The 114385-nt window shown below is 70.6% G+C and carries 109 protein-coding genes, 1 tRNA gene and 1 pseudogene (1 of these 111 running past the window's edge); 31 read left to right on the plus strand and 80 right to left on the minus strand.

Annotation, left to right across the window (positions count from 1 at the left end; genetic code table 11):
* Together ABD287_RS00565 and ssd are read right to left on the minus strand one after the other, a co-directional pair.
* Positions 1-413, minus strand: the 5' end (the start) of a protein-coding gene (locus ABD287_RS00565) for a TadA family conjugal transfer-associated ATPase (protein ID WP_344166664.1). Its footprint begins 796 nt before the window's first position; 413 of the gene's 1209 nt are visible here — the first part of the coding sequence; it begins with the start codon at positions 411-413; the stop codon falls past the left edge of the window.
* On the minus strand, positions 410-1501 hold the full coding sequence (gene ssd, locus ABD287_RS00570) for a septum site-determining protein Ssd (protein ID WP_344167697.1): 1092 nt from the start codon (positions 1499-1501) through the stop codon (positions 410-412). The genes ABD287_RS00565 and ssd overlap by 4 nt, the downstream gene beginning before the upstream one ends.
* Before the next feature lie 190 nt (positions 1502-1691).
* Between ssd and ABD287_RS00575 the strand changes: the two genes are divergently transcribed.
* Positions 1692-2408 (plus strand): hypothetical protein, encoded by a 717-nt coding sequence (locus ABD287_RS00575; RefSeq protein WP_344166666.1) that lies wholly within the window; start codon positions 1692-1694, stop codon positions 2406-2408.
* On the opposite strand, the gene ABD287_RS00580 is transcribed toward ABD287_RS00575, so the two are convergent.
* Entirely contained in the window at positions 2370-2621 is a 252-nt protein-coding gene (locus ABD287_RS00580; RefSeq protein ID WP_344166668.1) for a hypothetical protein, read from the minus strand. The two genes, ABD287_RS00575 and ABD287_RS00580, sit on opposite strands and share 39 nt — an antisense overlap.
* A gap of 476 nt (positions 2622-3097) precedes the next feature.
* Here ABD287_RS00580 and ABD287_RS00585 point away from each other — a divergent pair, with 476 nt between their 5' ends.
* The gene (locus ABD287_RS00585; RefSeq protein WP_344166670.1) at positions 3098-3892 is read left to right on the plus strand and encodes an HAD family hydrolase; all 795 of its coding nucleotides are present in this window, start codon (positions 3098-3100) and stop codon (positions 3890-3892) included.
* Positions 3893-4263: 371 nt separating this feature from the next.
* Here ABD287_RS00585 and ABD287_RS00590 read toward each other — a convergent pair whose 3' ends face one another.
* Positions 4264-5004, minus strand: coding sequence for a Fic family protein (locus ABD287_RS00590; RefSeq protein WP_344166672.1), 741 nt, complete (start codon positions 5002-5004; stop codon positions 4264-4266).
* A gap of 157 nt (positions 5005-5161) precedes the next feature.
* On the opposite strand from ABD287_RS00590, the gene acs reads away from it, so the two are divergent.
* Positions 5162-7198 carry an acetate--CoA ligase gene (gene acs, locus ABD287_RS00595; RefSeq protein WP_344166674.1) on the plus strand — a complete coding sequence of 679 codons (2037 nt, stop codon included), beginning with the start codon at positions 5162-5164 and terminating at the stop codon, positions 7196-7198.
* Here the strand turns inward: acs and ABD287_RS00600 are convergent.
* Complete coding sequence (locus tag ABD287_RS00600; protein WP_344166676.1) at positions 7195-7434, minus strand: hypothetical protein; 240 nt, start codon at positions 7432-7434, stop codon at positions 7195-7197. The genes acs and ABD287_RS00600 overlap by 4 nt on opposite strands.
* A 344-nt stretch (positions 7435-7778) precedes the next feature.
* On the opposite strand from ABD287_RS00600, the gene nhaA reads away from it, so the two are divergent.
* Both nhaA and ABD287_RS00610 read left to right on the plus strand, forming a co-directional pair.
* Positions 7779-9044 carry a Na+/H+ antiporter NhaA gene (gene nhaA, locus ABD287_RS00605; protein WP_344166678.1) on the plus strand — a complete coding sequence of 422 codons (1266 nt, stop codon included), beginning with the start codon at positions 7779-7781 and terminating at the stop codon, positions 9042-9044.
* 43 nt (positions 9045-9087) lie between these two features.
* Entirely contained in the window at positions 9088-10008 is a 921-nt protein-coding gene (locus ABD287_RS00610; protein WP_344166680.1) for an alpha/beta fold hydrolase, read from the plus strand.
* Positions 10009-10011: 3 nt separating this feature from the next.
* On the opposite strand, the gene ABD287_RS00615 is transcribed toward ABD287_RS00610, so the two are convergent.
* Together ABD287_RS00615 and ABD287_RS00620 are read right to left on the minus strand one after the other, a co-directional pair.
* The gene (locus ABD287_RS00615; protein ID WP_425565444.1) at positions 10012-10374 is read right to left on the minus strand and encodes a hypothetical protein; all 363 of its coding nucleotides are present in this window, start codon (positions 10372-10374) and stop codon (positions 10012-10014) included.
* Positions 10374-12023, minus strand: coding sequence for an SseB family protein (locus ABD287_RS00620; protein WP_344166682.1), 1650 nt, complete (start codon positions 12021-12023; stop codon positions 10374-10376). The genes ABD287_RS00615 and ABD287_RS00620 overlap by 1 nt, the downstream gene beginning before the upstream one ends.
* A 167-nt stretch (positions 12024-12190) precedes the next feature.
* Here ABD287_RS00620 and mycP point away from each other — a divergent pair, with 167 nt between their 5' ends.
* The gene (mycP, locus tag ABD287_RS00625) at positions 12191-13435 is read left to right on the plus strand and encodes a type VII secretion-associated serine protease mycosin (RefSeq protein ID WP_344166684.1); all 1245 of its coding nucleotides are present in this window, start codon (positions 12191-12193) and stop codon (positions 13433-13435) included.
* A gap of 72 nt (positions 13436-13507) precedes the next feature.
* Here mycP and ABD287_RS00630 read toward each other — a convergent pair whose 3' ends face one another.
* The 3 genes from ABD287_RS00630 to eccB form a co-directional block, all read right to left on the minus strand.
* Positions 13508-13798 carry a WXG100 family type VII secretion target gene (locus ABD287_RS00630; RefSeq protein ID WP_344166686.1) on the minus strand — a complete coding sequence of 97 codons (291 nt, stop codon included), beginning with the start codon at positions 13796-13798 and terminating at the stop codon, positions 13508-13510.
* A gap of 16 nt (positions 13799-13814) precedes the next feature.
* The gene (locus ABD287_RS00635; RefSeq protein ID WP_344166688.1) at positions 13815-14132 is read right to left on the minus strand and encodes a WXG100 family type VII secretion target; all 318 of its coding nucleotides are present in this window, start codon (positions 14130-14132) and stop codon (positions 13815-13817) included.
* Positions 14133-14314: 182 nt separating this feature from the next.
* Positions 14315-15697 carry a type VII secretion protein EccB gene (gene eccB / locus ABD287_RS00640; protein WP_344166690.1) on the minus strand — a complete coding sequence of 461 codons (1383 nt, stop codon included), beginning with the start codon at positions 15695-15697 and terminating at the stop codon, positions 14315-14317.
* Between the two features lie 99 nt (positions 15698-15796).
* On the opposite strand from eccB, the gene ABD287_RS00645 reads away from it, so the two are divergent.
* The 3 genes from ABD287_RS00645 (at position 15797) to rarD (ending at position 19029) form a co-directional block, all read left to right on the plus strand.
* Entirely contained in the window at positions 15797-17593 is a 1797-nt protein-coding gene (locus ABD287_RS00645; RefSeq protein WP_344166692.1) for a type VII secretion protein EccE, read from the plus strand.
* A 31-nt stretch (positions 17594-17624) separates the two neighbouring features.
* A complete protein-coding gene (locus ABD287_RS00650) occupies positions 17625-18002 on the plus strand; it encodes a phage holin family protein (RefSeq protein WP_344166694.1) in 378 nt (125 codons plus the stop codon).
* 106 nt (positions 18003-18108) lie between these two features.
* Positions 18109-19029, plus strand: a complete 921-nt coding sequence (rarD, locus tag ABD287_RS00655) for an EamA family transporter RarD (RefSeq protein ID WP_344167702.1) — start codon at positions 18109-18111, stop codon at positions 19027-19029.
* A gap of 31 nt (positions 19030-19060) precedes the next feature.
* On the opposite strand, the gene ABD287_RS00660 is transcribed toward rarD, so the two are convergent.
* The 23 genes and pseudogenes from ABD287_RS00660 to mqnC form a co-directional block, all read right to left on the minus strand.
* Positions 19061-19942, minus strand: coding sequence for an anti-sigma factor family protein (locus ABD287_RS00660; protein WP_344166696.1), 882 nt, complete (start codon positions 19940-19942; stop codon positions 19061-19063).
* Entirely contained in the window at positions 19939-20451 is a 513-nt protein-coding gene (locus ABD287_RS00665; protein ID WP_344166698.1) for a sigma-70 family RNA polymerase sigma factor, read from the minus strand. Before ABD287_RS00665 ends, ABD287_RS00660 begins: the two co-directional genes overlap by 4 nt.
* A 132-nt stretch (positions 20452-20583) precedes the next feature.
* Positions 20584-21369, minus strand: a complete 786-nt coding sequence (locus tag ABD287_RS00670; protein WP_344166700.1) for an IclR family transcriptional regulator — start codon at positions 21367-21369, stop codon at positions 20584-20586.
* 173 nt (positions 21370-21542) lie between these two features.
* Positions 21543-22625: a polyprenyl synthetase family protein gene (locus ABD287_RS00675; RefSeq protein ID WP_344167705.1), complete on the minus strand. Its 1083-nt coding sequence runs from the start codon at positions 22623-22625 to the stop codon at positions 21543-21545.
* A 139-nt stretch (positions 22626-22764) separates the two neighbouring features.
* Positions 22765-24327 (minus strand): NADH-quinone oxidoreductase subunit NuoN, encoded by a 1563-nt coding sequence (gene nuoN / locus ABD287_RS00680; protein ID WP_344166702.1) that lies wholly within the window; start codon positions 24325-24327, stop codon positions 22765-22767.
* On the minus strand, positions 24324-25874 hold the full coding sequence (locus ABD287_RS00685) for an NADH-quinone oxidoreductase subunit M (RefSeq protein ID WP_344166704.1): 1551 nt from the start codon (positions 25872-25874) through the stop codon (positions 24324-24326). Before ABD287_RS00685 ends, nuoN begins: the two co-directional genes overlap by 4 nt.
* Complete coding sequence (nuoL, locus tag ABD287_RS00690) at positions 25871-27802, minus strand: NADH-quinone oxidoreductase subunit L (protein WP_344166706.1); 1932 nt, start codon at positions 27800-27802, stop codon at positions 25871-25873. The genes ABD287_RS00685 and nuoL overlap by 4 nt, the downstream gene beginning before the upstream one ends.
* Before the next feature lie 10 nt (positions 27803-27812).
* A complete protein-coding gene (gene nuoK, locus ABD287_RS00695) occupies positions 27813-28112 on the minus strand; it encodes an NADH-quinone oxidoreductase subunit NuoK (protein WP_344166708.1) in 300 nt (99 codons plus the stop codon).
* Complete coding sequence (locus ABD287_RS00700; RefSeq protein WP_344166710.1) at positions 28109-28882, minus strand: NADH-quinone oxidoreductase subunit J; 774 nt, start codon at positions 28880-28882, stop codon at positions 28109-28111. The genes nuoK and ABD287_RS00700 overlap by 4 nt, the downstream gene beginning before the upstream one ends.
* A gap of 104 nt (positions 28883-28986) precedes the next feature.
* Positions 28987-29601, minus strand: a pseudogene (nuoI, locus tag ABD287_RS00705) (NADH-quinone oxidoreductase subunit NuoI); the annotation flags it as partial.
* A gap of 1 nt (position 29602) precedes the next feature.
* Complete coding sequence (nuoH, locus tag ABD287_RS00710; RefSeq protein WP_344166712.1) at positions 29603-31009, minus strand: NADH-quinone oxidoreductase subunit NuoH; 1407 nt, start codon at positions 31007-31009, stop codon at positions 29603-29605.
* Positions 31006-33513: an NADH-quinone oxidoreductase subunit G gene (locus ABD287_RS00715; protein ID WP_344166714.1), complete on the minus strand. Its 2508-nt coding sequence runs from the start codon at positions 33511-33513 to the stop codon at positions 31006-31008. Before ABD287_RS00715 ends, nuoH begins: the two co-directional genes overlap by 4 nt.
* 2 nt (positions 33514-33515) lie before the next feature.
* Positions 33516-34832 carry an NADH-quinone oxidoreductase subunit NuoF gene (gene nuoF, locus ABD287_RS00720; protein ID WP_344166716.1) on the minus strand — a complete coding sequence of 439 codons (1317 nt, stop codon included), beginning with the start codon at positions 34830-34832 and terminating at the stop codon, positions 33516-33518.
* Positions 34825-35700: an NADH-quinone oxidoreductase subunit NuoE gene (gene nuoE / locus ABD287_RS00725; RefSeq protein ID WP_344166718.1), complete on the minus strand. Its 876-nt coding sequence runs from the start codon at positions 35698-35700 to the stop codon at positions 34825-34827. Before nuoE ends, nuoF begins: the two co-directional genes overlap by 8 nt.
* On the minus strand, positions 35700-37034 hold the full coding sequence (locus ABD287_RS00730) for an NADH-quinone oxidoreductase subunit D (protein ID WP_344166720.1): 1335 nt from the start codon (positions 37032-37034) through the stop codon (positions 35700-35702). Before ABD287_RS00730 ends, nuoE begins: the two co-directional genes overlap by 1 nt.
* A complete protein-coding gene (locus ABD287_RS00735; RefSeq protein ID WP_344167708.1) occupies positions 37031-37651 on the minus strand; it encodes an NADH-quinone oxidoreductase subunit C in 621 nt (206 codons plus the stop codon). Before ABD287_RS00735 ends, ABD287_RS00730 begins: the two co-directional genes overlap by 4 nt.
* Positions 37652-37698: 47 nt before the next feature.
* On the minus strand, positions 37699-38373 hold the full coding sequence (locus ABD287_RS00740) for a NuoB/complex I 20 kDa subunit family protein (protein WP_344166722.1): 675 nt from the start codon (positions 38371-38373) through the stop codon (positions 37699-37701).
* A 10-nt stretch (positions 38374-38383) separates the two neighbouring features.
* Positions 38384-38749, minus strand: a complete 366-nt coding sequence (locus ABD287_RS00745; RefSeq protein ID WP_344166724.1) for an NADH-quinone oxidoreductase subunit A — start codon at positions 38747-38749, stop codon at positions 38384-38386.
* Between the two features lie 137 nt (positions 38750-38886).
* On the minus strand, positions 38887-40167 hold the full coding sequence (locus ABD287_RS00750) for a geranylgeranyl reductase family protein (RefSeq protein ID WP_344167711.1): 1281 nt from the start codon (positions 40165-40167) through the stop codon (positions 38887-38889).
* Positions 40168-40362: 195 nt separating this feature from the next.
* On the minus strand, positions 40363-40605 hold the full coding sequence (locus tag ABD287_RS00755) for a hypothetical protein (RefSeq protein ID WP_344166726.1): 243 nt from the start codon (positions 40603-40605) through the stop codon (positions 40363-40365).
* 86 nt (positions 40606-40691) lie between these two features.
* The gene (locus ABD287_RS00760; RefSeq protein ID WP_344166728.1) at positions 40692-41405 is read right to left on the minus strand and encodes a demethylmenaquinone methyltransferase; all 714 of its coding nucleotides are present in this window, start codon (positions 41403-41405) and stop codon (positions 40692-40694) included.
* A gap of 42 nt (positions 41406-41447) precedes the next feature.
* A complete protein-coding gene (locus ABD287_RS00765; protein ID WP_344166730.1) occupies positions 41448-42647 on the minus strand; it encodes a hypothetical protein in 1200 nt (399 codons plus the stop codon).
* 154 nt (positions 42648-42801) lie between these two features.
* The gene (mqnC, locus tag ABD287_RS00770; protein ID WP_344166732.1) at positions 42802-44004 is read right to left on the minus strand and encodes a cyclic dehypoxanthinyl futalosine synthase; all 1203 of its coding nucleotides are present in this window, start codon (positions 44002-44004) and stop codon (positions 42802-42804) included.
* Positions 44005-44162: 158 nt separating this feature from the next.
* Here mqnC and ABD287_RS00775 point away from each other — a divergent pair, with 158 nt between their 5' ends.
* The gene (locus ABD287_RS00775; protein ID WP_344166734.1) at positions 44163-45110 is read left to right on the plus strand and encodes an aldo/keto reductase; all 948 of its coding nucleotides are present in this window, start codon (positions 44163-44165) and stop codon (positions 45108-45110) included.
* A gap of 5 nt (positions 45111-45115) precedes the next feature.
* Here ABD287_RS00775 and ABD287_RS00780 read toward each other — a convergent pair whose 3' ends face one another.
* Both ABD287_RS00780 and ABD287_RS00785 read right to left on the minus strand, forming a co-directional pair.
* Entirely contained in the window at positions 45116-45439 is a 324-nt protein-coding gene (locus ABD287_RS00780) for a DUF3817 domain-containing protein (RefSeq protein ID WP_344166736.1), read from the minus strand.
* A gap of 65 nt (positions 45440-45504) precedes the next feature.
* On the minus strand, positions 45505-46272 hold the full coding sequence (locus ABD287_RS00785; protein ID WP_344166738.1) for a peptidylprolyl isomerase: 768 nt from the start codon (positions 46270-46272) through the stop codon (positions 45505-45507).
* Positions 46273-46403: 131 nt separating this feature from the next.
* On the opposite strand from ABD287_RS00785, the gene ABD287_RS00790 reads away from it, so the two are divergent.
* From ABD287_RS00790 to ABD287_RS00800, 3 genes are all read left to right on the plus strand, one after another.
* A complete protein-coding gene (locus ABD287_RS00790) occupies positions 46404-49439 on the plus strand; it encodes a DEAD/DEAH box helicase (protein WP_344166740.1) in 3036 nt (1011 codons plus the stop codon).
* Positions 49439-50272, plus strand: coding sequence for an SWIM zinc finger family protein (locus tag ABD287_RS00795; RefSeq protein WP_344166742.1), 834 nt, complete (start codon positions 49439-49441; stop codon positions 50270-50272). Before ABD287_RS00790 ends, ABD287_RS00795 begins: the two co-directional genes overlap by 1 nt.
* Before the next feature lie 104 nt (positions 50273-50376).
* The gene (locus ABD287_RS00800) at positions 50377-51933 is read left to right on the plus strand and encodes a type III PLP-dependent enzyme (RefSeq protein WP_344166744.1); all 1557 of its coding nucleotides are present in this window, start codon (positions 50377-50379) and stop codon (positions 51931-51933) included.
* 86 nt (positions 51934-52019) lie between these two features.
* Here the strand turns inward: ABD287_RS00800 and paaE are convergent, their stop codons facing one another.
* Genes paaE through paaA form a run of 5 tightly spaced genes read right to left on the minus strand, consistent with a single transcriptional unit; the run spans position 52020 to position 55768 of the window.
* Positions 52020-53135, minus strand: coding sequence for a 1,2-phenylacetyl-CoA epoxidase subunit PaaE (paaE, locus tag ABD287_RS00805; RefSeq protein WP_344166746.1), 1116 nt, complete (start codon positions 53133-53135; stop codon positions 52020-52022).
* A 12-nt stretch (positions 53136-53147) separates the two neighbouring features.
* A complete protein-coding gene (paaD, locus tag ABD287_RS00810) occupies positions 53148-53624 on the minus strand; it encodes a 1,2-phenylacetyl-CoA epoxidase subunit PaaD (protein ID WP_344166748.1) in 477 nt (158 codons plus the stop codon).
* A gap of 16 nt (positions 53625-53640) precedes the next feature.
* A complete protein-coding gene (gene paaC, locus ABD287_RS00815) occupies positions 53641-54456 on the minus strand; it encodes a 1,2-phenylacetyl-CoA epoxidase subunit PaaC (RefSeq protein ID WP_344166750.1) in 816 nt (271 codons plus the stop codon).
* A complete protein-coding gene (gene paaB, locus ABD287_RS00820; protein ID WP_344166752.1) occupies positions 54453-54740 on the minus strand; it encodes a 1,2-phenylacetyl-CoA epoxidase subunit PaaB in 288 nt (95 codons plus the stop codon). The genes paaC and paaB overlap by 4 nt, the downstream gene beginning before the upstream one ends.
* Positions 54737-55768, minus strand: a complete 1032-nt coding sequence (gene paaA, locus ABD287_RS00825) for a 1,2-phenylacetyl-CoA epoxidase subunit PaaA (RefSeq protein ID WP_344167714.1) — start codon at positions 55766-55768, stop codon at positions 54737-54739. The genes paaB and paaA overlap by 4 nt, the downstream gene beginning before the upstream one ends.
* A gap of 287 nt (positions 55769-56055) precedes the next feature.
* Here paaA and ABD287_RS00830 point away from each other — a divergent pair, with 287 nt between their 5' ends.
* A complete protein-coding gene (locus ABD287_RS00830) occupies positions 56056-56994 on the plus strand; it encodes a serine hydrolase (protein WP_344166754.1) in 939 nt (312 codons plus the stop codon).
* Between the two features lie 28 nt (positions 56995-57022).
* On the opposite strand, the gene ABD287_RS00835 is transcribed toward ABD287_RS00830, so the two are convergent.
* On the minus strand, positions 57023-58342 hold the full coding sequence (locus ABD287_RS00835) for a sensor histidine kinase (protein ID WP_344166756.1): 1320 nt from the start codon (positions 58340-58342) through the stop codon (positions 57023-57025).
* Positions 58343-58365: 23 nt separating this feature from the next.
* Positions 58366-59220 carry a menaquinone biosynthetic enzyme MqnA/MqnD family protein gene (locus ABD287_RS00840; protein WP_344166758.1) on the minus strand — a complete coding sequence of 285 codons (855 nt, stop codon included), beginning with the start codon at positions 59218-59220 and terminating at the stop codon, positions 58366-58368.
* Between the two features lie 242 nt (positions 59221-59462).
* On the opposite strand from ABD287_RS00840, the gene ABD287_RS00845 reads away from it, so the two are divergent.
* Entirely contained in the window at positions 59463-60542 is a 1080-nt protein-coding gene (locus tag ABD287_RS00845; protein ID WP_344166760.1) for a cobalamin B12-binding domain-containing protein, read from the plus strand.
* Here the strand turns inward: ABD287_RS00845 and ABD287_RS00850 are convergent.
* From ABD287_RS00850 to mqnE, 4 genes are all read right to left on the minus strand, one after another.
* The gene (locus ABD287_RS00850) at positions 60519-62579 is read right to left on the minus strand and encodes a HelD family protein (protein ID WP_344166762.1); all 2061 of its coding nucleotides are present in this window, start codon (positions 62577-62579) and stop codon (positions 60519-60521) included. The genes ABD287_RS00845 and ABD287_RS00850 overlap by 24 nt on opposite strands.
* Before the next feature lie 159 nt (positions 62580-62738).
* Positions 62739-63005: a DUF4229 domain-containing protein gene (locus tag ABD287_RS00855; RefSeq protein ID WP_344166764.1), complete on the minus strand. Its 267-nt coding sequence runs from the start codon at positions 63003-63005 to the stop codon at positions 62739-62741.
* A 7-nt stretch (positions 63006-63012) separates the two neighbouring features.
* Complete coding sequence (locus ABD287_RS00860; protein ID WP_344166766.1) at positions 63013-63447, minus strand: hypothetical protein; 435 nt, start codon at positions 63445-63447, stop codon at positions 63013-63015.
* Positions 63444-64613 (minus strand): aminofutalosine synthase MqnE, encoded by a 1170-nt coding sequence (mqnE, locus tag ABD287_RS00865; RefSeq protein ID WP_344167717.1) that lies wholly within the window; start codon positions 64611-64613, stop codon positions 63444-63446. The genes ABD287_RS00860 and mqnE overlap by 4 nt, the downstream gene beginning before the upstream one ends.
* Before the next feature lie 479 nt (positions 64614-65092).
* On the opposite strand from mqnE, the gene ABD287_RS00870 reads away from it, so the two are divergent.
* The 3 genes from ABD287_RS00870 (at position 65093) to ABD287_RS00880 (ending at position 69343) form a co-directional block, all read left to right on the plus strand.
* Positions 65093-66487 carry a C40 family peptidase gene (locus tag ABD287_RS00870; protein WP_344166768.1) on the plus strand — a complete coding sequence of 465 codons (1395 nt, stop codon included), beginning with the start codon at positions 65093-65095 and terminating at the stop codon, positions 66485-66487.
* A gap of 907 nt (positions 66488-67394) precedes the next feature.
* Positions 67395-67802: a hypothetical protein gene (locus ABD287_RS00875; protein WP_344166770.1), complete on the plus strand. Its 408-nt coding sequence runs from the start codon at positions 67395-67397 to the stop codon at positions 67800-67802.
* Positions 67803-68134: 332 nt separating this feature from the next.
* On the plus strand, positions 68135-69343 hold the full coding sequence (locus tag ABD287_RS00880; protein WP_344167720.1) for a DEAD/DEAH box helicase: 1209 nt from the start codon (positions 68135-68137) through the stop codon (positions 69341-69343).
* 73 nt (positions 69344-69416) lie between these two features.
* On the opposite strand, the gene ABD287_RS00885 is transcribed toward ABD287_RS00880, so the two are convergent.
* The gene (locus ABD287_RS00885; protein WP_344166771.1) at positions 69417-69908 is read right to left on the minus strand and encodes an Lrp/AsnC family transcriptional regulator; all 492 of its coding nucleotides are present in this window, start codon (positions 69906-69908) and stop codon (positions 69417-69419) included.
* Between the two features lie 238 nt (positions 69909-70146).
* On the opposite strand from ABD287_RS00885, the gene ABD287_RS00890 reads away from it, so the two are divergent.
* Positions 70147-70365: a BldC family transcriptional regulator gene (locus tag ABD287_RS00890; protein WP_344166773.1), complete on the plus strand. Its 219-nt coding sequence runs from the start codon at positions 70147-70149 to the stop codon at positions 70363-70365.
* 182 nt (positions 70366-70547) lie between these two features.
* On the opposite strand, the gene ABD287_RS00895 is transcribed toward ABD287_RS00890, so the two are convergent.
* The 11 genes from ABD287_RS00895 to hemL form a co-directional block, all read right to left on the minus strand.
* Positions 70548-71252, minus strand: coding sequence for a UbiX family flavin prenyltransferase (locus ABD287_RS00895; protein ID WP_344166775.1), 705 nt, complete (start codon positions 71250-71252; stop codon positions 70548-70550).
* 81 nt (positions 71253-71333) lie between these two features.
* Positions 71334-72113: a hypothetical protein gene (locus ABD287_RS00900; protein ID WP_344166777.1), complete on the minus strand. Its 780-nt coding sequence runs from the start codon at positions 72111-72113 to the stop codon at positions 71334-71336.
* A 114-nt stretch (positions 72114-72227) separates the two neighbouring features.
* Positions 72228-73121, minus strand: coding sequence for a menaquinone biosynthesis prenyltransferase MqnP (gene mqnP / locus ABD287_RS00905; RefSeq protein ID WP_344166779.1), 894 nt, complete (start codon positions 73119-73121; stop codon positions 72228-72230).
* A 59-nt stretch (positions 73122-73180) separates the two neighbouring features.
* Complete coding sequence (locus ABD287_RS00910; RefSeq protein ID WP_344166781.1) at positions 73181-74641, minus strand: menaquinone biosynthesis decarboxylase; 1461 nt, start codon at positions 74639-74641, stop codon at positions 73181-73183.
* A 37-nt stretch (positions 74642-74678) separates the two neighbouring features.
* Positions 74679-75380 (minus strand): HdeD family acid-resistance protein, encoded by a 702-nt coding sequence (locus ABD287_RS00915; protein WP_344166783.1) that lies wholly within the window; start codon positions 75378-75380, stop codon positions 74679-74681.
* Positions 75381-75513: 133 nt separating this feature from the next.
* Positions 75514-76539: a c-type cytochrome biogenesis protein CcsB gene (ccsB, locus tag ABD287_RS00920; RefSeq protein WP_344167723.1), complete on the minus strand. Its 1026-nt coding sequence runs from the start codon at positions 76537-76539 to the stop codon at positions 75514-75516.
* Positions 76539-78116: a cytochrome c biogenesis protein ResB gene (locus tag ABD287_RS00925; protein ID WP_344167726.1), complete on the minus strand. Its 1578-nt coding sequence runs from the start codon at positions 78114-78116 to the stop codon at positions 76539-76541. Before ABD287_RS00925 ends, ccsB begins: the two co-directional genes overlap by 1 nt.
* Positions 78117-78184: 68 nt before the next feature.
* Entirely contained in the window at positions 78185-78961 is a 777-nt protein-coding gene (locus ABD287_RS00930) for a cytochrome c biogenesis CcdA family protein (protein WP_344166785.1), read from the minus strand.
* Positions 78961-79548, minus strand: a complete 588-nt coding sequence (locus tag ABD287_RS00935) for a TlpA family protein disulfide reductase (protein WP_344166787.1) — start codon at positions 79546-79548, stop codon at positions 78961-78963. Before ABD287_RS00935 ends, ABD287_RS00930 begins: the two co-directional genes overlap by 1 nt.
* Positions 79548-80198 carry a histidine phosphatase family protein gene (locus ABD287_RS00940; protein WP_344166789.1) on the minus strand — a complete coding sequence of 217 codons (651 nt, stop codon included), beginning with the start codon at positions 80196-80198 and terminating at the stop codon, positions 79548-79550. Before ABD287_RS00940 ends, ABD287_RS00935 begins: the two co-directional genes overlap by 1 nt.
* Positions 80195-81580: a glutamate-1-semialdehyde 2,1-aminomutase gene (gene hemL, locus ABD287_RS00945; RefSeq protein WP_344166791.1), complete on the minus strand. Its 1386-nt coding sequence runs from the start codon at positions 81578-81580 to the stop codon at positions 80195-80197. Before hemL ends, ABD287_RS00940 begins: the two co-directional genes overlap by 4 nt.
* A gap of 179 nt (positions 81581-81759) precedes the next feature.
* Here hemL and ABD287_RS00950 point away from each other — a divergent pair, with 179 nt between their 5' ends.
* Entirely contained in the window at positions 81760-82029 is a 270-nt protein-coding gene (locus ABD287_RS00950) for an STAS domain-containing protein (RefSeq protein WP_425565472.1), read from the plus strand.
* Positions 82030-82102: 73 nt separating this feature from the next.
* On the opposite strand, the gene ABD287_RS00955 is transcribed toward ABD287_RS00950, so the two are convergent.
* A complete protein-coding gene (locus ABD287_RS00955) occupies positions 82103-85339 on the minus strand; it encodes a TIR domain-containing protein (RefSeq protein WP_344166794.1) in 3237 nt (1078 codons plus the stop codon).
* Between the two features lie 394 nt (positions 85340-85733).
* Between ABD287_RS00955 and ABD287_RS00960 the strand changes: the two genes are divergently transcribed.
* Positions 85734-86123, plus strand: coding sequence for a hypothetical protein (locus ABD287_RS00960; RefSeq protein ID WP_344166795.1), 390 nt, complete (start codon positions 85734-85736; stop codon positions 86121-86123).
* 91 nt (positions 86124-86214) lie between these two features.
* Positions 86215-88317 carry a S9 family peptidase gene (locus ABD287_RS00965; protein WP_344166796.1) on the plus strand — a complete coding sequence of 701 codons (2103 nt, stop codon included), beginning with the start codon at positions 86215-86217 and terminating at the stop codon, positions 88315-88317.
* 111 nt (positions 88318-88428) lie between these two features.
* Here ABD287_RS00965 and ABD287_RS00970 read toward each other — a convergent pair whose 3' ends face one another.
* Entirely contained in the window at positions 88429-88749 is a 321-nt protein-coding gene (locus ABD287_RS00970; protein ID WP_344166797.1) for a hypothetical protein, read from the minus strand.
* A 224-nt stretch (positions 88750-88973) separates the two neighbouring features.
* Here ABD287_RS00970 and ABD287_RS00975 point away from each other — a divergent pair, with 224 nt between their 5' ends.
* Both ABD287_RS00975 and mscL read left to right on the plus strand, forming a co-directional pair.
* Positions 88974-89330, plus strand: a complete 357-nt coding sequence (locus ABD287_RS00975) for an STAS domain-containing protein (protein WP_344167729.1) — start codon at positions 88974-88976, stop codon at positions 89328-89330.
* A gap of 84 nt (positions 89331-89414) precedes the next feature.
* Positions 89415-89819: a large conductance mechanosensitive channel protein MscL gene (gene mscL / locus ABD287_RS00980; protein ID WP_344166798.1), complete on the plus strand. Its 405-nt coding sequence runs from the start codon at positions 89415-89417 to the stop codon at positions 89817-89819.
* A 127-nt stretch (positions 89820-89946) separates the two neighbouring features.
* Here the strand turns inward: mscL and ABD287_RS00985 are convergent, their stop codons facing one another.
* Positions 89947-91464, minus strand: coding sequence for a M1 family metallopeptidase (locus tag ABD287_RS00985; protein ID WP_344166799.1), 1518 nt, complete (start codon positions 91462-91464; stop codon positions 89947-89949).
* 159 nt (positions 91465-91623) lie between these two features.
* Complete coding sequence (locus tag ABD287_RS00990) at positions 91624-92613, minus strand: L,D-transpeptidase family protein (protein ID WP_344166801.1); 990 nt, start codon at positions 92611-92613, stop codon at positions 91624-91626.
* 69 nt (positions 92614-92682) lie between these two features.
* Here ABD287_RS00990 and ABD287_RS00995 point away from each other — a divergent pair, with 69 nt between their 5' ends.
* Entirely contained in the window at positions 92683-93255 is a 573-nt protein-coding gene (locus ABD287_RS00995; protein WP_344166803.1) for an NADPH-dependent FMN reductase, read from the plus strand.
* A 51-nt stretch (positions 93256-93306) separates the two neighbouring features.
* Here the strand turns inward: ABD287_RS00995 and ABD287_RS01000 are convergent, their stop codons facing one another.
* A complete protein-coding gene (locus tag ABD287_RS01000) occupies positions 93307-94512 on the minus strand; it encodes a L,D-transpeptidase (protein ID WP_344166805.1) in 1206 nt (401 codons plus the stop codon).
* Positions 94513-94699: 187 nt separating this feature from the next.
* Between ABD287_RS01000 and ABD287_RS01005 the strand changes: the two genes are divergently transcribed.
* Positions 94700-95386: a VOC family protein gene (locus ABD287_RS01005; RefSeq protein WP_344166807.1), complete on the plus strand. Its 687-nt coding sequence runs from the start codon at positions 94700-94702 to the stop codon at positions 95384-95386.
* Positions 95387-95394: 8 nt separating this feature from the next.
* Here the strand turns inward: ABD287_RS01005 and ABD287_RS01010 are convergent, their stop codons facing one another.
* The 5 genes from ABD287_RS01010 to ABD287_RS01030 all read right to left on the minus strand — a co-directional run bounded on the left by ABD287_RS01010 (position 95395) and on the right by ABD287_RS01030 (position 100453).
* Positions 95395-96777: an alpha/beta hydrolase gene (locus ABD287_RS01010; RefSeq protein WP_344166809.1), complete on the minus strand. Its 1383-nt coding sequence runs from the start codon at positions 96775-96777 to the stop codon at positions 95395-95397.
* Positions 96774-97577 carry a hypothetical protein gene (locus ABD287_RS01015; protein WP_344166811.1) on the minus strand — a complete coding sequence of 268 codons (804 nt, stop codon included), beginning with the start codon at positions 97575-97577 and terminating at the stop codon, positions 96774-96776. The genes ABD287_RS01010 and ABD287_RS01015 overlap by 4 nt, the downstream gene beginning before the upstream one ends.
* A complete protein-coding gene (locus ABD287_RS01020; protein ID WP_344166813.1) occupies positions 97574-97912 on the minus strand; it encodes a hypothetical protein in 339 nt (112 codons plus the stop codon). The genes ABD287_RS01015 and ABD287_RS01020 overlap by 4 nt, the downstream gene beginning before the upstream one ends.
* Positions 97913-98027: 115 nt before the next feature.
* Positions 98028-99098 carry a hemolysin family protein gene (locus ABD287_RS01025; RefSeq protein WP_344166815.1) on the minus strand — a complete coding sequence of 357 codons (1071 nt, stop codon included), beginning with the start codon at positions 99096-99098 and terminating at the stop codon, positions 98028-98030.
* Positions 99095-100453, minus strand: coding sequence for a hemolysin family protein (locus ABD287_RS01030; protein WP_344166817.1), 1359 nt, complete (start codon positions 100451-100453; stop codon positions 99095-99097). Before ABD287_RS01030 ends, ABD287_RS01025 begins: the two co-directional genes overlap by 4 nt.
* 185 nt (positions 100454-100638) lie before the next feature.
* On the opposite strand from ABD287_RS01030, the gene ABD287_RS01035 reads away from it, so the two are divergent.
* From ABD287_RS01035 to ABD287_RS01045, 3 genes are all read left to right on the plus strand, one after another.
* On the plus strand, positions 100639-101034 hold the full coding sequence (locus ABD287_RS01035; protein ID WP_344166819.1) for a MerR family transcriptional regulator: 396 nt from the start codon (positions 100639-100641) through the stop codon (positions 101032-101034).
* Positions 101035-101298: 264 nt separating this feature from the next.
* Positions 101299-102267 (plus strand): acyl-CoA desaturase, encoded by a 969-nt coding sequence (locus ABD287_RS01040; RefSeq protein ID WP_344166821.1) that lies wholly within the window; start codon positions 101299-101301, stop codon positions 102265-102267.
* A gap of 350 nt (positions 102268-102617) precedes the next feature.
* Positions 102618-102689, plus strand: a tRNA-Lys gene (locus tag ABD287_RS01045).
* 82 nt (positions 102690-102771) lie between these two features.
* Here the strand turns inward: ABD287_RS01045 and ABD287_RS01050 are convergent.
* The 11 genes from ABD287_RS01050 to ABD287_RS01100 all read right to left on the minus strand — a co-directional run bounded on the left by ABD287_RS01050 (position 102772) and on the right by ABD287_RS01100 (position 110119).
* Positions 102772-104004, minus strand: a complete 1233-nt coding sequence (locus tag ABD287_RS01050; protein WP_344166823.1) for a tyrosine-type recombinase/integrase — start codon at positions 104002-104004, stop codon at positions 102772-102774.
* A complete protein-coding gene (locus ABD287_RS01055; protein WP_344166825.1) occupies positions 104004-104213 on the minus strand; it encodes an excisionase family DNA-binding protein in 210 nt (69 codons plus the stop codon). Before ABD287_RS01055 ends, ABD287_RS01050 begins: the two co-directional genes overlap by 1 nt.
* Positions 104214-104224: 11 nt before the next feature.
* Positions 104225-105832 (minus strand): replication initiator, encoded by a 1608-nt coding sequence (locus ABD287_RS01060; RefSeq protein ID WP_344167732.1) that lies wholly within the window; start codon positions 105830-105832, stop codon positions 104225-104227.
* A 50-nt stretch (positions 105833-105882) separates the two neighbouring features.
* Positions 105883-106281: a hypothetical protein gene (locus ABD287_RS01065; protein ID WP_344166827.1), complete on the minus strand. Its 399-nt coding sequence runs from the start codon at positions 106279-106281 to the stop codon at positions 105883-105885.
* Positions 106278-106586, minus strand: a complete 309-nt coding sequence (locus tag ABD287_RS01070) for a hypothetical protein (RefSeq protein WP_344166829.1) — start codon at positions 106584-106586, stop codon at positions 106278-106280. Before ABD287_RS01070 ends, ABD287_RS01065 begins: the two co-directional genes overlap by 4 nt.
* On the minus strand, positions 106583-107020 hold the full coding sequence (locus ABD287_RS01075; RefSeq protein WP_344166830.1) for a DUF6197 family protein: 438 nt from the start codon (positions 107018-107020) through the stop codon (positions 106583-106585). The genes ABD287_RS01070 and ABD287_RS01075 overlap by 4 nt, the downstream gene beginning before the upstream one ends.
* An 85-nt stretch (positions 107021-107105) precedes the next feature.
* Positions 107106-107936, minus strand: coding sequence for an FtsK/SpoIIIE domain-containing protein (locus ABD287_RS01080; protein WP_344166832.1), 831 nt, complete (start codon positions 107934-107936; stop codon positions 107106-107108).
* An 88-nt stretch (positions 107937-108024) separates the two neighbouring features.
* Positions 108025-108360, minus strand: coding sequence for a hypothetical protein (locus tag ABD287_RS01085; protein WP_344166834.1), 336 nt, complete (start codon positions 108358-108360; stop codon positions 108025-108027).
* Positions 108357-108563 (minus strand): hypothetical protein, encoded by a 207-nt coding sequence (locus tag ABD287_RS01090; protein WP_344166836.1) that lies wholly within the window; start codon positions 108561-108563, stop codon positions 108357-108359. The genes ABD287_RS01085 and ABD287_RS01090 overlap by 4 nt, the downstream gene beginning before the upstream one ends.
* A gap of 64 nt (positions 108564-108627) precedes the next feature.
* Positions 108628-109581 (minus strand): hypothetical protein, encoded by a 954-nt coding sequence (locus ABD287_RS01095; protein ID WP_344166838.1) that lies wholly within the window; start codon positions 109579-109581, stop codon positions 108628-108630.
* A gap of 229 nt (positions 109582-109810) precedes the next feature.
* Complete coding sequence (locus ABD287_RS01100; protein WP_425565473.1) at positions 109811-110119, minus strand: hypothetical protein; 309 nt, start codon at positions 110117-110119, stop codon at positions 109811-109813.
* Positions 110120-110262: 143 nt separating this feature from the next.
* Here ABD287_RS01100 and ABD287_RS01105 point away from each other — a divergent pair, with 143 nt between their 5' ends.
* Both ABD287_RS01105 and ABD287_RS01110 read left to right on the plus strand, forming a co-directional pair.
* The gene (locus ABD287_RS01105) at positions 110263-111033 is read left to right on the plus strand and encodes a GntR family transcriptional regulator (protein WP_344166842.1); all 771 of its coding nucleotides are present in this window, start codon (positions 110263-110265) and stop codon (positions 111031-111033) included.
* On the plus strand, positions 111033-111644 hold the full coding sequence (locus ABD287_RS01110) for a GNAT family N-acetyltransferase (RefSeq protein ID WP_344166844.1): 612 nt from the start codon (positions 111033-111035) through the stop codon (positions 111642-111644). Before ABD287_RS01105 ends, ABD287_RS01110 begins: the two co-directional genes overlap by 1 nt.
* 1242 nt (positions 111645-112886) lie before the next feature.
* Here the strand turns inward: ABD287_RS01110 and ABD287_RS01115 are convergent.
* Positions 112887-114362, minus strand: a complete 1476-nt coding sequence (locus ABD287_RS01115) for a hypothetical protein (RefSeq protein ID WP_344166845.1) — start codon at positions 114360-114362, stop codon at positions 112887-112889.
* Positions 114363-114385: the final 23 nt, after the last annotated feature.

Consider the following 114385-nt stretch of genomic DNA (forward strand, 5'->3'; position numbering starts at 1 on the left):
GACAACCGCGCGTCGACATAGGGGCAGCCCTCGTCGAGGCGGCGACCGTAGCTGGCGGCGAGCCGCTGCGCGAGCCGGCGTACCTCGTCCGGGTGCGCGAACGGCGTGTCGACCTGTTCAAGGCCACGGCCGCGGTCGGCCCAGACCTGCACGCCGTTGACCAGGACGTCGGTGACGTCCTGGTCGGCCAGCAGCGGGGCGAGAGGGCCAACGCCAACCAGGTCATTGTGGACGTCTTCGGCGACCCGCAGGATTGCCGCGTCGCCCAGCGCGGCGACGTCCGTCTCCTGCCGGACAGCGGCAACGATCGCCGCCCGCGTGGGCCGCTGATCGCTGACGGCGAACTGCCGGCGCATCCGGGTGGCCAGACCAGCTGGCGTGCCGCCTGCGGCGGCGCGCGCCGGCGGGTTCATGCCGCTTCCCGCAGCGGCCTGGCAGGGTCAGCGATCAACGACTGGCAGAGCCTGGCCAGAGGCCCGCGGGCGCCCGGCGGGCGGCCGCGCTCCAGCGCGGCGGCCAGGTTCGGCTCCGGCGCGAGGGTCCCGGCCAGGGGCACGCCGAGCGCTTCGGCGATCTCGTCAGCGCGCAGCCGGCCCGGGGCCGGGAGCCGGACGATGACCCCGATCTCCGGGCAGTGCTCGGCAGCGCGGCGGATCACCCGGGAGGCGGCCGCGGTGGCGCGCAGCTCGGCCGGCGCGACGATGATGGCTCGGTCGGCTGCCGCGAGCGCCACGCTGGCCGCGGGGGTCAGGCAACGCGGCAGGTCGACAACGACCAGATCGCGTCCCCGGATCCCGGCGTCCAGGGCGGCGGTCATGGCGCTGGCGGGCAGCGGGAGCGGTTCGCCACGGTCCCACGACAGCAGGGACAGGTCGCCCTGGCCAGGCAGCGCGCGGACGAGGGCTGGGGTGTCGATATGCCCACGGGCTTCGGCCAGCTCTGGCCAGCGCAGGCCGTCGATCCCCTCCCAGCCGAGGATCAGGTCGAGCCCGCCACCGAGCGGGTCGGCGTCGATGAGCAGTGTGCTGCGGGCGCTGCGGGCCCCGGCCAGCGCCAAGCCGACCGATAGCACGCTGCCGCCAGCGCCGCCGCGTCCGCTGAGCACGGCGATGATGTGGCCAGGGCCGCGGGCCGGGCGCCGGGCGCTCGCGGCGAGGCGCTCGACGAGCCACGGCTCGGCCTCGGGTAGCAGGGCGACGTGCTCGGCGCCGGCGCGCTGCGCTCCGGCCCACGGGGCGGGCCCCGGGCTGGCGCCCACGACCACCACCCGGGCACGACGCGCGAGACTGGACCGGCCGCATGCTTCCGCCTGGTCCAGCCCGATGAGTACCAGCGGGGCATCGCCGTACCACCGGCGGGCGGCGACCGGGTCGACCGCCAGATCGACCTCGACACCCGCTGCTACGGCCAGCCGCAGCAGGTCGTCCAGGAGATCGGGGTCGGCGGTGACGATGAGCGGGCGACGCCGGGCGCCGGTGGCGTCGGGCGGTGGGGACGGCATGGCGTCCTCGTGCGTCATGGGTGCCTCCTGCGTGGTCAGCGGCGCTGCCAGAACCGTCGCTGCCACCGGCCGTTGGCGCCAAGGCCCCCGGATCCCGCCTGTGGACAACGGGACCCCCTGTGGATAAGTCGGGGTCGGCCCGGAGGTCGGCTGGCCAGGGCTGTTGACGGCAGGTGCGACAGTGGCCGCCATGAGTCACAGCGGGCCTGGTCGCGACCGATGGGTGAGCGTTGCCGGACGATGGGCATTGGCCGCGCTGTGGGTGACGTGGGCGACGGGGACCTGGTGGGAGATTCCGCGCGAGGCGAGCCGGGACACGGCGCGGGGCGACATCGCCGCCGGTCGGGTGGCCGAGGTCGTCCGGGCGGACGGCTGGAACGACGGCGACGGGATCTGGTTCAACAACCCCAGCGCCCGGCTGAGCGCCGACGGCGTCTACCTGGTGTGGACGACCTTCTCGGGCCAGGTCCGTTACACCCTCGACGGGCGTCCCGCAGCCGGGCTCGGCGGCTCGGTGAGCGACACGACGGACCCGCCGACCACCGCGTTGGAAGCCGGGCTCCGGGCCGCCGCACGGCAGGCGACCGAAGACCGCAGCTCGACGCGCTGGAGTGTTCCGGGTATCGCCGGCGGGGCACTTTGGCTGGCGTTCCTGATGATCCTGGCGGCGGGTCCGGCGCCACGCCAGGGAACCCGGGTGTTCTGGTTCTGGGTGGGCCTGGCCAGCTTCGGCCTGGGGGTGCTGGCGTGGTTGGGAACGGAGCGGCCGTGGGCGGGTCTGGCGGGGCCGGCGCGGCGGCGCTCTGGGTGGCTCGGGCTGGGTTACCTCATCGTGTCCACCATCGTCGTGGGGGTCCTCACGCTGGGTCTACGCCTCGTGTCGGGAGGGACCCTCGTCCCTGGCTGAGGAAACCTCCACAACCTGGGCCCCGGCGCGCACGAGCACGTCTCGCAGCGGTCCTTCGCGGCCGGTCCACCGGATCTCGACGCCGGTGACGCGCACCCAGGCCGGGTCCTGGTGGGGCGAGACAGAGGAGACCCGTAGCGTCAGCGGCCCGAGCCCGTAGGCGTAGTCGAACTCGTCGATGCGGATGGTCTTGCCTGGCGTGAGCGTGGGCATCGTCTCCTCCGGGCTTCGGCGCGGGACGGTCGCCGGCGGACCGTGGCTGGCCGGTCACCACCGTGGCACAGCCGTTTTGCGCGCCGCAATGTGCGGTTCGCAACATCTATCCGATCGCCACTCGGGCTGGTGTCGACGGTTCGTCCACTGTGGCCAAGGGGAGCCGACACAGGCGACGACCCCCGCCGGGGGCGGCGGGGGTCGTCGTGGGCGCGGCTCCAGGGGGATCGAGCCGAACCCGCTCAGCGGCCGCCGGGGGGCTCCGCCGCCGAGGGACTATCGTGTGGAATGTCCGCTGCTGCGCCATCCCTGCTACAGCATGCCTGAACCACGCCTTCACGTCGAGTGCTGATAAACACACCCTCTGCGACATTCCCAGATGGCGGGTGGGCAAAGAGACCAACACGCTCGAAAACGGGCCGGCGACAGTCCGGCGGGCATACCGCTGACGCCGGAGAGGGCTAGACTCTGCGCCCGTGGGCCGAAGCGCCGCCTTCTTCGATCTTGATAAGACCGTCATCGCCAAGTCCAGCGCGTTGGCGTTCGGCAGGCCGTTCTACCGGGACGGCCTTATCTCTCGTCGCGATGTCGTCAAGGCCGCCTACAGTCAGCTCATGTTCCGGCTAGGCGGCGCGGACGACCAGACCATGGCCCGCACCCGCGACTACCTGGCCAGGCTGTGTCAGGGCTGGTCGGTGGAGCAGGTCAGCCAGATCGTCAACGAGACCCTGCACGAGCTGATCAAGCCCTACGTGTACGCCGAGGCCGCGCAACTCATCGAGGAACACCAGGTCGCCGGCCGCGATGTCGTTCTCGTCTCGGCCTCCGGCGAGGAGATGGTCCGACCCATCGGCGCGCAGCTGGGCGTCACCGACGTCATCGCCACCCGGATGGCGGTCAGCGAAGGGCGGTACACCGGCCAGGTCGAGTTCTACGCCGCCGGCGAAGGCAAGGTGACGGCGGTGCGGAGGCTGGCCGACCAGCGCGGCTACGACCTGTCCGACTGCTACGCCTACTCCGACTCGGTCAGCGATGTGCCGCTACTCAACTGTGTGGGCCGCCCCACCGTGGTCAACCCGGACCGTGCTTTGCGACGGATCGCCGCCGAGCGCAGCTGGCCGGTGTTGGAGTTCCGGCACCCGATCCCGCTCGGCCGGCGGCTGCGGGAGCGCCCGGCGGTCCCGGTGGCCGCGGCGGCGTTCGGGGTCGGCGTCGGGCTGGCCGTCGGCCTGACCTGGTACGGGCGCCGTCGGCGCGCCCGGGCCGCCTGATCCCACTCGGGAGACAGCCGCCTCATTGGCCCCGCCAGTCACAATCTCGTCTGACTCGCTGGCACACCGCCACCACTCCGCGTAATAATGGAGTCACGGAAATGGTGGAGGAAGCGGCCGGGAAACCGGAATGATCGTTGACCGGGAGAGAGAACAAAGCCCGACCGGGACGCCGCCGGCTCCGCGCACGGCCGCCAGGAACCCACGCGCGACCAGCCAGCGACATGGCTCGTCGCGACGGGACCGCAAGGACCGTTGATGACGGTTAAGGTGCACGCTTGGTAACCAGGCAGGACGTGCGGAGACGGCGCCCCCGATTATGGGGGCGTCGCCCATTTCCGCCCACAGCCGGCCGGCGCCGATCTCCGGCCTCAGCCGCGGGACATCACCTCGTCGCCGACGACCGGCAGCTCCCGCGCCCCGATGGCGACGGCGGCCGCATAATGCCGCAGCCAGGACCGCAACCCGTCCGGGGTGCCCGTGGCGAACGCCCCCGAGGCCCCCAGATACTCCGGCTGGCGGGCCAGATGGCCGATATCAGCGCCGATGACGCCCCGGGGGTCCCAGCCGGAGCTGATGAGAGTCAGGCGGGCCGCCGCCCGGGCGACCAGGCCCGACGGCCCGGCGAAGGGCCGCAGCGTCAACAGCTCCCCGTGCGTCACTGCCGCCAGCGCCAGCGGCTCGGCAACGACGCCGCCGGTGATCAAGCCGGCCAGCGTGTCAAGGCGCGCGGCGGCGCTGCCGTCGACGGGACGGCCGAGCGCGGCGGCGGGGACGATGTCCCGGGCAGCCAGCACGTGCAACCGGGCGAGGACCTGTCGCGGGGCCAACGGCCAGCGATCGACCAGCCCCCCGGTGGCGCGGGCGATCCGCAGCGCACCCTGCATGACCGGATCGGTGACGACGCCGGCACGCACCTCGTCCGGGTCGTGCACCGCGCCTTCGAGCGCCGCGCTGGCGACAGCGACCCGCAGGCTCACCTCAGCGGCCACCAGCCCGCCGTGTCGGCGTAGGGCCCGGTGCCGCAGGGCGGTGTCGACCTGCTCACGGGCGTCGGCCACAGCGTCGGCCACGTCGGCGAGTCGCAGCAACGGGGCCAGCGGATCAGTCACGGTCAGCGACGCTAGCACCCGCGACCGACCGCCCCGTGCGGCGGCGACACGCACGATGAGCAATGGTCGCGACACGCCCGAGGACCTCACCAATCGCCGGAGCTGTCGCTAGGCTCCGGAATGGATTGTGCGACCGCACGAACGAGGGAGCGGGCCCGTGACCGAGACGTTGGAGAACCTGCTGCACGAGTCCCGGCGATTCGTTCCGCCGCCGCAGCTGGCGTCGGCCGCGAACGTCACCGCGGGCGCGTACGACGAGGCAGCCGCCGACCGGCTCGCGTTCTGGGACCGACAGGCTCGTCGCCTGGACTGGGCCCAGGAATGGACCCGGACGCTGGACTGGTCGGACGCGCCGTTCGCCAGGTGGTTCGTCGGGGGGCGGCTCAACGTCGCGCACAACTGCGTCGACCGGCACGTCGCCGCCGGGTTGGGCGACCGGGTCGCCCTCTTCTGGGAGGGCGAGCCGGGCGACACCCGCGTCATCACCTACGCCGAGCTGGGCGTCATGGTGCGCCAAGCCGCGAACGCCCTCACCGACCTGGGCGTGGGCTCCACTGACCGGGTGGCCATCTACCTGCCGATGATCCCCGAAGCGGTGGTGGCGATGCTGGCGTGCGCCCGGATCGGAGCCACCCACAGCGTCGTCTTCGGCGGGTTCTCGGCCGAGGCGCTGTCGGGCCGGATCATCGACGCCGGCGCGAAGGTGGTCATCACCGCCGACGGCGGCTACCGCCGGGGCAGGCCGTCGGGGCTGAAGTCGATCGTGGACGAGGCGCTGACCCGCTGCCCCGTCGTGGAGCACACCCTGGTGGTGCGTCGCACCGGCCAGGACGTCGGCTGGACCGCCGGCCGGGACCTGTGGTGGCACGACACCGTCGCGACCGCCTCGGACCTGCATGAGGCGCAGCCGTTCGACGCCGAGCATCCGCTGTTCATCCTCTACACCAGCGGGACGACGGCCCATCCCAAGGGCATCCTGCACACCACCGGCGGGTACCTGACACAGGCCGCCTACACCCACCACGCGGTCTTCGACCTCAAGCCAGGGACGGACGTCTTCTGGTGCACCGCCGACGTCGGCTGGGTCACCGGACACAGCTACATCGCGTACGGGCCGCTGGCCAACGGCGCCACCCAGGTGATGTACGAGGGCACCCCGGACACCCCGCACCAGGGCCGGTTCTGGGAGTTGATCGAGAAGTACCGGGTCACGATCCTGTACACCGCGCCGACGGCCATCCGCACCTTCGCCAAGTGGGGCGACGACATCCCCGCCCAGTTCGATCTCACGTCGCTGCGCCTGCTCGGCAGCGTCGGCGAGCCGATCAACCCCGAAGCGTGGATGTGGTACCGCGAACAAATCGGCGGCGACCGCTGCCCGGTGGTCGACACCTGGTGGCAGACCGAGACCGGTGGCATCATGATCTCCCCGCTGCCCGGGGTGACCCGCTGCAAGCCTGGCTCCGCGATGCGGCCGCTGCCCGGCATCACGGCCGATGTGGTGGACGACGCGGGCGCCTCGGTGCCGGCCGGCGGCGGCGGGTTCCTGGTGCTGCGTGAGCCGTGGCCAGGCATGCTGCGCACTATCTGGGGCGACGACCAACGGTTCCGGGACACCTACTGGTCACGCTTCGGCACGGGCACGAGCGCTCCGGGGTCCGGCGCCCGCGCGGCCAACGGCGGCGGCACAGCCCTTGCTGAGCACGGCTGGGTCTACTTCGCCGGGGACGGCGCCAAGCGGGACGAGGACGGCGACCTGTGGTTGCTGGGCCGGGTCGACGACGTCATGCTGGTATCCGGGCACAACATCTCCACCACCGAGGTCGAGTCGGCGCTGGTGTCGCACCCGGCCGTCGCCGAGGCCGCGGTCGTCGGCGCGACCGACCCGATCACCGGACAGGCGATCGTGGCGTTCACGATCCCGCTCGGCGATGTCGACACCGCCGGGGAGGCGGGCGAGAAGCTGCTGGCCGAGCTGCGCCGGCATGTGGCCGACACGCTCGGGCCGATCGCGAAGCCCCGCCAGATCCTGCTCGTCGGCGAACTGCCAAAAACCCGTTCCGGCAAAATCATGCGCCGGTTGCTGCGGGATGTGGCCGAGCACCGGTCGCTCGGGGACGTGACGACTCTCCAGGATTCGACCGTCATGGACCTCATCGCCACCAAGATGGACGAGCCGCACGCTGCCGACTAGCCCATTGCCGGAAAAAGCGGTCGGGCCCCCAACCTGGCACCGAGACCGTCGTCGAGCCCGAGGCGACGGTGCGCCGGGACCGCCGCGGCGTCCCTGCCGGGCGCGAGAACGATCGGGGGTCGCAGGACGATTCTGGTGGTCCGCACCGGGCGGACGTTCATCAGCGCCTCTGCTGACGCGTCGGTGTAGGAGACCACATCGACGCCCGCGAGCGCCGCCCGGGCCAGGAACGACACGCCTGACAGGAGCTGGCGGCGGCCAGAGGAGCTGCTCCGGGTTGGCCAGCGCGGGGTCGCCCCGGCAGAACGGGTCGCTGCTGAGCCGTAGCCCGACTCAGCCGGCGGCAGCTCGACCTGGTGTGCCCGGTCGTACCCGCCGGATCCGCCGCCGGTGCCGGTGCCGGTGCCGCCAGCCTAGGCGCACGGCGCGGCCAGCCGGTAGGGTCGACCGCGGAGCGCCGGGAAGTCTGGTCGGCACGGGTCGGTGACCCGGAATATGTGGTCACGGTCCCTATCAGCCATGACCACGCCACCGTTGTCGGCGCCTGGTGTGGCGCCGGCCGTCCAGGAGGTGTCCGCTGGTGCCGAACAGCCCGTACCGTCCCCGCAAGGCCAAGGACGCCGCCGGGTCCGCGGGCCGCGGGCCGAACGCCCGCCGGGAACAGCGTCGGACGTACCGCCGGGCCGCGGACGCCGCTGCCGAGGCCGCCCAGTTCCTACGCGCTGAGCAGGTCGGCGGCATGGTGCTGCTGGCCGCGACGGTTCTGGCGCTCATCGCCGCCAACTCGCCCCTGGCCGACCTCTACCACCAGGTTTCCGACTTCACCTTCGGCCCCGAGGCGCTACACCTGCGCCTGTCCGTGCACCAATGGGCCACTGACGGCCTGCTCACGCTGTTCTTCCTCATTGCCGGCCTGGAGCTCAAGCGGGAACTGGTCACTGGGGACCTGCGCAACCCGCGTAAGGCGCTGCTGCCGATCGCCAGCGCCTTCGGCGGCATGCTCGTTCCAGCGCTGGTCTTCATCGCGGTCGCCGGGACCAGCGCCGGCGCCGGCTGGGCGATCCCCGTCGCCACCGATATCGCCTTCGCGCTGGCCGTGTTGGCGATCTTCGGCCGGCTGCTGCCGGCGAACCTGCGGGTCTTCCTGCTCACCCTGGCGATCGTGGACGACCTGGGCGCGATCGTGCTCATCGCCGCCCTGTTCACCAGCGGCATCGCCCTGGCGCCGCTGTTCGGTTCGCTGGCCGCGGTCGGCGCCTGGGCGCTCGCCCAGAAGCACCGGCTGACCGGCTGGTGGATCTACCTGCCGTTGGGCCTGGTGGCCTGGGGCTTCATGCACGCCTCCGGAGTCCACGCCACCGTCGCCGGGGTGCTGCTGGGATTCGCCACCCGGGTCCGGCCCGACCGCGGCGAGCAGGACCCGCCGGCCGAACTGTTCCAGCACCGGCTCCAGCCGCTGTCCGCAGGCGTCGCCGTCCCGGTGTTCGCGTTCTTCGCCGCCGGCGTGACTATCGCCGGCGGGGCGCTCAGCGGGCTCGCCAGCGACCGACTGGCGTGGGGCGTGGTCGCCGGACTGGTCCTCGGCAAGACGATCGGCGTGCTCGGCACCGCGTTCCTGTGCGTGCGCATGGGCTGGGCGCACCTGCCGACCGGGGTCAAATGGCAGGAGTTGACGGCGGTCAGCGTGCTGACCGGTTGCGGCTTCACCGTGAGCCTGCTCATCACCGAGCTGGGCTTCGACGGCGACCAGGCCGACCGGCTCAAGTTGGCGGTGCTGGCCGGCTCGGTGCTCGCCGCGGGCATGTCCGCGGCGCTGCTCATGCGCAGCGTCCGCGCCCGGAACTGACCGGGACTGACAGGCGGCGCCCGGCGCCCCTACCCTGGGGCGCATGAACCCGCAGGTCGATGAGTCGTGTGTGCTGGTCGATGGTCCCTGGACGCACCGGTTCGTCAGCGCCAACGGCAGCCGGTTCCACGTCGTCGAGGCCGGGACCGGGCCGACGGTGCTGCTTCTGCACGGCTTCCCGGAGTTCTGGTGGGCCTGGCATGAGGTGCTGCCCGCGTTGGCCGACGCCGGCTTCCGCGCGGTGGCCGTCGACATGCGGGGTTACGGCGCCACCGACAAGCCGCCCCGGGGCTACGACGGCTACACCCTCGCCGCGGATGTCACCGGACTGATCCGGGCGTTGGGCGAACGGAGCGCGGTCCTGGTCGGGGCCGGTTTCGGCGGCATGATCGCCTGGACCGCGGCGGCGTTCCACCCCAAGCTCGTCCGCCGGTTGGTCGTGCTGGGCGCGGCACACCCGCTGCGGTTGCGGGCGGCGCTGGTGGTCGACCCACGTGGGCAGACCGCCGCCGCGGCGCCGACGCTGAAGTTCCAGCTCCCCCGGTACGAGCACGTGCTGACCCGCGACAACGCCGCACTGGTCCGGGAGTACCTGGCCCGCTGGGGCGGGCCGGGCTGGGTGAACGGCCCTGCCTTCGCCGACTACGCCGAACGGTGCCGTACCGCCATGCGCATCCCACAGGCGGCGTTCTGCGCGATGGAGGGCTACCGCTGGTCGTTCCGCTCGGTGCTGCGACTACACGGGTACCGGTTCGTCAAACTCATGCAGCAGCCGATCGTCGTGCCGACGTTGCAACTGCACGGCGCGCTCGACACGGCGATCCTGCCCCGCACCGCCCAAGGCTCGGGCCGGTACGTCAGCGCCGCCTACGAATGGCAGCTGTTGGAGAACGTCGGGCACTTTCCGCATGTCGAACAACCCGAGCAGGTGGTCGGCGAGATTCTGCGGTGGGCCAAGCAGTAAGGCTCAGATCCGCTCCTCGCGCACGTCGGTCAGCTCGCCCAGCGGCGCCCAGCCCTGGTGGACGCCGATGTCGAACTCTTCCAGGCCCAGCGCGACGGCGACCTCACGGCGACCGCCCACGTACTCCAGCCGCACCCAGCCGGCCTGCACCCCCAAAGCGATGAACGGCTGGTCGCGCCATGTGCACCGGGTACGGAGGTAGACCAGCTCGTCAACGTCGTCGTGCCGGACGACCCGCCGGAACCGTCCGGGACGGACCTCGATGAAGCCTTCGGCGGGCGCGTCGGCGTACAGGCGGACGCTGTCGCCGTCCGGGGCGGCGTCCCACTCGCGGCCCTGCCAGCGGGCCAGGTAACCGTCGCGCATCAGACCTCCCGGGCCCTTCGCCAGGCGCCACGGTCGGCGTCGAACTGGGCTATCCGACGCTCGCCGCCGTCCCTGGCGATCCGCCACATCTCGGCGCCATGGGGCAGTCGGACGCTGTCCACGCGCAGACCGGCAATGCTTTCCGGCCCGCCGTCGGCGGGGCCGTCGCCGCGGTACAGCTCTGGTCGGTGTGCCCGCCACCGGAGCACATGGGCCTCGTCGGTCGCGAGCGCCGAGCCTGGCTGCCCAGGGCCCAACTCCGTGACGAGGTCAGCCGGGGCGCGCAGGTGGGACACGTCGGCGACGCGGTGGACGAATCCGGCCACCCGGTCATAACCGCGTTCGAGGTAGAACGGCACCTGATCGGGGCGGATGAGCTTCTGCAACCGCTCGCCCGGCGGCGGCGCGGCGGGGGCATGCCCGGGGGCCTGCCGGGGGCGGTCGTCCGGGCCCCTGCGGGACGCCCACTGGGAGAGCGCGATCATCTGCGCGCCGGGCAGGGTGGCGCCCATGGGGGTGCCCGGGTTGACGGCGAAGGCCAGGCCCGGGTCCGGCCAGGTCTGAATCAGCCGAAGGAACGTGACCCTACGCGCCGACGCGCCGTCGGGGTCGGCGCCGATGTGTGCCTCGCAGAGCTCCGGTGAGGTGAAGGCCAACACATGCGGGACGCCATCGATCAGCTCGATGCGCCACGGCCGGTCGAGCAGCGGGTCGCCATCGCCGACCGGCACGAGCAGGCTGGCCAGCACCAAGGCGGACAGGAAGGCGTCGGTGCTGCCCTCCGCGACGGCGTTCGCGAGCGTTGCCTCGATGTCGTTCGTCGACGCCGCTGGCGCGGCCGCCGAGGCGGACGACGTGGGTGCTGGCGACGTGGATGCGGGCGACACATGCGCCGAGGTGGACGGCGCCGGCCCACGGGCGGCCTGGACCAGGCGGGCCTTCTCGCTGTTGAGCAACGCCTGCCGCCGGGACAGCGGGGCCGCCGCGGTCCGGGCAACAGGACGGTCGACGGGCTCGGCGGGCCGAGCCGCCGGCTCCCGCGGTGGCAGCGGTGTGCGCCTGGGGAGTGTCCCGCGCGCCTCGGACACGGCCGGGTCCGGTGCCGGCGAGACGACCGGGGCGTTCCTGGGCGAAGCGTTGTCGGCGGTCCCGGCGCTGATCGCGCCGGTCTGGACCGGCGACAGCGATGCGCCGGCCGGCCGGCGCGTCCCTGGGACGGGAGCACCGTCCGAGATGGCGACGTCAGCCGGCAGGCGGACGTCGCCACGGGCGACCTGCGCCACGAACCAGGCCGGCAGGTAGCCCTCGACCGGCAGGCCGGGGTTCACCGCAAGCCACCATTCGACATCGGGCCAGCTGTCGGCCAGCTGCTGGTAGGACAGTCGACGAACGGCGCCCGCCGCCTCACCCAGGCAACAGCGGACAGCCTCGTCCGAGGTGAACGCGAGCACGTGGGTACGGCCGCCGGTGGTCCAGGTGCCCCAACCGGTGGCGGCGGGGGCGCCATCCGATCCGACCGGTGATCCCGGCACCGACGGCAGCAGCAGCTCGCCGTGGCTCAGGATCCGGAAGTACCGCTCCTGATCGGAGGCGCGCAACGCCTCCCGCATGGCGATCTCCGCCTCGGTGGCCGGCACCCAGGTCGTCACGGCCACCTCCTTCCGTGAACCGACGCCGTACAGGTCGCGTACAACCTACAAGGTGCCAGGCCCGGCGCCTGCTGTTCGTACCGCGACACCCGCAGGCGTCGCGTCCGACGACTACGATCCCGCTGGCGGCGGGCGGATTCGCCCAGATCGAGAGTGGAAGGAGTCGGATGCGTTACCTGGCAACGCGTCGCGGGTTGTCCACGCTGCGCACGATGGCGGCGATAGCGGCCAGCGCCGCGGCGGCGGTGGCGGCGCCATCGGTGGCCACCGCAGCGGTGACCCGCACGGCGGCTGCGACGCGCTGCGCCCCACAAGGACCGGTCGCGGCCCGGGCGCCGGAGTCGTCCTGGGCGCAGCGGGCGATGGACCCGCAGCGGATCACGCCGTTTGCCGACGGTCGTTCGGTGACCGTAGCCGTTCTGGACTCCGGTGTGGACGCGCGCCATCCGCAGCTGCGCGGCCAGGTGTTGCCCGGCCGCGACTTCCTCGCCGGCGGGCGCGGCTCCGTCGACTGCCACGGTCACGGAACCGGCGTCGCCGGCGTTATTGCCGCCCGTCCGGCGCCGCGCTCGGCCCTGCTCGGACTGGCGCCCGGCGTCCGGATCCTGCCGATCCGGCTGACGGAGCGGCACGAGGCGAACGGGCAGACCACCGGCGCCGGCGCGGACGCCGGTCAGCTGGCCGCCGCGATCCGATGGTCGGTCGACCAGGGCGCCGACGTGCTCAACCTCTCGCTGACCCTCTACCGTGACGATCCGGCCGTCCGGAAGGCCGTCGCCTACGCCGTTGATCGCGACGTCATCATGGTCGCGGCGGTCGGCAACCACCACGATCAGAGCGCCCGTCAGCAGGGCGTGCCGGACCCGGTCCCGTACCCGGCGGCCTACCCGGGGGTGCTCGGCGTCGGCGCCGTTGACCCGACCGGCGGACGAGTCGCTGATTCGCAGGTCGGCGGGTATGTCGACGTGGTGGCGCCCGGGGGCCAGATCGTGGTGGCCTGGCCGGGCGGTTACTCGGCGCAGAGCGGCACGAGTTTCGCGACGCCGTTCGTCTCGGCTACGGCGGCCCTGGTACGGCAGCGGTGGCCCGGGCTGACAGCCCAGCAGGTGGCCCGGCGGGTGGTGGCCACCGCGGACCCGGCGGCCGGGGGCCGGGCCGCCTATGGCCACGGCATGGTGAGCCCGTACCGGGCGGTCTCGGACCCGCCGGGCGCCAGCGCGGCGGCGACGCTGCCGCCGTTGGGCGCGGGCGGCGACCACGGCCGGTCGACGCTACTCGCGGAACGGGACCGCAGCGCCCGGACCGCGTTGGCGCTCGCGGCGGCCGGCGGCGGCGTGTTGCTGGCCGCGGGGGTCGCCGCGACGGTGACGGCTCGGGGCCGACGTCGCCGGTGGCGGCCGGCGGCCAGCTGACCACCAGCGCCATCGACGGCGTTGCCGAGGCGGAGTGCCCCGTACTGGGTCGCCCTCAGCACGGGGCGTTCATCAGTCGAAGAGGGCGCGGTTGCGCTGCTCGGTCGCCAGGTAGTCAGCCGACGAGTCGTCCACGGCCATCTTGATGTCACGCAGGATCGCCGCCAGGTCCGCGGCGGCGGCCCGCCACCGGCGCTGCCGCTCCTCGTACGCCTCGCGGGCCTCGCCGGACCAGCTGGCCACCAGCGGTGCGGCGTCGCTCTCCAACTGGCTGAGCTGGGATTCCATCGTGTTCAGAGCGGTCTGGATGTTGCCGGACGCCTGCTGGAGCGCCCCGAACTGCACAACGAGCATGTCGGACATGGAAGCCTCCGGTGGCTTAGAGCGGCAGGGTGACGCCGCGGTGGCTGGCCCCGACGCGCTGGGCGGCGTCCGAGTCTGAGGACGTGTACTGCTGACCGGAGGCGCGGATCGCCTCGGCGGTTTCGGTCAGCGCCCGGGACATCGCCGCCTGGTCGGCCGCCCATGCCTCCTTGACCTGGTGGAACGAGCGGCCCCCAGCGCCGCGCCAGCCGGACTGAAGCACCTCCAGCTCGGACATGAGCCGCCGGAGCATGCCCTGTAGGGAGTCGTTGGCGGAGTCGAACCTGGCGGCTGTCGCCGCCATGACGGCAGCCTCCGCCTGAGTCTGGGACACGGGGTAACGTCACCTCAATTCATTGCCGGGAGCGATTCGCCCAGATGGTCGTCCCGCCCAGATCGGCATCGAGCGGACACCGACCACTGAGGACGTCACCGGGTCGGATGGCTGATCGACCGTAGCCGCATCGAGCCGCCCGTCGGTAGGTCAGCTCCGGCGACCTGTCACCAAGTTGTCACCTAACCGGTCACCGGCCGGGCGGCGTCGGCCGCGTCCAGGCCCGGACCGGCCGGCAGCAGCGCCACCACGCTGGCCGGCAGCCGCGCCGGCGTGACCTGGCCGTAGCCGAGCAGCCGCAGGGCGGTCGGGTCGGCGACGCCGTGGCGCCGGCCCAGATCCGTGACGAGGCAGGTGACCGCGGGCGCTCCCGGCCTGGCGACCGAGGCCACGACCGCCCCGCCCCCGGGCGGCACCAGCACCACGTCCGCCAGCTCGGCGCCGGCCGCTGAGCGGCGGACCGTCGGCACCGCGGCCCGCTGGTCCGGCGCGACGGCGCCGACCCGCACCTCGCCGACGCCGTCGTCGTCGCGCACCACCGCGCAGACCGCGCCGGCGCCGGCGCCGGGATCAGCCAGCTCCGGCGGCTCGGCCGGCGGGGCGATGTCACCGGAGGTCAACGGGGCCCGGCGCGGCGCGCGGGCGAAATCGGCCACCGACAGCTCCGTCGGTCCGTCCTGAAGGGACCGCGGGTCTGCCAGGATGAGCCGGGCCTGCAACCCGGTGATCGGCGCCAGGCCATCGGCCATCGCCACGGCGTGCTGGCCGCCGCCGCTGACCCGGTCGCGGATGACGAACACCTGGCCGACCCGGGCCCGCGGCAGCCCGCCGAACCGGTCGCCGCGCCTGGGGATCTCGGGCAGGCCGAGGTCGGCGCCGGCGCCGAGGGCGCGCAGCGTCGCCGGCGCGACCCGGCGCGCGGTCCGGTCGGCCCACCCCAGGGCGGCGAGCACCGCACCGGAGTCGCGGATGAGGTGCCGGCGCTGCCGCCACACCAGGTAGTTGTCCCGCCCGGCGCGGGCCAGCATCGCCCGGTCGCCCAGCGGCGCGCCGCCCTGCGGCGCGGACCCGATCATGAGGATGGACCGGGCGCCCGGCTCGGCGGTGTCGACTGAGCACACCGACCACGGCGGTGTGCTGAGCGACCTAGCCGGCGGCAGGGCGTCCGGAGCGTCGGGAATTCCCACCGGGACGCCGCGCGGCGTCCCGGTCAGGGCCGCCCGGCCGACCCGGGTCGGCGCCCTGCCTCCACTGAGCAGCAGCGCGGAGGCGTAGTTGGCCACCGGATGCAGGCGGCCGTCGCGGTAGACGTAACGCGCGCCGGTCTCCTTCTCGACCAGGACCGCGTTCGGCGATCTCCAGGACTGGGCGCCGCCGCCGACGAGCAGGCCGTAGACGGCCGCGCCGCCGATCCCGATCGCCGCGACGAGCAGCCCGGCCAGGGTGGCGCCGGCGACCCGGCGAAACGGCGACCGCGCCGGGTGCGTGTCATGCATGACCAGGGCCGCGACCACCCGCTGCACGGCGAACTGATAGGAGTGAAGCTGATCCTGACGCGTCGACATGGCCCCGTCTCTTCGCTGCGTGCCGGGGCACCAACCTAACCGGACCGACCCCGGCCGCGGGGACCCCGTTCGCGCGGCGGCGCCCCTACGATGACGTCCGTGACCGCCGCGCCCGCCCCGTCCACGCCGGACCTTTTCGCCCGGGACCGGCAGGTTCGTCGCCTGGGGCCCCGCCTAGGCGCGGGCCAGCTGATCGTTTCGCAGGTGGCGCTGGCGGCGCCGGTCGCGATGGCACAGTTCGGAGTGGTCGCGGTGACGGCCGCCGCGACAGTCGCGGCGGTCGGCCTGGCGTTGACGTGGCTACAGTTTCGCCGCCGGTGGGCCTATCAGTGGCTAGGCCTGTGGCTGTCCACAGCAGGGCACCGACGACGGCTGCGAGTCGACGCGGACGCCACCGCCCTGCTGGACTGGATCTGCCCCGGCGCGCGGATCCGGTCGGTCAGGGTCGCCGGCGAGGACGCGGCGGTGCTCGCCGACGGGACCGGGCTCACCGCCGTGTTTGAGCTGGGCGACCGGTCCGCGGTGCTGGTGGACGACGGGGTCGTGCTGCCCTCGGTGAGCGAGATCGCCGCGCTGGCGCGCGAAGCCGGTCCGGTCGTCCGGGCGCAGTTGGTGGTGTCGGCGGCGCCGGCGCCGACGCCGCGCGTGGAGGGCACGCCGGCGGCCGAGGCGTACCGGCAGCTCGCGCAGGGCCGGTCGGTGGCCGCGACCGCGACGCTGCTGGCGGTTCGGGTGGTGGCCGACGAGGGGGACGACCCGGACGATCTGCTGCGGTCGTTGTCGTCGACGGTCCGTCGGATTCGTCGCCGGGCCGGGATCGGGTCGGCCCGCCTGTTGGGCCCCTCGGCGCTGGCGGGCGCCCTCGTGCAGTTCGCCCACCATCTTCCCGGTCAGGCTGGCCTGGCTGGCTGGGACTCAACCAGACTCGGGGGGCTGCGCCAGTCGTGCTTCCGGCTCGCGGCGCCCGCTGATCCGGCGGTGTGCGGGCGGCTACTGGGCCGGCTCGGGGCGCTTCCGGCGCTGGCGACGACGGTGAGCGCCCTGGCTGCGTCCGGCGCCCCCGGCGGATACCCCCTGGCGGTCCGGGTGGCCGCCGCGGACACCGTCGGACTGGTCCGGGCGGCCAGGGCGCTGGAGCAGGTGGCCGCCGAGCATGGTCTGACGCTGCGCCGATCCGACGGCGAACAGCTCGCCGGCCTGGCCGCGACGCTGCCACTGGGCGGGGTGCGGCCGCCTGGATTCATCCGCTCACGCGAGCCCCGTCCGACGTCGGTCAGCGCCATGCGCCCGCCGGACGCCGGTCTGGTGGTGGGCGTAGACCGGCACGGGGTACCGGTACTGACCAGACTGTTCCGAGCCGAGCCGACCCGGGTGCTGCTGGCCGGCGGTGTCCGGGCGGCGCAACTGATCGCGCTGCGGGCGTTGGCCGTGGGCGGCAGGCTCGAGGTCCGGACCGCCCGGCCCCAGGCGTGGGCGCCGTTCGTCCGAGCGGCCACGGCCCCGGACGCCACGCTGTCCCTGGTGGCCCCGGACGCGCCCGCCACCTTCGACGCCGACGACCCGCTGCGGCCGTTGCTGACAGTTGTGGACGCCGGACCGGTGGCGCACGATCCCAGCCCGGTCGGCGGGTGGCACAGCGTCCTGGTGGTCCGGGACGAGCTGACCGGCCTGGACACCGGCGCCATGACCCGCGCCGATCTGGTCGTCCTGCAACCGCTGCGCCCCGACGAGGCGGCGCTGGCCGGCAGCGTGCTGGGGCTGGGCGCCGCCGCCGAGTGGCTGACCAGGATCCGGCCGGACATGGTGGGTCTGGTGAGCCGGCGGACGGTGCGGTGGGCGGCGTTGGCGGCGACGCCGGTTGAGGAGCGGCTGGTCGGCAGTCCCGCCCGAGACTGAGCCGGGAGCGGACGCGTGCCACGATACGGTCATGGGGATTCTCATCCGGCTCGGCATCAGCGCGCTCGCTTTGTGGATCGCGACGTTGGTGGTGGACGGCATCGACGTCACCGCCGACACCGTCGCGGGCACTGTGGGGACGCTGCTGATCGTCGCGTCGATCTTCGGTGTCGTCAACGCGGTGCTGCGACCGCTCATCAAGCTGGTGGGCTGCGCGTTCTACCTGCTCACCCTGGGCCTCATCGCGGTGGTGGTCAACGGTGGGTTGTTCCTGTTGACCAGCTGGATCGCCGGCAAGCTCGACCTGCCGTTCCACGTCGACGGCTTCTGGCCGGCGATGCTCGGCGCGCTGATCGTCGGGGTGGTCAGCTGGCTGCTCAACCTCATGGTGTCCGACAGCGACGACTGAGCCAGCCGGTCAGCGCCGCCGCGCCGGCGAGGGGCCACCGGTCCAGGATTGGCCCGGGACGGACGATCGACCAACGGTTACCGTCAGCGAGGTGGAGACAAGAAACTTGCGGCGCGGATATTTGTATGGTTTGAGCGCCTACGCGCTGTGGGGTTTCTTTCCGCTCTACTTCACACTCCTCCAGCCCAGCGGGGCTGTCGAGGTGCTCGCCCACCGGGTCATCTGGTCGGTGCTGTTCCTGGCCGCCGTGCTGACGGTCAGCGCGGACTGGCGCTTCGTCGCCCGGATCGCCCGCCAGCCCCGGCTGCTCGGCGGGATCACGCTCGCGGCCTCGGTGCTCGCCGTCAACTGGGCCACCTACGTCTACGGCGTGAACAGCGAGCGAGTCGTCGAGACCGCGCTCGGATACTTCATCAACCCGCTGGTCACCGTCCTGCTCGGGGTCCTCGTGCTGGGAGAGCGCCTCCGCCGTGCCCAGTGGGCGGCCGTCGGGGTCGGTGCGCTGGCCGTGTTGGTGCTCACCATCGACTACGGCCATGTCCCGTACATCGCGCTGACGCTGGCGGTGACCTTCGGCAGCTACGGGCTGACCAAGAAGCAGCTCGGCATCCCGGCCACCCATGGCCTGTTCGTCGAGTCCGCCGTCCTGCTGCTGCCGTGCCTGGGTTACGCGGCCTGGCTCAGCTGGCGCTCCGAGGCGACCTTCGGCAGCGTGTCAGCCGGCCACACGCTGCTGCTCGTCGGCGCGGGCGCGGTCACCGCGATTCCGCTGCTGCTGTTCGCCGGCGCCGCCAACCGCCTGCCGCTGACCGCCCTCGGGCTGCTCCAGTACGTCGCCCCGATGATCCAGCTCGGCTGCGGGGTGCTCATCCTCGGCGAGCCGATGCCGCCGGCCCGGTTGGCTGGGTTCGGCCTGGTCTGGCTGGCGCTGATCATCTTCACCGCGGACGGCATCCGGCGCGCCCGGGCGACGGCGGCCGCCGCCCGGGCCCCGGTCGCCGTCACCGCTGGTCGGGCCGCGCCGTGACTCACCCTCGGGGGTCCGGGCGCCAACCGCGTCAGGGCACGTCGTAGCTGAGCAGCGGGGCGCCGTCCGTGGAGCGCACCACCTCCAGGCGTTGGAGCTGGTCCCCCGAGAACCTGGTCACCCCGGAGAACTGCACCCTGTCGCCCGGCGACGCCACCCAGGAACCGACCTGCTCGCGGGCCTCGTCCGGCCCGTAGGCGAACAGGTGGACCGTCCAGGTGGGCGCGTCCGAGCTATCCCGGTCGTAGGCGCAGCGCATGGTGATCTCGGTGCCGTAGCCGTGCCGCAACAACCCGACCTGCGCGGTCAGCGGCACATTCCGGGAGACCGGGACCATCGTCGCCAGCGGTGAGCCCGGCGTCAGCGTGGAATCGGCCGGGGTTTCCGACCGGACGGCGTTCGGGCCGCCACCGGGCGTCTCGGCCCCGGGTCCGCGGACCAGCTGCGTTCCCACCGCGAGCACCAGCAGCAACCCAGCCGTCAGCAGGCCGCCGGCCAGATACCGGACCCGGCCCACCGGTCGCGGCGTCGGGGCAGTCGCCGGGCCGACAACGCGGGACGGGCGACTCGTCACCCGGCCGGGGCGTGCCGCCGACCGTCCAAAACGGACATCGCCGGCGTCGACACGCCGCGTGACCGACGGACGGCCGTACCCCGCGGGCTGGTCCGCGCTGCGGGCGTCGCTGACCGCGGGGCCGGGCCCGACGGAGGGCGCCGGCGGATCCTCCCGCATCAGCGCCTCGACGGCCGCCGCGTCCAGCCGTCCCAGCAGGCCCGGCAGGCCCGCGAGGTCGGCGACACCCTCCCGGCATGCCACGCACCCGGCCAAGTGGCGTTCGTAGTCGGTGCGCTCGGCGGGCGACAGCGCGCCGAGAACGTACGCGGCGTCGGCGTGCTCGTGCTCGCACTTCACCGCGTCACCCCCATCTCGTCCAGCACCACGCGCAGCGAGCGCAGGGCGTAGTGCGTCCGGGACTTGACCGTGCCCGGCGGGACGCCGAGCCGGCTGGCCGCCTCGGCGACCGATCGACCATGGTAGAAGCATTCCAGGAGAACCTCACGATGCACCGGCGACAGCCGCCGCAGCGCCTCCGCCACCGTCCAGGATTCCACGGCGCGCTCCGTCTCGTCAGCTGCCGGGGGCTCGGGGAGCATGTCGGTGAACACCTCACCCACCCGTGCCGATCGGCGGCGCCAGGCATCGATGGCCAGGTTGCGGGCGGTGGTGAAAAGCCAGGCGCGGACGCTGCCCCGGCCCGGATCGAGCGACTCGGGGTGCCGCCAGGCTCGGAGCATGGTCTCCTGCATGAGATCCTCGGCGCCCTGACGGTCGCCGCTGGTGAGCCGTAACGCGTGGGCGTACAGGGCGTCGCCGTGCTCCACCTGCACGGCGCGCAGGCGATCAGCGTGTCCAGAGTTCATCTCGCCCACGGTCGTTTGCCCAGCTCTGTCACCAGTAGCCCCTGTCATCGAATCCGTCTAGACATACGGGGGCCACGCGGGTTTGGTTCAGCGCGGGGGCGGCGGCCGACGCGGCCGAGGGCGGCGGCGACCTCAGCCCAGGTCGGCGGCGTACACCTCGGCGAGAGCGCGGGCCACCGACTGGAGCCGGGTCCGCACGATCCGGGCCGAGGCCATCATCTCGGCAGCGGGCAGCACACAGGCGACGGCCATCCGCCGCTCGAGGTCACGATCGGCGGTGACGACGAGGGCTGCGGTGGCCACGCCCCCGCGGAACTGACCCACCTCGAGCTGAAGGCCGCGCCGGTCGCCGGCGGCCACGTCGGTCTCGAACGCCTCGGGCGTGATCAGGGTCGCGGTGGTGTAGGCGCGCATCCCGTGGTCCTTGAGGAAGCGCAGCCGCTGGTCGACGCCGAGCGTCGCCAGCAGGGCCTTGCCCAGGGCGGTGGCGTGGGCGGCGTCGTCGAACCCGGGGACCACGTCGTCCAGCCGCGGCGAGCGCGCGCCCTCGGCCAACGCGGTGACGGCGATCCGCTCGCCGACGAAACGTCCGATGAGGTGGCTGTAGCCGGTGTCGACAGCGGCTCTGCGCAGCACGTCGCCGACGGCCGCCGGACCGCGGAAGGCCACCACCAGCTCGCGGAACCGGTCGGCGATCTCCAGGCCGACAACGTAGGTGCCGTCCTCTCGGCGGCTGACGTAGCCTTCGTAGGCGAGGGTGCGCACGAGGTGGTATGTCGTGGCGACGGTGAGCTCGCACCGGCGGGCGATCTGCTTGACCGTCAACCCTTTGGGCGCGCGACCGACCGCCTCAAGGACACGCAGCGCTCGGGACACGCTGCGGATGAGGTCGGAAGGTTCTGCTAGGGGGTCGCGCACAACTACCTCCGCGCCGGAAGAGTTACACCCTATGAAATTCGCCGTGACAGCGACATGCCCGTTCGGTTCAACCAAAAGGATGAACGACGGCCACAGCGAGTGTGGCGACCGGCGCCCGCTGTGTCCAGACCCCGATCACGTAGATTCTTCGGATGTTCCTCTGTGGCGCGACCTCAGCCGGTCCGGTCGGCGATAACGTCACACAACGACTCCAAGGCCGTTCGTTGTGGCAAATCAGGCAGCAGCGCCAGCTCGGCCCGCGCGCGTTCGGCGAACCCACGCACCGTCCGCCGGGCCTGTCCCATCGCTGGCGACGCACGCAACAGACCCAACGCCTCGGCGTGCCACGCGTCGTCGGTCAGGGGGCCCGAGCGCAGCAGATCACGTAGCCGCACCGCGTCGGCGTCCACCGCGTCGTCGGCCAACGCGTACAGCATCGGCAGGGTGTGGATGCCCTCACGCAGGTCCGTGCCAGGCGTCTTGCCTGACTGCCGGGACTCGCTGGCGATGTCCAACAGGTCGTCCGAGAGCTGGAACGCCACCCCGATCGTCTCCCCGTAGGTCGACAACGCCTCGACGTCGGCGGCCGGAACCCCGCCGAACATCGCCCCGAACCGGGCAGAGGTGGCGATGAGCGAACCGGTCTTGTCGGCGATCACCTGTAGATGGTGGGCGATCGGGTCGCCGTCGCGCGGCCCGACAGTCTCGGCGAGCTGGCCGTGCACCAGCCGGGAGAACGTGCGCGCCTGGATCCGGACCGCGTCGACCCCCAGCCCGGCGGCCACGTCGGCGGCCCGCGCGAAGAGGTAGTCCCCGACCAGGATCGCCACCGAGTTCCCCCAGCGGGCGTTCGCGCTGGGGGCCCCGCGCCGCTTGGCGGCCTCGTCCATCACGTCGTCGTGGTAGAGGGTGGCCAGGTGCGTCAGCTCGACGACGACCGCCGCCTCGGTGACCTCAGCCGCGGCGACATCGCCGAAGCTGGCCGCGAGCGTCACCAGCAGCGGCCGGAACCGCTTACCGCCGGCCGACAGCAGATGCGCCGCCGTCTCGGCGACGAACGGGTCTGCGCTGGCCACGTTCTCGTGCAACGCCTTCTCGATCGTGGCGAGCCGGGCGCCGATCGCCGACTCCAGCGCCCGGTCCCCGAAGGAGAACCCGATCGCGCCGAGACTGTTGTGCTCGGCCAACGGGCGGCCACCGGCCGCGTCCCCATCGGACGCGCCGGCCCGTGCCGGGCGGGCGCGCCCGCCGACCACCGGAGCCGCCATCATCTGCTCGTCCGACATACTCACCACGCCACCACCATTTCATACCGTTCCCAGCCACCGGTCAGGGCGAACGAGGCGCCCCAGCCGCGGCAGCGGCCAGAGCGCCTCGACAGCGCGCCGGCGACGGTCAGCGCAGGAACTGCGCCGCCGTGTCAGTCAGTTCGAGCACCGGCCCGGGAACCACGCCCAGCAGCAGCGTCCCCAGCAGCCCGAAGGCCAGCGCCCCCGCCGTCAACGCGCCGGGAATCGACACGGTCGGCGTCTGCTCGCCCGGCTCCGACAGCCACATGAGCACGACCACCCGCAGGTACGGGAACGCCAGCACCATGCTCGTGATCACACCGGCGACCACCAGCCATGCCTGGTCGCCGCCGACAGCGGCGCCGAACACCGCGAACTTGGCGGTGAACCCGCTGGTCAGCGGAATGCCGGCGAAGGCCAGCAGCAGGAACGTGAACAGCCCCGCGTACACCGGCGACCGCTTGCCCAGTCCGGCCCAGCGGGAGAGGTGGGTGGCCTCGCCGTCGGCGTCGCGCACCAACGTCACGATGCCGAATGCGGCCAGCACCGAGAAGCCGTAGGCGACCAGGTAGAACATGGTGCTGGACAGGCCGTCCCTGGTGAAGGCCAGCACGCCCACCAGCAGATAGCCGGCGTTCGCGATCGACGAGTAGGCCAGCAGCCGCTTGATGTCGGTCTGGGTCACGGCCATGATCGAGCCGACGAGCATCGTGAGAACCGCGATGACGCCCAGGATCGGCCGGTAGTCCCAGGCGATGGACTCGAAACCGGCGTACAACACCCGCAACAGCGCGCCGAACGCGGCGACCTTCGTGCAGGCGGCCATGAAGGCGGTGATCGCGGTCGGGGCGCCCTGGTAGACGTCCGGGGTCCAGACGTGGAACGGGGCCGCCGCGGCCTTGAACAGCAGACCGACCGCGATGAGCGCCAGCCCGCCGAACAGCAGCCCGGCGCCGGGGCCCTGGGCGCTGGCCGCCTCGTGGATCTCGGCGAAGGTGAGGCCCACCGAGCCGTCGGTCCCGGCCGAGCCGACGTAGCCGTAGACCAGCGCCATGCCGAACAGGAAGAACGCCGAGGCGTACGAGCCGAGCAGGAAGTACTTGACCGCCGCCTCCTGGCTGAGCAACCGCCGCCGCCGCGCCAGCGCGCACAGCAGGTACAGCGGCAGCGAGAAGACCTCAAGCGCCACGAACATCGTCAGCAGATCGTTCGCGGCCACGAACAGGCCCATGCCGCCGACGGCGAACACCGCCAGCGGGTACACCTCGGTCGCGCCGGGCGCCTGGGCGGACTGTCGCTGGTCGACCTCGGAGCCAGCGGTGATCGCCGCCTGGGCGACGAACGGCCCGCCGTGCTCCAGCGACCGCTCCGAGATGAGCAGCAGGGCGACCAGGCCCAGCACGATGATCGCGCCCTGGAGGAACAGCGTCGGGCCGTCGATAGCCAGCGCGTTGCCTGCGGTCAGGACCGCGTAACCGTCCTGCTGGGACCGGATGATGATGAGCGTCAGCGCCGCGACGAGGCCGGCGGCGGCCAGGGTGAACTGCGCGCCGTACCGCATCCGTTTGGGCAGGAACGCCTCGACGAGCACCCCGACACAGGCGACGCCCAGCAGCACCAGCAGCGGGGCGATCGCGCCGTAGTCGATCGGCGGAAGATTCAGGGTCATTGCGAAACCTCCGCGTGAACAGCGGTCGGGGCGGGGTCGGTCTTGCCCACGTCAGCCATGGTCGCCTGGACGGCGGGGTTGATCACATCAGTGATCGGCTTCGGGTAGAAGCCGAAGAACACCAGCGCCGCGACCAGCGGCGCCACCACGACCTTCTCCCGCAGGTTGAGGTCCCTGCGCATCGCCGGGACGTCGTCCAGCGCCGGGTTCGGCGTGCCCTGCACGGTGCGCTGCACCATCCACAGCACGTACGCGGCGGCCAGGATGATGCCGATCGTGGCGATCACCGCCACCGCCTTGTTCACCGTGTACACGCCGACGAGCACCAGGAACTCGGAGACGAACGGGGCGGTCCCCGGCAGCGCCAGCGAGGCGAGTCCGGCGAAGAACAGCATCGCCGCGGCCACCGGGAGGAGCTTGCCGGCACCGCCGAAGTCGCTGACGAGCGCCGAACCGCGGCGGGCCACGAACATGCCGACCACCAGGAAGAGCAGGCCGGTCGCCAACCCGTGGTTGACCATGTAGAGCACCGCGCCGGTGCCGGCCTGGGTGGTGAAGGCGAAGATGCCGATGCCGATGAAGCCGAAGTGGGCGATAGAGGTGTACGAGACCAACCGTTTGAGGTCGTTCTGACCGATCGCCACCAGCGCCGCGTAGATGACGCCGATGAGCGCCAGCGCGATCGCGTACGGGGCGAACCATCTGGTGGCGTCCGGGAACAGCGGCAGGCAGTACCGCAGGATGCCGAACGTGCCGACCTTGTCCATGACGCCCACCAGCAGCGCCGCCGCCCCGGCCGGCGCCGCGCCACCGGCGTCAGGCAGCCAGGTGTGGAACGGGAAGAACGGCGCCTTGACCGCGAAGGCGATGAAGAAGCCCAGGAACAGCCAGCGCTCAGTGCCGTCGGAGATGTCGATCTGGCTCAGCGTCTGCCAATCGAAGGTCTTGCCGCCGACGACCCACAGGCCCACCACCGCGGCCAGCATGAACAGACCGCCGACCAGCGAGTACAGGAAGAACTTCACCGCCGCGTACTGCCGCTTGCGACCCTGGCCGGAGGCGTCCCCGTACGACCCGATGAGGAAGTACATCGGGATGAGCATGACCTCGAAGAAGACGTAGAACAGGAAGATGTCGGCGGCGGCGAAGACGCCGATCATCGAACTCTCCAGCGCCAGCAGCAACGCGAAGTACGCCGGGACGGACCGCTTGCTCTTCTCCGCGTCGTGCCAGCTCGCCAGGATCACCAGCGGCACCAGCAGCCCGATGAGGGCCAGCATCACGAGCGCGATGCCGTCGGCGGCGAAGGTGAAGCTCACTCCCCACTGCGGAATCCAGGCGTAGGACTCCCGAAACTGGAACCGGTCGCCGCCGGCGTCGAACGCGAACCAGGCGATCACCGTCAGCACGAACACGCCGAGCGACCAGACTAGGGCCAGCACCTTCGCCAGCTCACCCTTGGCCCTGGGCACCAGCGCCACGACCAGCGCGCCGACCAGCGGCAGCAGGGTCAGCAGCGACAGGAAAGGGAAATCCGCGGACTTCACGCCAGCCATCCCATCTGAGTTGCCAGGAACGCCGCCACGATGAGCAGCGAGCCCGTGAGGATCGAGACCGCGTACGAGCGCACGAAGCCCGTCTGGAGCCGGCGGAGCCGGCCGGAGCCGCCGCCGACGCCGGCGGCCAGGCCGTTGACCAGGCCGTCGATGCCACGGTTGTCCAGCCACACCAGCGCGCGGGTGAGGAAGATGCCGGGCTTCTCGAAGACCGCCTCGTTGAACGCGTCGGTGTACAGGTTCCGGCGGGCCGCGGTCACCAGCGGGCCGGCCGGCTGCTCGGTGAGGGCGGTGCCGTTGCGGAACAGCGCCCAGGCCAGGACGGCGCCGCCGACGGTGACCGCGGTCGCCAGGAAGGTGAGGACGCCGTGGCTGAGCACCGAGTGACCCTGCTCGTTCGGGCCGAGGGTCGACTCCAGCCACCCGGGCACGGTGGTCGCGATGAGGTATCCGGAGGCGATCGAGCCGAGCGCCAGCAGGATCAGCGGGATCGTCATCACCGGTGGCGACTCGTGCGGGTGCTTGACGTCCTCGGTCCAGCGGGCCGGGCCGTGGAATGTCAGCACGAACAACCGGGTCATGTAGAAGGCGGTGAGACCGGCGCCCAGCAGCGTCGCCGTGCCGAACACCCACGGCTGCCAGCCCTCGCCGGTGAACGCCGCCACGATGATCGGCTCCTTGGAGAAGAAGCCGGAGAACGGGAACAGGCCCAGGATCGCCAGCCAACCGGTGCCGAACGTCAGCCAGGTGATCTTCATGTGCTTGCTGAGCCCGCCGAAACGGCGGATGTCGACCTGGTCGTTCATGGCGTGCATGACCGAGCCGGCGCCGAGGAACATGTTGGCCTTGAAGAAGCCGTGCGCCAACAGGTGCACGATGGCCAGCGCGTACGCCGCGCCGCCCAGACCCACGCCGACGAACATGTAGCCGATCTGCGACACCGTCGACCAGGCCAGGACCCGCTTGATGTCGTCCTTGGCCGCGCCGATGACACAACCGATGAGCAGGGTGAGCGCGCCGACGCTGACCACGACGAGCTGGAGCGTCGAGTTCGCCGAGAAGATGGGGTTCGACCGGGCGATGAGGTACACGCCGGCGGTCACCATCGTCGCCGCGTGGATGAGAGCCGAGACCGGGGTCGGGCCCTCCATCGCGTCCGGCAACCACGCCTGGAGCGGGAACTGGCCGGACTTGCCGCACGCGCCGAGCAGCAGCAGCAGGCCCATCGCCAGGATGGCCGACTGCCCGACCGCGCCGACGCCGTTGAAGACCTCGTCGTACTGGGTGGTGCCCAGCAGCGCGAACATCATGAAGATGGCGATCGCGAAGCCCGCGTCACCGACCCGGTTCATGAGGAACGCCTTCTTGCCGGCGGTCGCCGCAGAGGGCTTGAGGTACCAGAACGAGATGAGCAGGTACGACGCCAGTCCGACGCCCTCCCAGCCCAGGTACAGCATCACGTAGTTGTTGCCCAGGACCAGCACCAGCATCGCGGCGACGAACAGGTTGAAGTACCCGAAGAAGCGACGGCGGCCCGGGTCGTGCGCCATGTACCCGGTCGCGTACAGGTGGATCAACGATCCGACACCGGTGATGAGCAGCACGAAGACCGCCGCGAGCGGATCGTAGAGCAGACCGAAGTCGACCTTCAGGTCGCCGACGGCGATGAAGTCCCACATGCTCAGCTCGACGGACTTGTTGTCCAAGCCGCGCAGCTGGAAGAACATCGCCAGCCCGAGAACGAACGAGGCGGCGACGCTGGCGACGCCGAGCCAGTGCCCCCACTTGTCGGCGCGCCGGCCGAGCAGCAGCAGCACCGCCGCGCTGGCCAGCGGAATGGCCACCAGCAGCCACACGCTCGCCAGCAGCCCGGTGGCGGGGGCGAACTCCACCCGCGACAGATCCACAGTCGAATGCACGAGTGACCCCTCAGTACTTCAGCAGGTTGGCGTCGTCGACGCTCGCCGAACGCCGGGTCCGGAAAATCGACATGATGATGGCCAGGCCGACGACCACCTCGGCGGCGGCGACGACCATGACGAAGAAGGCCATCACCTGACCGTCCACCCCGCCGTTCATGCGGCTGAACGTGACCAGCGCGAGGTTGGCGGCGTTGAGCATCAGCTCGATGCACATGAACAGCACGATGGCGTTACGTCGCACCAGCACACCGCTGGCGCCGATGGTGAACAGCACCGCGGCCAGCACGATGTACGCGCTAGGACTCATTTCTCAGTCCCCTTCGGCGCCGCCTCGGACGCGGAAAGCTCGCGGACCGGCATGATCGCCGGGACGCTGCTGTCAGTGAGGGTGCCGTCGGGCAGCCGGCCCGGGGTGGCGACCGAGTCGGACGTGGCGTAAACGCCCGGCCCCGCCTTCGGACCGGGGTAGCTGCCCGGCAGGAACCGGTGCCGCATCCGCTCCGGCTGGCCGGCGCGCTCGGCCTTCGTCTTCTCGATGTGCGCCAGCGCCATCGCGCCGATCGCGGCGGTGATGAGCAGCGCCGAGGTGACCTCGAACGCGAAGACGTACTTGGTGAAGATCGTCGCGGCGATGGCCTGGACGTTCCCGTTGACCTGCTCGGAGGTGAAGTTGACCGCTGGCCCCCGCTCGGCCATCGCCCGGTAGGCGCCGAGGCCCACCAGGCCGGCGAAACCGACGCCCAGCAGCAACGCCGCGATCCGCTGCCCGCGCAGCGTCTCGATGAGCGAGTCGGAGGCGTCCCGACCGACGAGCATGAGCACGAACAGGAACAGCATCATGATGGCGCCGGTGTAGACGATCACCTGCGCGACGCCGATGAACGGCCCGGCCTGGACCACGTAGAAGACGCCCAGGCAGAGCATCGTGAGGACCAGCCACAGTGCCGAGTGCACCGCGTTACGGGCGAAGACCATGCCGAGGCCGCCGATGACGGCCAGCGGAGCCAGCACCCAGAACGTGGCCAGCTCGCCGCCGGACATGTCACCGGCCGCGGCCAACACCCCGTCCACGATCATTCCTGGCCCCTTCCGCTGGCGCCCGGCTGGTGCCGGTAGCTGCCGTCCGGGACGCCGGCCTCGACGCCGCCGTCGACGACGCCCTCCTGGGGTCCGTGCGCGGCTGCCCGGTCGGCCTGCTGCTCGGCGCCCGGGAAGGCGACCCCGCCGTGCGGCTCCAGCCGGTACCGGCCCGGGCCCATCGACGAGTGCTCGGCCCCGGCGGAGGTACCGGGGTTGGTGAGCGCCCCGACGTAGTAGTCCTTCTCGGAGTCACCCAGCCGCATCGGGTGCGGCGGCTGCTCCATGCCTTCGAGCAGCGGCGCGAGCAGCTGCTCCTTCGTGAAGATCAGGTCCTGGCGGCTGTCGCGGGCCAGCTCGTACTCGTTGCTCATGGTGAGCGAACGGGTCGGGCAGGCCTCGATGCACAGGCCACAGAAGATGCACCGGGCGTAGTTGATCTGGTACACGCTCGCGTACCGCTCGCCCGGGGAGAATCGCTGCTCCTCGGTGTTGTCGCCGCCCTCCACATAGATCGCGTCGGCCGGGCACGCCCAGGCGCACAGCTCACAGCCGATGCACTTCTCCAGCCCGTCGGGGTGACGGTTGAGGATGTGCCGGCCGTGGTACCGCGGCGCTGTCTTGGGGTGCTCGAACGGGTAGTCGGTGGTGACCACCTTGCGAAACATGTGGGCGAAGGTGACGCCGAAGCCCTTCACCGCGTCGGTGACGGCGCCCACGTCACACCTCCTTCCGGCTGGCGTCGGCGTCGCCGGCTCCAGCGCTGTCGATGGTCTCGGTGGTGACGTTGGCGGGCTGACGCCCGGCGACGGTCCGCCGGGCGCGGGGGCTCGGCGGCACCTGAAGGTCCAGCGGCGGGACCGGGAAGCTGCCGGCCGGGCGGGCGGCGAGCTGCTCGGCCAGCGACGGCTCGGGTTGCGGCCGCTTCGACGGCCACAGCAGCGCGGCCAGGGCCAGCGCGCCGACGACCCCGCCGACGATCAACCACTTGGTCTGCTCGCTGGGGTCGTTGTTCTGGAGCGCCTTGATGCCGGCCAGGGCCACGATCCAGGCCAGGTTGATCGGCAGCAGGACCTTCCAGCCGAAGCGCATGAACTGGTCGTACCGCAGTCGCGGCAGCGTGGCCCGCACCCAGACGAACAGGAACAGGATCAGCGTCACCTTGGCGAAGAACCAGAGCATCGGCAACCAGCCGGAGTTCGCGCCCTCCCAGAGCGTGATCGGCCAGGGCGCCCGCCAGCCGCCGAGGAACAGCGTCGTGATCATGGCGGACATGCCCACCATGGCGACGTACTCGGCCAGCATGTACAGCATGAACTTGATCGAGGCGTACTCGGTCATGTAGCCGGCGACCAACTCCGACTCGGCCTCGGGCAGGTCGAACGGCGCCCGGTTGGTCTCACCGAACGCCGCGACCAGGAAGACCAGGAAGCTGGGGATGAGCAGCAGCGCGTACCAGCTCGGGGCGTGCAGGTTCAGGCCGGAGATGTCGATGCCGAACAGCGAGTCGATCGGCTGCCCGTCGGCCTGCGCGGCGACGATGCCGGACGTCGACATGGTGCCGGCGGTCATGAAGACCGCCACCAGCGACAGGCCCAGCGCCACCTCGTACGAGATCATCTGCGCCGACGACCGAAGGCCGCCCAGCAGCGGGTACGTCGAGCCCGACGCCCAACCGCCCAGGACGATGCCGTAGACCGCCATCGACGAGCACGCCAACGCGATGAGCGCGCCCACCGGGACGTCGGTGACCTGCAACGGCGTCCAGTGTCCGCCGATGCTCACCATCGGACCGAACGGCACGATCGACAGCGCGGTCAGCGCAAAGATCGCGCTGATGGTCGGGGCGAAGAAGAAGACGACCTTGTCCGCCTTGGTGGGGAGCAGGTCCTCCTTCAGCATGCCCTTGATGCCGTCCATCAGGGTCTGGAGCAGGCCGAACGGGCCGACCTGGTTCGGGCCGGGGCGCTGGGCCATGTAGGCCACCACCCGCCGCTCGAACCAGACGCCGAGCACGGTCAGGCCGGCGCCCACCACGAAGGCGAACAGGACCTTGCACAGGACGAGCCACCACGGGTCCTGACCGAAGTCGGTCAGCGTGGGGTCCTGCGCCACGATCGAAGTCATCGGTTTCCTCCCGCGGAGACCGTCACGGAGCCCGGCGCGTCAGCGCCGGACGCGGCGCCCGCCGCGACCGTCACCACCGATCCCCCGACCGCGCCCAGGCTGCGGCGGACCGTGACGCCGGGCGAGTTCGTGGGCAGCCACACCACCGCGTCGGGCAGGTCGGTCACGGCCGCCGGCAGGGTGAGCGCGCCGCGCTCGGCGCCGACGGTGACCGGGTCGCCCTCGGCGACGCCGAGGCGTTGGGCCAGGGCCTTGCTGATCCGGACGACCGCCGGCCGGGCGGTGCCGCCCAGGTGCTCGTCGCCGTCGAGCAGGCTGCCCAGGTCGATGAGCTGGTGCCAGGTGGCCAGGACAGCCTGGCCGTCGCCGACCGCCGGGGCGCCGGCCGCGGCCACCGCCGGCGCGTCCGGGCGTTCGCCCGGAGCCACCGGCAACGCGCCCAGCTCGCGCCGGGCGGCCTCGATCTCGCCGACGCCCAGCGCCGCGCCGAGCTGGCCGGCGAGCACGTCAAGCACCCGCGCGTCCGACATGGCCGAGGTGTCGAGGACCCGGTCGAACGGCCGCAGCCGGCCCTCCCAGTCCAGGAAAGACCCGGCCTTCTCGACCACCGGCGCCACCGGCAGGACCACGTCGGCCCGCCGGCTCACCGCGCTGTTGCGCACCTCGAGGCTGACCAGGAACGGCACCGCGTCCAGGGCCTGCTCCGCCAGGCGCGGGTCGGCCAGGTCGGCCGGGTCGACGCCCGCGACGACCAGCGCGTCCAGCTCGCCCGCGGCGGCCGCCGCGAGGATCGCGTCGGTGTCCCGGCCCACCCGCGCCGGCAGTCCGCCAGCGTCAAGGCCCCAGGCATCGCCGACGGCAGCCCGCGCCGCCGGGTCGGTGACCAGGCCACCGCCGGGGAACAGGTTCGGCAGGCAACCGGCGTCCAGGGCGCCCCGGTCGCCGGCGCGCCGCGGCACCCAGGCCAGCCTCGCGCCGGTCCGCGCGGCCAGCGCCGCGGCTGCCGAGAGGCCACCGGGGACGGTCGCCAGGCGCTCGCCGACGAACAGCAGCGCGCCCGGCCTCGACAGCGACTCGGCGAGCGAGTCGTTGCCGGCCAACGTCGCGGCCTCGTCGCCGGGGACCGTGGTGACGACCCGCGCGCCGAGTTTGGCCAGCCCGTGGCTGGTGAACGGCGCCAGCGCCACCACCGGCAGTCGGCGGGCCAGGACGACCTTACGCAGCCGCAGGAAGAGGATCGGGCACTCCTCCTCCGGCTCCAGCCCCACCAGTGCCACCGCCGGCGCCGCCTCGATGTCGGCGTAGGTGACGTCCGAGCGTCCGGCGACCGTCGAGGCCAGGAAGTCGGCCTCCTCAGTGCCGCCGGCCCCAACCGCCCGGGTCGGGCGGGCCCGGAAGTCGATGTCGTTGGTGCCCAGGGCCACCCGGGCGAACTTGGCGTACGCGTAGGCGTCCTCGACGGTCAGCCGACCGCCGGTGAGCACCGCGGCGCCGCGACCGGCCTTGGCCCCGGCCAGGCCGCGCGCCGCGACCGCCAGCGCCTCGCTCCACGACGCCTCACGCAGCTCGCCGGTCCCGGCGTCGCGCACCAGCGGCGAGGTGAGCCGGTCGAAGGCGGTGGCGTACTGGAAGCCCCACCGGCCCTTGTCGCAGTTCCACTCCTCGTTGACCTGCGGGTCCTCACCGGCGAGCCGACGCATGACCTTGCCGCGCCGGTGGTCGGCGCGCTGAGCGCAACCGGCCGAGCAGTGCTCGCAGACGCTCGGCGACGACACCAGGTCGAACGGGCGGGCCCGGAACCGGTACTGGGCGCCGGTGAGCGCCCCCACCGGGCAGATCTGGACGGTGTTGCCGGAGAAGTACGACTGGAACGGGGCGTCATTGTCGCCGGGAGTGGAGCCGTCCCCGTCGCCGCCGAAGTAGTCGTCCCGGTAGATGTTGATCTGCTCGGCCGAGCCCCGGTCCATGAGGTCGATGAACTTGTCACCGGCGATCTGGTCCGAGAACCGGGTGCAGCGCTGGCACAGCACACAGCGCTCCCGGTCCAGCAGCACCTGCGACGAGATCGGCATCGGCTTGACGTACTCGCGCTTGTGCTCGTGGAAGCGCGAGTCGCTGCGACCGCTGGACATCGCCTGGTTCTGCAACGGGCACTCGCCGCCCTTGTCGCACATCGGGCAGTCGAGCGGGTGGTTGATGAGCAGGAACTCCATCTGTCCACGCTGGGCCTTGTCGGCCACCTCGGAGGTCATCTGGGTGTTCACCACCATGCCGTCGGCGACGGGCTGGGTGCAGGAGGCTACCGGCTTGCGCTGACCCTCCACCTCGACCAGGCACTGCCGGCAGGCGCCCGCGGGCGCCAGCAGCGGGTGGTCGCAGAAGCGCGGGATCGCCACGCCCATCCGCTCGGCGGTCCGGATGACCAGTTCGCCTTTCGGCGCGGTGACCTCGACCCCGTCGATGGTCAGCGTGACCATGTCCACCGTCTTGTCCACATCAGTCATGATCAGTGGGCTCCTGCCAGGGCGGCGGCGCTCAGACGCGGCGCCTTGCGACCCTCGATGTAGTCCAGGTAGTCCTGTTTGAAGTACTTCAGCGACGACGTCACCGGGCTGGTCGCGCCGTCGCCCAGGCCGCAGAACGAGCGGCCGAGGATGTTGTCGCAGGCGTCCAGCAGCGTGTCCAGGTCCTCGTGGGCGCCGCCGCCGGACAGCAGCCGCCGGAAGATCCGGACCATCCAGTAGTTGCCCTCGCGGCACGGGGTGCACTTGCCGCACGACTCGTGGTGGTAGAACTCGATCCACCGGTAGGTGGCGTAGACCGGGCAGTCCTGGTCGGAGAAGATCTGCGTCGCCGTGGTGCCCAGGATCGAGCCCGCAGCGGCCACCGCCTCGAAGTCCAGCGGAACGTCCAGGTGCTCGGCGGTCAGCAGCGGCGTCGACGAGCCGCCCGGGGTCCAGAAGCGCAGGTTGTGCCCCGGCTTCATCCCGCCGGCCAGCTCGATCAGCTCCCGTAACGTGATGCCCAGTCCGCACTCGTACTGGCCCGGGTCGTTCACCCGGCCGGAGAGCGAATAGATCATCGGGCCGGACGACTTCTCGGTGCCCATCGACTTCCACCACGCCGAGCCGCCCAGCACGATGTACGGCACCGAGGCGATCGTGCCGACGTTGTTGACCACCGTCGGGCAGGCGTACAGGCCGTGGGTCGCCGGGAACGGCGGCCGGAGCCGGGGCTGGCCGCGCCGGCCCTCCAACGAGTCCAGCAGCGCCGTCTCCTCGCCGCAGATGTACGCGCCGGCGCCGGAGTGGACGGTCAGGTCCAGGTCGAAGCCCGAGCCCATGATGTTGGCGCCCAGATAACCGGCCTTGTACGCCTCGTCGATGGCGTGTCGCAGCCGGCGGGCAGCATGCACCGCCTCGCCGCGGATGTAGATGTACGCGCGCTTGGCACGGATCGCGTACGAGGCGATGACAACGCCCTCGATGAGCGAGTGCGGGTCGCACGTCATCAGCGGTAGGTCCTTGCAGGTGCCCGGCTCGCCCTCGTCGGCGTTGACGACGAGATAGTGCGGCTTGCCATCGTTCTGCGGGATGAAGCCCCACTTGAGACCGGTCGGGAAGCCGGCGCCGCCCCGGCCACGCAGGCCGGAGTCCTTGACGAGCTGGATGACGTCGTCGGGGTGCGCCGCCAGCGCCTTGCGCAGCGCGGCGTAGCCGTCGAGCTGCTCGTAGGTGTCCAACCGCCAGGCGTCCGGCGACAGCCAGCGCTTGGTGAGCACCGGGGTCAGCTTGGCGAGGGTCTCCCGCCGGGGCTCAGTCACGGGTCTCCCCCTTGGCGTCGGAGAGCAGCTTGTCCTGCGGCTGCGGGGCGTCGCCGGCCGGTTTACGGTCGCTGGCCGGTTTGTTCGCCGCCGGGACAGCCGTGGGCCTGGCGTTGCGGCCGTCGCCAGTCGGGATCGGGGTGTTCGGGTCGAAGCCGGGCACGGAGATGCCGTGCTGCTCTGCCAGCCGGTTGCCGCGCAGGGTGGCTGCGCCGGCCCCGAGGTCCGCGACCGCGCCGTCCCGGTCGTCGGCGAAGCCGGCGAGCTGGACGGCCATCTCCTTGAGCGAGCAGAGCCGCGCGCCCCGACTGGGCTGTGGGCGCTCGCCGCCGCGCAGCCTGTTCACCACGTCGACGGCGCCGTCCGGGGTGACCTCGTCGAAGAAGTCGTAGTTGACGGTCATCACCGGGCCGTAGTCACAGGCCGCCAGGCACTCGGCGTGCTCCAGCGTGATCCTGCCGTCGGCGGTGGTCTCGTCATGCCCGACGCCCAGCAGCTCGGTCAGGGTGTCGTAGACCTCCTGGCCGCCGAGCACGTTGCACATGGTGTTCGTGCACACGCTCACCAGGTACTCGCCGGTGGGCTTGCGCTTGTACATCGTGTAGAACGTGGCCACCGCCGCGACCTGCGCCTTGTGGATGCCGAGCGCCGCAGCACAGTACTCGACGCCGGCCGGCGTCACGTAGCCGTCCACGGACTGCACGAGGTGCAGCAGCGGCAGCAGTCCCGAGCGCGGGCCGTCCGGGTAACGGGCCAGGATCTCGGCGACCTGCCCGTCGAGCTGCTGGCGCAGCGCCTGGGCGGCCGGCGACAGCTTGTCCAGCTGCGGCGGCGCGCCGTCGATCGAGACGTTCACTGGTACGGACATCAGCGGTCACACCCACCCATGACGGGGTCCAACGAAGCGCCGCCGGCGATGACGTCGGCGATGAGGCCGCCCTCGGCCATCGCCGGGAGCGCCTGGAGGTTGATGAAACTCGGCTCGCGGTAGTGCACCCGGTACGGACGGGTCCCGCCGTCGGAGACGGCGTGGGCGCCCAGCTCGCCGCGCGGATGCTCAATCGCCTGGTACACCTGGCCGGCCGGGACCCGGAAGCCCTCGGTGACCAGCTTGAAGTGGTGGATGAGCGACTCCATCGACTCGCCCATGATCTTGGCGACGTGTTCGAGCGAGTTGCCCATGCCGTCCGCGCCCATGGCCAGCTGCGCCGGCCAGGCGATCTTCTTGTCCGCGATCATGATCGGGCCCGGCCGGAGCCGCGCCAGCGCCTGCTCGACGATCCTCATCGACTCGCGCATCTCGGCCATCCGGACCTCGTACCGGCCCCACACGTCCGCGGTGGTGGCCACCGGCACGTCGAAGTCGTAGGTCTCGTAACCGCAGTACGGGTCGGTCTTGCGCAGGTCCCAGGGCAGACCGGCCGAGCGCAGCACCGGACCGGTGACGCCCATCGCCAGACACGCCGGGATGTCCAGGAGCGCGACGCCCTTGGTCCGCTCGATCCAGATCGGCTGCCCCGACAGCAGGTCCTCGTACTCGGACATCTTCTTCGGGAAGAGCTGAAGGAACTCGTTGATCTTCACGATCGCCGCGTCCGGGATGTCCTGGGCGACGCCGCCCGGACGCACGTACGCCATGTTCATCCGCAGGCCGCAGGTCATCTCGAAGATCTCGAGGATCAGCTCCCGCTCGCGGAAGCAGTACAGCATCGCCGAGATCGCGCCCAGCTCCATGCCGGTGGTGCCCAGCCAGACCAGGTGCGAGGCGATCCGGTTCAGCTCCATCATGAGCACCCGGATCGTGGTGGCCCGCTCCGGAATCTGGTCGGTGACCCCGAGCAGCTTCTCCACGGCCAGGCAGTACGCCGTCTCGTTGAAGATCGGCGCCAGATAGTCCATCCGGGTCACGAAGGTCGTGCCCTGGGTCCAGTTGCGGTACTCGAGGTTCTTCTCGATGCCGGTGTGCAGGTAGCCCACGATCGGACGGACCTCGGTGACCGTCTCGCCCTCCAGCTCGCAGACCAGCCGCAGCACGCCGTGCGTCGACGGGTGCTGCGGACCCATGTTGACGATGATCTTCTCGTCGTTGAGCGGATCGACGCCCCGGACCACCTGGTCCCAGTCCCCGCCGGTGACGGTGAAGACCTTGCCCTCGGTGGTGTCGCGGGCCGCCGCGTAGGTGAGGTTTTCGGGCTCGCTCATCGGTAGGACCTCCGCGTGTCCGGGGGCGGGATCTCGACGCCCTTGTACTCGACCGGAACGCCGCCCAGCGGGTAGTCCTTGCGCTGGGGGTGACCCTCCCAGTCGTCGGGCATGAGGACGCGGGTGAGGTTCGGGTGGCCGGTGAAGACGACGCCGAACATGTCGTACGCCTCGCGCTCCTGCCAGTCCGCCGTCGGGTACACCGCGGTGACGCTGGGCACCCGGGGCTCCTCGACGGTGACCGCGACCTCAAGCCGGATCCGGCGCCGGTACGTCATCGAGGTCAGGTGATAGACGACGTGCAGCCGCCGCGCGTCGCTGCCGAGGTAGTCGACGCCGGACACGCTGTTGCACAGCTCGAACCGCAGCGCCTCGTCGTCGCGCAGGGTCTGGCACAACTCGGCGATCCGCTCGGCCCGTACGTGCAGGGTCAGCTCGCCACGGTCGACGACGACCCGCTCGATCGCGTCGTCGAAGCCGGGGAAGGCCTCGGCGAGCGCGTCGTGGACCTCGTCGAAGTACCCGCCGTACGGACGCTGCGTCTGGGTGACCGCCGTCCCGACCCGGCTCAGGCCACCGAAGCCGGAGGTGTCGCCGGAGCCGCCGACGCCGAACATGCCCTGCTGCGGCGCGCTGGCCCGACCGGCCGGCTCCAGGCCGTTGGCTACCAACGTCCAACCTCCTTCAGGTGACGCTGCTCGTTCATCCACTTCTCGATCCGCAACTGCTCCTCGCGGCCCTCCTGGACGGCCTGCTCCCACTCCCGGGCGCGGGCCTTGTCGCTGCGGTAGGACGAAGGCATCGCGCCGGGGGCCACGATCGGACCCTTGCCGGCGGCCAGGCGGGCGGCGGCCATCTTGCGGCCGTTCTCGCCGAGCGGCTCGTGCATGATCTTCTCGCGGAGCTTGAGGATCGCGTCGATGAGCATCTCGGGCCGCGGCGGGCAGCCGGGCAGGTACATGTCGACGGGAACGACGTGGTCCACGCCCTGCACGATGGCGTAGTTGTTGAACATGCCACCGGAGGACGCGCAGACGCCCATCGAGAGCACCCACTTGGGGGCGGTCATCTGGTCGTAGATCTGCCGCAGCACCGGCGCCATCTTCTGGCTCACCCGACCGGCGACGATCATCAGGTCCGCCTGCCGGGGCGAGGCCCGGAACACCTCCATGCCCCAACGACCGAGGTCGTAGTGGGGGGCGCCGGAGGCCATCATCTCGATCGCGCAGCAGGCGAGTCCGAAGGTGGCGCCCCAGGTGGAGGACTTGCGGGCGTAGTTGATCACCGATTCGACGGTGGTGAGCAGGATGCCGCTGGGCAGCTTCTCCTCGATACCCATGACTTCTCTCTCAGTCCCAGTTCAGTCCGCCGCGACGCCACACGTACGCGTAGGCCACGAACACGGTCGCAATGAAGAGGATCATCTCGACGAAGCCGAAGAGCCCCAGGGCGTCGAACGTCACCGCCCACGGATACAAGAAGATGATCTCGATGTCGAAGATGATGAAGAGCATCGCGGTCAGGTAGAACTTGATCGGGAACCGTCCGCCGCCCACCGGCTGCGGGGACGACTCGATCCCGCACTCGTAGGCGGCGTGCTTGGCCCGGTTGAACCGCTTGGGGCCCACCACGAGCGAGACCCCCACGGAGCCCAGCGCGAACGCGGCCGCGAGCGCGAAGAGCGCGACGATGGGTACATAAGCCGAGAGCGACATTGTCTTCCCCTGCTCGTCCTTCCTAGCCCTTGCCCGGTCGACGGCTGGCGCCGCGGTGGTGCGTGACCCTATTCGACCCTGTGCGGCCCCGCTCCCGCGGGGCGATGTGCAAACCCGCTACCGCGGGGGTGAACTCCTCACACCGCCGGCGCCAGCCTCGTCAGGCCGTTGATGACGCGGTCCATGGCGTCGCCGCCGCGGACGTCGGTGAGGTTGGCGAGCAGCTTGAGCACGAAGCGCATGAGCGTCGGGTGCGGCAGGCCGTGCTGGGTGGCGATCCGCATGACGTCCGGGTTGCCGATGAGCTTCACGAAGATCCCGCCGAGCCGGTAGTAACCGCCGTACCGGGCCTTCAACTCGGTGGCGTAGTGGCCGAGGGCGCGCTCGCGGGCCGGGCCGGGCGGTCTGGTCAACGCCTGAAGCGCGATCTCGGCGGCCAGCGCGCCGGACTCCATCGCGTAGGCGATGCCCTCGCCGTTGAACGGGTTGACCATGCCACCGGAGTCGCCGACGAGCAGCATCCCCCGGGTGTAGTGGGGCACCCGGTTGAAGCCCATCGGCAACGCGGCGCCGAGGACTTTGCCGTCGGCGTTGGCCGGGTCGCTCAGGCCCCACTCCTCGGGGGTGTTAGCGAGCCAGTCGCGCAGCATGTGCCGGTAGTTGGTGTTGCCGAAGGCGGCGCTGCTGTTGAGCACGCCGAGGCCGACGTTGACCCGTCCGTCGCCGAGGCCGAACAGCCAGCCGTAGCCGGGCAGGAGGTTGTCGCCGGCTTCCTTGCTGCGCAGCTCCAACCACGACTCGAGGTAGTCGTCGTGGGTGCGGGCAGCCGAGCGGATGTACTGCCGGACGGCCACGCCGATCGGCCGGTCCTCGCGCTTGGCCAGGCCCAGGGCCAGCGGCAGGCGACCGGAGACGCCGTCGGCGGAGAGGACCAGCGGGGCGTGGAACTGGACCTCCTCGCCGTCGACGACTGCCGTGACGCCGGCCACCCGGTCGTCGGCGTCGAGGACGGGGCCGGCGACGTTGACGCCGGTGCGCAGGTCGGCGCCGGCCGCGACCGCGCGCCTGGCGAGGATGTCGTCGAAGTCGTGCCGGGTGCGGACGAGGCCGTAGCCGGGGAAGCTGGCCAGCTCGGGCCAGTCCAGCTCCAGCCGTAGGCCGCCGCCGATGACCCGCAGGCCGCGGTTGCGCACCCAGCCCGCCCCGGGCGAGGTGTCGACGCCCATGGCGATGAGCTGCTTGACCGCCCGCGGGGTGAGCCCGTCGCCGCAGACCTTCTCGCGCGGGAAATGGGTCTTCTCCAGCAGCAGGACCCGGGCCCCGTGGCCCGCGAGGTGGTAGGCCGCGGCTGACCCGCCCGGACCGGCCCCGACGACGATGACGTCGGCGGTGTCGACGGGGGTGGCGCGCCGCCGCACGGAGAGGTCGCCACCGCTGGTCGGCCCGCTGTCGGCCGCGTGCCGTGGCTGGCGCTTCGGCTCTTCCACGGTCACCGCACCTCCGCTGTCACCCGTCGTCCCTCGTGGGGCCCGCCTGGCGCTCGTGAAACTCTTCACAAGCTCGTCCGGGCAGAGTCTAGAACCGCGCGGTCACCCCAACGGGGTTAGGCGACCCTAACCCCCACCGAGAGGCTGGGCCGGCAGTCCGAGTGCCACCCGGACCTGCGGATCGAGCCGGGCCGTGAACGCGCCGTCAGTGGCTTTGTCGACCGACGCGACCAGTTCGCTGACGAGCTGGTTGGCCAGCTGCGGGTCGACTGTCGCCAGCGCCCGTAGCTGCTCGGCCAGCTCACGGGCGGGATCGTCCGCGCCCAGCTCCGTCCGGTCGACTGCCGCCGGCTCCTGCATGATCGCCAAGATCGCCCCCTCCGCCTGTTTCCACTACCGGAGAGCGTAAGGCCGCATATCACGCAAAATCGTCAAACTACGCAAGCGACCTCAGGTCAGTCGGGCGACCCCACCGATCGGGTCGCCCGGTGCAGCGCGACGACGCCTCCGGTGAGGTTGCGCCAGCCGACCCTCGACCAGCCGGCGCCGGCGATCGTGGCCGCCAGCGCCGGCTGGTCCGCCCACGCCCGGATCGACTCAGCCAGATACACGTACGCGTCCGGATTGCTGGAGACCCGACGGGCCACCGCCGGCAGCGAACGCATGAGATAGGACAGGTACGCCGTCCGGAAGACCGGATTGGTCGGATGGCTGAACTCGCACACCACCAACCGGCCGCCGGGCCTGGTCACCCGCAGCAGCTCCCGCAACGCGGCCGCGGTGTCCACCACGTTGCGCAGCGCGAAGGAGATCGTCACCGCGTCGAAGGCGCCGTCGGCGAACGGCAACGCCAGGGCGTCCCCGGCGGTCAGCGACGCCAGCGGACGACTCCGCCGCCCCGCAGCGAGCATCCCGAGCGAGAGGTCGCTGCCGACCGCGAACGCCCCGGACACGGCCAGCTCCGCCGTCGAGACGCCGGTGCCCGCGCCGACATCGAGCACCTTCTCCCCTGGACGCAGGTCCAACGCCCGACTGGTCGCCCGGCGCCAGCGGCGGTCCTGGCCGAAGGAGAGCACCGTGTTCGTGCGGTCGTAATGCTCGGCGACGTCGTCGAACATCGCGGCGACCTCGTGGGGCTGCTTGTCAAGTTCGGCGCGTCGTCCCGTCATGCCAACACTGTGCCAGCGCCACGGGCGCAGTCCGGCGCGGGGTCAGTTCCGGCGGCGGGCGACCCGGACCGGCGCCGGTGGCCTGCTCCGCCGGCGGGAGCCCGCCACCAGACCGACCCCGGCGACAGCCGTGAGCAGGCCGGCGGCCAGCAACCGGGCGGCCGCGTCGCCGGTGCGGGGCAACCAGCCGACCGCGGTCCCTACGTCGACGCCGGCCGACCCTCCGCCCGGCCCACCCGTCCTGTCGCGGTCCGCGCCGCCAGCCGCGCGCGCCCGCGGGGCGCCGGCGAGGGCGCGGGTCTGCCCGTCGCCGAGGTGGATCACCAGCTCGTCGCGGTTGTCGCTGGGATCGAGATCGGGACGCTCACCGGCCGGGGCCGCCCCCAACGGGTGGGCGGAGACCCTGGCGCCACGCACGACGCGTCCCTCGACGCCGGCGCCGACCACGACGTTCTCGACGAACCGCAGCCGCGCCCGCCCATGCCCGGGCGCCGCGAGCGTCGCCGACGGGTAGCGGCACTCCAGATGCCGGCCACCGGCCGGGTAACGGCAGGCCGGTCGGCGTTTGGCGAACCGGACGCCGTGCGGCAGCGCGATCCGGACAACAAACCCCGAGGCCCGCTGGTTGCCGGCGTTGCCGACGACGAACCGCAACGGCGTCGGCCGCCCGGGACGCGCCGCGCCCACCACCCGGGCGCCGGCGTCGAACGGCAGATCGGGCGCGTACACGTACAGGTCGGGCCCGCGGTCCGCGACGGTCACGTCGGCGGTGACCGCGTTGTTGGGCCGCCACCGGTCGGGACCGTCGTGGCTCACCGCGACCCGGATCGCGCCGGCCGCGCCGTTGGTGGGCCCGACGGCGCGCACCGGGACGGCCAGATCCAGCGCGCTGCCGGCGGGGATGTCGGCGACCCGGCAGCTGATCGCCGTGCCGCGCAGCTGGCAGGCCGCCCGGTCGGGGACGTCAACCCTGGCCCGACGGCGGTCGAGCCGGCTCAGATCGATGGTCACCGTGACGCCGGTAGCCGCCCACCGGCCGCGGTGGAGGACGGTCACGTCCGCGACCTTGTGCCGGGCGCCGCGGGCCAGCGTCAGCCCGGTCACGGTGACGGCGAGGTCGGTGACGGCCGCCGTGGCCGCGCCCCGGACGGCGGCGGCGGCTGGCGTCGGGGAGACCGGGATGGCGGCGAACAGCAGCACGACGACGGCGTGCGCGCGACGCCAGGACCCACCCGATGACATGACACTCCTGGAGGCTCGACCGGACGGTCGCGCGTGCGGAACCTGCCTGGCACGCGCGCCATCAGTGGTAACGAACCAGTACCGGGGCCATGGGGAGTCAGCTCAGTGGAATGTCCAATTAAGAAGCATTTGATCTGGTATTAACATGGACGAATCACTCTGAAGTGGTCCCGGCATCAACGAGCGGCAACTGCCGGCCGGCCCCGCCGCCAGGCAACGCGATCGACGAGAAGTGCGACACCACCCGCACATCCGTCGGATCCTCGGCCGGGGTGCGGTGGACCGCCATCCGCCGGTACCGGGTGTCGCGCTGCGCCGGAATCCGGTCAGCAGTCCGGATCATGCCGATCAGCTCCTGGAGATTGGAGCGGTGCCGCGCGCCGGCCGAGGAGATCACGTTCTCCTCCAACATGATCGAGCCCAGGTCGTCGACGCCCATGTGCAGCGCCAGCTGGCCGGCGTCCTTGCCGGTGGTCAGCCAGGACGCCTGCAGGTGCGCCACATTCTCAAAGAACAGCCGCGCCACCGCGATAAGCCGCAGGTACTCCAGGGTCGTCGCCTGGGTCCGGCCCTTGAGGTGATTGTTCTCCGGCTGGTACGTCCACGGGATGAACGCCCGGAAACCACCGGTGCGGTCCTGCACATCCCGGATCATCCGCAGGTGCTCGATCCGCTCGGCGTTGGTCTCGCCGGTGCCCATCATCATCGTCGCCGTGGACTCCAGGCCGTGCCGGTGCGCGACCTCCATGACCTCCAGCCACCGCTCGCCGGACTCCTTCAGCGGGGCGATCGCCCGTCGGGGCCGCTCCGGCAGCATCTCCGCGCCGGCGCCGGCGATCGAGTCGAGCCCAGCCGCCTGGATCCGGACGACCGCGTCCTCGATGGAGACCGCGGACACCCTGGCCATGTGCATGATCTCGCTGGGGCCGATCGAGTGGATCACCAACTGCGGGTACGCCGCCTTGACCGCCCCGAACAGCGCCTCGTAGTACTCGACGCCGTAGTCCGGGTGGTGCCCGCCCTGGAGCATGACCTGGGTGGCGCCCAGCTCGACCGCCTCGCCGCAGCGACGCAGGATCTCCTCGGTCGGATGCGTCCAGCCCTCCCGGTGCTTCGGGGCCCGGTAGAACGCGCAGAACTTGCAGGCCGTCACACAGACGTTCGTGTAGTTGATGTTCCGGTCGATGAGATACGTGACGATGTTGTCCGGGTAACGCCGCCGGCGCACCGCGTCGGCGGCCTCGCCCAGCGCGTGGAACGGCGCCTCGGTATACAGCAGCAGCGCCTCGTCCGCGCTGATCCGGCCGCCGTCAGCGGCCCGCCGCAGGATGTCGTCGATCTCCTGGTTCACCGTCACCCCCCGAGACTACGTCGCCTGGACGCAGCCCAGGACGGAGGTCAGCCCAGGGCGTTTCCCGATGGCGTTACCTCGCCAGGTCGTCGGCGCTGAGCCCCCAGGCGACATATGCTCGCGGACAGCGTCCACCTGACCGCCCACGCGACGACGGGAGAACCATGCGGTACCGACGGCTCGGTGGGTCAGGACTGGTGGTGTCGGCCGTGGGCATCGGCTGCAACTCGTTCGGCGCGGGGCTCGATCTCACCAGCGTCAACGCCGTCGTCGACACGGCGATCGCCGAAGGCATCAACTTCTTCGACACCGCGGACCTCTACGGGGACCCGCACGGCCGTTCCGAGGAGCTGCTCGGCAGCGCGTTACGCGGCCGGCGCGACGACGTCGTCATCGCCACGAAGTTCGGCATGAGCGTCGGCCAGCTCAACGGCGTCGACTTCGGGGCCCGTGGCGCCCGGCGCTACATCGTCCGGGCGGTGGAGGGATCGCTGCGCCGGCTCGGCGTCGACCACATCGACCTCTACCAGTTCCACGATCCGGACCCGCAGACCCCCATCGACGAGACGTTGTCGGCGCTGGACGGGCTGGTCCGCTCCGGAAAGGTCCGGTACCTCGGCCACTCGAACTTCAGCGGCTGGCAGGCGGGCGACGCCGACTGGACCGCCCGCACCCGCGGTTGGACCGGCTTCGTCAGCGCCCAGGACCACTACAACCTGCTCCGCCGGGACGTCGAGGCCGAACTCATCCCCGCCTGCCAGCGGTACGGGCTCGGGCTGCTGCCCTACTTCCCGCTCGCGTCCGGCCTGCTCACCGGCAAGTACCGGCGACACGAGCCAGCCCCGGCCGGCGCCCGGATGGCCCGACCCCGCTACACCGCCCGGCTGGCCGCCGCGCCCTGGGACACCATCGAGGCGCTGGAGAAGTTCGCCACCGAACGTGGCCGCACCATGCTCGACGTCGCCATCGGTTGGCTCGGCGCCCAGCCCGTCGTCAGTTCGGTGATCGCCGGCGCGACCACGCCGGAACAGGTCAGGGCGAACGTCGCCGCCGGCGCCTGGACCCCCGACGCCGCCGATCTGGCCGCCCTCGACGAGATCACCCTGGGCTGAACGTCCTAGCCGGCGGTGGCGGCGGCGGTGGGCCGCTCCGGGTCCCGCCGGGCCAGCCACCGGTCGAAAACCACGGTGGCCAGCGGCGGGACCGAGGCGCCCAACGCGAACAACGTCCGCCACCAACCCCACCGTTCGGCGCGCGCGACCCACAGCGCCGCCGCCAGATAGACCACGAACAGGCCGCCGTGCAGCCGGCCGAACAGCCAGACACCGGCCTGGGTCGTCTCGGTCACATACTTGAGGTACATGCCGACGAGCAGGCCGAGCCAGGTGAACGCCTCGGCGACGGCGGCGATCCGGAACAGCTGACGTGGGGAGAAGTTCATGTGCCGCACCATATGCCGACCCGCCGACGCGGGCCAGATCGGGCCGCGCCGGCGCGTCCCCGACGTCAGCAGCAGATGAGCCGGGCCCTACGGATGTCGGCGGTGGCTTTCGGGGCGCCGTCGACCGGGGCCGGGTTGTCCGCCGTCGGGACGATGCCGGCGGCGGCGACCTTGTCGAGCGCGGCGAGCCCGTCCGCCCGGACCGTGCCGAAGATCGTGTAGTCCGGGCGCAGCGCGGAGTCTTTGTAGACCATGAAGAACTGGCTGCCGTTGGTGGCCGGGCCGGCGTTGGCCATGGCCAGGACGCCGCGGGCGTACACCTTGCGTGCGCCGGTCGGGTCGGTCGGGGCGTCGGGCAGGCCGACCGGAAGCTCGTCGCGGAACTTGTATCCGGGGCCACCCTCGCCCGTCCCGGACGGGTCGCCGCACTGGAGCACGCTCAGGATCGGGTAGGCGGTGAGCCGGTGGCACCTGGTCCGGTCGTAGAACCCCTGCCGGACCAGGTGCAGGAAGCTCTGCACGGTGCAGGGCGCCTTGGCCCGGTCCAGGGTGAGGGTGATCGGGCCGTCGGCGGTCGCCAGCCGGACCTTGGCCGTGCCGGTCGCCGGCACGACGGCCGGGTCCCGGGGCAGCCGGACGGGTCGGGCCGGCGGGTCGGCCGGCGTCGGCTGGTAGCCGCAGAAACCCTGGGTCGGCGGCGGGACCGGCGGATCGGCCGGCCCGGCGACGGTCGGGACGGGGCCGGCGACGGCGGGAGCCGCCCCGGCCACGGCGGCCAGCCCGGCGGCGCAGAACGCCACCGCCAGCCGGACAGGCAGACGACGCATCGACATGGGTCCTCCTCGGGAGACGACAGCGTGCGCCTGTCGGTCTACTGGAGACGGCGTGCGCCGTCAACTGTTCGGCGCCGTCGGTCGGGGCGTGGCTACACTTCACCGCGCTGTCGGCGACGAGGGAGGTTGGGGTGCTGACCCTGCACGGGGCGTGGCTCGACCGGTCGCTGGCGGTCTGGGCCGAAGACCCCGACGCGGCGTCCATGCCGGTGACCCGACGAGCCGCGAAGGCTGCCCCGTCGCACCCGTTCGCGGCGACAGCGCAGCAGTTGGCCAACCTCGTGGACGGCGAGCCGGCCGAGATCGTGCTGGAGCTGCCGTCGTACCGGTCGGGGCCGGTTCCGTCGCCGGAGGTGGAGCTGGCCCGGCCCGGTCGGGCGGCCCGTCCGGGCCGGTGGCGCGTGCCGGTCGTGCTGCTGCCGCCGGATCAGGCGTTGTCGCTGCTGACCGCCGTCGACGCCCATGCCACCGATGACGACCTACGCCCGGCCACCAGTCTGCGGTTCCTGGGTCTGCTCTCCTCGCACGCGGTCGGCCTGGTCCGGCGGGGAAGGCTGCTGCCGCAGCTGGTCGCGGAGGCCGACGGACATTCCGGCCGGTGGCGCCCGGTGCTGACCGGCGCCGATCTCAACGCCTACCGGGAGCTGACCCTGGCGATGCCGCGAGTCTGCGTGGCGGAGCCGGTGGCGGCCGGCGACGGCAGCGACGCGACGGCAGCCCGGGTGGTCGGCGCCGCGCTGGACGCCCTCGTGGACGCCGCCGCCCGGGTGGCGATGCCCGACCGGCTGCTGCGCTGGGCGCGGCCGGGGGCGAAGGCGGCGCTGGCGGACCGCTGGCTGTGGTCGCTGACCGCCGCCGACGCCCAGGTGGGGCCAACCGACCCGACGGCCGCCACGGCGCTCGCCGCGGATCTGGCCCGTTGGCTGGCCGCCGCGAACGAGACCGACGCCACGTTCCGGTTGACGTTCCGACTCGTCGAACCTGTGGACGAGCCTGTGGATAACTCTGTGGATAACCCTGTGGACGAGTGGCGGGTGGAGTTCTCGCTCCAGTCGCGGGCCGACCCCAGCCTGGCCCTGTCGGCCGCCGATCTGTGGGCCGGCGCTCGCCATCCGGGCCTGCCAGAACGCCCCGACGAAGCCCTGCTGGCCGGACTCGGCCGGGCGGTGCGCCTCTTCCCTGCCCTCGACTCCGCCCTGCGCGAGTCCGCGCCCGAGGCCCTGGTCACCGACGCCGCCGGGGCATTCGCGTTCCTGCGTGACAGCGCCCCGCTGCTGGCCGCGGCCGGTTTCGGGGTGCAGCTGCCGGCCTGGGCCGGTCGGCGCGGCCTGGGGCTGCGACTGTCCACCCGGACTGCCGCCTCGCCGGCGTCCCCGGGCGCGGTGGTCGCCGGGGGTGTGGGCGTCGAGCAGCTGGTCGACTTCCGGCTCGAGCTGGCGCTCGGGGACGAGACCGTCACCGAGGCGGAGCTGGCCGAGCTGGCCCGGCTCAAGGCGCCGCTCATCAAGGTCCGCGGGCGCTGGGTTGAGCTGGACGAGGGTCAGCTCAGGTCGGCGCTGGCACTCCTGCGGCGACGCCGCTCCGGGCGGATGACGGCGGCCGAGGCGCTTCGCGAGGTCGCCGCCGGGGGCGAGGCGGACCTACCGCTGGTCGCCGTCGACGCCGACGGGCTGCTCGGCGAGCTGCTGGCCGGGGACGCCCGGCTGACCCCGACACCGACGCCGCCAGGATTCGTCGGTCAGCTGCGCCCGTACCAGGAGCGCGGACTGTCCTGGCTGTCGTTCCTGTCCTCGATCGGCATCGGCGGGATTCTCGCCGACGACATGGGTCTCGGGAAGTCCCCGTCGACGCTCTCCCTGCTGGCCCGCGAGCGCTCCGGCGGCGCCCAGGTCGGCGCGACCCTGCTCATCTGCCCGATGTCGCTGGTGAGCAACTGGCAGAAGGAGACCGCCCGGTTCACCCCGGGCCTGCGCGTCTACGTCCACCACGGGACCGGCCGCCACCGCGACGCCGAGCTGACCGCCGCCATCGCCGACCACGACCTCGTCATCACCACGTACGGGACGGCGTTGCGGGACGTCGCGAGCCTGGCGGCGCACACCTGGGAGCGGGTGGTCTGCGACGAGGCCCAGGCGATCAAGAACAGCAACTCCCGGCAGGCGCGGGCGGTGCGGGCCATCGGGGCCCGCAGCCGGCTGGCGCTCACCGGCACCCCGGTGGAGAACCACCTGGCGGAGCTGTGGTCGCTGATGGAGTTCTGCAACCCGGGCCTGCTCGGGCCGGTGGCGGCGTTCCGCCAGCGCTACCAGGAGCCGATCGAGGCACGCGGGGACGCCGACGCGGCCGCCGCGCTGCGCCGGGCCACCGGCCCGCTCATCCTGCGCCGACTCAAGACTGACAAGAGCATCATCGACGACCTGCCGGAGAAGCAGGAGATGAAGGTGTGGTGCCCGCTCACCACCGAGCAGGCCAGCCTCTACAAGGCGGTCACCGAGCAGATGCTGGCGGTCATCGAGGGCAGCGAGGGGATCGAGCGGCGGGGCAACGTCATCGCCGCGATGACCCGGCTCAAACAGGTGTGCAACCACCCCGCGCACGTGCTCAAGGACGGCTCGCGGCTGGCCGGCCGCTCCGGCAAACTGGCCCGCCTGGAGGAGCTGGCCGCCGAGATCGTCGCCGACGGGGACAAGGCGCTGGTCTTCACCCAGTACGCCGAGTGGGGCACGATGCTGCGTCCGCACCTGGAGGCCCGGCTGGACCGGCCGGTGCTCTGGCTGCACGGCGGCCTGTCGAAGAAGCAACGGGATGCCCTGGTCGACCGTTTCCAGCACGACGACCAGCCGATGATCTTCCTGTTGTCGTTGAAGGCGGCCGGCACCGGCCTCAACCTCACCGCCGCCAATCACGTCGTCCACTTCGACCGCTGGTGGAACCCGGCCGTCGAGGACCAGGCCACTGACCGGGCGTTCCGGATCGGCCAGCGCCGCGACGTCCAGGTGCGCAAGTTCCTGTGCGCGGGCACCCTGGAGGAACGGATCGACGCCATGATCGAACGCAAGAAGGCGTTGGCGGAGTCGGTGGTCGGCGCCGGCGAGGCGTGGGTCAGCGAGCTGTCCACCGGGCAGCTGCGCGAGCTGTTCGCCCTGGACGAGTCGGCGGTGGCCTGATGCCGGTGGGGCCCGACGGCTGGTTCGAGGCCAGCAAACCGATCGCGGTCGACGGGATCAAAGCCCGCAGCCAGCGCGGCCGGATCGGCGCGCGGTGGTGGTCCCGCCGCTTCACCGACCTGCTGGAGTCGATCTGCGACGGGGGACGGTTGACGCGCGGCCGGGCGTACGCCCGCAAGGGGCAGGTGCTCTACCTGTCGGTGGCGCCGGGGGTGGTCACCGCGCTCGTGCAGGGCTCGCGGCCCGACCCGTACCAGGCCACCGTCCGGATTCCGGTCTTCGACTCCGACGCCTGGGCGGCGGTGTACGCGGCGCTGCGCTCGCAGGCCCGGTTCCGGGCGCTGCTCCTGGCTGGCGAGATGCCGCCCGAGATCGTCGACGTGTTCGCCGCCGCCGGGCACCCGCTGTTTCCGGACCGGCTCGACCTGGACTGCGCCTGCCCGGACTGGGGCTCGCCCTGCAAACACCTGTCGGCGGCGCTCTACCTGCTGGCCGAGGCGTTCGACGACGACCCGTTCCTGGTGCTGGCCTGGCGGGGGCGTGACCGGCAGGAGCTGCTGGACGCGCTGCGCTCGCCAACGGTCCTGCCGACCGGCGACGCGCGGGCAGAGTCGGATGACGCCGACGACGGGGCGCCCCTGACGCCGGCGGACTGGTACTCGTGCGGGATGTCGTTGGCCGAGCTGCGTGAGCGGGTGGCCGTCCCGGCAACGGGGACGCCGGAGCTGCTGCTGCGCTCGCTCGCGCCGCCGCCGGTCACGGTCCGTCATATTCCCCTGGTGGACGTCCTGCGGGCGCCATACCGCCGGCTCGCCGACAACGCGGAGTCGTAGCGTCGCGACCCTGGTCCGCGCTGCAACCGTGGTCCGCTAGGGTCTGCCGGCCGTGCCGGCGAGGCGCACGCTTGATCCCGATCGTTGAGTGTCTGATGTGGAATATGCCAATTGTCGCTGGTCGCTGGCTGCTGCGGTACCTGCCGGCGGAGCTGCTCGGCACGGCGACCGCGCTGGCCAGCGGCCTCCTCGCCCATGCGGCGACCGGTTCGCTCGCGGTCGCGGCGCTGGCCGGGGCGCTGGGCGAGAACATCGGATTCTACGGCTACTTCGCCGCAGTCGAGGCACGTCGGCATCTCGCAACCGCCGCCCCCGGGCCTCGATGGCGCCTCCGGCTGAGGGTGGCGGCCCGGACGGCGCGGGATCTGGTCGTTGAGTTCGGCCCGGCGGAGGCCGCCGACTCGCTGCTGGTCCGACCGTCGCTGATGTACCTGGGCCCGCTGCTGGTCCCGCAGCTCGCCGCCGGGCTGGTGGTCGGCAAGGTCGGCGCCGACATCGTCTTCTACCTCCTGGCCGCAGCCTGCCTGGCGCTACGCCGCCGCTGGCTCGACCCGTCCCCTGCCGTTGAACGGAGCCCGTTCGTGCCCCCCACCCCCTATCTGACCCTTGACCTCGACGCTGTCGACGCCGCCTACCGGCGGCTGTCGGCCGCGCTGCCGGACACCGCTATCTACTACGCGATGAAGTGCAACCCGCACCCGGCGCTGCTGCGCCGGATCGCCGGCCTCGGCGGCGCGTTCGAAGTAGCGTCAGCCGCGGAGTTGGATCAGCTCGTCGCGATCGGCATCGACCCGCCGGACGTGCTGTTCAGCAACCCGGTCAAGCCGCCCGCCCACATCGCCCACGCCTGGGCCCGTGGGCTGGACCGGTTCGCCTTCGACAGCGTCGCCGAGCTGGACAAGCTCGCCACCCACGCCCCCGGCGCCCGGGTGTACGTGAGGCTGGCCGTCCCCAGGTCGGCGAGCGCCGTCGCCAGCGAAGGCAAGTTCGGCGTCGACGTGGCCACCGCCGCCGACCTGCTGCGGGACGCGCGCCGTCGCGGCCTGAGCCCGCACGGGGTGGCTTTCCACGTCGGTTCGCAGATGCTCGACCCCGAACCCTGGGCGCAGGCGATCAAGGAGTGCGGGGAGCTGATGCGCGAGCTGGACCGCGACGGCATCCGGCTGACGATGCTCAACCTGGGCGGCGGTTTCCCCGTCGGGTACCAGGACCCGGCGCCGGACATCGCCTGGTTCGGCGACCGGATCTCAGCGGCGATCGCGACGCTGCTGCCGTACCCGGTGCGGCTGGTCGCCGAGCCCGGCCGGCACCTGGCCGCCGAGGCCGGCACGCTGACCACCACCGTGATCGGGGTGGCCCGGCGAGGCGCCGCGACCTGGTTGCACCTGGACGTGGGGGCCTTCAACGGCCTTATGGAGGCCCTCGAAACCGGCAACCAGCTGCGGTACCCGGTGACCGACAGCCGCGCCAGCGCCGCCCGGCTGTTCTACCACCTGACCGGTCCGACCTGCGACAGCCAGGACACCATCCTGTACGACGTGGAGCTGTCCGCTGATCTCACAGTGGGCGACACCGTGTTCATCGGCTCGACGGGCGCGTACACGACGGCCTATGCGAGCGCGTTCAACGGCTTCGACGTGCCGTCGGTACACATCAGCTGAAAGTGGATCGAATCGGGCAGACCGCCGGGCCATGCTGGCGGACAACGACGTCGAGGGCGGCGCGCAACAGGCCGTCGCCCCATCGATCAGGCGTCGAAGTCGACCGTCAGCTCATCGGTCACCGGCGTCGACTGGCAGGTCAGCACGTACCCGGCGGCCAGTTCGTCCGGCTCCAGCGCGTAGTTCTGCGCCATCTCCACCCGGCCCGAGACCACCTTGGCCTTGCAGGTGGAGCACACCCCGCCCTTGCACGCGTACGGCAGCTCCGCGCGCACCTTCAGCGCCGCGTCGAGGACCCGCTCGCGGTGGCTCATGGTGAACGACGACGACCGGCCGTCGAGCACGATGGTGACCTCTGCGCCCGGACCGGCATCGGCCTCCGGCGGCCGAGCGGGCGCCGGCTGGGCGGAGGCCACATAGAACAGCTCGCTGTGGACGGACGCCTTCGGCACGCCACGTTCGTCGAGTAGCTTGTGGGCGCCCTCGACCATGTCGTACGGGCCGCACAGGAACCACTCGTCCACCGACTCGACCGGCAGGATCGCGTCGAGGATGCGGGTCAACCGCTCGGCGTCGAGGCGACCCGAGAGCAGCTCGGCGTCCTGCGGCTCGCGGGACAGCACGTGCACGATCTGGAGCCTGGTCGGGTAGCGGTCCTTGAGGTCGGCCAGTTCCTCCACGAACATGACGCTACGGGCGTACCTGTTGCCGTACAGCAGGGTGACGGTGCTGCGGGGCTCGACGGCGAGCGCCGTCGCGGCCAGCGACAACACCGGGGTGATCCCGGAGCCGGCTACCACCGCCGCGTACGAGCGGGCCCGGCCGGGGTGGAAGTCGGTGGTGAAGTGCCCCAGCGGGGGCATGACCTCGATCGCCTGGCCGACGAGCAGATTCGCCGCCGCCCACGCCGAGAACGAGCCGCCGGCGATGGCTTTCACGCCGATCCGGATGACGCCGCGTTCGGCGAGGTCGGCCGGGGTGGAGCAGATCGAGTAGGAGCGGCGCACGTCCTCGCCGGAGGCGTCGATCCGCCGGACGGTGAGGTGCTGGCCGGCGGAGAAGGCGTAGTCGTCGCGCAGCTCGTCCGGGACGGCGAAGGTGATGGCGAGCGCCTCGTCGGTGAGCCGGTCGATGGCCGCCACCGGCAGCGGGTGGAACACCGGCCGACGCTTCACCGGCTTGGAGATCGTGACGCCCGACAACAGGTGCTCCTTCTACAGGCTTTTCAGGTGGTCGAACGGTTCGGCGCAGGCGCGGCAACGCCACAGCGCCTTGCACGCGGTGGAGCCGAACCGGCTGATCTGTTCGGTGTCGCCCGAGCCGCACCGCGGGCAGGCGACCGACAGTCGCAGCGGCACCGGCCCGCCGTCGACGCTGACCGGCGCGGGCGGGGCCACCCCGGCGGCGGCGAGCTTGGCCCGGCCGGCGTCGGTGATGTCGTCGGTGCTCCAGGGCGGGTCGAGGACGGTGACGACCTGCGCGTCCCGGTGTCCGGCGGCGGCGAGCGCGGTGAGCACGTCGTCGCGGATGGCGTCCATGGCCGGGCAGCCGCTGTAGGTGGGGGTGATGGTGACGGTGACGTGACCGCCCTCAGCCCGCACGTCGCGAAGGATGCCCAGGTCGGCGATGGTGACGACCTGCAATTCCGGGTCGACCACGGTCGCCGCGGCCTCCCAGGCTGTGCCAGCCATCGCCATCACCGCTTGATCACCAGCTCGCGCCGGGGTGCGCCCGGTACAGCGACTGCATCTCGGCGAGCAGGAAGCTCAGGTGTTCGGTGTGCATGCCGCGCCGCCCGCCGCCGGGCGTCCAGGCGGTGTCCGGGACGGTGAGAGTGGCCTCGGCGAGCACCGGCTCGACGACCGCGGTCCAGCTTTCGCGCAGGCTGGGGGGGTCGACGGCGACTCCGGCCTCGGTCAGGTCGGCGAGCTGCGGGTCGGGGGCGAACAGCTCGGTGGTGTACGGCCACAGCGCGTCGAGCGCGGCCTGCGTCCGGGCGTGCGACTCGTCGGTGCCGTCGCCCAGGCGCACCGTCCACACCGTGGCGTGGTCGAGGTGGTAGGCCGACTCCTTGCGAGCTTTGCCGGCGATGCCGGCGATCCGGGCGTCGGCGCTGCCAGCGAGGGTGTCGTACCGCAGCTTCTGGTACGCCGACAGCAGCAGCAGCCGGACGATCGTGTGCGCGAAGTCCCCGTTGGGCAGCTCGGCGAGCTGGACGTTGCGGTACTGGCGGTCGTCGCGCAGGTACGCCAGGACATCCTCGTCGAGGGGGCCGTCGTGGACGAACGGCAACGGGCCGTCAGCGCGGGCCGGCATCGCCGTGGCGGACGCCTCGGCGGCGTAGGAGAGCAGCAACCGGGCGGCGCCGACCTGGTCCAAGGCGATGTTGGCCAGGGCGATGTCCTCCTCCATGCCGGGGGCGGAGGCGTACCACTCGCCGAGCCGCTGGCCGGTGACGAGGGCGTCGTCGCCGAGGGCGAGCAGGTAGTCGAACAGGCCGGTGGCCTGGGTCGTGGCCGTCACAGGTGGGCCACCCCGTCCGGGACGTCGTAGAAGGTGGGGTGCCGGTAGACCTTGTCGGCGGCCGGCTCGAAGAAGGCGTCCTTCTCGTCCGGGCTGGAGGCGGTGATCTGCGCGGCGGGCGTCACCCAGATCGAGACGCCCTCCTGCCGGCGGGTGTACAGGTCCCGGGCGTGCCGCAGGGCGATGGTGGCGTCGGGGGCGTGCAGGCTGCCGACGTGGGTGTGGGACAGGCCCCGGCGGGGACGGACGAAGACCTCCCAGAGCGGCTCGGGCTGGGTGCTCATACGGAGACGGTCTCCTTCGCGCTGGTCTTCTTCGCGGCGTACGCCGCGGCGGCCTCGCGGACCCAGGCGCCGTTGTCATGGGCGGCCTTGCGGTGGGCCATCCGCTGCCGGTTGCACGGGCCGTTGCCTCGGACGACGTCCATGAGCTCGTCGAAGTCCGGCTCGGTGTAATCGTGGTGACCGCGCTCGTCGTTCCAGCGCAGGCCGTCGTCGGGGAGAGTCAGGTTGAGGGCTTTGACCTGGTCGACGCACATGTCGACAAAGCGCTGCCGCAGCTCGTCGTTGGAGAAGCGTTTGATCTTCCAGGCCATCGACTGGGCTGAGTGGGTCGAGTCGGCGTCCGGCGGGCCGAACATCGCCAGCGATGGGTACCACCAGCGGTTCAGGGCGTCCTGGGCCATGGCCCGCTGCGCGGGCGTGCCATTGCCGAGCACGTGCATGATCTCGTAGCCCTGCCGCTGGTGGAAGGACTCCTCCTTGCAGACCCGGATCATCGCGCGGGCGTACGGGCCATAGGAGCAGCGGCACAGCGGGACCTGGTTGACGATCGCCGCGCCGTCCACCAGCCAGCCGATGGCGCCGACGTCAGCCCAGCTCAGCGTCGGGTAGTTGAAGATCGAGCTGTACTTCTGCCGGCCGGAGATGAGCAGGTCGACCAGCTCTTCGCGGGTGATGCCCAGCGTCTCGGCGGCGGCGTAGAGATACAGGCCGTGGCCGGCCTCGTCCTGGACCTTGGCCAGCAGGATCGCCTTGCGCTTGAGCGAGGGCGCCCGGGTGATCCAGTTGCCCTCGGGCTGCATCCCGATGATCTCGGAGTGGGCGTGCTGGGCGATCTGCCGGATCAACGTCCTGCGGTACGCCTCGGGCATCCAGTCACGGGGCTCGATCTTCTGGTCGGCGGCGATGACGGCGTCGAAGTACGCCTGAAGCGCCGCCTCGTCGTCGCTGAGCGGCGGGGCGGCGTCGCCGACCCGGCGCGCGGCGGCCTCGGCCAGCGCGGACTCAGCCGCGGCGACCTCGCCGAGCAGGCCCTCGCGGGCGGCGGCGTGCGCGTAGTCGGGATCGTCCGTGCCGCGGTTGGCCGCAGCGGCCGGCCGCTGGTCAGGATCGAAATCGTTGCCGTACACCCGCCAAGTGTTACAGGCGGGTGTCCATCTCGCCAAGAGGTGTCACAAGGCGCATCGTCGCCGGCCCCCGATCGGCCAGACATCACGATCGAATCGCCCTACCCCCTCCCGGGCGCTGTCAGCCGGCGACGCGCCATGCGTAGACTTGAATTTCACTCTTCCCCCGTACTCCCCCGGAGCCTTCCTCCATGCATCGCCGCACCCGGTCGGCGTCCCGCGCCGCATCTCGGACCCCTCGCGTGGTCCTCTCCGGCGCGCTGCTGCTCACCGTGAGTCTGCTCGCCGTCGCCGGCATGCGGTTCATTCCGGGCGCTCCCTTGCAGGCCGCGCCCCGCTGGCTCGGCGGTGGGCAGTCGACCCCCGGGCAGGCCGCGCCGGGGCAGGCCGGCGAGGGCGCCGGACGTCCCACCGTGGCCCCGTCGCCGAGCCCGTCGCCGTTGGCTGTCCGGCCCGGCCCGGTGAAGATCACCGGGGCCCGGTTCGCCGAGTGGGCGTTGCTCGACCACCGCACCGGCGAGGTCTACGGATCGAAACGGATGAGCGCCACCAGCCATACCGCGTCCCTGGTCAAAGCGTGGATCGCCGCGGACTACCTACGCCGCGTCGACGAAGCCGGTCGCGAGCCCAGCGTCACACGGCTCCGCCAGCTGAGCACCATGATCCGCGACAGCGACAACGACACCGCGATCGAACTGTACGAGATCAACGGCGGCCTCAGCTCCGGCGAACGCATGATCGCCAGCTGCGGGATGACGGACAGCCGCAGCGACGCCAACTGGAGCCTCATCAGGCTCTCCCCTCGCGATGTCGCGCGCCTCGGCGGCTGCATCGCCGACGGCCGAGCCGCCGGCAGGGCGTGGACGTCCTGGCTGCTCCAGGAGATGCGCCTGGTCCGCGGCGTCGGGGATTTTGGAGTCCGTAAGGCGTTCCCGGCCAGCGCCAGGGAAACCATCGCCATCAAGAACGGCTGGGTCGTCCGCGACGACTCCGGCCTGTACGAGGTCAACTGTCTGGCGGTGGGCGACGGGTGGAGCGTCGGGGTGATGACCCGGTACCCCGCGGCGCTCGACTACACCCACGGCGCGGCGATCTGCCAGAGCGTCGGCGCCCAACTTCGCGTCCGCTGACCCTCCGCTGGCCCAGGATCGGGCCACGTCAGCCGCGCTCGTGCTGGTCGACGAGCGTGAAATGGATGGTGGTCCCACCGCCGGGGGTCTCGTCGGCCCGGATCTGGCCGCCGTGGCGCTCGACGATCCGCTGGCAGGTGGCCAACCCGATGCCGTGCCCGCCGACCTTGGTGTTGAGCCGGCTGAACATGGTGAAGATCCTGGCTCGGTCGTCGGCCGGGATGCCGGACCCGTTGTCGGCGACCGCGACCTCGCAACCGCCATCGACGCGACGGCCAACGATGGTGATCCGCGGCGGTCGATCCGGATCGCTGAACTTCACCGCGTTGGCGATGAGGTTTTGCAACAGCTGCCGTACCAGGACCGGGTCGCACAAGACCACCGGCAACTCGCCGACGACCTCGACCCTGGCGTCGACCACCGCCAGGCACGGTTGGACATCCTCGAGGACCATCCCGACCAGGTCGCCCAGGGACGTAGGGACCGCCCGCAGAACCGTGGCGCCGGCCTGCGCGTAGCCGAGCAGCGAGTTGATGAGTTCGTCCATCCGGTAGGTCGCGTTGCGCATGGTCGCGAGCCAACCCAGGGCGGGCGCGTCCAACCGGTCCCGGTACGAGTGGGCCATCTCCTCCAGGTAACCGCCGATCACCGCCAACGGCGCCTTGAGATCGTGGCTGGCCACGGCGGCGAAGGCCTGCAACTCCTCGTTCGAACGGCGCAGGTCGTTCACCGTGGCGTCGAGCTGGCGGGTGCGCAACGAGAGGTCCGCATGCACCTGTTGGAGCTCGGTGTGCGCGCGTGCCAGGGCCATCCGGGCCGCTTCAGCCTGGTCGGCCAGCTCCCGTTCGATCCGCGCCTGCCGGCGACGCTCGAACAGCGCGACCACGACCATCGCCAGGTCCTCCAGCCGGCCCCGCTGCTCCTGGTCCAGGTGCCCGGCGACGGCGTCGAACACGCACAGGGTCCCCAGCGCGTGTCCGGTCGGAGTGACCAGCGGCGCCGCGGCGTACAGTCGGACGGCGTCGATCCGACCGTCGACCCAGGGGTTGGCGGCGAAGCGCGGGTCAGCGCTGGCGTCGGGCGCGTGAACGAAGCCGCCGACAGCAAGGCTGATGGCGCACATCGACTCGGCGCGGGGCGAGTCCGCGCCCTGGAAACCGACGGTGGTGATCTGGCACTGGCGGGTCGCGTCGATGAGGTTGATCGTGGCGGTGGAAACGCCGGCGACGGCTGCGGCCGCCCGTAGCACCGCCTCCAGCTCGCGGTCGGCAGGCGCGTCGAGCAGCCCGTACTCATGTAGCTCGGCGATACGCGCGGGATCATCCAGAATTGTCACGGCTGGCGTCACACGCCAAGTGTGCCTCAGAAACGTCAGGGCACGGGGTCGTCTATGAAGCGCGGGCCGTTGGCCGGAAGCTGCGGCGCCTCTCCGGCGCGCGCGGCCCGGCGTGCGAACTCCCGCAGTCCAGCGACCTGACGGTCCCCGAGCGAGAAGTCGATCGCCCGGAAGTAGGCCGCCAGCGCGCCAGCGTCAAACTGCTCCCAGCGGGCGGCGGCCGCCGCGATCTCGTCGAGCGCTCCCAGCGACAGGTCCCGCGAGCGCAGGAACGCCTCGTGCACGTCCTTGACCAGACCCGGGTGCGCCACGGCGAACTCCCGCCGGACCGCCCAGACCGCGAAGACCATCGGCAGGCCGGTCCAGTCCCGCCACAGCTGACCCAGGTCGAGCACCTGGAGCCCGGCCGGGGCGTCGTGCCAGGCGCGCAACGCCACGTCTCCGATGAGGACGCCGGCGTCGGCTTCCAACATCATTTGCGTGAGGTCGGGCGGGCAACGGAAGTACGCGGGCCGGACGCCGTGCCGCTCAGCCAGCAGCATCTGGGCCAGCAGGACGCCGGTCCGCGAGGTGGAGCCGAGGGCGACCCGTGCGCCGTCGAGCTGGTCCAGGGGTCGGGACGTCACCAGGTTGACTGACAGCACCGGGCCGTCGCTGCCCACCGCTAGATCCGGCAACAGCAGCAGGTCGTCGGCGTTGCGCAGGTACTCCACCAGCGAGATGGGACCGATGTCCAGGTCGCCGGCGACGAGCGCGGCGTTGAGCTGGTCCGGGGAGTCCTTGTGAAGCTCGACGTCGATAAGCGCGCCGGAACGCATGAGACCCCAGTACAGGGGCAGACAGTTGAGGAACTGGATGTGACCGACCCGCGGCCGTTGGAGCCGGCTCATCCCGCCAACGGTAGTCGGACGCCGTCGTGGCCACCCGGTGACCCTTCCACCTGCGGCTCTGGTCGCCCGGCTTCGCTCGCGTCAGGACGCCGTCGTTTGCTACGTTGGAAGATGCCAAAAGGCATCAAAATGCCAGAAAACTCCGACCTTTGGCGCCCGGTAGGCAGAGGTCCGGTCCCGTCCCCCGCGCCAAGCACAGGCCCCGCAATGGCCCAGCTCGGCGGCCGATGGAAGGGGCGACCATGGCTCTCATCACCAATGACGACCAGCAGACCCTGCTGAGGCACCTCACCGAGCCCGACGAGGACGCGGCCCTCGGCCAGGTCCGGGGGTGCCTCGACGCGGGAATCCCACCGGAGCGGCTGCTGGTCGAGCTGGTCGCGCCGGCTCTGGCACGGGTCGGCGATCGGTGGCAACGCGACCAGCTGTCGGTGGCCGACGAGCATGTCGCCAGCTACATCAGCGAACGACTCCTCGCCGCCATCGTCGAACGTAACCACCCCACGCCCACCGGGCGTGGTGATCTCATCGTCGCCTGCGCGGAGGGCGAATGGCACGCCCTCCCGGCCAGGATCGTGAGCGATGTCCTGCGCCTGCGCGGCTGGCAGGTGCGGTTCCTCGGGGCCTGCGTGCCGGTCAGCGACATCGGCCCGTACCTTGCCGACGTACGGCCGGCCGGCGCCCTCTTCTCCGCCACCATGTCCAGCCGGCTCCCCGAAGTGCGACGGGCCGTGCAGGTATGCCACCACGCCGGGGTGCCGACGCTCGTCGGTGGCGCCGCCCTCGGCGCCGCCGGCCGGCTGACGTACCGGATCGGCGCTGACGCCTGGGCGCCGGACGCCCTGGCCGCCGCCGACCTCCTCGAAGAATGGCCACCCCCGCTCGCTCGCAAGCACATCGAGCCATCGGCGAACGACGAGCACGCCCGACTCAGCCGGGACCGCTGGCGCCTGGTGGACCAGGTCATCAAGATCCTCATCCAGCGGTACCCCGCGCTGCGTCGCTTCTCCCCCGAGCGGTTGGAGAACGCCATCGACGAGCTCGACCGGATCGTCGACTTCCTCACCAGCGCCGTCTGCCTCGACGACGACCACGTGTTCACCGAGTACGTCCAGTGGCTGGTGGAGGTATGCGTCACCCACCGCGAGCCCGTCGCCCTGGTGGAGCTGGCCCTGCAGGCGCTGACGGAGCAGCTCGGCGACCGTCCGCGCACCCAGCGCGTCCTCACCGCGGGCGTGACGGCCGCGCACACGACGCGCCACCGGACCGACGGTCCGTACACCTCACAGCTGGTGGGCTCAAACGGTCAACGCGACCGGTAACGGCTCGGTGTGCAGGATGCTCAGCCGGGACACCGCGCGGGTGAGGACAACATAGAGGCGGTGCAGTCCGCGCTCCTCCGCTCCGACGATGACAGCCGGCTCGACGACGACGACGTGGTCGTACTCCAGACCCTTCGCGACGGTCGCCGGCACCACCGCGAGCGGCCCACCGACCTCCACGCCGGGCGTCTCGCCAGCGGCCGTCAGGGCGTCACGGAGCCCGGCGGCCAGGGCGTCGGGGGCGATCACGCCGATCGACCCCGGCTGCTGCCCGGCCCGCCGCACCTCAGCCACGACGGCCGTGGTCAGGTCGTCGACGGCGGTGATGGTCAACTCGCCGTCGTGGCGCAGCGACACCCCGCCGGGAACGTTGACGCCGAGGAAGGGCAGGAGACGGTTCGCCAGCTCCACCACCACATGTGGGACTCGGAAACCGGTGGTCAACGGAACGATCCCGGCGTCCGGCTTGCCCAGATGGGCCATGGTGTCGGCCCAGTCCGCGGCGGCCCACGGGCTGGTGCCCTGGGCCAGGTCGCCGAGGACGGTGACCGAGCCGTGCGGGGTGCGTCGGGCGATCGCCCGGCACTGCATCGGCGACAGATCCTGGGCTTCGTCGAGGATGACGTGGCCGAGGCTCGCCGGCCGTTCGATCAGTCCGGCGAGCTCGTCGAGCAGCACCATGTCGGCGGCGCTCCACCTCGCCGACCTCGGGGTGCGGGCCGGCTTCGCCCAGACCAGCGCCGCCTGCTCCGCATCGGTGAGGAGGCCGCCGGCAGCCGCGGCCAGCCGGCGCGCGTCTGACAGCAGCTCCCACAACAGCCTCTCTGGCGTCGCCGCCGGCCAGCAGCCGTCGAGGAACTCGGCCACCGGCTTCGACCTGCCCATCCGGCGCTGCCACGCCTCGGTCGGCGACTCCCCGGCGCGGGACTCAGCCTGCAACTGCAGCAACGCGACAACCCGCGCCCGGACCCGGTCCCGTCCCAGCGCGTACGGCAGACCCTCCCGGCGGACGTCATCGACGATCCGGGCCAGCACCCCGGCGTCGACGCGCCACCGGTACGAGCCGTCGGAGACCTGGATCGGCCCCTCCGGCCGGGTCACCTTCGCCCACAACGCCCGGCGCAGCACCTCAGCCATCCGAGCGTCGTGCTTGATGACCTGCGATGTGGCGCCGTCCGCGCCGCGCGCCGGGCCACGGGCGATCACCTCGTCGATCGTGGACTGCGCGACCTCCAGCTCGCCCAGCGCCGGCAGCACGGCGGCGATGTACCCGAGGAACGCGGAGTTCGGGCCGACGATGAGCACACCCGAGCGCCGCAGGCGTTCCCGGTGCAGATACAGCAGAAACGCCGCCCGGTGCAGGCCCACGGCGGTTTTGCCGGTGCCGGGCGCTCCCTGGACACAGATGCTCACCTCCAACGGGGCCCGGACCAGCTCGTCCTGCTCGGGTTGGATCGTGGCGACGATGTCACGCATCGGCCCGACGCGAGGCCGCTCGATCTCCTCGGTGAGCAAGCGGCTCGCCGAGCCCAGCTCCTGTCCCAGGCTCAGCCGCTCGTCCTCGAAGCTGGTGAGCCGACCGTCGTTGAAACCGAACCGGCGACGCGTCGTCACGCCCAACCGGGCGGACGCGCTGGCCCGGTAGAACGTGCGCGACAGCGGCGCCCGCCAGTCCAGCACCATCGGCTCGCCAGCATCGTCGGACACATGCCGGCGGCCCACGTAGAACCTGCCCCTGACCACCTCGCCGTGCTCGGCGCCGGTGTCATCGGCGACGGTGGCGCCGTCAAGGTCGAGGCGACCGAAGAACAGCGGCGTGGTCTGACTGTCGGCCAGCTCCGCCACCCGGCGGGCCAGGGCGATGCCGAGCATCTCGGCGGCGAACGGGTCCCCGGCGACGGTGTGGCCGGCGGCGTACATCTGCTCGGCCCGCATCCGCATGGCGTGCAGCGCGGCGCGGGAGGCAGCGAGGTGGTCGCGCTCAGCGGTCAACTCAGTGTGGAGGTCCTGGGCCGGCGTGTGGGTGGGCTCGGTCATCGTGGGGCACCCCCGGGTCGTGACGTCGTGACCTGGGCCGATCACATTAGTGCTGGCGCACCCCCTGGAGCCAGCGAATTGCGCATGACCGGCACGGGCCCGCCACCCCGGTCGCCGACGTCGCCGCCACCGGCGTCGATCTTTTGAACCCTTTCGACACTATTTAGAGGCGTCGGCGGGAGCGTCCTCGCCGGCCAGCGCGGCGCGCAGTTTGGCCTTCTGCTCACGCCGTCGGTCGGCCGCGACCGCCCACTCCTCGGCGACCTGCTCCCGGAGCCGGCGCAGCACGAAGTACGACGCCGCCGCCGACACCAGAATCGCGATCATCAGCTTGACGAACAGGTCCAGCGGCAACGGCATCATCGCCGCGGCGATACCGACGAACAGCGCCAGCCTGGCCACTGTGTACTTCACCGAAGCGCTCACTGGCGGCTCACTCCTTCACCTCGGCGACCGGACCCGCCGCCAGCCTCACCCCGTGGAACCACAACGGCGCGTAGACAAGGGCGAAGGCGGCCGCGCCGAGCGCCCCGGACGCCAGCGGCGGCAGACCGTCCGCCAGCGCGACCACCACCAGGGAGGCGAGGAAAGCCACCGTCGCCGCGAGCAGCGCCACCGGCACCCGCGCCCAGCCGGACCACGTCCGGAACTCCTCCACGATGATCATCAAGGGGGCGACCACCGCCAGCCAACCCGACTCCTGGCCGAACCGGGCGCCGCCGAGGGCCTGGAAGGCGAGGTCGAGGACGATCAGGACGGCGGCGCCGGCGACTACCGCGGCCAGGAGCAACGCCGTGAGGTCAGTCAGGGCGACGATCCGTCGATGCTCATCCCGACGCGGGAACCTGGCTGTCGTGGGTTCGGTCACGCCCAGACCTGCTGGGGCTCGGAGCGACGCTGCGCCAACGGCGTGGGCTGGTCGTACTCGCGCACCACCTGGTAGCGGGTGTTGCGCTCGACCGGCTGGAAGCCGGCGTCCCAGATCAGTGTGAGCAGGTCCTCGCGTCCCATCGTGGCGGGAGTCCCGTACTCATCCGCATCGTGCGTGATCTTGTACTCGACGACCGAGCCGTCGAGGTCGTCGGCGCCGAAGTTGAGCGAGAGCTGGGCGACCGAGAGCCCGTGCATCACCCAGAAGCACTTGACGTGCGAAACATTGTCGAACATGAGACGGGAGACGGCGAAGGTCTTGAGCGACTCGGCCGGGGCGGCCATCGTCGTCCGGGCCTGGATCCGGTTGCGGATCTTGCCGTCCTGGGCGTCGTGGAAGTCGTGCTGGTAGCGCAGCGGGATGAAGACCGCGAATCCGCCGGTCTCGTCCTGGAGCTCGCGCAGCCGCATCACGTGGTCGACCCGGTGCCGGGGCTCCTCGATGTGTCCGTAGAGCATCGTCGCCGGCGTCCGCAGGCCCTTGCTGTGGGCGAGCCGGTGGATACGGGACCAGTCCTCCCAGTGGCAGGCATGGTCGACGATGTGCTGGCGAACCTCCCAGTCGAAGATCTCGGCGCCGCCGCCGGTCAACGATTCCAGGCCGGCGTCGATGAGCTCGTCGAGGATCTCGTCGGCGGAAAGGCCACTGATCTTCTCGAACCACTGGACCTCGGTGGCGGTGAACGCCTTGAGGGAGACGTTCGGCAGCGCGGCCTTCAGCTCGCGCAACACCTTCGGGTAGTACCGCCAGGGCAGGGTCGGGTGCAGGCCGTTGACGATGTGCAGCTCGGTGAGCTGCTCGTCCTCCATTTCCCTGGCCTTGCGGACGGCTTCCTCGATCCGCATCGTGTACGCGTCCTTCTCGCCCGGCTTGCGCTGGAATGAGCAGTAGGCGCAACTGGCGGAGCAGACGTTGGTGAGATTGAGGTGACGGTTGACGTTGAACATCACCCGCTCGCCGTTGAGCTCGGTGCGCCGGTGGTGGGCGAGACGGCCGAGCCAGGCCAGGTCGTCGCAGGCGTACAGGGCCTCGCCGTCGGAGCGCTCGAGCCGCTCGCCGGCGTAGACCTTCGCCTCGATCTCGCGCTTAAGACCCTGGTCCATCGCAGCGCCCCCCTGAGCATCGCCCGTCATGCCGTCCACCTTTCCTGACGCCCGCCGCTGGTCAGCCAGCGACCCCGCCTGATGGCGTCGGCCCGGCCGAGCCGGCGGTTCCACCATGACGCGTGCCGTCACCTGAGCCTACGTCGTACATCCGACGGCCCGACGACGCCGCCCCAGCCGTCGACTTTCCCGATATGTCGACTGGGGTTTTGCGCATTGTGCCACCGCGCCCAACCGTTACCTACCAATAGCTCGGGATTTGCAGCAATTGCCCGTGTCGACAGCGCAGGGGTTGGGCGGGTAATAGGTGAGGGGCGAAACAACCGCGCGGCCGGAAAAGCCACGGAGACGAATCAACCGGGGCTCTCCGCGCTCCTGTTGACATGCGTCGCACCACACCGGATCCCGGCAGGGAACCGGCGAGGGGGTCACGCCCGTCGATGCAGTGAGGACGGCGGACAACGGAGAGGGCATTGACGATGCGAACACCACGAGACCTGCGATGGTCTCTGGCGTGTAGCACGCTCGTTGGCGCCACCTTCTGGGCCGGTCTGGGCCTGGCGGCGCCGGCGGCGGCAGCCCAGAAACCACCCGCTCCGCCCAATGACGGCGCCCGCCCGGTGCCCAGCGGGCCCCTGCGACTTCCCGGCGGTCAGAGCGTCGGCGGCACGGCGGCGTCCGCTCCGACGATGGGCAAACTCGCGACCGACCTCGCCAGCCTCGGGGCCGAGGTCGGTCGGCTCGGCCAGGAGCTGCTCGCCGTGAAGCTGGAGCACGACGGCGCCGCCATCGAGCTCGCGCGGACCAGAGCCGAGCTGGCCCACGCCACCGCGACGCTGGAGCGCGTACGGCTGACGACCCAGGACGCCGTCAAGAGCGCCTACCGCAGCGCTGCCGCGATGCCCCTCGACGTTCTCGACGCTGACCTGAGCCAGCTGGGAGTGCTGCGCGGCCGGGGCGGCAACCCGTCGAGCGCCTCCGCGATGCTGGCCCGTGCCGAGCAGTCGGCGCAGGCAGCCAAGGATGCCGTCGGCGCCGCCGAGGCCAAACTCAAAGACGTCACACGACGACACGCCAAGCTGAAGAAGAGCTACGGCGCGCAGGAACGGCGGCTCCTTCGGCTGCGGCGCGAGAACGCCGGCGAGATCGCTACCGCCGATCGGGAACGGGACCGCTACGAGAAGTACCTCGGGGAGAAGTTCCAGAGCGAGGTAGACGGCCTTCGCCCGCACGCGAAGGCCGTCCGGGCCGCCAGGTTCGCGCTCCGTCAGGTCGGCGATCCGTACGTCTGGGCTGCCGAGGGCCCCAATGCATGGGACTGCTCGGGCCTCATGCTGAAGGCGTTCAGGTCGGTCGGCCATCGCCTCCCCCGGGTGGCGAAGGACCAGTACCAGGCCACCAAACACCAGACCGTCGACCGCGCCCAGCTACTGCCGGGAGATCTGATCTTCTACAGCCCCGGGGGACGGGCGGCGGGCGTCAGCCACGTCGCCCTGTACATCGGCCGGGGCCGGGTTGTCCATGCCCCGTCGCCCGGCGAGAGGGTCCGCGTGCAGCGGGTGTGGTGGTCGTCGTTCTTCGCCGCGACCCGGATCTTCCCGGGGGAGGTCGTCGACGAGAAACCCGGACCGCTACCGCTGCCACCCGGCCCACCAGACCGCCCACCCTCGGATACCGATCCGGATCCGACGCCGACCCCCACGCCGACGCCGACGCCGACGGCCACGGCTACGTCGCAACCGCCGCCCAGCGCTACCGCGAGCCCGCAGGCCACCGTCACGCCACCGGCATCGCGGCAGCCTGCGGTGTCAGCCTCCCCGACGCCGCAGGTTCCGGCGCCGAGCGGTTCAGGCGCTGGAGTGTCCGCCTGGTGACGCTCAGCGAGGCCCCCGATAGCGGCAATCCTCTGGCGCCCCGACCACAGTGGCGCTCGCCATGGCACGGTAGAACTTCAGCAACAGTGGTCGATGACGTCCACGATGGCGTCGCGAGCCCACAGGAGGGCGCATGAAGCAGCCGGAGCCAGCAGCGACCTCAGGTGGGATCGACACCCTCGACGCGGCAGGAACAGGCGCGCCAGCGCCGGCCACGGCCGCCGCGCCGGCCACGGCCCCGACGCCGTCCGCGGCAGACCAACCGCCCGCTGCGGGCCAATCCGCCGCGGCATCGCCTGTCGAGGCTGCCAAGCCTGCCGCGCCGCGCAAGCGCGCCGCGGCGCGCAAGACCGCCGAGCAACGGACGCCGACCACGGCCCCGAAACGAACGCGGCAGCCGAAGGGCGTCGCGGCGGCGAAGTCCGCGACGATCGCCGAGCCATCCGAGCCGGCCAAGCCAGCGCGCCCGGCTAAACCGGCGCGCCCAGCCAAACCTTCGCGCCCCACCGAGCCGCCGCGGCCGGTGGAACCGCCGCGCCCCGCCGAGCCACCGAAACCCGCTGAACCGCCGCGCCCCGCCGAGCCACCGAAACCCGCTGAACCGCCGCGCCCCGCCGAGCCGCCCAAACCCGCTGAACCGCCGCGCCCCGCCGAGCCGCCCAAACCCGCTGAACCGCCGCGGCGTCCAGAGCCGGCGCCGACGCCGGAGCCGCCGTTCCCGAGCCCGACGCCTCCGCCCGGGCCCGGGCCGGCCCCTGAGCCATCGCCGGGGCCGGCGCCGGGACCACCCACGCCGCCGGTCCCGGGACCGCCGACACCCCCGCCCGCGCCGCCGCCAGCGCCCGCGCCGCCGAGCCCGGGCCCGTCTCCCGTTCCTCCGGGCCCTGGCCCGTCTCCGATCCCGCCGATGCCTGGACCGGCGCCGCCGTTCCCGCCTCCGCCGGCGATGGGCGTGGCTTCGCCGACCCGGGGCAAGACGTACCGCGGCGGGTCATACGTCGGGGCCGCGGGCGTGCCGCGGGCCGTTCCCGGGGCCGTTCCACAGGCAGCGCCACCCTCGGTGCCACAGGCAGCGCCACGGGCTGGCACGGTCTTTCGGGCGGCGGGCAGCCCGGAGAGCACCGGCTCGCTCACCGGGCACATCCTGGCCCACGGGCGGATGGACGCGCCGACGCCACAGACCCAGCAGAGCACCCGGAAGGTGATGATTGTCGGGGCCAGCATGCTCGGCGGCATGATCGTCGTCGGAGTGATCGCGGGCCTGTTGGCCGGCAGCCAGATCGCCGAGTTGATCAACAGTATTCTTTACGGTTAGGCGAGAACGTCAGTCAACCCGTACAATCGGGAGGTTGACCAACTTTCGCGCCCCGGCTGACTGTGATTTGGCCCTGACCGGGGCGCTGCCATGGGCGTGCTGCGGGCAAGTAGCGACGAACACCATCGGGCCGGTACCTGACCGGACGGGGATGTCGCGGGGCCTTTCGCTGAGATCGCGCCCCACCGTGAGAGGTACCTGTGTCGCTGACCGCTGACCCCAGCACGTTCCCCCCCGTCCTCACCCCCACCTCCGAACAACTCGGCGCGCCGGCGCCGGCAGCGCCGGCCGTCGCGCCGACGACCTTCGCCGAGCTCGGCGTCCCCGACGCCCTGGTCACCGCGTTGGCCGAGAGTGGTATCACCGAACCGTTCCCGATCCAGGCGGCGACCGTCCCGGACGCTCTGGGCGGCCGCGACATCCTCGGCCGGGGTCAGACCGGCTCAGGCAAGACGCTCGCTTTCGGCCTGCCGATGCTCGGCCGGTTGATGAGCTTCGGCCGGCCGGCGCCGCGTCAGCCGCTGGGACTGATCCTCGTCCCCACCCGTGAGCTGGCCTTCCAGGTCGCTGACACGCTGCGGCCGCTGGCCCGGGCCGCCGGCCTGTTCGTGACCACCGCCATCGGCGGCGTCCCGTACGACCGGCAGATCGAGTCGCTTGATCGTGGTGTGCACCTCATGGTGGCCACGCCGGGCCGGCTCGGCGACCTCATCAAGCGCGGTGTCTGCAAACTCGACGCGATCGAGGTCACCGTCCTGGACGAGGCTGACCAGATGGCTGACATGGGATTCCTGCCCGAGGTCACCGCTCTGCTGGAGCAGACGCCGCAGATAAGCCAGCGGCTGCTGTTCTCGGCCACCCTCGACTCGGACGTCGACCAGCTGGTCAAGCGCTTCCTTGTCGACCCGGTCACGCACTCGGTCTCGCCGAGCACCGCGGCCGTCGACACGATGGAGCACCACATGTTGCTCATCCCGCCGCGGGAGAAGTTCCCGGTGACGGCGGCGATCGCCGCCCGCAGCGGCCGGACGATTCTTTTCGCACGTACCCAGGCGGCCGTCGACCGGCTCGTCGACCAGCTTGCCGAGGTCGGCGTGCGGGCAGCCGGCCTGCACGGCGGCAAGACCCAGGCGGTGCGGACGCGGACGCTGGCCCAGTTCAAGGAGGGCCGGATGAGCGTGCTGGTGGCCACCGACGTGGCGGCCCGCGGCATCCACGTCGATGGGGTGACTTTAGTCCTGCACGTCGACCCGCCGCGGGACCCGAAGGACTACCTGCACCGGGCCGGTCGGACCGCCCGCGCGGGCGAGTCCGGCTCCGTGGCGACGCTGGTGCTGCCCAAGCAGCGGCAGTCGACGTTGAAGATGATGACCCAGGCTGGCGTCGAGCCCGCCCAGACGAGGGTCCGCCCGGGCGACGACGCCCTGGCCGAGATCACCGGCGCTCAGGAGCCTTCGGGCGAGCCGGTGAAGGTGGAGACCTTCGAGGAGCGGCAGCGTCCGGGCCGCCGTCCGACATACCGGCGCTCATTCCGCCACTGACCTGTTTTTGGACGATGGCACGTTGAGCTTGACGGTGGCGCGGGGTTGACACCCCGCGCCACCGCTGCGTCGGCTAGTCGTCGTCCTTGCGGCCTGCCCGGTCCAGCGACACGTCGGGCGGGCCGGCCGGTGGCGGACGGTGCTCCCACTTGGTCGACAAGGCGATGACGGTGCGGGTCGAGGCGACCCCCGGGACGCGGTTGATCCGACCGATGAGCTGCTCCAGGTCGGCGATGGTGCCGACCCTGGCCACCAGTTGGAACGCCTCGGCGCCGGCGACGTAGTAGCAGGATTCGATTTCGGTGAGGGCGCGCAGTTCCTCGGCCATGTCGTCGATCTCGTGCCCGGTTACCTGGATGACGCCGATCATGGCGGTGACGCCAAGGCCGACGGCCTCAAGCGCGATGTCAGCCCGGTACGCCTTGATGACGCCGCTGGCCTCAAGTTTGCCCACCCGGTCGTGCACCGACGGCGCTGACAGCCCTACTTTCCGGGCGAGCTCGGCGTACGAGAGCCGGGCGTTGTCCCGCAGCATTCCGATGAGCAGGCGATCGATGTGGTCCACGTCTGGTGACCATAGTCGCCCTTTGCCGCGCATGGGACAGCAGGCGACGCAGGTCGCAGAGCCTCGCAATGTTCGCAAATCTTAGTGGTCTACAGGACAAGAAATACGTTTTCCTTGTTTGTCGGACATCTCCTAATGGCGGTGCTCTAATAGGCGTACATCCCTATGAAGAGGCCCGTGCCGTCACACGGACGAAGGAACTTGGCCGGGGATACCTCACCGACGCGAGGAGGGATTCGTGGACACAGGAGATCGTCTGCTGACACCGGGCGAGGTGGCCGCGCTGTTCCGCGTCGATCCGAAAACGGTGACGCGGTGGGCGGCGGCCGGGCGGATCGGCAGCATCCGCACGCCCGGCGGCCACCGCCGCTTCCGCGAGTCAGAAGTGCGGGCCCTGCTCGAAGGAGAAGCGGACTTCGACGAGATGGGCGACTTCACCGCGCCCAACTTCAGCTGAACTCGACAACAGACCGCGGGCTGGACCGACCCACGGCGCCAGCCTTCCGCACGACCACCGCTGAGCCGACGCGGCAGCCAACGGCGTCGCCCAGCGCGGCGGGGCCACGCCGACCCGGCCCCGCCACCGCACGCCGCCGGAGCCGCCGAGCACCCGGCGGCGCTGCGCTGCGGGCCGGCGGATCAGACAGGCGCCGCGCCGCCGCCGGGCTGGCCCGAGCCGAGCTGGCCCGACCAGCGACGGAACAGATCATGCGGAACGCCCAACGCGTCCAGGGCCTTGCCAGCGACGAAGTCGACGAGCTGACCGGCGCTCGCCCCCGCCCCCGCGCCGTAGAAACCGGGGCTCGCCGGCAGCACCACCGCCCCGGCGTCGATGAGCGCGACGAGGTGCTCCAGGTGACTACGGGTCACCGGCGTCTCCCGGGGCACGACCACCATCGGACGTCGCTCCTTGAGATTCACCTCCGCGGCACGCTGGAGCAGATCCTTCGACAGCCCGATGGCGATGCCCGCGCAGGCAGCCGTGCTCGCCGGGATCACCGCCATCCCGCGCGCCGGATAGGAGCCGCTGCTCGGCCCGGCCGCCAGGTCCCCCGCCGGCCAGTACCGCAGATCGGCGGCGGACAGCTCCCGACCGAGCCAGGACGACAGATCCTCACGCCAGCGCGCGTCACGCAGCGACATGCCGGTCTCGTCGAGCAGCGTCAGCCGGGCCGCCCGCGACACCACGAGATCGACAGGATGGCCGGCGTCGAGCAGGCCGCGCAGGAACGCCGCGGCGTACGGGGTGCCCGACGCCCCGGAGACCCCGACAATCCACGGCCGTCGCGTCGGCTCGCCCGCGCCGGATCCGGGGCGGGCGCCGTGGCCCTCACGCTGGTCCATGCCATCAAGGATGGCCTACCGGGGGCTGGTCAGGACAGCCGGGTGAACGCCGTCAGCATCAGGCTCGGACGCGGCAGGGCCTCAGGTACGGACCCGGAAGGAACGGAAGAAGAAGTTGGCGTTGTCGCCACGGACGCCGGTCCGGCCGGCCTTGGTGATCGCGGCGCAGCCGATGCCGTTGTCGGTGGCGATGCTCACCCGACGGCCGGCCACCCACACGGCCAGGTTCACCGCGCCGTCCCCGCGGGTCACCGCGGACGCCTGCACGAACCGCCACTTGTTAGTCGGAATGCGGTAGCCGCCGGTGCTGGCCAGCGTGTAGTAGGTGCCGCCGTTGCTGCCCCCGCCCCGGCACTTCTTCTTGATCACGACGGCGCCGTCACGGCGGGCGACCGTCGCGTAGTACAGGCTCTCCTCGCTCTGGTAGCGCAGGAAGAGGTGCACGCCGTCCCACGCGACCGCGGGCGTCGATGACGTCGCAGTGAGGCCGGAGATGTTGAGCGACATCCCCACGGTCACGTTCCGGAACGACGCGTTCCGCGTGATCATGCGGAAGACGGCCGAGTTCGTGCCGTTCGTCGACCGGGCGTCCGGCGCCTTGTTGTCAGGGCGGCCGGTCCAGAACGCGGGCCCGCCGGCGACCTTACGGGAGAACAACGAGCCGCTGTTCATGAGCCAGTACGGCGAGTGCAACGAGTTCCGCGACGTCGGGTTCCAGTACGCGTACTCGTTGGTGACCATGCCGTTGCGGTTCGCGGCGTTGACCGCCCAGGAGCCCGCCTGCGCCGGCGTGCCGCCGGCGATGACGGTCGCGGCCAACGCCGCCCCGCCCAGGATGGTCGCCACTGTCCTCTTTGCCACACGCAGGCTCCGCACAGACCCTCCCCCGTCGCGCCGCGGATTTCGCGGCGACCAGGGCAGTCCATGCCAGCGGAGGAGCGGCGCCGGTCCGCCCGGGTTGCGCCCGGGTTGCGGTCAGGCGCGCAGGCCGCCGCGGATGACGAGGTCGGCGAGGGCGAACGCGAACAGGGCGATCCCGACGAACCCGTTCGCGGTGAAGAACGCGCGGTTGACCCGGCTCAGGTCCGAGGGAGTCACCACCACATGTTGGTACACGAAGGCGACCGCGGCGACGGCCAGCCCCAACCACCACCACCATCCGAACCCGACCAGCTCGCCGAACCACACGAACAACGCGAACGTCGCCACATGCGCCACCGTCGAGGCGTGCAGCGCGAACCGCTTTCCGAACCTCGCCGGCACGCTCCGCACCCCGATCGTCCGGTCCACCTCGGCATCCTGGCAGGCGTAGATGAGGTCGAAACCGCCGATCCACAGGCCGACCGCCATGCCCAGCACCCAGGCCGGTCCCGACCCGGCGAACGCGCCGGCGAAGGCGCCGGTGACCGCCAGCCACGCCCCGACCGGGGCGACGAGCTGCGCCAGGCCCAGGATGGCGTGCGGCCAGTCGGTGAACCGCTTGCCGTACGGGTAGAGCACCAGCGGGACGACCGCCAGCGGCGCCAACGCCAGACACAGCGGGTTGAGCGCCGCCGCCGCGGCCAGCAGGACGACCAGTGACACCGCCGCGCCCATCCACGCGGTCCGGACGCTCACCGCTCCGGTGACCAGCTCCCGGTTCGCCGTCCGCGGGTTCCGGGCGTCGATGTGCCGGTCGATGATGCGATTCGCCGCCATCGCGAACGTCCGACCGCCGACCATCGCGGCGGTGACCAGCGCCAGCACGTCCCAGCGCACCTGGCCGCCGAAGCGAGCCATGGCCGCCAGCGCCGCGAGGTACGCGAACGGCAACGCGAATACCGAATGTTCGATCGCCACCAACCGCAGAAACGCCTTCACCGGAGCCATGTCGGCCAGTCTCCCGCACCGGGCGGACACCGGCGGCGGGCGGGTCGATCGCGCGCAGGTCAGCCGATGCCGTACTCACGCCACCGGCGGTCCACCAGCGACACGACCTCCGGGGACATCGTCATCTCCTCCGGCCAGCCGCGGGTGTAACCCTCGGTCGGCAGCTTGCGGGTCGCGTCCACCCCGGCTTTGCCGCCCCAGAACTGCTGGTAGGACGCGTGGTCCAAGTGGTCGACCGGGCCCTCGATGAGCAGCAGGTCCCGGGCGTAGTCGACGTTGCCGAACGCGCGGAACGCTACCTCGGCGTAGTCGTGGACATCGCAGTCCTCATCGACGACGACGATCAGCTTCGACAGCGACAGCAGATGTGCGCCCCAGATGGCGTTCATGACCTTCTGCGCGTGCTTGGGGTACCGCTTGCGGATCGAGACGATGACGCAGTTGTGGAACACCCCGGCGCCCGGCAGGTCGTAGTCGATGATGTCCGGGATGAGCAGCTTGAGCAGCGGCAGGAAGATCCGTTCGGTGGCCTTTCCCAGGCCGTGGTCCTCCTGCGGCGGCTTCGACGTGATGATCGAGTGGTAGATCGGGTTGCGTCGCGTCGTCATGGCCTCGATGTGCAGCACCGGGAACGGCTCCACCGGCGTGTAGAAGCCGGTGTGGTCCCCGAACGGGCCCTCCGGCGCCCGTTCCCCCGGCTCCAGATAGCCCTCCAGGACGATCTGGGCGCTCGCCGGCGCCTGAAGCGGGACGGTCAGGCAGTCGACCATCTCCACCCGCTCACCCCGCAGAAACCCGGCGAACAGGTATTCGTCGATGTCACCGGGAAGCGGAGCGGTCGCCGCGTAGGTGAGGACCGGGTCGGCCCCGATCGCGATCGCCACCGGCAGCCGCTGGCCCAACCGTTCGGCGACGGCGTGGTGGGCGGTCGAGTCCTTGTGGATCTGCCAGTGCATGCCGAGGGTGTTGTGGCTGTGCTGCTGGAGCCGGTACAGGCCGAGGTTCCGCTTGCCGGTCTCCGGGTGCTTGGTGTGGGTGAGACCGAAGTTATGGAAGATCCCGCCATCGCCGGGCCACACCTGAAGGCCCGGCAGCCGGTTGAGGTCGACCTGGCCGCCCCGGTAGACGACCTCCTGGCACGGCGCGCTCTTGACCTTCCTCGGCGGAACAGCCTTGAGCTGCATGACCTTGCCAAGGCCCTCGCGCATCCCGGACCAGCCCACCGGCAGCTCCGGCTTCACCAGCGCCCCGATCCGGGCCCCGATCTCGTCCAGGGAGTCGACGCCCAGCGCCATCGCCATCCGGCGCTCGGCGCCGAACAGGTTGATCGCCACCGGCATCTCGCCCCGGGTCGGGCGCTCGAACAGCAGCGCCGGCCCCCCGGCGCGCACCGTCCGGGTGACCACCTCGCTGATCTCCAGCGTGGGGTCGACCGGCGCCGTCACCCGGTGGAGCTCGCCGGCGCGTTCCAACGCCTTGAGGAAAGCCGGCAGGTCAGCGTACGGAAATCCACGGCCCATGCCGCCATCCTTCCGTACGCCGCCGCGGCGCCGGCGATCAGGCGTAGGCGACGGTGTCCCGCTTCATCTGGGAGCGCAGGTAGATGAGCATTCCGATCTGGATGACGCCCATCGCGACCAGCCATGCCCCCGTCAGCCAGACGAAGGTCATCAAGCTGATCGCCGGCCAGGCGAGCACCACGATGCCACCGACGAAGGTGATCGCCCCGACCACGGCGGTGAGCCAACGCTGGCCGGTGGTGGCGTCGCCGCCCCGATTGGTGGCCGCCGAGACAATGTCGACGATCCCGCTGATGAGCCATGCGATACCGACCACGGTGGCGACCAGCGCCAACGAGAGCGTGAGGTGGCGCAGACAGGCGATGCCCAGGCCGATGAACAGGACACCGACGACGCCGGTGAGCACCCGGGCGCCGGCGCTGTCGCCGGTGGTCGACACCCCCTGGACGATCTTGATGACGCCGTGGACGAGCAGCCAAGCGCTGACCAGCGCCGCGCCGACCAGGAGCGTCGCGTCCGGCCAGACGAGCACCATCACCCCGAGCACGATCGAGGCCAGGGCGCCCGCGAGCGCCAGCCCCCACGGCGCCTTCATGCTCTCCGACGGGCTCGCCTCGGCGGCGGCGCGCTGCGCGGCGGCGGAGAGCGCGGCGGTGTCAAGAGGCGTCTGAGTCGATTGGCCGCTGGTGGCCCCGCCAGATTCGCTGACGGGGCTGGGTCCGGTCGAAAAGGTGGACATGCGGTCCCTACCCTCCTGCCGCCACAGCGGCATCGGAATGGGGCGCGGGGGTCGCTCCACGATGTGACAGGGGCAACGCTACGCGGGGCGCAACCGTCGGGGAGCCATCTGGCCGAACCCGACCGGCGCCGGGTCAGACGTCGGCGTAGGAGTGCAGGCCGGAGACGAACAGGTTGACGCCGAACAGGTTCATGAGCATCGTGGCGAACCCCAGGACGGCCAGCCAGACGGCCGTCCGCCGCTTGATGTACGGGGTGGCCCGGGCGTGCAGGTACCCGGCGTAGACGACCCAGGAGATGAACGACCAGGTTTCCTTAGGGTCCCAGCCCCAGTAGCGGCCCCAGGCGGCCTCCGCCCAGATCGCGCCAGCGGCAACACCGAAAGTGAACAGCGGGAACGCGAACGCGTGCATCCGGAAGGTCAACCGCTCCAGGCCCGCCGCCGCGGGCACGCGCGGACCAAGCGAGTACGGGAAGGAACGCAACCCCCGCTCATGGCCCTCCCGAACCAGGAACATGACCGCCGGCACCGCCCCGAACAGGAACAACCCGGACGCGATGACGATGGTCGAGACATGCACCACGTACCACGACGACTGCAACGCCGGCATCAGCGGCTTGATCTCGGTGTAGGCGATGAGCCCCGCGGCCCCGATGAGCAGCACCATCGCGAGGCTGACGAACAGCCCGAGCTGACGCAGCCGCGGCTGCCTGGCCAGCACCACCAACCACACCACGACGCCGACGAACGTCACCGACAGCTCGAACTCGTACAGGTTGCCCCAGGGGGGGCGGCCGGCGGCGATGGCACGGGTCACCAGGCAGGCCAGGTGTGCCACGGCGGCGGCCATGGTGGCGCCGATCGCGGCCCGCCCGGCGTAGACCGCGGCCCGGCTCGTCGCCGGGGCGGGACCGTCGTACCGACCCGCGGGCGGGCCGGGCGGGCTCGCGGGCGGGTCGGGCAGATCGCTCACGGGCGGGCCCTGGACGCCTGAGGGAGCGCCGACCGGCGCCGCCTCAGGCGCCCGCTGCCGCACCCCCGGGCGAGCGCCGACGGCGGCGTGCGCCTGGCCGAGCGCGTACTCGGCGGCGTGCCCGATCATCGCCGCCAGATAGCCGACGATCGTCACGATCAGAAGCTGGTCGGATAGCGCGGACATCATGTTCCTGTTCCTCCCGCATCAGCGGACCCGGCGACGACGCCGTCCCGTCCGTCGCGCTCTCGCTGGTCCGGCACGGTGTCCGCGCGGGCCGGCGCCACCGCGGCGACGACCCGCGCGAACTCCTCGGCGAAGCCGGCGTAGTCGGTACGTGGCAGGCCCCCGGCGGTGACCGCGCTCGCTCCGGCGGCGCCTTCGGCAAGCCGGAAGAACACCCGCCGACGCCGCCCGAACAGCGAGAACATCAACCCGACGACGATCACCCCGACGCCGACGAGCACCAGTTCCTGCCCGGCGTCGTGCCGCACCGAGACGGTGATCCACTGGCGGGTTCCGAGGAACTCGACCTTCGAGCCGTCGTCCAGGGTCCAGCTCTCGCCGGCCCGCAGCAGCCTCGGCTCGGCGCCCACCAGCTTGAGCTGTCCGGACTCCACCCGCGACTTGTCGAGCTGGTACACCGGGCCAGGGATGCCGGCGTCCTCGCCGAGGTCGCCCCGGTACGCCCACAGCATGATTCCCGGCAAGCGCTCGGCCGGGTGCGCCGACCGCACGAACGGCGGGCTGGCCGGGACCGTCGGCAGGTACAGCCCCTCGAAGGCGACCTGGGACTTCGGGTCGCGCTCGCCGGTGGCCGGGTTGAGGTTGGCGTCCGGGAACTTGATCGCGCCTTCGCTCGTGAGCGCGTCGTCGACGCGCAGGAACGCGGTGGTGGCGCTGGTCTGCTGCCGGCCGTACCGGTCGGTGTAGCGCAGGGTCGGCGCGTAGCCGTTGCCGAACAGGTAGACATTCGCGTCGCCGAGCCGCAGCGGGTCGTTCACCGAGAAGGTACGGGTGCGCCGCGGCGACCCGTCCCCGTCCACGGCGACAGTGGCCCGGAACTTCGAGGGCTGCCCGCTGTCGTGGTACTCGGCGAGGAAGTCGGTCAGCTCCAGGCAGAACTTCGGCAGCTCGGCCCCGGTGACCCGCGGCCCGAGGGAGTACTCGTCGTACTGCTGGACGGTGTTGCAGAAGCCGGCGTCGGGTCCGGCGACGAGCAGCCGGTTGCCGTGCCAGCCGTACCAGGAGCCGACGGCGACGCCGAGCAGCACCGCGATGAGCGCGGTGTGGAACAGCAGGTTCCCGGTCTCCTTGAGGTGGCCCTTCTCGGCGCTGACCGTCCACTCGCCGGTTTCGTCCTGGCGGGCGACGGCGCGCCAGCGTCCGGACCGCAGCGCGGCGGCGACGGCGGCGGCGACGGTCGCCGGGGCGCCGTCGACGGGCCGGGCGGGGGCGTGTTCGGGTAGCCGGTCGAGCCGGCGTGGCGCCGCTGGCGGCCTGGCCCGGACCGCCCGCCAGTGCTCGCCCGCCCGGGGCAGGATGCAGCCGACGAGCGAGACGAACAACAGTAGGTAGATGGCGGCGAACCAGGGCGAGCTGAACACCTCATAGCCCCAGACCCGATCCAGCCAGGGGCCGACGGTGGGGTGGTCGAGGACGAACTGCTGGACCTCTTCGATGCTCACCGACTTCTGCGGAAGCAGGGAGCCGGGGATCGCCGCGACGGCCAGCAGGAACAGCAGGATCAGCGCGGTGCGCATGCTGGTGAGCTGCCGCCACGAGTTCCGCGCCGTCGCCACCACCGCGCTGGCGAGCCGACCGCCGCGGCTCACAACCCGACCTCCCCGACGCCCACCGCGCCACGCAGCCACATGACGAACTCGCCCCAACCGCCGGTGACCAGCGCCAACCCGACGACGATGAGCAGCGCCCCGCCGACGGCCGTCACCCACCGGGAGTGTCGCCGGACCGCGCCGAAGACGCCGAGCAGCCGGCGGAAGCCGATGCCGACGACGATGAAGGGAAGCCCGAGGCCGAGGCAGTAGGCGGCGGCGAGCAGCACCGCCCGGGGTGTCTGCCCGCTGGTGGCGGCCAGGCCGAGCACCGCGCCGAGGGTCGGCCCGACGCACGGCGCCCAGGACAGGGCGAAGACCGCTCCGAACAGCGGCGCCCCGACCAGGCCGGCCTGCGGCAGCCGGGTGACCCGCCACTGCCGTTGCAGGCCCGGCAGCACGCCGAGGAAGGCGAGCCCGAAGACGATGATGACCGCGCCGACGCCGATCTCCAGCTGACGCTGGTGTTCCCACAGGAACTGGCCGAGCGTGGCGACCAGGACGGCGAGCGCGATGAACACGACCGCGAACCCGGCGACGAACAGCAGGGTTCCGGCGAGCATCCGGCCCCGTCGGACCGATCCGTGGCCGGGCCGGTCGCCGAGGGTGGCGTCGAGGTCGGCGCCGGCGAGGCCGGTCACATAGGACAGGTAGCCGGGGACCAGCGGCAGGACGCACGGGGACAGGAAGCTCACCAGGCCGGCGATCGCCGCCGCCCCGACGGCGAGCAGGATCGGCCCGCCCCGGGCGGCCTCGGCGAACGTCTCGCCCATCAGGCGGGGCCAGCGTCGGCCGCGCCCTCGGCGGCGATCTCGCGGACCACCGGCTCCAGGGTCGACCGTTGGACGATGCCCCGCTTGACGGCGGCGACCCGGCCGGACCGGTCGATGACGACGGTGGCCGGGGTGGCGTTGGGCGGGATGTCGAACGCGATCGCCACCGCGCTACGCGGATCGAACAGGCTCGGGTAGGTGACCCGGCCGACCTCGAAGGCGAGCGCCTTGTCCCGTTCGTCACGGATGTTGACGCCGACGAAGGCGACGCCCAGGCCCTTGGTGGCCTGGTACGCGGCTTCGAGGTCGACGGCCTCAGCCCGGCACGGCGCGCACCAGGAGCCCCAGAAGTTGAGCACGACGACCTGCCCGCTGGCGGCGGCCAGGTCGTAGCGGCCGCGGTCCAGCAGCTCCCCGGCGACCGGGGGGGCGGCCGAGCGGTCACCGGTCGGGCAGCGCAGCCAACCGTCGGCGGCGGTGATGCACCGGCCCTCGGCGGCCGCGGGGTCGTCGCCGCCGCAGGCCGCCACGGCGCCGACCGCGCTCAGGGCGAGCGCGGCGGCGGCGATCCGGCGGCCGATGCCCATCAGGCGCCCTTGGCGGTCCGGGCGGTGGCGGACATGGCGATGAGGTGGGCGGCCGGCTCGCTGTAGTCGATCCGGATGAGCTTGTCGCCGGTGAACCGGAACGAGGTCAGCGAGGCGAGGGCGCACTGGCGGCGGCGCGGATCGTGCCAGAGCCGTTTGTGCTCCATCCGACGGCGCAGGATCTCGATCGGCAACTGGTGCGAGACGCAGACGGCCTCGTGGCCGGCGGCGGCGTCACGGGCGTCGAGCAGCGCCCGGCGCATCCGCTCGGCGACCTGCTCGTACGGCTCGCCCCAGGACGGGGTGCGCGGGTTGCGCAACACCCACCAGTTGAGCGGGTTGCGCAGCGCGCCGTCGCCGACCGACACCCGCTTGCCCTCGAACCAGTTGGCGCTCTCGATGAGGTTGTCGTCGGTGGTGACCGGCGCCCCGAACGCCTCGGCGAACGGGGCGGCGGTCTCCTGTGCCCGGTCCAGCGAGCTGGCCACGACGTGCCGGATGTCGTGGCCGCCGAGCGCCTCGGCGGCGGCCTTGGCCATCTGCACGCCCAGCTCCGACAGGTGGAACCCGGGCAGCCGCCCGTAGAGGATCTTCCCGGGGTTGAAGACCTCGCCGTGCCGCAGGACGTGGACGGTGGTGGTGTGGCTCATGCGCCGCCCCCGTCGGGGCCGGCCTCGGTGGCGGCGGCAGCGGCCGCGGCGGCGGGCGGCAGCGCGGCGGCGTAGACCTCCAGCGCGGCGTCGTCCATGGCGTCGGAGACGAACCACGACTCGAACGCGCTCGGCGGCAGGTAGACGCCGCGGTCGAGCATGGCATGGAAGAACGCCCGGAAGGCGGCGACGTTCTGGGTCTTGGCGCTGGCGTAGTCGGTGACCTGGCCGTCGGTGAAGAAGAGGGAGAACATGCTCGCGGCGGAGGAGACCCGGTGCGGGACGCCGGCGGCGGCGAGCGCCTCGGAGGCGAGCTGGCTGGTGACGGCGGCGAGCCCTTCGAGCCGGTCGTAGACCTTGTCGTCGGCCAGCCGCAGGGTGGTGAGGCCGGCGGCGCAGGCGACGGGGTTCCCCGACAGCGTCCCGGCCTGGTAGACCGGCCCGGACGGCGCGAGGCGGGACATGATCTCGGCGCGACCGCCGAAGGCCGCGGCCGGCAGCCCGCCGCCCATCACCTTGCCGTAGGTCCACAGGTCGGCGTCGACCGGCTCCACGCCGGCCCAGCCAGCCGGTGAGCAGCGGAAACCGGTCATGACCTCGTCGACGATGAGCAGCGCGCCGTGGGCGTGGGCGATCCGGGCCAGGCCGGCGTTGAAGCCGTCGCCGGGCCGGATGACGCCCATGTTCCCGGGCGCGGCCTCGGTGATGACCGCCGCGATCCGACTGCCGTGCTCGGCGAAGGCGGCGTCGACGGCGGGCAGGTCGTTGTACGGCAGGACGATGGTCTCGCTGGCGGCGGCGCCGGTGACGCCGGGCGAGTCGGGCAGCGCCAGGGTGGCGACGCCGGAGCCGGCGGCGGCGAGCAGCGCGTCGACGTGCCCGTGATAGCAGCCGGCGAACTTAATGATCGTGGAGCGGCCGGTGTAGCCCCGGGCGAGGCGGATCGCCGACATGGTGGCCTCGGTGCCGGAGGAGACCAGGCGCACCTGCTCGACCGGGGTCCGCCGAATGATCTCCTCGGCCAGGTCGACCTCACCGGGCGTCGGAGCGCCGAAACTCGTCCCGGCGGACGCGGCGGCGGTGATCGCGGCGACGACCTCCGGGTGGGCGTGGCCGAGCAGCAGCGGACCCCACGAGTTCACAAAGTCGACATAGCGCCGGCCGTCGGCGTCGAACAGCCAGGGCCCCTCCCCCCGGACCATGAACCGGGGCGTCCCGCCGACCGCCTGGAACGCGCGCACGGGAGAGTTCACCCCGCCCGGCACGAGGGCGCGGGCGCGGTCGAACAGGGCCTGGGAAGCGGGCGCGTCAGCCGGGTACGGGGCCGTCGCGAGCGACGGGACCGCACCGTGCGAGGCGCCGGCGGCAGCATTCTCAGTCACGGTTCCGCCATTCTGTCAGCGGCATCCGCCCCGCGTGTCGGCACCCCCGCGCCGCATCATCGCAGGCCACCGACGGTCGCCCCCCGGTTGAGTCAGCCGGCTGTGGGCGGGCCGGTTACGGTTGGGCGGTGGAGCCCCCCGGTCTGACGATCACGACCCGGTCCACCGACCCGGCCGAGATGGTCGTGACGGTGGCCGGCGAGATCGACATCAACACCGTCAGCTCGCTGACGACCGTCGTCGACGAGGCGCTCGGCGACGGGCCGAGCCGGATCGTGCTGGACCTCGGCGGCGTCACCTTCTGCGACTCGACCGGGCTGGGCACGCTGGTGCTGCTCAACCGGCAGGCAGCCACGGCGCGGGCTGTCCTGGTGCTCACCAACGTCGGCGGCTACCTGCTACGAACATTGGAGATCACCGGGCTGACCAGCGCCCTCACCATCCGCTGAGCCGAACGACTGGGCCTCCTCTGCGAGACGAGACGGTTCACGTTGATCGCTGAGTCACGCGCCGCTCGGCGGCTCAGCGGCGACACGTCGGTTGGTAGGACAACTCGGGAATGTAGGACGCCCACTCCTCCCGGGTGAAACCTCGGGTCGCGACGGCGCAAGCCGCCTTCTCCGGATCGCCGAGAACAGCTTGGAGATCGGTGAGATCCCACACCGTCACCTTGTAGTCGAAGCGAGGGTAGACGCCGTTGACCGCGAGCATGCCGCCGTCCCCGCTGAACACCACCGGATCGAGCATCCTGTGATGACTTCGGAGCGTGGCGACCCGCATCGGCCCGGCGTGATCGGCGACATTCCATATCAATAAGGTGCCATCATGGCTGCCGGTCGCCAATATTCGCCCATCCGGACTGAACGCCACCGACGTGACAGTATCGGTATGGCCAGCCAGTGTCCCAAGCCGCCGCGGCTGGGCGCGATCAGCAACGTTCCACAAGGTGGTGGTCGTTGAGCCGGCGACAGCCAAACTGTCGCCGTCCGGGCTAAAGGCTGCTGATCGCATGTCTTGGCCTTCAATCCGCAACACCCCCACCTGGACGGGGGATGAGGCGCCACGGAGTTCCCAGAGGAACGTTTTTCCGCTGCTGACCACTGCCAACGTGCGGCCGTCGGGGCTGAATGTTGCCGACGACACATTTCCGCCGTCACCGGGCAATATGGCGGCCTGGAGGGGGTGATGGCGATCTGTCAGGTCCCATAGGACGACGTCGTCATGGTTCCAGTAGCGGACGGCCAGGGTCTTGCCGTCCGCGCTGAACCTCGCAGACTCTGGCCATTGTTCCTGTTGGTGAGATCTGAGAAGAATCCGCGGTCGGTTCGACTCACTGATGTCCCACACAGTGATCCATTGATCGGCCCCGGCCATCGCGACGAGCTGGCCGTCCCCACTGATGGTTGCTTCGTCTGTATCGCCGTCATGCATCGGTAGCATGACCTGACCTATGGGTGAAGACGGGTCCTTCAAATCCCAGTGGCTCATCCTTCCATCGTCGCTGGTGGTGACCAGCGAGCGGCGATCCGCGGTAAACGCCAAGGGAAAAATCGCACCTGTAGGCTGGAATATATCAACTAACGGCTTAGGTGCCCCGTTTGGGAAGACATTCCACAATTTGGCTTGTCTTTCCTCGTCCATTGTGGCTACTATTTGTCCATCCGGGCTGAATACCACGGACCGGAGAAATTCTCCATGGCCGGTCATGCTTGTGAGTCGAAATGAGGCCGGTAGATCTTTTACATACCAAAGCGTCGCCGTTCCCCACTCATCAACAGCAACAAGTACGTGGCCGTCTTTACTGAAGCTGGCTGACATCAGATTCGCGGAATCCGTCGACAATACGGCGACCTGCTGCGGTTTCGCTCGATCCTCAAAATCCCAGATTGCCACTCTCCTGTCCCCTCCCCTGGTCGTGGCGAGATATCTACCGGACGGGCTGAAGGATGCCGATTCCACGTAGGGAGTGGCGTTGTCGATAAGGCCAAGAGCGACGGGCTTCCTCGGATCAGTAATATCCCAGACTGTACCGATCCCGGTGGTCACTGCAGACCGACCGTCCAGACTGAACTCAAATTCTCCTCTGCTTTGGACTGTCAGCAAAGACAGCAATTGGGGACTACTCCGGTCGGAGACATCCCACAGTTGGATAATTTTCGCTCCGTGTTGCGTCGCAAGCGTGCGCCCGTCGGGCGCAAACACAATCCTCCAAGCCCCCTCGTCTCCGACGATCGACCCCAGAGGAAGAGGGCGAGCCCGGTCAGTCAGATCCCAGAGGCGCACCGAGTTTCCCAGGCCGGCGACAGCAAGTGTTCGACCGTCAGGGCTGAACGCCAGAGCTACCACGCCAGCCTCGCCGCTGCTGAAGGACGCGAGTAGAGCAGGCTCCGCACGCTTACTGGTTTTCCACAGTGACACCGCGGTCCCCTCGACCCTGGCGGTAGCCAATGTTCCGTCGGCGGCGAACGCGATGCGGTCAACGCCGTCGATATCCCCGGCGCGATTCGTCGTGGTGACCAGACCAGCGAGCTCCGCTCTGGTCTCGGAGTCCGGCTTGAGTTGATGCGCGGCCAGGGCCAGCCTGATCGCGGCCTGCTGATCCTCCGCCATGGCGACCTTCGCCTGATTCACCAGCCGCCGCGCGCTGGCGATCCGCTGTTGCCTGTCGGCCTCCGCGGCGGCAGCGCGGGCCGCCCGCTCCTGTTCCCGCGCGATCTGCTGCTGCCGGCGCGCCTCCTGCGCCGCTACTTCGGCCAATCGGCCCTGCTCGCGGGCCGATTCCTCGTGCCGGCGGGCCTCCGCTGCCCAACGGTCTGCCAACTCGTGTTGCCTGCGGGCCAGTAGCTCCTGGTGGCGGGCGAGCGCGGCTGCCCGGTTCGCCAGCTGCTGCTTGCGGCGGGCGTTGACGGCCTGCCGGTCGGCTTCGGCCGACGCGCGCTGCGCCGCGTGTTTCTGCTGGCGGGCGATCTCCCCCTGCCGGCGCGCCTCCAGCGCCGCGTCCAACGCCCGGGCTTCCTGCTGGCGCGCCTGTTCGGCGGAGCGCTCGGCGTTGTCCCGCTGCTGGGATGCCGCGTGTTCCTGCCGCCGGGCCTCGGTCGTCGCCTGGCTCGCCCGGTCGGCGTTCCGCACCGCCCACACCCCGGCCAGCGACGCCACCAGCGCCAGGATCACCAGTGTGGAGACCGCCGCTGACTGCAACCGACGCGCCCGGCGGTGCCGGCGCACGTCCTCGCCTTCCAGCTCGTCCTTGCTGACCCCGTGCATCGGCGCGGCCAGCTGGGCGATCGCGTCCCGGAACCGCGAGTGCCGCAGGCTCAGATGCCGGTCGTCACGCGCCCACCGCAGGTCCAGGTACAGCGGCTCCTCAGCGAAGACTCCACGCAGGGCCGCCGGGGCGGCGGTGCAGTCGTCGGCGAAGTCGCCGCGCTCGGCGTCCCAGGACCAGTGCCCGTCGGTCACCACCGGCAGGATCCGGTCCGCGGACTTCGTCGCCAGCCAGTGCTCGATCTCCCGGTTCACCCACGCCGACCGGGCCGCCTGGGGCGAGGCCAGCAGCACGAAGAAGTCCGAGTCGTCCAGGGCCTGCTGAATGGACGACCACAGCCGGGGCGTCACCGACAGCCCCGTCTGGTCCCGGAAGATCCACAACGCACGCCGCCGATGCCAGGGCCTCGCCAACTGGTGCAGGCCCCGCTGCACGGCCGGCGCCAACCGACCGTCAGCCGCGTGACTGTACGAAATGAACCCGTTGAAGGTCATGAGGCGCCCCACTCGTGCCGATGTTCCGGGCGCCGATTCTCCATCGCATCGCCGGCTACAGAAACTGACCGGCCCGATCCACGAGATCGTCGTCTCCCCGCGCCAACGTATCGACCAGGAGAGCGGGTGGGGTAGATCCACTGGGGAGCGCGGGTGTCCAGCACGTCAGCGCAGCTGAGGGGCGGTGGGCTCAACATTCACCGCCCCTCAGCTTTTCGGATCGACCATTCGTCCGTTGGCACGACGGTATGACTTCTGCCACAGTGAGATGGCCATCGATCGATGCCGGGCGCAATTCCCTCACACCGGCACAGATCGATCCGGCAGACCACGGCGGACGGCCTGGGGGACACCAGCCTCCGCCACCTGACCGACTCTCCGAAGGAGATCCCTCATGAAGCTCAGCCGCTGGCTCGGCGCCGCCCTCATCGGCGCCGGCGTCCTCGTCGCGCCGCTCTCAGCCAACGCCGCCCCTCAATCCGGGGCAGCCCCGGCCAGGGTGATGCTGTTTGCCTTCGACAGCTACGACGACGCCGAAACGGTCGGTGAGGAGGGCGAAGACGCCGGTTACTGGTGGAACTACTGGATCGACAGCGACCGGGGCAGCTACAGCCTCTACATCAAGTACCACAAGCGTTACACCAGCCGCCCGGGGACGGTGCTCTACACCGCCTCAGATGTCGGCCAGTGCAACGACCTCGGCGGGCAAGGGATCAAGCACCGCGTGTGGGCAGGCTTCACGTGCGGCGGCGATGCGGGCAGGGGAACGCTGACGGCGAAGTGAGGGACGGCTGACGGCGGGGCGCAGAGCCTGCGCCCCGCCGTCAGGCCCGCCCGGGGCCCGCGCGGCCTTGACGGCCGGTAACGTGCCCAGAGTGACCACACCCTCACTCAGGCCCCATTCCGCGCAGCCGCCGGTGGCCAAGCGCGTTCCAGCTGTCCGCATCCACCACGGCGACACCGTCGAGGACGAGTACGCCTGGCTCGCCGACAAGAGCGACCCCGACACCATCGCCCACCTCGAAGCGGAGAACGCCTACACCGAGGCGGCGACCAGCCACCTGAACGGTCTACGCGAGACCCTCTTCAACGAGATCAAGGCCCGCACCAAGGAAACCGACCTGTCGGTGCCCGTACGCAAGGGCGTCTACTGGCACTACAGCCGCACCGTCGAGGGCCAGCAGTACGGCATCCACTGCCGCCGCCCGGCGCTGCCGGACGAGTCCGCACCCCCGGCCACCGACGGTGGCCCCCTCGACGGCGAGCAGATCATGCTCGACGGCAACGAGCTGGCCGCCGGCCACGAGTTCTTCGCCCTCGGCGCCTTCGCCGTCAGCCCGGACGCCCGCCGGCTGGCCTTCTCCACCGACTTCGTCGGCGACGAACAGTTCACCCTGCGGATCAAGGATCTGACGACCGGCGAGATGCTCGCCGACGAGATCCCCAAAACGGCGTACGGGGCGGCCTGGTCGGCGGACGGCTCGACGCTGTTCTATCTGACCGTCGACGAGGCGTGGCGCCCGCACCGGGTGTGGCGGCACACCGTCGGCACCGCCCACGACGCCGACGTGCTGGTCTTCGAGGAGCCCGACGAGCGGTTCTGGGTCGGCGTCGAGCTGACCCGCTCCGAACGGTTCATCCTCATCGACGTCCACAGCAAGCTCACCAGCGAGGTGCTGGCGATCCCGGCGGCCGACCCGACCGCCGAGCCGTTCATCATCGCCGAGCGCCGGCAGGGCGTGGAGTACGCGGTCGAGCACCACGGCCACCGCTTCCTCGTCCTGCACAACGACGGCGCCGAGGACTTCGCGCTCGCGTACACGTCGGCCGACGCTCCCGGCGACTGGGTGGAGCTGGTCCCCCACCAGCCCGGCGTCCGCCTGGAAAGCGTCGACGCCTTTGCCGATCACCTGGTGCTCTCGCTGCGCCAGGACGGCCTCACCGGTCTACGGGTCCTGCCGGCGGCCGGCGGCGAGCCCTTCGACATCGGCTTCCCGGAGCCGATCTACACCGTGGGGCTGGGGTCGAACCCCGAGTACCGCACGTCGTCGCTGCGTCTGGGCTACACGTCGTTGGTCACCCCGGACTCGGTCTACGACTACGACCTGCCGTCGCGGGAACTGCTGTTGCGCAAGCGTAAGGCGGTGCTCGGCGGCTTCGACCCGGTCGACTACGAGCAGCACCGCGAGTGGGCCGTCGCCGACGACGGCGCCCGGGTGCCGATCTCCGTCGTGTGCCGCCGGGGCGTCCCCCGGGACGGTTCGGCGCCGTGCGTCGTCTACGGCTACGGCTCCTACGAGGCGTCGATGGATCCGTGGTTCTCGATCCCGCGGCTGTCGTTGCTGGACCGGGGTGTGGTGTTCGCGGTCGCGCACATCCGCGGCGGCGGCGAGCTGGGCCGGCGCTGGTATGACGACGGCAAGCTGCTGGCGAAGAAGAACACCTTCACCGACTTCGTCGCCTGCGCCCGGCACCTGGCCAGCTCCGGCTGGACGTCGCCGCGCCGGCTGGTGGCCCGGGGCGGCTCCGCCGGCGGCCTGCTCATGGGCGCGGTCGCCAACCTCGCCCCGGACGCCTTCGCCGGCATCCTCGCCCAGGTGCCGTTCGTGGACCCACTAACCACGATCCTGGACCCGTCATTGCCGCTGACGGTCACCGAGTGGGAGGAGTGGGGCAACCCGCTCGACGACGCCGAGGCCTACGCCTACATCAAGTCGTACTCGCCGTACGAGAACATCTCCCCGCAGCGCTATCCGGCGATCCTGGCGATGAGCGGCCTCAACGACACCCGGGTCATCTACACCGAGCCGACGAAGTGGATCGCCCGGCTGCGGGCCGTCGCCCCCGGTGGGGACTACCTGCTCAAGACCGAGATGGGCGCCGGCCACGGCGGCCCGAGCGGTCGGTACGACGCCTGGCGTGAGGAGGCGTTCATGACCGCGTGGACGCTGGACCGGTTCGGGCTGGCCAAAGGCTGACCGGCCGTCCGGCCCGCCGGACGACAGCGATCAGGGGACCCCCGCCGCGTCCGCTCCGAACCGGACGCGGCGGGGGTCCCCTGACCATCGGGGGGATGCGGGCCGTGAGGGTCAGGCCGCCTTGGGGTAGGCCTGTTGGATCGCGAAGCGCAGCTCTGCGCCGTCCCGGACGACGTACCGCCGGCCGCCGGGCAGCCGCAAATGGAGCGCCAGGTCGATGTCGCCGGCGTCGTCGGCGGCCTGGGCGAGGACCTCGACCACCCCCGCGTCGAGCGTGGGAACCCGGACCAGGTCGATGACCAGCGGGGAGACGCCTTCGTCGAGCAGTGCCTGGAGCGCGTTGTCGAGCTGCACGCTCACCGAGCCGCCGAGTGGACAGTCGGCCCAGATGAGCGCCGCCTCGCTGAGACGGATGACGGTGAGGACTGCCATGACCACCACCCCCAAGGAAAGCCACCCTGGAGTTAAGGGTCTTACCACGCTACCGACTGGGCCCGGCCCAGGTAAATCCCCCAAAAGTCATACTGTCGGGCGCGACGGCACAGACCTCGCCGCTCAACGCCAGCTCAACGCCGAGTCCGCCGATGAGGAGGGAGTGGCTGCGGCCCGGCTGGGCGGTGGAGTACGGTTCCACCATCACGGCGGAAGGTCTGGAGATGTCTTTGACGGTGCGGTCCCAGCTGCGGGAGGACACAGCGGTGATTTCGGTCGCCGGCGAGCTCGACATGGCCACTGCGCCTGAGCTACAGACACACGTCAACGAACTCACCGAGCAGGGGTGCCAGCGCCTCATCTTCGATCTCGGCGACACATCGTTCTGCGACTCGACCGGGCTGTCGGTCTTCGTCCGCGCCAAGAACACCTGCGACGCCGCCGGCGGCGACCTACGCCTGGCCGCCCCGCAGCGCGGGGTGCGGCGGATCCTTGAGGTCAGCGGGCTCATCGACGTCCTGCCGACCTACGACACAGTCGAGGACGCGATCTCGGCGAGCGCCGTCACCGCCTCGGAGTAACCGGTCCGGGTCTGCGGGTAACCAGCCGACGGCCGCCCGCGGCGCCCCTGCGCCGCCGCAACCCCGCGCCGCTAGCCTGTGCCCATGCTTAAGGGTTTCAAAGACTTCATCATGCGCGGCAACGTCGTCGACCTCGCGGTCGGCGTCGTCATCGGCGCCGCTTTCACCGCGGTCGTCACCCAGCTCACCAAGTCGTTCCTCGAACCGCTGATCAAGCTGGCGTCCGGCGGTGAGGCCCTCGCTGCGGGACAGTGGGTCGTGAAAGAGGCCCCAGACGGCAGTCCGCTGATCGCGTTCGCCTGGGCGGCGTTCGTCAACCAGGTGGTCACCTTCCTGCTGACGGCGGCGGTTATCTACTTTGTCGTCGTCCTGCCCCTCAACAAGCTCGCCGAGCGGCGCAAGAAGGGTGTTGAGCCCGAGTCGAAGGCGCCGAGCGAGGACGTCATCCTGCTCACCGAGATCCGCGACCTGCTGCGCCAGCGTGGCTGACCGGTAGCAGCCCAGGGTGGGAACCGAGAAAGGGGGCGGCGGACCGGATCAGCCGGTCCGCCGCCCCCTTTCTCAATCCACGGACGCGCGTCGCATCACCTGCCCGCGGTCACGCCACTGACGCCGGTCAGTGGTTGTGGTGGTGGTGGTGATCGAGGCAGTCGTGGTCGGCGTGCGCCTCGGCCGCGGCTCGCTGGATCTCCAGCCACGACTTGGGCCGCTGCGGCGCGACCAGCGCGGTCCGACCGGGCAGCTCCGGCTTGCCCGGCTTGAACAACCAGGTCTTGAAGACCTCGTCCAGGGACTTGCCCGCGTTCACCTCGGCGTGGGCCTGGAACCTGGCGATCGTGCCGACACCGTACTTGTTACGGGCCAGCCACTCCTGCAGGAACGGGAAGAACGCCTCGTCGCCCATCGCCAGCCGGATCTGGTGCACCGCCATGGCCCCACGGTTGTAGACGGCGGTGTGGAAGAGGTCGCCCGAACCCGGGTCGCCCGGCTTAGTCTGCCAGAACGCCGAGTCGGCCGGGTTCGCCGCGTAGGTGTAGTCGAACAACTCCTGCGCGCTGCCCTCGCCGCTCTCCTCCGACCACAGCCACTGTGAGTACGTGGCGAAGCCCTCGTTCAGCCAGATATTGCGCCAGTCGGCCACCGAGACCGAATCGCCGAACCACTGGTGCGCCAGTTCGTGGACGACGACGCTGGTGTTGGTGCCCCGCCGCCAGAAGCCCGCGCCGTACACCGGCCGACCCTGGGTCTCCAGGGCATTACGGAAACCGTCGACCGGGCCGGCCACTCCGCCCAGCGAGGTGAACGGGTACGGGCCGTAGAACCGCTCAGCCCACTCCACGATCTCCGACGACCGCTCGATGCTGGCCTTCGCGGCCGGCGTCGCGTCGCCGAGCCCCCGGTGGTAGGCGTTGATCACCGGCAGACCGTTGATGTCGTCCTTGGTGATCTCGTAGTCGCCCACGACCACGAACTGCAGGTACGGCGCGGTCGGCTGGCTGTTGCGCCACGACCAACGCTTCCAGCCCTTGATCGGAGTGGCCGGGTCGCCGAGCTGGACGCCGTTGCTCAGCGCCGCCAGCCCTTCCGGCGCCAGCACCGACACATCGAAGGTGGCCTTGTCGGTCGGGTGGTCGTTGCTCGGGTACCACCACCAGGCCGCCTCGGGCTGACCGACCATGGTGAAGCCGTCGGTGGTGCGCTTGAACGCCGAGTAGCCGTCCACGGTCTTCGTCGCCGGCTTGTCGGCGTACTGCACGACGATCGTCACGGACTGGCCCTTGGCCAACGCCTTCGCCGGCGTGATGACCAGCTCGTGGCCGCCTTGCCGAGTGAACTCCGCCGGAAGGCCGTTCACCCGCACCGACGTGACGTCCAGGGCGAAGTCGAGGTTGAACCGCGTCAGGTTGCTCGTCGCGGTGGCGAGGATGGTGGTCGCGCCGGTCAGCCGGCCGTCCTCCGGGTAATACCGCAGCCGGACGTCGTAGTGGGCGACGTCGTAGCCGCCGTTGCCGTACATCGGGTAGTAGCTGTCGCCGACGCCGGGACTACCGACGGTCGGGTCCGCGGCGAGCGCCGGCGGGGCGACCAGGGTGAGGGTGAGGGCGGCGGAAAGCGCCAGGAACGCGCTGCGCACAGAAGTGTCCTCTCGTCAGGTGAGGGGGCACGGCCGTTGCGGGGCCGTGGCGAGGCAAGACACCCGAACGCTAACCCACCGGACGATCGTCAGTGGACGCCGGTCGATCTCGTTTAGGTCATACCGCATCGACGACTATGCGCGCCCGAGCTGAGTGCGTCAGGGCAGGACGAGCACCCCGGCCCCGGGGCGCAGGTTCTCCAGCAGCAGCCGTTGCCCCGGTTGCGGGACCTGAACGCAGCCGTCGGAGGTGTCGCCGCCGAAGGTGTTCTGGTACCAGCTGTGGATGCCGATGTGCGCGCCCCGGAGCCCGACGGGAACCGAGTCAGGATCATCGGGGACGGACCCGAGCGCCAGCACGTCCAGCCCGCCGTAGACCTCACCCGGCAGCTTCGAGCGGCCAAAGACGAAACTGCGACCCAACGGCGTCGGCGACACCTTCGACCCGACGCTCACCTTCCACGAACCACGCTCCTGGCCGTCGCGGTACCAGGTGAGGCGGTGCGCCTTGCGGTGGATGACGACCTGGTCGGCGGTGGTCGCGGTGATCCAACCAGCGGGCGGCAGCCAGCCCATGGTGCGGTTGCCCGAGGGCATCAGCGCCGCCACCCAGCCCGACTCGCGGGCGACGATCGGCACCGCCGCCCCGATGCCGGAGACGGCCTTGGGCAGGATCGCCCGTGGGCGGCCGCCGGGGGCGTCGTAGACGACCAGGTCCCGGGTGGGGCGCAGGATCTCGGTCGGCAATTCGCTCGCCATCGGCGTCGGGTCGGCGGGGAGTCCCGAGGGCAACCGCTTGAGGTAGGCGATCACCGGCAGGCCCTTGGGCGCTGGGGCCGCCGCCGGGATGCTCGGCGGGGTGCTGGGCGGGGCGGAAGCGGCGGCCTCCACCGGCTGGGCGACGGCGCTCGGCGGGGCGGACGGCGCGGGCCCGTCCGAGCGGTCGACGACCGTCCACCCCGCTACGCTGGCGAGGACCGTCGCGGCCAGGCCGGCGGTGAGCCACGGCCAACGGCGTAGCGCCCACCGGGACCCGCCCGCGCCGGCGGGGGCGGCGGTCACCTCCGAAGGGTTCGCGGCGACGGCGCTATCGGCCCCTGGCGCGACGCTGTCGCCCGCTGGCACCGGGATGGGCTGATGGTCAGGCACTACCCGATAGTAGGCACGTCCCCAGGCTCCGCCCATGATTCGGGCGGATCGGCGCTAAGGAGAAGGCACATGCCGAGCTTGCAGGTCATCGTCGCCAGCACCCGTCCCGGTCGGATCGGCCTGCCGATCGGCCAGTGGGCATACCGTCGGGCGTCCGGGCACGGCGGTTTCGACGTCGAACTCGTCGACCTGGCGGAGCAGAACCTCCCGTTCATGGACGAGCCGAACCACCCGAGGCTGCGTAGATACGTCCACGAGCACACGAAGGCGTGGAGCGCGAAAGTCGACGCCGCGGACGCGTTCGTATTCGTCACCCCCGAGTACAACTTCGGCTATCCGGCGACGCTCAAGAACGCCGTCGACTTCCTGTTCCAGGAGTGGGCCACCAAGCCGTGCGGGCTGTTCAGCTACGGAGGCGTGGCGGCGGGAACCAGGTCAGCCCAGTTGGTGAAGCCGGTGCTCGGGGCGGTCGGGCTCGTTGTCGTGCCGGAGGCCGTGGCGGTGCCGTTCGCCGGCAAGCTCGTCAGCGACGGCGACTTCCACCCCACCGAGGCGGTCGAGTCATCGACCGACGCGATGCTCGACAGCCTGGTCCGCTGGTCGACGACGCTGTCCCCGATGCGCCGGGCCGAGCAGGACTGATGGGGCTCGGGGTGAGCGTGTCACGTACGAGCTGGTCGCTCGCGGGCGCGTTCAGACCTTGACAGGCAGCGCCGAGCCCTTGGTCCACTGCTTCCACGGAATGTTCCAGTCGGTCCAACCGTTGCCCAGGCGTAGCTTCACCTCGGTGCCGGTGGTGGTGACCGGGTCACCGATCGTGGTGATGCCGAACAACCACCTGGCGTTCTTCGTCGACATGTTCACGCAGCCGTGCGAGACGTTCCGCTTGCCCTGGGCCGCGACCGACCAGGGGGCGGCGTGCAGGAACTCGCCGCCCCAGGTGATTCGCTGGGCGTAGTGGACCTCGATGTCGTAACCCTCGTCAGGCCCCAACTCATCGATCGTGTTGAAGCGGGTCTTCTTGAGCTTTTGCATGATCAACATGGTTCCCGACGATGACGGCGTCTTCGGCTTGCCGAGGCTCACCGGGATGCGCCGCAGCACCTTGCCGTTGCGCTTGACTGTCATGTGCTTGGTCTTGTTGCTGATGGTCATCACGATGCCGGGGCCAGTCTTGATCTTGACGCTGAGGTCGTTGTCGCCGTAGCGACCGTTGCCCACGTACAGCCCCCGCGTACGCACGCCGAACGTGATGCTCGTCTTCGACTTCCAGTAGCGCTTGGTCCGGTACCTGACCTCGGTGCCGCTGACCCAACGCCACGCGCCGACCTGCGCCGGCTTGGCCGTGACGAACATCCGCCGCTGGACGTCGTCGCGCTTGGCCGCCGGGACCGGATGACTGAAACGGACCACCAACGGCATCCCGACGCCGACCGCCGCGTTGTCCCCGAGCTGACTGGAGACCCGCGCCAACTTCGCCGGGCGGCGCATCGTCGTGAAGGAGCTGGCGGTCGAAACGGTGCGGCCAGCTGAGGTCCTGCCCGAGGCGGAGACCGCGTACGCCGTCCCCCAGGCCAACGACGATACCGGGCGCCACACCCGGGTGGCGGGGTGGTAACCGCCGGGAACGACTCTGCCCGACGGCCCGGTGACCGAAATGGACACATTCGACACCTCGCGCACGGCGAGGGTGACCGCAGTGATGATAGGCACCTTCGTCGCGCCGTGGGCCGGAGCGCTGACCGACAGCGGAGCGACCGCGGCACGCTCACCAGCGCCACCGCCGGACGCGTCGCCGTTGACGCCGGCGTCGGCGGGCCTCTCGCAGGCCGCCGTGAACGCGATGAGGGCGGCGACGGCCGCCAGTCCAAACCTCCGCTTGCCAGGGACCGGCTCCATTGCTCCTCTTTCCAATGTGTCAGACGTCTCCCGCCATGGTGCACCACCGACGCACACACGTCACTGCCTCGAATTGGGCAGGTGACGGTGATGTCGTCAACCCGACAGGGGATTGCGGATGAATCGACCACCCCCAGGGGCGGCGGCCGCGCCGCACGCCGCCGTCGGGCGAGGATAGATTGCCCCCATGACTGGAGCAGCGACCGCCGTCGTCCCGATCCTTTATGTGCGCAGCGCCGACCAGTCCGCACGGTTCTACCGCATGTTCGGGTTCGCCGAGGACCGCCAGGGCGCGCTCGATGACTCCCAGTGGCGCTACCTGCGTCACGGTGAGTTGACGCTGTTGCTGGCCGAGGTCCATCCGCCGCTCATCACCGTCGCGTTGCCGCTCGTCCTCTACATATATGTGGACGCCCTGGAGGTCGTCCTCGAACGGCTCGCAGCGGGCGGAGCGTCCAGCGAGCACATCGGCTACCCGGACCACGCGCCCGGCGGCGAGGCGCGGGTGCTGGACCCGGACGGCAACGTCGTCCTGGTGGGTCAGCGAGAGGCGGTCACCGCCGAACAGCGCGTCGCCCAGACCGGTCCGCCGGCCCGCTTCGAGCTGATTCAGGAGGCCGCTGAGGACGCCGCCCGCCGGGCCTACGCCCCCAGCCGGTGCCAGATCGGCAACGTCGACGGGACGCCATGCCCGTCGGCAGCCGAGGTGAAGCTGGCCGACCCGTGGGGCGACACCACCTGGGGGTGCGTGCCGCACGTCGAGGAGGCGCTCATCATCGCGAAGGCGGCGTTCATCGCCACCGACGAGGAGGACGGCATCGGCCCCTTCCTCCAACGACGGCGGGCGGCGGCCAGCCGTCAGCAGAGGACCTGACAGGCGGGTCAGGGCTGACGGGTCAGGGCGTACACGTGGGTCCGCGTGGTCGTCCCGGCGTCTTCTGTCGGCATGAAGGCCACCGCGCTGTCGCGGAACGCCCGGACCGACGGCGTCGGGCTGGCGTCCAGCGCGACCGCCGCCGGGAGGTACGAGCGGCTGGTGGAGTGGTTGGCCCCGATGCTGCCGAGCTGGCTGTCGAAACTCACGGTGGTGACGTTCGGGCGGTCACGGTTCTCGGCGGCGTCCAGCCTGGGCACGATGTCATGCCGGTTCTCCAACGACAGCACCTGGACGTGCGACGGGGCCACGACATGCCCGATCGGGGCGCCGACCGCGACGACGTGTGTGACGTTGAACGCGAACCCACCGGCGCCGCTGTCCCGCGCGGCCTGCGCGGCGACCAGCCCGCCCTGGCTGTGCCCGACGAGCATGACCGGATCGTCGGGACCGGCGCCGGCCCGACGGAGCGCCTCGGCGACGGCGTGCTGGCGGGTGGTGCTCTCGCCGGCCAACGCGTGCAGGTTGGTGCCGAGGTCGTGCAGGGCCGGGCTGTGCGCGCCAGGAGCGTTCCACACCTTCGTGCCCGGAATGTCGACAATGTACGCGGTGTCGCCGGCCCGGCCGCCCACGACGCGGACATCGATCTGATCCGGGGCGTCGGCGTCGGCGCGGGCGTTGCGGTGGTCCAGACCCCCGAGGAGATCGCCGAAGCCGGCCGGCGCCCGGGCCAGCACGCCGGCGCCCGGAGCGGTCGGGTCGGCGACGCCCAGGTCGGTGACCTCGGGGCGCCCGTCCGGATAGAACTGCGCCAACAGCGCAGCCGCGCCGGGCACGTCGCCGGTCGCCAACCCCGGGACGCTGGAAAGCAGACCCGGGCCGGCGCCGACGACGGCGTCCACCACCCCCGGGTGTTCCACGATGAGGCGCTCGTAGTCGATGTCGCCGCCGAGGGCCTCGTAGGCGAGCGCCGGCCCCGCCACGCCGGCGAGCACCGGCAGCCCCGCAACCACCGTGGCGCCCGCGGCATGGCCGGCCGCCCAACGTAGACACGTCAACGCCGACCGGCTGGCCTCGTCCGCCCCCCGGTACGACGCCGCGCTCGCGCGCAAAGCCGCGGAACGCCGCCCGAAACCCGCGGCGAGCGCCGACAACCCGCCCGGCCCGTCGAGCGCGGCCAGCAACAACGCCTGGATCCGCGCGACCCCACCGGGATCGAGCAGCGCGGACGCCAGCAGGTCCGGGTCGAGCAGGATGCCGTGGCATTCGGCGCTGACCGTGGCGAGTTGCCGGGCGACGTCGTCGCTGTGCCGGCCCAGCGTGGCCAGATCCTCGTACCGGGCGGATGTTCCGCCGACGCCACCGGAGACGTGCAGCTCGGGGCCGGTCACCGGGTGGCGCCCACGACCGTCGACAGGTGCGGCGCTATCCACGCGCCGATCTGCTGGCGGGTCACCGGGATCAGGTCGACCATCCGGCGGCCGTGCTCGGCGCCGGCCGGAAGCGCCCCCACCCAGCCGGCGTCGGTGGCCAACCAGAGCACCTGGCCGGCGACGCGCCAACCGTCGGGGGCGCCGGTCACGAGGCAGCGGAGCATCCCGAACGTGCGACGGCGCAGGTGCTCGGCGAACTCGCGTTCGCGCCAGCTCAGCGGCGTGCCGTCGGCCGTGTCGGGGTCCGCGTCCTGGTGTGCCAGGGCCGCGAGCGGCGCCCGCCCCGCCGGCGGTGGCTCGGGCGCCAGCCCCAGGGCGAAGGCGCGCGCCGTCTCGTCATCCGGGGGGAACGACGGCACTGCCCGGATCAACTCGCGGCCCAGCAGCTCGGCCGGGAACAGCGACAGCTCGGCCGCGCCGTCGCCGAGCGCGAACAGGCTCGCGCCGAGCCGGTCGGTGACGGCGTACCAGGCCGTCGATCCGTCGCCGCGGACCCGGGACTCCACACAGATCGTCGCGACCGCCGCGGCGAAGACGGCGAGGTTCGCGGCCACCGGGACCGCCAACGACGGGCCGCCGGCGCCCGGACCGGTAGTCATGATCCCGCGTTCGACCAGACCCGCCTCGGCCCGCCGCAGCGCGCCCGGGGCGGCACGGGGGCCGCCGAACCCCGGCGGCGGGGTCCAACCGGCGCGCCCGGCGAGCGTCGCCAGCTCCAGTCCCGTGAGCGCCAGGCGCCGTGGCGCCGGAACGTTCACCGGCCGACCCCTCGCGGCAGGAGCCCTGGGGACGGTAGCGGCAGTTCGGCGACGCTGTGGCGGGCCAGCCGGACGAGGAACGCCACCCGCTCGCGGACCTCGTCCGCGTGTCCGCGCAGGGCCGCCGCGGCCTGCTCAAGATGGACGGCCGACCGTTCGATCAGCTGCCGGTCGGCGGCCAGCTGCTCCCGGTACGCCGAACCGGCAGCCGAGACCCAGTGGGCAGTTTGACCGCGGCGCAGGTGGTCGTCGGCGTGCCGACGGATCGCGTCGGCTTTCGTGAGGAGGTGGTCGGCGAGTTGGTCCAGGCGGTCCGGATCACCGTACAGAGCCATCGGCGCCTCCTCCGGCAGGTCCGGACCGAGCCTGCCGCAGACGCCACCGCGCGCGCAACCCCGTCCGTCCTCGAAGGAGGTTCGATTCGCGGGCTTCCGCGCACCTACGGTCCGCTCAACCGGTGCGGCTCACCCGCCGGGCCGCCGACACGATCGGGTCGGTCTCGTCGTCGAACTCGCCGATGACCTCCTCCAGGAGGTCCTCCAACGCGACGATGCCGACGACGGCGCCGTCTCCACCGACCACCAGGGCCAGCTGGGAACGACGGCCACGCATCGATTTCACCGCCTCCAGCACCCGGGTCGTGGCCGCCAGCGTCGCCGGCTCGGACATAAGGTCGACGGCGGTCGCGGGGCGCTCGAAGCTGGTCGCCTTCGACGCGTCGCGGATGTGCACGATCCCGACGACGCGTCCGTCGACGCCGGTGACCGCCAGCCGGGACCGGCCGGTCTCCGAGCTGCGGACCTCGACGTCCCGGGCCGAGGCCGTGGCGGGGACGCTGACGATCCGCTCGGCGGGCGTCATGACCTGCTCGATGGTGGTGGTCTGCACCTTGAGCATGGCGCTCAGCAGCTCGTGTTCGGCCGCGGCCAGGGTGCCGTGCTCCCGAGACGCCTCGATGAGCATCCGCAGCTCCTCCGGCCCGTGGACCTGAGCCAGCTCGTCCTGCGGTTGCACCTTCACCAGCCGGAGGCAGGCGTTGGCGAGTCCGTTGAGGGCGGTGAGGAACGGCCGGAAGACAGTGGTGAAGGCGATGAACGGCACCGCGAGCAGCTGCGCGGAGGTCTCCGGATGGCTGATCGCCCACGACTTGGGCGCCATCTCGCCGATGACCACGTGCAGGAAAGCGACCAGCGAGACGGCCAGGATGGCGGCGACCACGATGGACGCCTCGGCCGGGATCCCGACGGCGACGAAGGCCGGCTCCAGCAGGTGCGCGACGGTCGGCTTGGCCAACGCGCCCAGACCCAGGGTGCACAGGGTGATCCCCAGTTGCGCGCCGGCCAGCATCATCGACAGCTGCCGGCCGCCGGCGAGCGCCGCCTTCGCCCCGCGCGATCCGTCGGCGGCGGCGGCTTCGAGCCGGTGCCGCTTGGCCGCCACCAGGGCGAACTCGGCGGCGACGAAGAAGGCGTTGAACGCCAGCAGCAGCAGCGAAACCAGCAACGACCATCCGGTGCTCACGCGGTCACCTCACCGTCGACGACGCGGACCATGAGGACCTGCTCGGGGACGTGCCGTCGCACCGAGCGGACGGTCAGCCGCACCCGACCCCGCGGCTGCGGGTCACCGGCCTCGTCGACGACCGGCGACAGGCCGACGGTGACCTGCTCGCCGGCCGACGGGATGTGACCGAGGGCTGCCATGACCAGCCCGGAGATGGTGTCGTAGGCGTCGCCCTCGGGCAGCGGCACGCCGGTGCGTTCGGCGACCTCGTCGATGCGGGCGCCGCCGGGCAGCAGCCACGACCCGCCCGGGGCGGCCTCGATGCCCAGCTCGGGCAGGTCGTCCTCGTCGCGGATGTCGCCGACGAGCTCCTCGGCGACGTCCTCCAGGGTGGCGACGCCGGCGAAGCCGCCGTACTCGTCGACCACCACGGCGAGCTGCCGGTGGGCGGCCTTGAGGCGTTCGAGCAGGCCGGGCAGCGGCAGGGAAGCGGGCACCAGGACCGGCGGGTCAGCCAGGTCGCCGACGGTGACGACGCGGCGTTGTTCCGGGGCCAGCCGGACCACGTCGGCGATCGAGACGACCCCGACGACGTCGTCGACGCCGGCGCCGGTGACCGGGAAGCGCGAGTGGCCGGTGTCAAGCAGCTCGACCACCCGCAGCGCCGGCTCGCCGGCGGGGATGGTGACGGTGTTGACCCGGGGCACCATGACCTCGCCGGCGGTCCGGTCGCGGAACTCGAGCCCGTGGTCGAGCAGCCGGGCGCTGTCGGCGTCGAGGGCCCCGCGGGCGAACGCGGTGGCGATGATCCGGTCGAGGTCCTCGGCGGTGGCGCCCTGGGGCAGCTCCTCGACGGGCTCGATGCCGACCCGGCGCAGCAGTTTGTTGGCTGTCGCGTCGAAGACCCGGATGAGCGGACCGGCGACGGCAAGGTAGATGAGCGTGGAGCGGGACAGCGACCGGGCCAGGGCCTCCGGTTTGGCGATGGCGAGGTTCTTGGGGGCCAACTCGCCGAGGACCATCTGGACGATGGTGGCGAACAGCAACGCCACGATCATCGACACGGTCAGGCTCGTTTTCTCCGAGAGGCCGGCGGCCCCGCCGAGCAGGTTGGCCAGGCCCTTGCCGAGGAACGGCTCGGCGACATAGCCGGCGAGCAGCGCGGTGACGGTGATCCCGACCTGGGCGCCGGAGAGCACGAACGAGAGCCGTTCGGTGACGCGCAGGGCGCGGACCGCGGCGGCGTCGCCGGTGTCGGCCATGGCACGGAGCCGGCCGCGGTCGACAGCGACGTAGGCGAACTCCTGGGCGACGAAGTAGCCGGTGGCGACGGTCAACATGATGATGACCGTCAAGCCGATGGCGATCAGCACCGGACGTCACCGCCGGCGGCGCGGAAGCCGACGGGGGCGCTCGCGGCATCGTCGCGAGCGAATTCGGTTCGCCGGTCGATGCCCGGCCCGGTACTGGCGCCAGCGGCGCTACCATCAGACACGAATCGGACACTAACACGCGCAACTGTACGGTTGCTGTGCGCCCAGCACGGGAGGTCACCCGCATGCGTCAGCTGCTCCGTATAGGCGAACTGGCCGCCCAAGCGGGAGTCAGCCCCCGGACCGTCGACTACTACACGCAGCTCGGTCTCCTGCGGCCGGCCGAACGCACCGACGGCGGCTTCCGCATGTACGAGCCCGCCGCGGTGGACGTCATCGGCACCATCCGGCAGTTGGAGAGCCACGGAATCCACCTCAACGACATGACCCAGGCGCTCAACGCCGAAACCGACGGCGACGTCAGCCGCGCCCTGGCCGAGCTCGACGTCGATCTCACGGCGCTGCGTGACGCGGTGGCCGCCGCGGCCCCGCACTCGCACGCCATCCTGGAGCTGATCACGGCCCGCGCCCACGCGCTCATCACCGCTGGCATCGAAATCATCAACTCGCCGCTGATCTGAGGAAAGCGGCGAATGATTCCCCGGTTCCGCCGCTGATGGCGTGGCCGCAAATCGCGGGTATGCTCGGAAATGGATTCATAACACGGTCGTCCGACCGTTCCTAGGCAGCTATCGCGCCATCACAGGAGCAGCGCACGGAAATCACGCGCGCGAGACGCGACATGGCCCGTCGCCCATCCTCGCTTCACGATCTGCTCCATCGCTGTTCAACAGGGCTTTCTGCCCGCGGCAGCGGCCCTTATCCAGTCCGCAGGGAGATCGCCCATGAGCGCTGTGCTCACCGCAAGACCGCCGGAGCCCGTCGAGCCGGCGACACCCGTCAACGCCCCCAAGCCGCTGCTGGCGGCGCCGCAGTCCCGCCTCGCCATCGCGGTGCTGTGGCTGTTCGTCCTCGTGCCGTTCGCCGCCCTGGCCGCGGCCGTGCCGGTCGCCTGGGGCTGGGGCATGTCGCCGCTTGACGCCACCATGGCCGTCGTGGCATATCTCATCAGCGGTTTCGGCATCGCCGCCGGCTACCACCGCTACTTCACCCACGGGTCCTTCAAGGCGCCCCGCTGGCTGCGGGTGACGCTCGCCGTCGCCGGTTCGTTGGCTATCGAGGGCAGTCCGACGCAGTGGGTCGCTGACCACCGCCGGCACCACGCGTTCGCCGACCGCGAGGGCGACCCGCACTCCCCGTGGCGGTACGGAGCCAGCATCGGGGCCCTGGTCAAGGGGCTGTTCTTCGCCCACGTCGGCTGGCTGTTCAACCGTGAGGTGAGCAACCGTGACCGGTTCGCCCCGGACCTGGTAGCCGACCGCGACCTGCGCGTCGTCGACCGGTTGTTCCTACCGCTGGTGCTGGTGTCGGTTTTCGCGCCCGCGCTCATCGGCGGCCTGGCGACCATGTCATGGGCAGGGGCGCTGACCGGCTTCTTCTGGGGCAGCCTGGTCCGGATCGCGCTGCTGCACCACGTCACCTGGTCGGTTAACTCGATCTGCCACGTCGTCGGCGACCGGCCGTTCACCAGCAAGGACAAGGCCACGAACTTCTGGCCGCTGGCCATTTTGTCCTTCGGCGAGAGCTGGCACAACCTGCACCACGCCGACCCGACCTGCGCCCGACACGGGGTGCTGCGTGGGCAGATCGACCCTGCGGGGCGGCTCATCTGGATCTTCGAGAAGCTCGGCTGGGCCACGGACGTCCGGTGGCCCGACGCGGGACGACTGGCCGCCAAGACCATCACCCGGTGATCCGCAGGGTCGGGCCGCGCGAGGCGTAGCCCTCGGCGCGGGAGGCGTCCGCGCGGAGGGCGGCAGCAGATCGGCCGCCGACGTCCTGAGATAGGGGTGGTCGCCGTCCAAGAGCGCAGCCCCGGTTCGAGACGCGCTGGAACGTTCTCCGCGCCCTCACCGGCGCCGGGTTCGTCCGGCTGGGCTGGGCGCTGACCCTGCCCGTCGCCTGAGGGCAGAGCCGCGCCCGGCTGGGCGTTCGCCCGGGCCACTGCACAGCGAAGCGTGCGGTAAGCTCACGCCGGCTGACGGGTCGGCATGAACGCGTCAGCTGAGTAGTGTCGACGCTGAGTAACCTCCAGAATTCGCCCGGGCTGCTAGCTCAATGGCAGAGCAGTGGACTTTTAATCCATTGGTTCAGGGTTCGAGTCCCTGGCGGCCCACAAAACACCAGGTCAGGGCACATGTTGGCCCGCCAGCAATTGCCCAGAATCGCAAGTACAGCAGCAAAGTACAGCAGCGAGGTCACTCGCCCACCTCCTCGCCGAGACTCGCGCTCAGCTTCTTGAGCGCCGACCGGGTGGCGTCCGAGGTCACCTGTGTATAGATCTCCATCGTGATCGCGAACTGGGCGTGCCGCAGGATCTCCATGGCCACGCGAGGGTGCACGTCAAGGTCACGGAGCAGCGTCCCGCAGGTACGGCGGGCGTCCCGAACGGTGATCCGCGGCACGCCGGCAGCGTCACAACGTCGATCCCAGATGCGGTTGAAATTGCGCGGCTCCATCGGAGTGCCGAAGCGAGTGGTGAACACGAACCCGAGGTCCTGCCAGGCCGGACCGGCGGCCGTACGTTCCTTCACCTGCGCTTGCTGACGCTGCTCCAACGCGACGGCGCAGATCGAGGGCAGCGGCAGCGTGGCGTCCGAGTTGGCCGTCTTGGTGTCCCGGTGCAGGAGCTGCGTGCCGACCCGTTGGAGCTGGTGCCCGATGGTGAGCTCAGCCGCGACGAGGTCCAGGTCCTCCCACACGATGCCCAACATCTCGCCCTTACGGAGGCCGAGCACCAGGACCATGACGTAGGCGGCGTAGAACGGATCCTGGTCACGACGGGCCGACTCCAAGAACTGTCGCGCGTGCTCGCTCGACCAGGCGCGACGCTTCTTCGGTCGCATCGGCGGAAGCTTGACCAACTTCGCCACGTTCTGAGAGATGACGCCCTCGGTCATCGCCTGGGTCAGAGCCGTGCGCAGGACGCGACGAACTCCCGCCAGCGAGGTGGTCGCTGGGAAGTCCTGGCAGCATCGGCCGAGCGCACAACAGCGACGCTTCTTGACCGGCCGCCGCGCGTCTTTGCCCTGGGCACAGCATTGGCAGGCACGCGCCACGCCGTTGATCCACGTCTGGACGTCTCGCACCTGGAGCTTGTCGATGCGCTTCTTTCCCAGGCCCGGGATCAGGTACAGGCGCGTGGCGACCTCGTAGGTGACGTAGGTGCCCGGGGACAGGTTCGGCCGGACAACGTCCTCCAACCAGCCGGCGAGGTAGGAGGCGACCGTCGGAACTTTGGTCGGCACCGGCCCGGCCTTGGCCGCCTGGTGGAGTCTGAGCCACTTGCCGTGGACGTCGTCGCGGGTTTTGCCGTAGACGTATTTGCGTTGGCGTTTGCCGTCGGGTTTGGTGACCCAGACGTAGGCGGCGTGGCCGTTGCGGTAAGGGAAGATCGATCCTTCGCCGTTGGCGCGCGCTTTGGTGGCCATCAGGCGGCGTCCTGCTCGTGGCGGGCGACCTGGTCGGCGATGTACTCATCGACCCATTCGGGCAGGATGCGCCGGTACTTGCCGTCTTTGATGGACCGCAACTCCCCGGTGGCGATCTTCATTTTGACTTTCGACAGGCCGTAGCCCAGGAGCTGGGCGACGTCGGCGGGTGAGTGCCAACGTGGGGTGATCACGGTCGTGGTCTTCACGGTGGTTCCTTTCAAGCGGCGGCCGGAAGGTCGGCCAGGGTTCCGATCTCGTGGGCGATCTCCTCTCGTGCCGTCTCGTGTCGTATCCGGGCCATCGCCGCCGCAGTGTTGGCCAGGAGAGCGTCGCCGGAGTTGCGCCATCCAGCTCCGGCGAAGGTGAGCGCCCCGACGACGAGGGTGGTTTCCTCGCCTTGGTGGTCGATGGCCCGGACCACGCCGGTGTCGACCTGCTGGTGGTCCTGGTGCTCGTTGCGGCGGAAGTCGATGCGGGCGGCGCGGAGGTTTCCGAAGGTGGTGGAGTAGCGGCGGGCTTTGGTGAAGAAGTGGCCGCCGAAGCCGAGCATGTGCGCCCACCGACGTAACCCTTGGCACGGGTTGGTCGGGCGGGCGTTAGCCGGTTGGGTGTCAAGGCCGCCTTGACGCCGGACGGCGGGTAGAGGCCGACCGATTCGCCAGCACGCGTCGATGAGGCGTTCGACGTGGGTGCCTTGGTCGTCGGCGTAGTTGTTGATGGTGTCGGCGTCCAGGCGGGTGCTGTTGTGGCCGGTGATCTCAGTGGACTTGGTGGCGTACTTGGCCAGGTATCCGGCGGCCATCCCATCGGTGACGTCCCCGTCGCCAGCCAGGTTGAGCGGGCGTAGGTCCAACTGGGTGCCCCAGGCGATGGGCCAGCCGGTGGGGTTGTCGGGGTGCCCGCCGACGGTGAGCCCGATCGTCGTGGCGGCGTACCGGAGAGCGTCGTGCAGGTCGTCGACGCCGATGCCGGCCGGGGGTGGGATCACGGCGTCCAGGTCCCAGGCGTCAATGCCGTCCAGGCGCAGCAGAGCATGGAAGTGGACAACGCCACGGCGCTGAAACTCGGCCACCTTCCCGTGGGAGAGCCGCACTGGGGACAGGTACCGGGCTTTCCCGCTGTTGGTGTAGACGACCACGAACGGAATGCCACGGGTCCGGCAGAGGCGGCGGAGGTGCCGGTCGGCGGCTTGTTTGGTGCGCCGCCACAGTTCTCCGCTGGACAGGTTCCACACGACCTGGTGCTCGTAGTCGTAGCAGTCCGCGCAGACCGGGGTCCCGATCCGGGTGTCGCCGCGTTCGTGGCGGGCGAAGCACACCATCGGCCGCCCGTGCTGGCAGAGCCGGATGTCTTCGGGCCGGCGCGGGCGGCACGGATCAGGCCGGCAGTCGCAGCGTTTGCGGTTGCGGCAGGTGTGCTTGCTGACCTTGTGCGCATGGACGGGTCCGAAGGAAGGGGCGGTGAAGGTGGCGAACGTGGCCGGATGCCGGGCGACGGTTTCGGGGACGCCTTTGCCGCCGATGAGGCCGGCGCGGATCAGTTGGTAGGCGTCGTTCTGATACGTGCGGGCGCACGATGGGCAGACGGTGTGGCGGCGGTTCCCGCAGGCTTTGTAGATCACCCCGTCGGGGAGCTGCTCGGTGTGGCGGGCGTCGCCGAGGGCTCCGTGGAGTTGTAGGGGTCGGGTGCACCCGGCGGCGGCCCGGACGTGAGAGATCCAGGAGTCGTAATCCGGTTGGGTAGCCCGGTAGAACGCGGCCCCATGATCAGTGAGCTGGGACGGCAGAGGCGTGTGGCCGAATGTTGGTAGGTCGGCGTTCGACATCACCCCCCACCTGGTGTTGGGGTGGGGGGTGATGTCCAGCGTCGAACTGGTCACTTCCAACGGCCCATCAGGGGCAGTGGGACACCGCACAGAATGTGCCGACCCAGGCCGGCGAGGATCGCCGATAGGGGTTGGTCGCAGATGCGGCAGGGGTGGGTGCTGTGGCCGGTGGCCACAGTGGTGGTGTGCTGGCCGTGCAGGGTGTCGCAGTCGATCACCTCGTAGGTGACCTCGCGGACGACGACGATGGGGCGGCAGGGGTGGCATTGCTGGGCGGCGGGTTTGACCCGCCCGCAGGAGACCACGGCGAGCGTTGACCCGGCCCGGATGGTGACCGGCTGGTGGCAGGGTCCGCCGTCGACGGTGTGGACGACGGTAGTGGCGGTGTCGACCGGGTCGCCGGTACAGGCGTGGACGGTGTGATGCCGGTCGATGGTGGTGATGGTCATCCGGTGCCGCCGAAACGCTGCTGGGCGGCTTGGCGGGTGATGCCCAGGCGTGAGCCGATCTCGGCCCAGGAGTAGCCGTAAGTGCGGCGGAGGCCGATGACGGCGGTAGTGATCGCCTCATCCAGGACGACGGATAGGGCGGTCAGGTCGCGGAGGGCTTCGACGTCGCCGGCAGCGACGCGCCGGCCGTGGGCGGCGATGATCCGGCGGGTGAACGCCGCGTAGTCGTTGTTCTCAACCACGGTGCGGCGGCGTTGGGGTTTGGGTTGGGTGGGGAGTGTCAAGGTTGTGTTGACGGTGTTCATGCCCGGGCCTCGATCCCGTGCACAGCCCGCAGATGGGCAGCAGCCGCCGCCCGCATGGCGGTGACGACCTCAGTGGCGGTGCGGCCGTTGGTGTCGTTGAAGTCGGCGACGATGGTCCCGAGGTCGGGTAGGCCGCCGAGTAGGTGCAGGCGCAGGGCTGGGCTGTGGGCGTGGTGGTGGGTGCCGAGCCATCCGGCGAACTCGCCGATCGTGTCGTTGACGAAAGCGGGGATGTCCACGGCGGTGCGGACGTCCAGACCGGCGGCGGTGTAGATCGCGCCGATCGCGCACACCGGCGGGATGCCGACGGGGGTGGTGTGGTGGTCGTAAAGGTTCCCGGTGGTCCAGCCGTGGGCGTCGATGACGTCCGCGGCCGTGTTCAGCAGCTGGCCGGCGCACCGGTCGTTTGCAGTGGTGTTTTGGGTAGGGTTCATCGCCCTCTCCTTTCGTAGGTGGTGGGTGAAATAGGCGGCGGCACCCGGTTAGCTGGCAGGCTTCGAGTGGGTGCCGTCGCTTCGGCTATGCGGCTTTGTGAAGGTCGCGGGAACGGCGTGCCCAGGTGGCGTGGGCGGCGATGCGTTTGATGTCCTCGTCGTTGAGGTAGGCGACTTTGATCCGCCGGGGGAAGCCACCTTCGGTCAGGAGGAAGCATTCGCCCTGGTTTTCGGGGGTGATGTCGGCGGCGGAGTAGCCCTGTTCGGCCCATCCTTGGCCCAGGACAATGTTCGAGGTGTTCGTGGTCGTGCACCGGAACGCCGCCCGGTACCCGAACAAATCCCGCAGGCTGGTCGGGATGATGTCGAACGACGGGCGCTGAGTAGCGGCCACCACGGGGATGCCGGCGGCGCGGCCGCGGGCGACGAGGTCCCGTAGCAGGGCGGAGAACTCTTCTTGCTCAGCCTTGTTGCCGAGGGTGGCGGAGTAGAGGGCGATCTCGTCGATGACCACGACGATCACCTCAATGCCATCAGTGGCACTAATCTTGCGACGCCCTTGGGCCAACAGCCAGGCGTATCGGTTGTCCATCACCGCTTGCAGACGGCGTAGGAGGTTGATCGCGTCGGCGAGGTTGGGGCCGATGAACTCATCCGCACAATCCCGGTACAAGCCGAGTTCGACGAGTTTGCCGTCGAGGAGGATGAGACGGGCGTCAGCGCACAGGGCGGCGTGCGCGGTGATCGCGTTCAACAGGCCGGATTTGCCTCCGCCGGGTTCGCCTCCGGCGAGGAGGTTGCGGTAGACCAGGTCCAGATAGACAGGGCGTCCGTGCTCGTCGACGCCGAGGTAGATGGGGTCGAAGATCGACAGCGACAACGCCGGGGACCCGGCCGCCGTCATAGTGGTGGTCATCGCAGGTGCCTCCAAGCAGGCAAGGGGTGGGCGGGACGGCCAGGGCGTGAAAGCCGTTGGTCGTCCCGCACACGCGAAATTTCAGGGGTTAGAGGTCGATTGCGGTGGCGACGGTGGCGAGTTCGTGGTCGCCGTAGGCGGTGCGGACACCGGAGAACGACATGCCGGTGGCCTGCGCCAGTTCGGTGAGCCGGTAAGGGCGGTTCGGGACTGTGCGGGCGTAAGCCAGCAGCGCCCGGGTTTGTGCGTCGATGGCGGTCCGCCAGTCGGTAAGCCGCAGCAGGACGGTCAGGACCGGGTCGGGTCCGGTGTTCGGGGTGTGGTGGACCAGCCGCAGCAACCCGGCCACGTCGTGATCGGGGCGGATGGTCAGCAGGTCGCTGACCGGGCAACGACGCCCAGCGGCCGTCAAGGTCAGGTTCATGCCCGCGCTCCGGTGGCGGTCTCGCCCAACGGGATGAAGTTGATGACCGTCGGGTCAACAACCCCGGCGTCGGTCAAGTACTTGTGGAGCCGGTTGATGCCAGCGGCATCCACGATCGGGGTGGGGGAAGCGACCACGGTGTGACCGTGACCGTTGGCGTGCATAAACGCCACGTAGTACGTGACCTGCGAGTTTTTGGACATGACAAACCACTCCTAACAGGAGAAAGAAAGCGAGAATGGGAGAGGAAGCGAAGATGGGTTGGGGTTAGATCCAGTCGGAGACGTCGTCTCCACCAGGGCCAGGTACCGGATCGGAGCCGGTGTTGCCCGTACGAGGGGCTTTCGGTTTCACCTGCCCACCAGCTGGACTGGTGGGGGTGGTTGGTTGGGTGGGGATGTCGGCCAGGTTCAACGACCCGGTGTTGTCGCCGGCCGGGGCCGGCGGAAGGGCTTCGATGCCTTCGGGGGTGTCTGGGACCGCGACCATGTCGGGTAGCGGGGAGGGGACCAGGGCGGTCAACGCCTCACGGCGTTTGATCTCGAACACCACCAACGCGGCGTTCGACGAAGCGGCCTCAACGGTGACGGCCTTCGCCCAACACGCGGCCGTGATCTTGTCCAAACGGCCCTGTAGGTCCGTCAGGGACAGGCCGGGCCTGAGGTGGACCCAGACGCGTTCGCCTACCGGGGTGGGTTTGGCGGCCAGGATCAGCGGCAGGCTGCCGGTGCGGTTGGCGACGATGAACGCGGTGAAACACACCCGTAGCCGGTGCCGCACCTCGAAACACTTGTAAACCGCGACGATCAAACGCCGCACCGGCGGGACGAACCCGCACACCAAACCCAGGGCGGTCACCACGACCGCAGCGACCGGGGTGGGAGTGTTGTCGACCAACACGGTCCACAACCAACCAAACACGCAGGCGATAACCAGCTCAGGCAGCCACCACCAGATCCGGACGATGACCGGCCAGATCCGCACGAGCGCGTAGACGGGGACAGCTGCCAAGCAGCCGAAGAACAAGCCGACCAACAGGGCAGCGATGGGGTGCGGCCAACGCGAAGCGAAGATCACCGCATACATGGCGGTGACCGCCACAGCGGTCAGGATCGCGGCGAGTTTGGCCCGACGGGCCGACGACGAATGAACCTTCGCCTCGATGACCGAGATGGCGCCGGACTTGCGCCCGAACGAACGCGACGACTTAAACTTGGACACGACGAAGTCCTCCCTTAGGCAGGAGACGGAGTCACAGTGGTGGCGGGGGTCGGCTGGTTGGAAGCCGTTTGCCGACCCCTCGCCGGCAACATGTGGTCACGACCAAGGGGCGTGACCTGCGGGAACAACGGCCCAATGGACCACCCGCACAGAACTGGAACGTTCAGCGGAGCGAAGTCCGCCACATCAGGACATCAACAGGTATGTGCGGTTTGCGGCGCAGCGCAGGTCAGGCCTTGGCCGAAGCCACAGAACCAGAAGCGGTCTTCAAACCCAGCGCACGGAACGCAGTGCCGTTACGACCGTTGGTCGCCCACGGGATGGCTTCGAGCTGCTCGACAGCGATCACGTCGCCCACCTTCACGTTCGGCTTCTCACCAGCCGTCGTGATGGTGATGACGTCACCACCGGAAGCGTCGAGAACGAAAACCTGGGTCGACCACAGCGGACGGCCAGTGTCCTTCTCGTTGCGCTGATTACCGTTCTGATCCTTCTTCGGACCCACCTCCTGCGACACCGTGAACCGCTTACCCGTCATGTCGATGTTGAGCTTCACCCTTGACCTCCTAGGTCGGTGACTTGTTGGCCTGTTGGCTTGTACCAACAACATCTTTGTAGCACGTCTGTCGCGCCTGCGGCAAGGCGTTGTTAGCCTGTTGGTACAAGTTTCTGGAGGACCTCATGACGATCAACCCGGCCGACCCCCGACCGAGGTACCAGCAGCTCGCAGGCCTGATCCGGGACCAAATCCGGTCCGGTGAGCTTCCGCCCGGCACCCGCGTCCCTACCGAGGTCGAGCTTCGGAAGCGCTACGACGTGAGCCGCAACACCGTGCGTGACGCATTGGAGGTCCTCCGCAACGAGGGGCTCCTCATCAGCAGCCAGGGACGTGGTGCCTGGGTGCGCGCTGAGCCGCAGATGCGCTACCACGCTTCGTTGACCGGCTCCCGTACCAAGCGCCTCGAAGCCGAACGGAGGCTGGACACATTCGGGCAGCAGATCCGCGCGCAGGGCAAGGTGCCGAAGCAGGTCAGCACGGTGGAGGTGGCACCGGCACCTGTAGAGATCGCTAGGCTGCTCAACCTCACCGAAGGTGACCAAGTCGTCGTACGCCGCCGTGTGCAGTTCGCCGATGACGAGCCGCTCCAGCTCGGGGACAGCTACTACCCACTCGATCTCGTCCAGGGCAGCAAGATCATGGATTCCGCCGATGTCTTGGAAGGCACCGACCAGATACTGGAAGACCTTGGGCACACGCCCACCAGATACCACGACCAGATCACCTGGCGGATGCCGACCGCGGAGGAGAGCACGAAGCTCCGGCTTGCTCCCGCTACGCCGGTGGGCCGACTCCTACGGACGTCCTACGACCAGCACGACCAACCAATCGAGGCTTACGAGGTAGTCCTACCCAGCGACCGCCACGTCCTGGTCTACGACGTGGACGCCTGATGAACCTCACGATGCCGACCCTGACCGGGCGAACTGTCCGCCTGGAGCAACTGGCCGAGATGCACTTGGGCGACTTGCTATCAGCCGCATGTCACCCCGAGATCTGGATCTACCTCGACGAGCCGGTACCGCAAACGTCCGCTGATATCCGGCGCTTGTATGAAGACGCGATGTGCGAGCAGGCACAGGGAAAGCGGATGCCCTGGGCCATCGTGGATTCCGCCAGCGGGAGAGCCGTGGGAAGCACCAGCTTTATCAACATCCGCCCCAACGATCGCGCCGTTGAGATCGGCTGGATTTGGCTCACACCGGCGATGTGGGGTACAGGGGCGGCTCGGGAGTGCCTACGGCTCCAACTCGGTCACGCGATCGACACGATGGGAGCCGTGCGAGTCGCCTACAAGGCAGACGCCCGCAACATCCGATCGCTGCGGTCGATCGAGGCCGCCGGAGTCGTACGCGAGGGCGTCTTCCGCAACCACCGCATCCTGTCGGACGGTTACATCCGTGACTCCGTCTACTACAGCGTCATCCCGAACGAATGGCCCGCCGTGCGCGACCGCCTGGACGAGATGCTCGCTGAAGCGGACGACCCCCGCCCCAACGTGTGAGAACTTTCTGTACGACTTCAAGGCGGCCCGGCAAGCGGGCCGCACGCGCCGCCGCCAGGGCGCGCGGCTGCTCGTCGCTCGGCCGCTCCTCGCAGCTCGCGCAAACACGCCCGGCGACTGGCGCTTCGCGCACATAGCAGATGGCCCCGGCCGCCGAAGCGACGCGGGGCCCGTACCGGTCAAGCTGGGTGCCGCGACCGCCGGGCTCGACGTGCGCACCAGGTGGGGAATGGCCGGGGTGCCGGACGCAGCCGGCGGGCCGTAGCCGCACGAACGGAAGAAGCCGAGGGCGCGGTGTCCGCCGTGCGCGAGCTACGTCGGCCGGAGCACGCGCCGCCGCAACGCCAGGTCAGATCTGGCACCGGCGAGGGGGTGGTGGCCGTCGAGCGCCAGCTGGCGGATCCAGGAGCCGGGCCGCACCCAGTCGCCGTCTACACCGGCACTGGGGGGCGTCCGAACCGGGCACGGCCCGTAGCCCCTGCGGCAACGCCCGTACCTGCCGACCTTGTTCGCGATGCCGTCAAGCTGTCAGCATTCGTGAGAATCGCCTCAGAGCCCGTCAACAGGGAGTGTCAGCCTCTGACTGAGGTGAGCAGATACTGAGAGAAATGTTGATATGAAAAGTCTTCGTACGCCAGCTTTCCTCGGTGGTGTAGGTGAATGATGGCGCGCCACGGACTGTGCGTCCCTCACCAACAATCTCGAATCCTAGGAGCAGGACGTAGAAAGCAGTCTCCTGACCGGCGGGAACCGTCAGGACCGCACCCTTGACAGGAGTCGGTTCTTCAAACTCAAACCGTCGTAACTGTTCAGCTGTCAGAGGGTAACCCTCTGGAGTGTCTCGAAAGTCGGCTCCAGGTCGCATGCGGGCAATCATTGGGTTACCAAGCTGACGAGCTGTGTCTCCTGTGAGGTCGAATTCTACGCCCCGAAGTTTGACTGGGCCCTTACGAAGCTCGATGAAGACTGTCGAGTCCGTAAACCTAAATCCAACGTTGCGACGGGTCGCCCAAGCGAGAGCGTCTCCCTCTTCCTTTATTTCAGGGCCAGCTGGGCCAGGCTTCAAGAGGTAGTTGGCCACAGAACCGACGCCGCCCACGAGGAGCAGACAGGCTATTATCACCAATAGGCCGCGACGCCGATGTAGACGTCCTCGACGACCAGCCACTGAGGGTGAAGTAGCCTCATTGTCGTCGGAGTTAGTTCTGGCCGTTCCACCTGAATCCCAGCTGGCATCCATTTTTACTTGCTTACCTCACGAACAATCGCGGCATCGCGAATAGTAGCGTTGGAGCCGCATACGAATCCGTCTTTCTTGCTTTTATTAATAAATGTCTTTACATTAGACGCGGTGTTAACCTGAGAGGCATCGAGCATCAGGCCACCCTCCATGTTGAATCCGCCCGCGACCTTGGTGGTAGCTGTTTTCGACACTGTTATGGAGTTTCCAGGGCTGATGCTCGGGTGCCCGATCTTCGGAGCACACCCCTTATTGGCACCAGAGCTTTTGAAATTCTGTGCGCCACCCAAGACCCTGTATGGCCTAAGCTGGCGGACATTGGCGTATACCTCTTTAGGCTTAAAGCACTTCAGAAACCACCAACGCTGCTCCACCGAAGTCCGGACGTAGCCGGTCCACTTGTGTGGCAACTCTGCAACCCCGCCGAGGCCGCTCTGCGTTGATTTCGTAAAGCTTCCTTTGATCTGGGAATTCTTATACTTTAAGTCGAACCCGACTGTCGTTTCGATAGTCCTGGTGTCGTCCCACTTATAAGTCGCTTTAAGCTTTCCCATAGTCTTGACCGCCTGAATTGGCGTTGGGATGGGTGTACCTGAGCTATCAATATCCCAGCGCCAAACGTGAATGCCGACCGATTCCAGGCAAAGCTTCTGCGGATCTGGATCCTTCGCAAGGCGATCGGGGATCGGGCTAGTGTCAGCCCTCAGTAGGACATTGTCGAGAAATTGCTTCCCAATGCCAGCCTCTTCCGCAGGCTCAGCGAAACTCCCGTCCGGAGGTGGAATATCGCCTTCACCGTCGTCATCGGGATCTGGCTGAGGATCATTCTGCCGCGCGGCCTGATTCAATTCTCGATTGGCAATCAAATCGGCAACAGGTCGATCGCCACCTATCGTGCGAATATCAGCCATGGGCATGACTGCCCTTTCGCTCTGGTCTTTTGGCAGAACTACTCGCGCATTGTAGAACATGGCATGGCCCGACTCAACACTGCTGAAGAGAAGCTCAACTAGACCGTCTTCGTCGGTGTAATCAGCGATACTCCGCAGGGCAGGTAGTTCCAGCGTAAACCGGCCTTCCGAGTCCGTGACGACAGCGGCCAATGGAATATCCGACACAGCTCCACCACTCAAAGAGCGATTCGCCATTGTCGCCGTTCCCGGGAAAAGATCCACCTGAACCGTAGCGCCTTTTAGCGGCTTGCCAGATTCATCAACTAGAGCGCCACGTACCGGGAAAGAGGTGCTCGTCTTCGCTGGATCAGAGTCAGTCGTTCTGGTCTTTTGAACAAGTTGACCCACAGCGCCATCCAGCGACAGAATTGCGCCTGTCTTGTCTTTCTGGTCGTAGAGCGGCTCGGCTGCCAAAGCCGGACTTGACGCCACCATCGCCGCAGCAGGCAGAATCAAGGCGCTAATGGTTAGGAGGCTAGTCCAGCGGCGTTGTTCGCGATAACTCAACATACGGAAGTCGGACAACTCTTCTCCTGACATAGGAGTGC

This window comes from Pilimelia columellifera subsp. columellifera, from assembly GCF_039532605.1.
GTDB lineage: Bacteria > Actinomycetota > Actinomycetes > Mycobacteriales > Micromonosporaceae > Pilimelia > Pilimelia columellifera.

Coding starts and splice junctions, on each gene's coding strand:
- eccB (WP_344166690.1), bottom strand. CDS start 15,697: ATGTCGACGCGTCAGGATCAGCTTCACTCCTATCAGTTCGCCGTGCAG.
- ABD287_RS00915 (WP_344166783.1), bottom strand. CDS start 75,380: ATGTCCACCTTTTCGACCGGACCCAGCCCCGTCAGCGAATCTGGCGGG.
- ABD287_RS00875 (WP_344166770.1), top strand. CDS start 67,395: ATGCCTGGACCGGCGCCGCCGTTCCCGCCTCCGCCGGCGATGGGCGTG.
- mscL (WP_344166798.1), top strand. CDS start 89,415: ATGCTTAAGGGTTTCAAAGACTTCATCATGCGCGGCAACGTCGTCGAC.
- ABD287_RS00630 (WP_344166686.1), bottom strand. CDS start 13,798: ATGTCCGACATGCTCGTTGTGCAGTTCGGGGCGCTCCAGCAGGCGTCC.
- ABD287_RS01075 (WP_344166830.1), bottom strand. CDS start 107,020: ATGAACCCTACCCAAAACACCACTGCAAACGACCGGTGCGCCGGCCAG.
- ABD287_RS00650 (WP_344166694.1), top strand. CDS start 17,625: ATGGGGATTCTCATCCGGCTCGGCATCAGCGCGCTCGCTTTGTGGATC.
- ABD287_RS00840 (WP_344166758.1), bottom strand. CDS start 59,220: ATGAGCCGGCTCCAACGGCCGCGGGTCGGTCACATCCAGTTCCTCAAC.
- ABD287_RS00615 (WP_425565444.1), bottom strand. CDS start 10,374: ATGCGCGACGGTTACCTGGCCCGCTGGCAGGGCCGCGAGTGGGACGCC.
- nuoH (WP_344166712.1), bottom strand. CDS start 31,009: ATGACTTCGATCGTGGCGCAGGACCCCACGCTGACCGACTTCGGTCAG.
- ABD287_RS00610 (WP_344166680.1), top strand. CDS start 9,088: ATGAACCCGCAGGTCGATGAGTCGTGTGTGCTGGTCGATGGTCCCTGG.
- ABD287_RS00970 (WP_344166797.1), bottom strand. CDS start 88,749: ATGGCAGTCCTCACCGTCATCCGTCTCAGCGAGGCGGCGCTCATCTGG.
- ABD287_RS01005 (WP_344166807.1), top strand. CDS start 94,700: ATGACTGGAGCAGCGACCGCCGTCGTCCCGATCCTTTATGTGCGCAGC.
- ABD287_RS00800 (WP_344166744.1), top strand. CDS start 50,377: ATGCCAATTGTCGCTGGTCGCTGGCTGCTGCGGTACCTGCCGGCGGAG.
- ABD287_RS00910 (WP_344166781.1), bottom strand. CDS start 74,641: ATGGGCCGTGGATTTCCGTACGCTGACCTGCCGGCTTTCCTCAAGGCG.
- ABD287_RS00735 (WP_344167708.1), bottom strand. CDS start 37,651: ATGTTCGGCGTCGGCGGCTCCGGCGACACCTCCGGCTTCGGTGGCCTG.
- ABD287_RS00775 (WP_344166734.1), top strand. CDS start 44,163: ATGCGGTACCGACGGCTCGGTGGGTCAGGACTGGTGGTGTCGGCCGTG.
- nuoE (WP_344166718.1), bottom strand. CDS start 35,700: ATGTCCGTACCAGTGAACGTCTCGATCGACGGCGCGCCGCCGCAGCTG.
- ABD287_RS00580 (WP_344166668.1), bottom strand. CDS start 2,621: ATGCCCACGCTCACGCCAGGCAAGACCATCCGCATCGACGAGTTCGAC.
- ssd (WP_344167697.1), bottom strand. CDS start 1,501: ATGCCGTCCCCACCGCCCGACGCCACCGGCGCCCGGCGTCGCCCGCTC.
- ABD287_RS00760 (WP_344166728.1), bottom strand. CDS start 41,405: ATGACGGGACGACGCGCCGAACTTGACAAGCAGCCCCACGAGGTCGCC.
- ABD287_RS01050 (WP_344166823.1), bottom strand. CDS start 104,004: ATGGCCACCAAAGCGCGCGCCAACGGCGAAGGATCGATCTTCCCTTAC.
- nuoN (WP_344166702.1), bottom strand. CDS start 24,327: ATGACCCTGAATCTTCCGCCGATCGACTACGGCGCGATCGCCCCGCTG.
- ABD287_RS00870 (WP_344166768.1), top strand. CDS start 65,093: ATGCGAACACCACGAGACCTGCGATGGTCTCTGGCGTGTAGCACGCTC.
- mycP (WP_344166684.1), top strand. CDS start 12,191: ATGCGTTACCTGGCAACGCGTCGCGGGTTGTCCACGCTGCGCACGATG.
- ABD287_RS00715 (WP_344166714.1), bottom strand. CDS start 33,513: ATGACTGATGTGGACAAGACGGTGGACATGGTCACGCTGACCATCGAC.
- ABD287_RS00960 (WP_344166795.1), top strand. CDS start 85,734: ATGAAGCTCAGCCGCTGGCTCGGCGCCGCCCTCATCGGCGCCGGCGTC.
- ABD287_RS01020 (WP_344166813.1), bottom strand. CDS start 97,912: ATGGCTCTGTACGGTGATCCGGACCGCCTGGACCAACTCGCCGACCAC.
- ABD287_RS00665 (WP_344166698.1), bottom strand. CDS start 20,451: ATGAACTCTGGACACGCTGATCGCCTGCGCGCCGTGCAGGTGGAGCAC.
- ABD287_RS00995 (WP_344166803.1), top strand. CDS start 92,683: ATGCCGAGCTTGCAGGTCATCGTCGCCAGCACCCGTCCCGGTCGGATC.
- ABD287_RS00950 (WP_425565472.1), top strand. CDS start 81,760: ATGGTCGTGACGGTGGCCGGCGAGATCGACATCAACACCGTCAGCTCG.
- ABD287_RS00935 (WP_344166787.1), bottom strand. CDS start 79,548: ATGGGCATCGGCCGCCGGATCGCCGCCGCCGCGCTCGCCCTGAGCGCG.
- ABD287_RS00930 (WP_344166785.1), bottom strand. CDS start 78,961: ATGGGCGAGACGTTCGCCGAGGCCGCCCGGGGCGGGCCGATCCTGCTC.
- ABD287_RS00745 (WP_344166724.1), bottom strand. CDS start 38,749: ATGTCGCTCTCGGCTTATGTACCCATCGTCGCGCTCTTCGCGCTCGCG.
- ABD287_RS00925 (WP_344167726.1), bottom strand. CDS start 78,116: ATGCGCACCGCGCTGATCCTGCTGTTCCTGCTGGCCGTCGCGGCGATC.
- ABD287_RS01090 (WP_344166836.1), bottom strand. CDS start 108,563: ATGTCCAAAAACTCGCAGGTCACGTACTACGTGGCGTTTATGCACGCC.
- ABD287_RS00730 (WP_344166720.1), bottom strand. CDS start 37,034: ATGAGCGAGCCCGAAAACCTCACCTACGCGGCGGCCCGCGACACCACC.
- ABD287_RS00765 (WP_344166730.1), bottom strand. CDS start 42,647: ATGTCATCGGGTGGGTCCTGGCGTCGCGCGCACGCCGTCGTCGTGCTG.
- ABD287_RS01035 (WP_344166819.1), top strand. CDS start 100,639: ATGCGTCAGCTGCTCCGTATAGGCGAACTGGCCGCCCAAGCGGGAGTC.
- ABD287_RS00895 (WP_344166775.1), bottom strand. CDS start 71,252: ATGGACCAGCGTGAGGGCCACGGCGCCCGCCCCGGATCCGGCGCGGGC.
- ABD287_RS00845 (WP_344166760.1), top strand. CDS start 59,463: ATGGCTCTCATCACCAATGACGACCAGCAGACCCTGCTGAGGCACCTC.
- paaB (WP_344166752.1), bottom strand. CDS start 54,740: ATGAGCACCCAGCCCGAGCCGCTCTGGGAGGTCTTCGTCCGTCCCCGC.
- ABD287_RS00955 (WP_344166794.1), bottom strand. CDS start 85,339: ATGACCTTCAACGGGTTCATTTCGTACAGTCACGCGGCTGACGGTCGG.
- ABD287_RS01060 (WP_344167732.1), bottom strand. CDS start 105,832: ATGTCGAACGCCGACCTACCAACATTCGGCCACACGCCTCTGCCGTCC.
- paaD (WP_344166748.1), bottom strand. CDS start 53,624: ATGGCTGGCACAGCCTGGGAGGCCGCGGCGACCGTGGTCGACCCGGAA.
- ABD287_RS00575 (WP_344166666.1), top strand. CDS start 1,692: ATGAGTCACAGCGGGCCTGGTCGCGACCGATGGGTGAGCGTTGCCGGA.
- ABD287_RS01105 (WP_344166842.1), top strand. CDS start 110,263: ATGACGATCAACCCGGCCGACCCCCGACCGAGGTACCAGCAGCTCGCA.
- ABD287_RS01080 (WP_344166832.1), bottom strand. CDS start 107,936: ATGACCACCACTATGACGGCGGCCGGGTCCCCGGCGTTGTCGCTGTCG.
- ABD287_RS00975 (WP_344167729.1), top strand. CDS start 88,974: ATGTCTTTGACGGTGCGGTCCCAGCTGCGGGAGGACACAGCGGTGATT.
- ABD287_RS01100 (WP_425565473.1), bottom strand. CDS start 110,119: ATGACGGGTAAGCGGTTCACGGTGTCGCAGGAGGTGGGTCCGAAGAAG.
- mqnE (WP_344167717.1), bottom strand. CDS start 64,613: ATGGACCAGGGTCTTAAGCGCGAGATCGAGGCGAAGGTCTACGCCGGC.
- ABD287_RS00795 (WP_344166742.1), top strand. CDS start 49,439: ATGCCGGTGGGGCCCGACGGCTGGTTCGAGGCCAGCAAACCGATCGCG.
- mqnP (WP_344166779.1), bottom strand. CDS start 73,121: ATGGCTCCGGTGAAGGCGTTTCTGCGGTTGGTGGCGATCGAACATTCG.
- ABD287_RS00785 (WP_344166738.1), bottom strand. CDS start 46,272: ATGTCGATGCGTCGTCTGCCTGTCCGGCTGGCGGTGGCGTTCTGCGCC.
- ccsB (WP_344167723.1), bottom strand. CDS start 76,539: ATGTCCGCGCTATCCGACCAGCTTCTGATCGTGACGATCGTCGGCTAT.
- ABD287_RS00940 (WP_344166789.1), bottom strand. CDS start 80,198: ATGAGCCACACCACCACCGTCCACGTCCTGCGGCACGGCGAGGTCTTC.
- ABD287_RS01085 (WP_344166834.1), bottom strand. CDS start 108,360: ATGAACCTGACCTTGACGGCCGCTGGGCGTCGTTGCCCGGTCAGCGAC.
- ABD287_RS00700 (WP_344166710.1), bottom strand. CDS start 28,882: ATGATCGTGGACGGGGTGTTGGCCGCGGCCGGTGACATGTCCGGCGGC.
- ABD287_RS01110 (WP_344166844.1), top strand. CDS start 111,033: ATGAACCTCACGATGCCGACCCTGACCGGGCGAACTGTCCGCCTGGAG.
- ABD287_RS01000 (WP_344166805.1), bottom strand. CDS start 94,512: ATGGAGCCGGTCCCTGGCAAGCGGAGGTTTGGACTGGCGGCCGTCGCC.
- ABD287_RS00830 (WP_344166754.1), top strand. CDS start 56,056: ATGCATCGCCGCACCCGGTCGGCGTCCCGCGCCGCATCTCGGACCCCT.
- ABD287_RS00780 (WP_344166736.1), bottom strand. CDS start 45,439: ATGAACTTCTCCCCACGTCAGCTGTTCCGGATCGCCGCCGTCGCCGAG.
- ABD287_RS01040 (WP_344166821.1), top strand. CDS start 101,299: ATGAGCGCTGTGCTCACCGCAAGACCGCCGGAGCCCGTCGAGCCGGCG.
- ABD287_RS00740 (WP_344166722.1), bottom strand. CDS start 38,373: ATGGGTATCGAGGAGAAGCTGCCCAGCGGCATCCTGCTCACCACCGTC.
- ABD287_RS01070 (WP_344166829.1), bottom strand. CDS start 106,586: ATGAACACCGTCAACACAACCTTGACACTCCCCACCCAACCCAAACCC.
- ABD287_RS00850 (WP_344166762.1), bottom strand. CDS start 62,579: ATGACCGAGCCCACCCACACGCCGGCCCAGGACCTCCACACTGAGTTG.
- ABD287_RS01065 (WP_344166827.1), bottom strand. CDS start 106,281: ATGACCATCACCACCATCGACCGGCATCACACCGTCCACGCCTGTACC.
- nuoK (WP_344166708.1), bottom strand. CDS start 28,112: ATGAGTCCTAGCGCGTACATCGTGCTGGCCGCGGTGCTGTTCACCATC.